This is a genomic window from Nocardia sp. NPDC059236, assembly GCF_042754085.1.
Classification (GTDB): Bacteria; Actinomycetota; Actinomycetes; order Mycobacteriales; family Mycobacteriaceae; genus Nocardia.
Map to the genome: position 1 here is coordinate 337,823 of NZ_JBHZAF010000001.1, position 111,316 is coordinate 449,138.

113 protein-coding genes and 4 pseudogenes (2 of these 117 cut by a window edge) are annotated in these 111,316 nt (G+C 68.7%); 62 read left to right on the forward strand and 55 right to left on the reverse strand.

Annotation, left to right across the window (positions count from 1 at the left end):
* The 4 genes and pseudogenes from ACFXIV_RS01710 to ACFXIV_RS01725 form a co-directional block, all read left to right on the forward strand.
* Positions 1 to 1,543: the 3' end of an amino acid adenylation domain-containing protein gene (locus tag ACFXIV_RS01710; protein ID WP_379395397.1), read on the forward strand. It extends 6,020 nt beyond the left edge of the window; 1,543 of the gene's 7,563 nt are visible here — the last part of the coding sequence; its start codon lies beyond the left edge, outside the window; the stop codon is at positions 1,541 to 1,543.
* A gap of 369 nt (positions 1,544 to 1,912) precedes the next feature.
* Positions 1,913 to 3,166, forward strand: a complete 1,254-nt coding sequence (locus ACFXIV_RS01715; protein ID WP_379395395.1) for a saccharopine dehydrogenase family protein — start codon at positions 1,913 to 1,915, stop codon at positions 3,164 to 3,166.
* A 50-nt stretch (positions 3,167 to 3,216) separates the two neighbouring features.
* On the forward strand, positions 3,217 to 3,927 hold the full coding sequence (locus ACFXIV_RS01720; RefSeq protein WP_379395393.1) for a transporter: 711 nt from the start codon (positions 3,217 to 3,219) through the stop codon (positions 3,925 to 3,927).
* A gap of 15 nt (positions 3,928 to 3,942) precedes the next feature.
* Positions 3,943 to 4,065, forward strand: a pseudogene (locus ACFXIV_RS01725) (IS3 family transposase); the annotation flags it as partial.
* A 55-nt stretch (positions 4,066 to 4,120) separates the two neighbouring features.
* Here the strand turns inward: ACFXIV_RS01725 and ACFXIV_RS01730 are convergent.
* From ACFXIV_RS01730 to ACFXIV_RS01750, 5 genes are all read right to left on the reverse strand, one after another.
* Positions 4,121 to 4,723, reverse strand: coding sequence for a TetR/AcrR family transcriptional regulator (locus tag ACFXIV_RS01730; RefSeq protein ID WP_379395391.1), 603 nt, complete (start codon positions 4,721 to 4,723; stop codon positions 4,121 to 4,123).
* Entirely contained in the window at positions 4,720 to 5,700 is a 981-nt protein-coding gene (locus tag ACFXIV_RS01735) for an NADP-dependent oxidoreductase (RefSeq protein ID WP_379395390.1), read from the reverse strand. Before ACFXIV_RS01735 ends, ACFXIV_RS01730 begins: the two co-directional genes overlap by 4 nt.
* On the reverse strand, positions 5,697 to 6,143 hold the full coding sequence (locus ACFXIV_RS01740) for a nuclear transport factor 2 family protein (protein ID WP_379395388.1): 447 nt from the start codon (positions 6,141 to 6,143) through the stop codon (positions 5,697 to 5,699). Before ACFXIV_RS01740 ends, ACFXIV_RS01735 begins: the two co-directional genes overlap by 4 nt.
* A 228-nt stretch (positions 6,144 to 6,371) precedes the next feature.
* Complete coding sequence (locus tag ACFXIV_RS01745) at positions 6,372 to 7,880, reverse strand: carboxylesterase/lipase family protein (RefSeq protein WP_379395386.1); 1,509 nt, start codon at positions 7,878 to 7,880, stop codon at positions 6,372 to 6,374.
* Positions 7,881 to 8,113: 233 nt separating this feature from the next.
* Positions 8,114 to 8,248 (reverse strand): hypothetical protein, encoded by a 135-nt coding sequence (locus ACFXIV_RS01750; RefSeq protein WP_379395384.1) that lies wholly within the window; start codon positions 8,246 to 8,248, stop codon positions 8,114 to 8,116.
* Positions 8,249 to 8,427: 179 nt separating this feature from the next.
* Between ACFXIV_RS01750 and ACFXIV_RS01755 the strand changes: the two genes are divergently transcribed.
* Positions 8,428 to 11,868, forward strand: a complete 3,441-nt coding sequence (locus ACFXIV_RS01755; RefSeq protein WP_379395382.1) for a protein kinase — start codon at positions 8,428 to 8,430, stop codon at positions 11,866 to 11,868.
* A gap of 560 nt (positions 11,869 to 12,428) precedes the next feature.
* A complete protein-coding gene (locus tag ACFXIV_RS01760) occupies positions 12,429 to 12,575 on the forward strand; it encodes a hypothetical protein (protein WP_379395380.1) in 147 nt (48 codons plus the stop codon).
* A 67-nt stretch (positions 12,576 to 12,642) separates the two neighbouring features.
* Here the strand turns inward: ACFXIV_RS01760 and ACFXIV_RS01765 are convergent.
* A pseudogene (locus ACFXIV_RS01765) lies at positions 12,643 to 13,424 on the reverse strand (SDR family NAD(P)-dependent oxidoreductase).
* Between the two features lie 97 nt (positions 13,425 to 13,521).
* Here ACFXIV_RS01765 and ACFXIV_RS01770 point away from each other — a divergent pair.
* A complete protein-coding gene (locus tag ACFXIV_RS01770; RefSeq protein WP_379385645.1) occupies positions 13,522 to 14,145 on the forward strand; it encodes a TetR family transcriptional regulator in 624 nt (207 codons plus the stop codon).
* Positions 14,146 to 14,438: 293 nt separating this feature from the next.
* Positions 14,439 to 15,731, forward strand: coding sequence for a DoxX family protein (locus ACFXIV_RS01775; protein ID WP_379395714.1), 1,293 nt, complete (start codon positions 14,439 to 14,441; stop codon positions 15,729 to 15,731).
* On the opposite strand, the gene ACFXIV_RS01780 is transcribed toward ACFXIV_RS01775, so the two are convergent.
* Positions 15,719 to 16,306: a TetR/AcrR family transcriptional regulator gene (locus tag ACFXIV_RS01780; protein WP_379395378.1), complete on the reverse strand. Its 588-nt coding sequence runs from the start codon at positions 16,304 to 16,306 to the stop codon at positions 15,719 to 15,721. The genes ACFXIV_RS01775 and ACFXIV_RS01780 overlap by 13 nt on opposite strands.
* 203 nt (positions 16,307 to 16,509) lie before the next feature.
* Here ACFXIV_RS01780 and ACFXIV_RS01785 point away from each other — a divergent pair, with 203 nt between their 5' ends.
* From ACFXIV_RS01785 to ACFXIV_RS01800, 4 genes are all read left to right on the forward strand, one after another.
* Positions 16,510 to 17,886, forward strand: a complete 1,377-nt coding sequence (locus ACFXIV_RS01785; protein ID WP_379395376.1) for an MFS transporter — start codon at positions 16,510 to 16,512, stop codon at positions 17,884 to 17,886.
* Positions 17,887 to 18,176: 290 nt separating this feature from the next.
* Positions 18,177 to 18,752, forward strand: coding sequence for an oxygenase MpaB family protein (locus ACFXIV_RS01790; protein ID WP_379395374.1), 576 nt, complete (start codon positions 18,177 to 18,179; stop codon positions 18,750 to 18,752).
* A 57-nt stretch (positions 18,753 to 18,809) separates the two neighbouring features.
* On the forward strand, positions 18,810 to 19,214 hold the full coding sequence (locus tag ACFXIV_RS01795) for a DUF1707 domain-containing protein (RefSeq protein WP_379395372.1): 405 nt from the start codon (positions 18,810 to 18,812) through the stop codon (positions 19,212 to 19,214).
* Complete coding sequence (locus ACFXIV_RS01800; protein ID WP_379395370.1) at positions 19,211 to 19,651, forward strand: NUDIX domain-containing protein; 441 nt, start codon at positions 19,211 to 19,213, stop codon at positions 19,649 to 19,651. Before ACFXIV_RS01795 ends, ACFXIV_RS01800 begins: the two co-directional genes overlap by 4 nt.
* 8 nt (positions 19,652 to 19,659) lie before the next feature.
* Here ACFXIV_RS01800 and ACFXIV_RS01805 read toward each other — a convergent pair whose 3' ends face one another.
* A complete protein-coding gene (locus tag ACFXIV_RS01805; protein WP_379395368.1) occupies positions 19,660 to 20,112 on the reverse strand; it encodes a nuclear transport factor 2 family protein in 453 nt (150 codons plus the stop codon).
* Positions 20,113 to 20,339: 227 nt separating this feature from the next.
* Between ACFXIV_RS01805 and ACFXIV_RS01810 the strand changes: the two genes are divergently transcribed.
* The 3 genes and pseudogenes from ACFXIV_RS01810 to ACFXIV_RS01820 all read left to right on the forward strand — a co-directional run bounded on the left by ACFXIV_RS01810 (position 20,340) and on the right by ACFXIV_RS01820 (position 22,041).
* Complete coding sequence (locus ACFXIV_RS01810) at positions 20,340 to 21,113, forward strand: DUF72 domain-containing protein (protein WP_379395366.1); 774 nt, start codon at positions 20,340 to 20,342, stop codon at positions 21,111 to 21,113.
* A pseudogene (locus tag ACFXIV_RS01815) lies at positions 21,083 to 21,259 on the forward strand (SDR family oxidoreductase); the annotation flags it as partial. The gene ACFXIV_RS01810 and the pseudogene ACFXIV_RS01815, both read left to right, overlap by 31 nt.
* A gap of 128 nt (positions 21,260 to 21,387) precedes the next feature.
* Positions 21,388 to 22,041: a helix-turn-helix transcriptional regulator gene (locus ACFXIV_RS01820; RefSeq protein WP_379395362.1), complete on the forward strand. Its 654-nt coding sequence runs from the start codon at positions 21,388 to 21,390 to the stop codon at positions 22,039 to 22,041.
* A gap of 39 nt (positions 22,042 to 22,080) precedes the next feature.
* Here the strand turns inward: ACFXIV_RS01820 and ACFXIV_RS01825 are convergent, their stop codons facing one another.
* Positions 22,081 to 23,319: a PucR family transcriptional regulator gene (locus tag ACFXIV_RS01825; protein WP_379395360.1), complete on the reverse strand. Its 1,239-nt coding sequence runs from the start codon at positions 23,317 to 23,319 to the stop codon at positions 22,081 to 22,083.
* A 177-nt stretch (positions 23,320 to 23,496) separates the two neighbouring features.
* Between ACFXIV_RS01825 and ACFXIV_RS01830 the strand changes: the two genes are divergently transcribed.
* The 3 genes from ACFXIV_RS01830 (at position 23,497) to ACFXIV_RS01840 (ending at position 28,522) form a co-directional block, all read left to right on the forward strand.
* A complete protein-coding gene (locus tag ACFXIV_RS01830) occupies positions 23,497 to 25,074 on the forward strand; it encodes a GMC family oxidoreductase (protein ID WP_379395358.1) in 1,578 nt (525 codons plus the stop codon).
* Positions 25,071 to 26,768, forward strand: coding sequence for an aldehyde dehydrogenase family protein (locus tag ACFXIV_RS01835; protein ID WP_379395356.1), 1,698 nt, complete (start codon positions 25,071 to 25,073; stop codon positions 26,766 to 26,768). The genes ACFXIV_RS01830 and ACFXIV_RS01835 overlap by 4 nt, the downstream gene beginning before the upstream one ends.
* 116 nt (positions 26,769 to 26,884) lie before the next feature.
* Positions 26,885 to 28,522, forward strand: a complete 1,638-nt coding sequence (locus ACFXIV_RS01840; RefSeq protein WP_379395712.1) for a long-chain fatty acid--CoA ligase — start codon at positions 26,885 to 26,887, stop codon at positions 28,520 to 28,522.
* Between the two features lie 54 nt (positions 28,523 to 28,576).
* Here ACFXIV_RS01840 and ACFXIV_RS01845 read toward each other — a convergent pair whose 3' ends face one another.
* Both ACFXIV_RS01845 and ACFXIV_RS01850 read right to left on the reverse strand, forming a co-directional pair.
* Positions 28,577 to 29,536: a phosphotriesterase gene (locus ACFXIV_RS01845; protein ID WP_379395354.1), complete on the reverse strand. Its 960-nt coding sequence runs from the start codon at positions 29,534 to 29,536 to the stop codon at positions 28,577 to 28,579.
* The gene (locus ACFXIV_RS01850) at positions 29,533 to 31,035 is read right to left on the reverse strand and encodes a long-chain fatty acid--CoA ligase (RefSeq protein WP_379395352.1); all 1,503 of its coding nucleotides are present in this window, start codon (positions 31,033 to 31,035) and stop codon (positions 29,533 to 29,535) included. Before ACFXIV_RS01850 ends, ACFXIV_RS01845 begins: the two co-directional genes overlap by 4 nt.
* A 231-nt stretch (positions 31,036 to 31,266) precedes the next feature.
* On the opposite strand from ACFXIV_RS01850, the gene ACFXIV_RS01855 reads away from it, so the two are divergent.
* The 12 genes from ACFXIV_RS01855 to ACFXIV_RS01910 all read left to right on the forward strand — a co-directional run bounded on the left by ACFXIV_RS01855 (position 31,267) and on the right by ACFXIV_RS01910 (position 41,925).
* Positions 31,267 to 31,908, forward strand: a complete 642-nt coding sequence (locus tag ACFXIV_RS01855; protein ID WP_379395350.1) for a TetR/AcrR family transcriptional regulator — start codon at positions 31,267 to 31,269, stop codon at positions 31,906 to 31,908.
* 323 nt (positions 31,909 to 32,231) lie between these two features.
* Positions 32,232 to 32,984, forward strand: coding sequence for an SDR family oxidoreductase (locus ACFXIV_RS01860; RefSeq protein ID WP_379395348.1), 753 nt, complete (start codon positions 32,232 to 32,234; stop codon positions 32,982 to 32,984).
* A 10-nt stretch (positions 32,985 to 32,994) separates the two neighbouring features.
* Positions 32,995 to 33,984, forward strand: coding sequence for an NADPH:quinone oxidoreductase family protein (locus tag ACFXIV_RS01865; RefSeq protein WP_379395347.1), 990 nt, complete (start codon positions 32,995 to 32,997; stop codon positions 33,982 to 33,984).
* Positions 33,985 to 34,021: 37 nt separating this feature from the next.
* Positions 34,022 to 34,783 (forward strand): 3-oxoacyl-ACP reductase FabG, encoded by a 762-nt coding sequence (gene fabG / locus ACFXIV_RS01870; protein WP_379395345.1) that lies wholly within the window; start codon positions 34,022 to 34,024, stop codon positions 34,781 to 34,783.
* Positions 34,784 to 34,817: 34 nt separating this feature from the next.
* The gene (locus ACFXIV_RS01875; protein WP_379385610.1) at positions 34,818 to 35,270 is read left to right on the forward strand and encodes a MaoC family dehydratase; all 453 of its coding nucleotides are present in this window, start codon (positions 34,818 to 34,820) and stop codon (positions 35,268 to 35,270) included.
* Between the two features lie 18 nt (positions 35,271 to 35,288).
* Positions 35,289 to 36,476 (forward strand): acyl-CoA dehydrogenase family protein, encoded by a 1,188-nt coding sequence (locus ACFXIV_RS01880; protein ID WP_379395343.1) that lies wholly within the window; start codon positions 35,289 to 35,291, stop codon positions 36,474 to 36,476.
* Complete coding sequence (locus ACFXIV_RS01885; protein WP_379395341.1) at positions 36,473 to 37,591, forward strand: acyl-CoA dehydrogenase family protein; 1,119 nt, start codon at positions 36,473 to 36,475, stop codon at positions 37,589 to 37,591. The genes ACFXIV_RS01880 and ACFXIV_RS01885 overlap by 4 nt, the downstream gene beginning before the upstream one ends.
* A gap of 50 nt (positions 37,592 to 37,641) precedes the next feature.
* On the forward strand, positions 37,642 to 38,871 hold the full coding sequence (locus ACFXIV_RS01890; protein WP_379395339.1) for an acyl-CoA dehydrogenase family protein: 1,230 nt from the start codon (positions 37,642 to 37,644) through the stop codon (positions 38,869 to 38,871).
* A 43-nt stretch (positions 38,872 to 38,914) separates the two neighbouring features.
* A complete protein-coding gene (locus ACFXIV_RS01895; RefSeq protein WP_379385604.1) occupies positions 38,915 to 39,238 on the forward strand; it encodes a putative quinol monooxygenase in 324 nt (107 codons plus the stop codon).
* 10 nt (positions 39,239 to 39,248) lie between these two features.
* Positions 39,249 to 40,250, forward strand: coding sequence for an NADP-dependent oxidoreductase (locus ACFXIV_RS01900; protein ID WP_379395337.1), 1,002 nt, complete (start codon positions 39,249 to 39,251; stop codon positions 40,248 to 40,250).
* A 15-nt stretch (positions 40,251 to 40,265) separates the two neighbouring features.
* Positions 40,266 to 40,865, forward strand: coding sequence for a TetR family transcriptional regulator (locus tag ACFXIV_RS01905; RefSeq protein WP_379395335.1), 600 nt, complete (start codon positions 40,266 to 40,268; stop codon positions 40,863 to 40,865).
* A gap of 175 nt (positions 40,866 to 41,040) precedes the next feature.
* Positions 41,041 to 41,925 carry a hypothetical protein gene (locus tag ACFXIV_RS01910; protein ID WP_379395333.1) on the forward strand — a complete coding sequence of 295 codons (885 nt, stop codon included), beginning with the start codon at positions 41,041 to 41,043 and terminating at the stop codon, positions 41,923 to 41,925.
* A 29-nt stretch (positions 41,926 to 41,954) separates the two neighbouring features.
* On the opposite strand, the gene ACFXIV_RS01915 is transcribed toward ACFXIV_RS01910, so the two are convergent.
* Positions 41,955 to 42,203 carry a hypothetical protein gene (locus ACFXIV_RS01915; protein WP_379395331.1) on the reverse strand — a complete coding sequence of 83 codons (249 nt, stop codon included), beginning with the start codon at positions 42,201 to 42,203 and terminating at the stop codon, positions 41,955 to 41,957.
* Positions 42,204 to 42,272: 69 nt separating this feature from the next.
* Positions 42,273 to 42,758, reverse strand: a complete 486-nt coding sequence (locus ACFXIV_RS01920) for a PaaI family thioesterase (RefSeq protein WP_354840086.1) — start codon at positions 42,756 to 42,758, stop codon at positions 42,273 to 42,275.
* Positions 42,759 to 42,821: 63 nt separating this feature from the next.
* On the opposite strand from ACFXIV_RS01920, the gene ACFXIV_RS01925 reads away from it, so the two are divergent.
* Positions 42,822 to 44,150 carry a PLP-dependent aminotransferase family protein gene (locus ACFXIV_RS01925; protein WP_379395329.1) on the forward strand — a complete coding sequence of 443 codons (1,329 nt, stop codon included), beginning with the start codon at positions 42,822 to 42,824 and terminating at the stop codon, positions 44,148 to 44,150.
* 34 nt (positions 44,151 to 44,184) lie between these two features.
* Here ACFXIV_RS01925 and ACFXIV_RS01930 read toward each other — a convergent pair whose 3' ends face one another.
* Positions 44,185 to 45,060 (reverse strand): SAM-dependent methyltransferase, encoded by an 876-nt coding sequence (locus ACFXIV_RS01930; protein ID WP_379395327.1) that lies wholly within the window; start codon positions 45,058 to 45,060, stop codon positions 44,185 to 44,187.
* A gap of 373 nt (positions 45,061 to 45,433) precedes the next feature.
* Between ACFXIV_RS01930 and pnuC the strand changes: the two genes are divergently transcribed.
* From pnuC to ACFXIV_RS01950, 4 genes are all read left to right on the forward strand, one after another.
* Positions 45,434 to 46,087: a nicotinamide riboside transporter PnuC gene (pnuC, locus tag ACFXIV_RS01935; RefSeq protein ID WP_379395325.1), complete on the forward strand. Its 654-nt coding sequence runs from the start codon at positions 45,434 to 45,436 to the stop codon at positions 46,085 to 46,087.
* A gap of 140 nt (positions 46,088 to 46,227) precedes the next feature.
* The gene (locus ACFXIV_RS01940; RefSeq protein WP_379395323.1) at positions 46,228 to 47,040 is read left to right on the forward strand and encodes a helix-turn-helix transcriptional regulator; all 813 of its coding nucleotides are present in this window, start codon (positions 46,228 to 46,230) and stop codon (positions 47,038 to 47,040) included.
* A 46-nt stretch (positions 47,041 to 47,086) separates the two neighbouring features.
* Positions 47,087 to 47,950 (forward strand): universal stress protein, encoded by an 864-nt coding sequence (locus ACFXIV_RS01945; protein ID WP_379395321.1) that lies wholly within the window; start codon positions 47,087 to 47,089, stop codon positions 47,948 to 47,950.
* Positions 47,951 to 48,252: 302 nt separating this feature from the next.
* Positions 48,253 to 48,867 carry a cutinase family protein gene (locus tag ACFXIV_RS01950; protein ID WP_364624593.1) on the forward strand — a complete coding sequence of 205 codons (615 nt, stop codon included), beginning with the start codon at positions 48,253 to 48,255 and terminating at the stop codon, positions 48,865 to 48,867.
* Between the two features lie 19 nt (positions 48,868 to 48,886).
* On the opposite strand, the gene ACFXIV_RS01955 is transcribed toward ACFXIV_RS01950, so the two are convergent.
* The 3 genes from ACFXIV_RS01955 to ACFXIV_RS01965 form a co-directional block, all read right to left on the reverse strand.
* Entirely contained in the window at positions 48,887 to 49,387 is a 501-nt protein-coding gene (locus ACFXIV_RS01955; protein ID WP_379395319.1) for a hypothetical protein, read from the reverse strand.
* 162 nt (positions 49,388 to 49,549) lie between these two features.
* Entirely contained in the window at positions 49,550 to 50,227 is a 678-nt protein-coding gene (locus tag ACFXIV_RS01960; protein WP_379395317.1) for a VC0807 family protein, read from the reverse strand.
* Positions 50,228 to 50,229: 2 nt separating this feature from the next.
* Positions 50,230 to 50,862, reverse strand: coding sequence for a TetR/AcrR family transcriptional regulator (locus ACFXIV_RS01965; RefSeq protein WP_379395315.1), 633 nt, complete (start codon positions 50,860 to 50,862; stop codon positions 50,230 to 50,232).
* Positions 50,863 to 51,057: 195 nt separating this feature from the next.
* Between ACFXIV_RS01965 and ACFXIV_RS01970 the strand changes: the two genes are divergently transcribed.
* Genes ACFXIV_RS01970 through ACFXIV_RS01985 form a run of 4 tightly spaced genes read left to right on the forward strand, consistent with a single transcriptional unit; the run spans position 51,058 to position 54,512 of the window.
* The gene (locus ACFXIV_RS01970; protein ID WP_379395313.1) at positions 51,058 to 51,966 is read left to right on the forward strand and encodes an ATP-binding cassette domain-containing protein; all 909 of its coding nucleotides are present in this window, start codon (positions 51,058 to 51,060) and stop codon (positions 51,964 to 51,966) included.
* 21 nt (positions 51,967 to 51,987) lie between these two features.
* A complete protein-coding gene (locus ACFXIV_RS01975; protein ID WP_379395311.1) occupies positions 51,988 to 52,689 on the forward strand; it encodes an ABC transporter permease in 702 nt (233 codons plus the stop codon).
* A gap of 29 nt (positions 52,690 to 52,718) precedes the next feature.
* Positions 52,719 to 53,843 (forward strand): sensor histidine kinase, encoded by a 1,125-nt coding sequence (locus ACFXIV_RS01980; RefSeq protein ID WP_379395309.1) that lies wholly within the window; start codon positions 52,719 to 52,721, stop codon positions 53,841 to 53,843.
* A gap of 21 nt (positions 53,844 to 53,864) precedes the next feature.
* Positions 53,865 to 54,512, forward strand: a complete 648-nt coding sequence (locus ACFXIV_RS01985) for a response regulator (RefSeq protein WP_379395307.1) — start codon at positions 53,865 to 53,867, stop codon at positions 54,510 to 54,512.
* A gap of 7 nt (positions 54,513 to 54,519) precedes the next feature.
* Here ACFXIV_RS01985 and ACFXIV_RS01990 read toward each other — a convergent pair whose 3' ends face one another.
* Together ACFXIV_RS01990 and ACFXIV_RS01995 are read right to left on the reverse strand one after the other, a co-directional pair.
* The gene (locus ACFXIV_RS01990) at positions 54,520 to 54,867 is read right to left on the reverse strand and encodes a DUF2218 domain-containing protein (RefSeq protein ID WP_379395305.1); all 348 of its coding nucleotides are present in this window, start codon (positions 54,865 to 54,867) and stop codon (positions 54,520 to 54,522) included.
* Between the two features lie 5 nt (positions 54,868 to 54,872).
* Positions 54,873 to 55,493 (reverse strand): class I SAM-dependent methyltransferase, encoded by a 621-nt coding sequence (locus tag ACFXIV_RS01995; RefSeq protein WP_379395303.1) that lies wholly within the window; start codon positions 55,491 to 55,493, stop codon positions 54,873 to 54,875.
* A 114-nt stretch (positions 55,494 to 55,607) separates the two neighbouring features.
* On the opposite strand from ACFXIV_RS01995, the gene ACFXIV_RS02000 reads away from it, so the two are divergent.
* The gene (locus ACFXIV_RS02000) at positions 55,608 to 56,180 is read left to right on the forward strand and encodes a TetR/AcrR family transcriptional regulator (RefSeq protein WP_379395301.1); all 573 of its coding nucleotides are present in this window, start codon (positions 55,608 to 55,610) and stop codon (positions 56,178 to 56,180) included.
* A 57-nt stretch (positions 56,181 to 56,237) separates the two neighbouring features.
* On the opposite strand, the gene ACFXIV_RS02005 is transcribed toward ACFXIV_RS02000, so the two are convergent.
* The gene (locus tag ACFXIV_RS02005; protein WP_379395299.1) at positions 56,238 to 56,837 is read right to left on the reverse strand and encodes a TetR/AcrR family transcriptional regulator; all 600 of its coding nucleotides are present in this window, start codon (positions 56,835 to 56,837) and stop codon (positions 56,238 to 56,240) included.
* A 121-nt stretch (positions 56,838 to 56,958) separates the two neighbouring features.
* On the opposite strand from ACFXIV_RS02005, the gene ACFXIV_RS02010 reads away from it, so the two are divergent.
* On the forward strand, positions 56,959 to 57,327 hold the full coding sequence (locus ACFXIV_RS02010; RefSeq protein ID WP_379395297.1) for a hypothetical protein: 369 nt from the start codon (positions 56,959 to 56,961) through the stop codon (positions 57,325 to 57,327).
* 94 nt (positions 57,328 to 57,421) lie between these two features.
* Positions 57,422 to 58,975 (forward strand): amino acid permease, encoded by a 1,554-nt coding sequence (locus tag ACFXIV_RS02015; RefSeq protein WP_379395295.1) that lies wholly within the window; start codon positions 57,422 to 57,424, stop codon positions 58,973 to 58,975.
* Between the two features lie 25 nt (positions 58,976 to 59,000).
* Here the strand turns inward: ACFXIV_RS02015 and ACFXIV_RS02020 are convergent, their stop codons facing one another.
* Genes ACFXIV_RS02020 through ACFXIV_RS02035 form a run of 4 tightly spaced genes read right to left on the reverse strand, consistent with a single transcriptional unit; the run spans position 59,001 to position 63,240 of the window.
* Positions 59,001 to 59,780, reverse strand: a complete 780-nt coding sequence (locus ACFXIV_RS02020; protein WP_379385907.1) for a 3-oxoacyl-ACP reductase — start codon at positions 59,778 to 59,780, stop codon at positions 59,001 to 59,003.
* A 10-nt stretch (positions 59,781 to 59,790) separates the two neighbouring features.
* Complete coding sequence (locus ACFXIV_RS02025; protein WP_379395293.1) at positions 59,791 to 61,152, reverse strand: aldehyde dehydrogenase family protein; 1,362 nt, start codon at positions 61,150 to 61,152, stop codon at positions 59,791 to 59,793.
* A complete protein-coding gene (locus ACFXIV_RS02030; RefSeq protein ID WP_379395291.1) occupies positions 61,149 to 61,892 on the reverse strand; it encodes a gamma-glutamyl-gamma-aminobutyrate hydrolase family protein in 744 nt (247 codons plus the stop codon). The genes ACFXIV_RS02025 and ACFXIV_RS02030 overlap by 4 nt, the downstream gene beginning before the upstream one ends.
* On the reverse strand, positions 61,873 to 63,240 hold the full coding sequence (locus ACFXIV_RS02035; RefSeq protein ID WP_379395289.1) for a glutamine synthetase family protein: 1,368 nt from the start codon (positions 63,238 to 63,240) through the stop codon (positions 61,873 to 61,875). Before ACFXIV_RS02035 ends, ACFXIV_RS02030 begins: the two co-directional genes overlap by 20 nt.
* A 548-nt stretch (positions 63,241 to 63,788) precedes the next feature.
* Between ACFXIV_RS02035 and ACFXIV_RS02040 the strand changes: the two genes are divergently transcribed.
* Positions 63,789 to 64,331: an AAA family ATPase gene (locus ACFXIV_RS02040; protein ID WP_379395287.1), complete on the forward strand. Its 543-nt coding sequence runs from the start codon at positions 63,789 to 63,791 to the stop codon at positions 64,329 to 64,331.
* Positions 64,332 to 64,411: 80 nt separating this feature from the next.
* Here ACFXIV_RS02040 and ACFXIV_RS02045 read toward each other — a convergent pair whose 3' ends face one another.
* Complete coding sequence (locus ACFXIV_RS02045) at positions 64,412 to 65,137, reverse strand: methyltransferase domain-containing protein (RefSeq protein WP_379395285.1); 726 nt, start codon at positions 65,135 to 65,137, stop codon at positions 64,412 to 64,414.
* A 129-nt stretch (positions 65,138 to 65,266) separates the two neighbouring features.
* Between ACFXIV_RS02045 and ACFXIV_RS02050 the strand changes: the two genes are divergently transcribed.
* A complete protein-coding gene (locus ACFXIV_RS02050; protein WP_379395283.1) occupies positions 65,267 to 65,512 on the forward strand; it encodes a hypothetical protein in 246 nt (81 codons plus the stop codon).
* Here ACFXIV_RS02050 and ACFXIV_RS02055 read toward each other — a convergent pair.
* From ACFXIV_RS02055 to ACFXIV_RS02065, 3 genes are all read right to left on the reverse strand, one after another.
* Positions 65,487 to 66,173 (reverse strand): hypothetical protein, encoded by a 687-nt coding sequence (locus tag ACFXIV_RS02055; RefSeq protein WP_379421198.1) that lies wholly within the window; start codon positions 66,171 to 66,173, stop codon positions 65,487 to 65,489. The genes ACFXIV_RS02050 and ACFXIV_RS02055 overlap by 26 nt on opposite strands.
* Before the next feature lie 247 nt (positions 66,174 to 66,420).
* Positions 66,421 to 67,824, reverse strand: coding sequence for an FAD-dependent oxidoreductase (locus ACFXIV_RS02060; protein ID WP_379395277.1), 1,404 nt, complete (start codon positions 67,822 to 67,824; stop codon positions 66,421 to 66,423).
* A gap of 16 nt (positions 67,825 to 67,840) precedes the next feature.
* Complete coding sequence (locus ACFXIV_RS02065) at positions 67,841 to 68,728, reverse strand: diiron oxygenase (RefSeq protein WP_379395275.1); 888 nt, start codon at positions 68,726 to 68,728, stop codon at positions 67,841 to 67,843.
* 601 nt (positions 68,729 to 69,329) lie between these two features.
* Between ACFXIV_RS02065 and ACFXIV_RS02070 the strand changes: the two genes are divergently transcribed.
* Positions 69,330 to 70,040, forward strand: coding sequence for a carbon-nitrogen hydrolase family protein (locus ACFXIV_RS02070; RefSeq protein WP_379421199.1), 711 nt, complete (start codon positions 69,330 to 69,332; stop codon positions 70,038 to 70,040).
* A gap of 284 nt (positions 70,041 to 70,324) precedes the next feature.
* The gene (locus ACFXIV_RS02075; RefSeq protein ID WP_379395710.1) at positions 70,325 to 71,080 is read left to right on the forward strand and encodes an SDR family oxidoreductase; all 756 of its coding nucleotides are present in this window, start codon (positions 70,325 to 70,327) and stop codon (positions 71,078 to 71,080) included.
* Between the two features lie 295 nt (positions 71,081 to 71,375).
* Here ACFXIV_RS02075 and ACFXIV_RS02080 read toward each other — a convergent pair whose 3' ends face one another.
* Positions 71,376 to 72,335 carry a MerR family transcriptional regulator gene (locus ACFXIV_RS02080; RefSeq protein ID WP_379395271.1) on the reverse strand — a complete coding sequence of 320 codons (960 nt, stop codon included), beginning with the start codon at positions 72,333 to 72,335 and terminating at the stop codon, positions 71,376 to 71,378.
* Between the two features lie 137 nt (positions 72,336 to 72,472).
* Here ACFXIV_RS02080 and acpM point away from each other — a divergent pair, with 137 nt between their 5' ends.
* The 3 genes from acpM to ACFXIV_RS02095 all read left to right on the forward strand — a co-directional run bounded on the left by acpM (position 72,473) and on the right by ACFXIV_RS02095 (position 74,339).
* Positions 72,473 to 72,778, forward strand: a complete 306-nt coding sequence (gene acpM / locus ACFXIV_RS02085; RefSeq protein ID WP_379395269.1) for a meromycolate extension acyl carrier protein AcpM — start codon at positions 72,473 to 72,475, stop codon at positions 72,776 to 72,778.
* Between the two features lie 43 nt (positions 72,779 to 72,821).
* Positions 72,822 to 73,265, forward strand: a complete 444-nt coding sequence (locus ACFXIV_RS02090; protein ID WP_379395267.1) for an SRPBCC domain-containing protein — start codon at positions 72,822 to 72,824, stop codon at positions 73,263 to 73,265.
* A 588-nt stretch (positions 73,266 to 73,853) separates the two neighbouring features.
* Complete coding sequence (locus ACFXIV_RS02095; RefSeq protein WP_379385545.1) at positions 73,854 to 74,339, forward strand: carboxymuconolactone decarboxylase family protein; 486 nt, start codon at positions 73,854 to 73,856, stop codon at positions 74,337 to 74,339.
* A 3-nt stretch (positions 74,340 to 74,342) separates the two neighbouring features.
* Here the strand turns inward: ACFXIV_RS02095 and ACFXIV_RS02100 are convergent, their stop codons facing one another.
* The 7 genes from ACFXIV_RS02100 to ACFXIV_RS02130 all read right to left on the reverse strand — a co-directional run bounded on the left by ACFXIV_RS02100 (position 74,343) and on the right by ACFXIV_RS02130 (position 81,249).
* Positions 74,343 to 74,891 (reverse strand): hypothetical protein, encoded by a 549-nt coding sequence (locus ACFXIV_RS02100; protein ID WP_379395265.1) that lies wholly within the window; start codon positions 74,889 to 74,891, stop codon positions 74,343 to 74,345.
* Complete coding sequence (locus tag ACFXIV_RS02105; RefSeq protein WP_379395263.1) at positions 74,888 to 76,009, reverse strand: hypothetical protein; 1,122 nt, start codon at positions 76,007 to 76,009, stop codon at positions 74,888 to 74,890. The genes ACFXIV_RS02100 and ACFXIV_RS02105 overlap by 4 nt, the downstream gene beginning before the upstream one ends.
* A gap of 29 nt (positions 76,010 to 76,038) precedes the next feature.
* Positions 76,039 to 76,446 carry a FixH family protein gene (locus ACFXIV_RS02110; protein ID WP_379395261.1) on the reverse strand — a complete coding sequence of 136 codons (408 nt, stop codon included), beginning with the start codon at positions 76,444 to 76,446 and terminating at the stop codon, positions 76,039 to 76,041.
* A complete protein-coding gene (locus ACFXIV_RS02115; RefSeq protein ID WP_379395259.1) occupies positions 76,443 to 77,879 on the reverse strand; it encodes a hypothetical protein in 1,437 nt (478 codons plus the stop codon). The genes ACFXIV_RS02110 and ACFXIV_RS02115 overlap by 4 nt, the downstream gene beginning before the upstream one ends.
* A gap of 131 nt (positions 77,880 to 78,010) precedes the next feature.
* Complete coding sequence (locus ACFXIV_RS02120; protein WP_379421200.1) at positions 78,011 to 78,409, reverse strand: hypothetical protein; 399 nt, start codon at positions 78,407 to 78,409, stop codon at positions 78,011 to 78,013.
* 203 nt (positions 78,410 to 78,612) lie between these two features.
* Positions 78,613 to 79,749: a 2Fe-2S iron-sulfur cluster-binding protein gene (locus ACFXIV_RS02125; protein ID WP_379395255.1), complete on the reverse strand. Its 1,137-nt coding sequence runs from the start codon at positions 79,747 to 79,749 to the stop codon at positions 78,613 to 78,615.
* Positions 79,750 to 79,761: 12 nt separating this feature from the next.
* On the reverse strand, positions 79,762 to 81,249 hold the full coding sequence (locus ACFXIV_RS02130; protein WP_379395253.1) for a phytoene desaturase family protein: 1,488 nt from the start codon (positions 81,247 to 81,249) through the stop codon (positions 79,762 to 79,764).
* Between the two features lie 121 nt (positions 81,250 to 81,370).
* On the opposite strand from ACFXIV_RS02130, the gene ACFXIV_RS02135 reads away from it, so the two are divergent.
* Positions 81,371 to 81,937 (forward strand): PadR family transcriptional regulator, encoded by a 567-nt coding sequence (locus ACFXIV_RS02135; RefSeq protein ID WP_379395251.1) that lies wholly within the window; start codon positions 81,371 to 81,373, stop codon positions 81,935 to 81,937.
* A gap of 99 nt (positions 81,938 to 82,036) precedes the next feature.
* Positions 82,037 to 82,663: a TetR/AcrR family transcriptional regulator gene (locus ACFXIV_RS02140; protein WP_379395249.1), complete on the forward strand. Its 627-nt coding sequence runs from the start codon at positions 82,037 to 82,039 to the stop codon at positions 82,661 to 82,663.
* Positions 82,664 to 82,666: 3 nt separating this feature from the next.
* Here the strand turns inward: ACFXIV_RS02140 and ACFXIV_RS02145 are convergent, their stop codons facing one another.
* Positions 82,667 to 83,599, reverse strand: coding sequence for an alpha/beta fold hydrolase (locus ACFXIV_RS02145; protein WP_379395247.1), 933 nt, complete (start codon positions 83,597 to 83,599; stop codon positions 82,667 to 82,669).
* A 139-nt stretch (positions 83,600 to 83,738) separates the two neighbouring features.
* Here ACFXIV_RS02145 and ACFXIV_RS02150 point away from each other — a divergent pair, with 139 nt between their 5' ends.
* Together ACFXIV_RS02150 and ACFXIV_RS02155 are read left to right on the forward strand one after the other, a co-directional pair.
* Entirely contained in the window at positions 83,739 to 84,563 is an 825-nt protein-coding gene (locus ACFXIV_RS02150; RefSeq protein ID WP_379395245.1) for an SDR family oxidoreductase, read from the forward strand.
* A gap of 15 nt (positions 84,564 to 84,578) precedes the next feature.
* Complete coding sequence (locus ACFXIV_RS02155) at positions 84,579 to 85,613, forward strand: phosphotransferase family protein (protein WP_379395243.1); 1,035 nt, start codon at positions 84,579 to 84,581, stop codon at positions 85,611 to 85,613.
* 31 nt (positions 85,614 to 85,644) lie between these two features.
* On the opposite strand, the gene ACFXIV_RS02160 is transcribed toward ACFXIV_RS02155, so the two are convergent.
* Positions 85,645 to 87,309 carry a bifunctional 3'-5' exonuclease/DNA polymerase gene (locus ACFXIV_RS02160; protein ID WP_379395241.1) on the reverse strand — a complete coding sequence of 555 codons (1,665 nt, stop codon included), beginning with the start codon at positions 87,307 to 87,309 and terminating at the stop codon, positions 85,645 to 85,647.
* 89 nt (positions 87,310 to 87,398) lie between these two features.
* Between ACFXIV_RS02160 and ACFXIV_RS02165 the strand changes: the two genes are divergently transcribed.
* The 4 genes from ACFXIV_RS02165 to ACFXIV_RS02180 all read left to right on the forward strand — a co-directional run bounded on the left by ACFXIV_RS02165 (position 87,399) and on the right by ACFXIV_RS02180 (position 91,950).
* Positions 87,399 to 88,376, forward strand: coding sequence for an ADP-ribosylglycohydrolase family protein (locus tag ACFXIV_RS02165; protein ID WP_379395239.1), 978 nt, complete (start codon positions 87,399 to 87,401; stop codon positions 88,374 to 88,376).
* Between the two features lie 140 nt (positions 88,377 to 88,516).
* The gene (locus ACFXIV_RS02170; RefSeq protein ID WP_379395237.1) at positions 88,517 to 90,373 is read left to right on the forward strand and encodes a class I tRNA ligase family protein; all 1,857 of its coding nucleotides are present in this window, start codon (positions 88,517 to 88,519) and stop codon (positions 90,371 to 90,373) included.
* Positions 90,374 to 90,644: 271 nt separating this feature from the next.
* On the forward strand, positions 90,645 to 91,442 hold the full coding sequence (locus ACFXIV_RS02175; protein WP_379421201.1) for an SDR family oxidoreductase: 798 nt from the start codon (positions 90,645 to 90,647) through the stop codon (positions 91,440 to 91,442).
* Between the two features lie 28 nt (positions 91,443 to 91,470).
* Complete coding sequence (locus tag ACFXIV_RS02180) at positions 91,471 to 91,950, forward strand: DUF5946 family protein (RefSeq protein ID WP_379395233.1); 480 nt, start codon at positions 91,471 to 91,473, stop codon at positions 91,948 to 91,950.
* 6 nt (positions 91,951 to 91,956) lie between these two features.
* Here ACFXIV_RS02180 and ACFXIV_RS02185 read toward each other — a convergent pair whose 3' ends face one another.
* The 3 genes from ACFXIV_RS02185 to ACFXIV_RS02195 all read right to left on the reverse strand — a co-directional run bounded on the left by ACFXIV_RS02185 (position 91,957) and on the right by ACFXIV_RS02195 (position 94,262).
* Positions 91,957 to 92,844 carry an RNA polymerase sigma-70 factor gene (locus ACFXIV_RS02185; RefSeq protein WP_379395231.1) on the reverse strand — a complete coding sequence of 296 codons (888 nt, stop codon included), beginning with the start codon at positions 92,842 to 92,844 and terminating at the stop codon, positions 91,957 to 91,959.
* A 119-nt stretch (positions 92,845 to 92,963) separates the two neighbouring features.
* Complete coding sequence (locus ACFXIV_RS02190; protein WP_379395229.1) at positions 92,964 to 93,377, reverse strand: SRPBCC family protein; 414 nt, start codon at positions 93,375 to 93,377, stop codon at positions 92,964 to 92,966.
* 24 nt (positions 93,378 to 93,401) lie between these two features.
* Positions 93,402 to 94,262 carry a LysR family transcriptional regulator gene (locus tag ACFXIV_RS02195; protein WP_379395227.1) on the reverse strand — a complete coding sequence of 287 codons (861 nt, stop codon included), beginning with the start codon at positions 94,260 to 94,262 and terminating at the stop codon, positions 93,402 to 93,404.
* 101 nt (positions 94,263 to 94,363) lie between these two features.
* Between ACFXIV_RS02195 and ACFXIV_RS02200 the strand changes: the two genes are divergently transcribed.
* Complete coding sequence (locus ACFXIV_RS02200; RefSeq protein WP_379395225.1) at positions 94,364 to 94,870, forward strand: nuclear transport factor 2 family protein; 507 nt, start codon at positions 94,364 to 94,366, stop codon at positions 94,868 to 94,870.
* A gap of 114 nt (positions 94,871 to 94,984) precedes the next feature.
* The gene (locus tag ACFXIV_RS02205; RefSeq protein ID WP_357007956.1) at positions 94,985 to 95,128 is read left to right on the forward strand and encodes a DUF6374 family protein; all 144 of its coding nucleotides are present in this window, start codon (positions 94,985 to 94,987) and stop codon (positions 95,126 to 95,128) included.
* A 13-nt stretch (positions 95,129 to 95,141) separates the two neighbouring features.
* Here the strand turns inward: ACFXIV_RS02205 and ACFXIV_RS02210 are convergent.
* The 5 genes and pseudogenes from ACFXIV_RS02210 to ACFXIV_RS02230 all read right to left on the reverse strand — a co-directional run.
* Positions 95,142 to 95,963 (reverse strand): annotated as a pseudogene (locus tag ACFXIV_RS02210) (STM4011 family radical SAM protein); the annotation flags it as partial.
* A gap of 6 nt (positions 95,964 to 95,969) precedes the next feature.
* Positions 95,970 to 97,307 carry an STM4012 family radical SAM protein gene (locus ACFXIV_RS02215; protein ID WP_379395223.1) on the reverse strand — a complete coding sequence of 446 codons (1,338 nt, stop codon included), beginning with the start codon at positions 97,305 to 97,307 and terminating at the stop codon, positions 95,970 to 95,972.
* Complete coding sequence (locus ACFXIV_RS02220) at positions 97,304 to 98,137, reverse strand: STM4013/SEN3800 family hydrolase (RefSeq protein WP_379395222.1); 834 nt, start codon at positions 98,135 to 98,137, stop codon at positions 97,304 to 97,306. Before ACFXIV_RS02220 ends, ACFXIV_RS02215 begins: the two co-directional genes overlap by 4 nt.
* A gap of 10 nt (positions 98,138 to 98,147) precedes the next feature.
* Positions 98,148 to 99,278 carry an STM4014 family protein gene (locus ACFXIV_RS02225; protein WP_379395220.1) on the reverse strand — a complete coding sequence of 377 codons (1,131 nt, stop codon included), beginning with the start codon at positions 99,276 to 99,278 and terminating at the stop codon, positions 98,148 to 98,150.
* A complete protein-coding gene (locus tag ACFXIV_RS02230; RefSeq protein WP_379395218.1) occupies positions 99,275 to 100,225 on the reverse strand; it encodes an STM4015 family protein in 951 nt (316 codons plus the stop codon). Before ACFXIV_RS02230 ends, ACFXIV_RS02225 begins: the two co-directional genes overlap by 4 nt.
* Before the next feature lie 236 nt (positions 100,226 to 100,461).
* On the opposite strand from ACFXIV_RS02230, the gene ACFXIV_RS02235 reads away from it, so the two are divergent.
* Both ACFXIV_RS02235 and ACFXIV_RS02240 read left to right on the forward strand, forming a co-directional pair.
* On the forward strand, positions 100,462 to 100,779 hold the full coding sequence (locus ACFXIV_RS02235; RefSeq protein ID WP_379395216.1) for a hypothetical protein: 318 nt from the start codon (positions 100,462 to 100,464) through the stop codon (positions 100,777 to 100,779).
* A gap of 42 nt (positions 100,780 to 100,821) precedes the next feature.
* Positions 100,822 to 101,844, forward strand: a complete 1,023-nt coding sequence (locus ACFXIV_RS02240) for a DUF6745 domain-containing protein (protein ID WP_379395214.1) — start codon at positions 100,822 to 100,824, stop codon at positions 101,842 to 101,844.
* A 36-nt stretch (positions 101,845 to 101,880) separates the two neighbouring features.
* Here ACFXIV_RS02240 and ACFXIV_RS02245 read toward each other — a convergent pair whose 3' ends face one another.
* From ACFXIV_RS02245 to ACFXIV_RS02285, 9 genes are all read right to left on the reverse strand, one after another.
* Positions 101,881 to 103,467 (reverse strand): regulator, encoded by a 1,587-nt coding sequence (locus ACFXIV_RS02245; protein WP_379395212.1) that lies wholly within the window; start codon positions 103,465 to 103,467, stop codon positions 101,881 to 101,883.
* A gap of 12 nt (positions 103,468 to 103,479) precedes the next feature.
* Positions 103,480 to 104,178 carry a cysteine hydrolase family protein gene (locus ACFXIV_RS02250; protein WP_379395210.1) on the reverse strand — a complete coding sequence of 233 codons (699 nt, stop codon included), beginning with the start codon at positions 104,176 to 104,178 and terminating at the stop codon, positions 103,480 to 103,482.
* Positions 104,175 to 105,563: an allophanate hydrolase gene (locus ACFXIV_RS02255; RefSeq protein WP_379395208.1), complete on the reverse strand. Its 1,389-nt coding sequence runs from the start codon at positions 105,561 to 105,563 to the stop codon at positions 104,175 to 104,177. Before ACFXIV_RS02255 ends, ACFXIV_RS02250 begins: the two co-directional genes overlap by 4 nt.
* A 56-nt stretch (positions 105,564 to 105,619) precedes the next feature.
* The gene (locus tag ACFXIV_RS02260; protein WP_379395206.1) at positions 105,620 to 106,288 is read right to left on the reverse strand and encodes a GntR family transcriptional regulator; all 669 of its coding nucleotides are present in this window, start codon (positions 106,286 to 106,288) and stop codon (positions 105,620 to 105,622) included.
* Positions 106,289 to 106,385: 97 nt separating this feature from the next.
* Positions 106,386 to 107,456, reverse strand: coding sequence for an LLM class flavin-dependent oxidoreductase (locus tag ACFXIV_RS02265; RefSeq protein ID WP_379395204.1), 1,071 nt, complete (start codon positions 107,454 to 107,456; stop codon positions 106,386 to 106,388).
* A complete protein-coding gene (locus tag ACFXIV_RS02270; RefSeq protein ID WP_379395202.1) occupies positions 107,456 to 107,971 on the reverse strand; it encodes an SRPBCC family protein in 516 nt (171 codons plus the stop codon). The genes ACFXIV_RS02265 and ACFXIV_RS02270 overlap by 1 nt, the downstream gene beginning before the upstream one ends.
* 101 nt (positions 107,972 to 108,072) lie before the next feature.
* Positions 108,073 to 108,582, reverse strand: coding sequence for a winged helix-turn-helix transcriptional regulator (locus ACFXIV_RS02275; protein WP_379395200.1), 510 nt, complete (start codon positions 108,580 to 108,582; stop codon positions 108,073 to 108,075).
* A 60-nt stretch (positions 108,583 to 108,642) separates the two neighbouring features.
* Positions 108,643 to 109,374, reverse strand: coding sequence for a hypothetical protein (locus tag ACFXIV_RS02280; RefSeq protein WP_379395198.1), 732 nt, complete (start codon positions 109,372 to 109,374; stop codon positions 108,643 to 108,645).
* A gap of 61 nt (positions 109,375 to 109,435) precedes the next feature.
* The gene (locus ACFXIV_RS02285) at positions 109,436 to 110,170 is read right to left on the reverse strand and encodes a maleylpyruvate isomerase family mycothiol-dependent enzyme (protein WP_379395196.1); all 735 of its coding nucleotides are present in this window, start codon (positions 110,168 to 110,170) and stop codon (positions 109,436 to 109,438) included.
* A 314-nt stretch (positions 110,171 to 110,484) separates the two neighbouring features.
* On the opposite strand from ACFXIV_RS02285, the gene ACFXIV_RS02290 reads away from it, so the two are divergent.
* Positions 110,485 to 111,316, forward strand: partial view of an agmatine/peptidylarginine deiminase gene (locus tag ACFXIV_RS02290; protein ID WP_379395194.1) — the 5' portion only. 299 nt of this gene lie beyond the right edge of the window; only the first 832 of its 1,131 coding nucleotides appear in the window; its start codon is at positions 110,485 to 110,487; the stop codon falls past the right edge of the window.

The following is a 111,316-nucleotide window of genomic DNA, read 5'->3' on the forward strand; positions in this document are numbered from 1 at the left end:
AGTCGCGGGCTTGCGGTCCGCGCTCGGAGTCGCGGTGTCACTGCGTGATCTGTTCGAATCGCCGACCGTCGCAGCCCTCGACCAGACCCTCGAACGCCGCGGAACCGGGGATCTCCCGCACAGCCCCCTGTCACTCGGGACAGTCGACATCGCCGCCGTGCGCCGAACGGACCCGATCCCGCTCACGCCCATCCAGCAGGGGCTGTGGACCGTGAATTATCTCAGCGGCAACCGCCCCGACTATCTGATCACCACCGGGATCGAACTGCACGGTCCGCTCGACATCCCGGCGGTGGAAGCGGCTGTGAATGATCTGGTCGAACGGCACGAAATCCTGCGCACCGTGCTGCCGTACGTCCTGGACGGTCCCATCCAACGCATCCTGCCGATCGAGTCCGCACGGCCGGACTTCCGGGTTGTGGATATCTCCGGCGGCGAAAACGTCGATAGTGCAATCGATTCCGAGCTGCGACGGGGCTTCGACCTCACCACGGAAACGCCCCTGCGCATCCGCCTCTACCGCTCGAGCCCCGAGCACCACATCCTGCTCGGCGTAATCCACCATGTCGCCGCCGACGGCGAATCCCTGCCTGTGATCCAGCGGGACCTGCTCACCGCCTATCGTGCCCGTGCTACCGGACAAGTGCCCCAATGGTCCACTGCGGCAACACAGTTCGCGGACTACACACTGTGGTTGAGGCGATTGCTCGAGTCCGGGGACGCGCACGGCCGCCTGCTGGCCCGGCAGGCGCGCTACTGGCGCACCGCACTCGACGGGCTGCCACCACATCCGGTGCTACCCACTGATCGTCCGCGCGCCGAACGCCGGGAGAACACCGCGGCAGCCGTCCCCGTCCACCTCGACGCGGCCACCCACCGCGCCCTCGCCCGCGCCGCCCGCACCCACCGCGCCAGCATCTACATGCTCGTCCACACCGCCCTCGCCCTCGCCCTGTACGACCGCGGCGCGGGCCCCGACCTGCCCATCGGCGTCGCCCTGAGTGCCCGCGACGCCGAGGGCCTGCAGGACCTGGTCGGCTGCGTAGTCGATACCGCGATCGTCCGCGTCGACCTCTCCGGCGACCCGCCCCACTCCGACCTCGTCCAACAGGTCCGCGAACGCGTCCTCGCCGCCTACGACAACAAGGAGTTCCCGTTCGACAACCTCGTCGAACTCCTCAACCCACCCCGCTCCCGAACCCACCACCCGCTTTTCCAGGTCATGGTCACCTACCTTCGCGGAGGCGAAATCGCCACAGCCGGAGCCGAACTGACCATCCGCCACCGCCCGGTCCCGGTCCGCCACATCCCCTGGGAACTCCTGCTCAACCTGCGTGAGGAGTACACCCCCGATGGCGACCAGGCCGGGATCCACGGCGAAATGGTCTACGCCGCCGAACTTTTCGACCACCCCACCGTCGAATCCATTGTCACCGCGATGACCACCGCCCTGGAGACGCTGTGTACCGAACCGGCGGACACCGCTCACCCGCACCACCGGGCAGAGCTCGGAGACCAGGTCCCACACCACCCCTGTGTGTAGGCCGACGGCCGATCCGGAGTCGGTGATCTGCGAGTCGCGGCGAGCGCACCCCGGCTGAGGAGCCAGGCGGGATCTCCTACAGGCTCGCCGTGCGGGGCGTCGCCGGGCCGAGGCGACGAAGCGCTACGGCGTGCCGTCGGAGGTGGGCGTCCGGCGCGTTCGACCGCTGGTTCTCGGACCCGTCGAGACCGTCGAGTTCGAACCCGACGGCCCGTTACGTTTTCGATGAGGCCGTAACAATTTCGGTAAACGGGTAGCGCCGAGCGCGCCTTCGCACTAGCTTCTACTCGAAGTCAAACTCGAACTCGAATCGACTACGAGTATTATCGGCTGGACCGCATGCGGCCCTCGATCCACAGGAGTACGACCATGGGCACCAAGCGAATTGTCTTCATCGGGGCCGCAGGAGAGATGTGTCGGCTTGCCATTGAACGGTTCGCCGTCGCTGATGGGGACTGGGAACTGGCCCTCTACGACATCCGTCCCGAGCTGCTCGATCAGCTGGTGCAGCGGCTGCCGTCCGGCCTGGCGACCGCCGCACGGCTCGACCTGTACGACCGTGAAGGGCTTCGCGAGGCCATCGACGGGGCCGCGCTGGTGGTACTCGGCGCCGGTCCGTACATCCGCACCGCCGGCCCCGTGATGGAGGCGTGCCTGGAGGCCAAGGTGCCCTATCTCGATTTCGACGACGACATCGAGAGCACCCTGCACGCGCTGTCCTTGCACGACGACGCCCGAGCGGCCGGGGTGCCGATGTACATCGGTTGCGGTGCGTCGCCCGGCTTCACCAACGTGCTGGTAGCCGACGCGGCCGGCGAGCTGGACAGGGTCGAGAACATCGACGTGTACTGGGTAGTCGGCGATGAGCGCGGATCCATCGGCCGCGCGGTTCTCGACCATATGCTTCGGGTCGCCGCCGGCCCCTGCATGACCTGGGAGAACGGCGGACCGGTGTTGCACCAGTCCTGGCTGGAGACCCGCTGGACGGAGCTGGGTGCCGGACTGGGGCTGACCATGGTGCACGAGACCGCTCACCCGGAGCCGGTGACCTTGCCGCGAAAGTACCCGGATGCCAAGAACATTCGCTGCTTCGGCGGGCTGGATCCAGCACCCTACAACGGCATGGTCCGCGGCGTCGGCCTGGCCGTGCAGACGGGGAAGATGCCCATGGAGAAGGCCATCGACTTCCTGGAAGCTCTGATGACCAACAAGTTCGGCAGCGTCAAGGGCTGGCGCAACGCCCTCTCCGGTATGTGGAACCTCGTGCGCACCGGGGAGGCGACGCGTACCGAGCTGATCAAGTTCCTTGCCTTGGCGGCGGTGGGCCATACCTTCCCCCACAAGACCGCCCTGAAGGTCGAGGTGACCGGACTCCGAAACGGCCTGCCAACGGTGGTCACCCGCCGTACCCCGGTGAGTGGACCTGGCACCTATCTGTTCACCGATATGGCCGCGGCGACGGGAACGGCGTGCGCCGCGTTCATGGTGGTGGCACTCGACGAACAACCCGGAACCCGCGCCGGGGTATTCACGCCTGAGGAATGGGCCGAGCCGGAGCGGTTCTACAAGGCCCTCGAACGTGTCGGCACCCCGCGCGAGGAGATCTTCGAGGTCTCGCACTAGGCGCCGGTTCATCGACACGTCAAATATCGAGCCTCGGAACAAGGTTGGTCATGGATCTCAAAACCGCACTGTATGCACTCGCCGATCTCCTCATGATCGTCGCCGGGTTCACCACCGGCTGGAAGTTCATCCGGAACTACGGAAACTACTTACTCGGCCTCGAATGGATCATCGTCGCGACATCGGGAACCAACTTCCTCATTTACGGGCTGGTCGGCGCCAACGAAACCAGTCCGATGTATCACCTCGCATTCTTCTTCGACGCGTTCTCCCGGTCGGTCGGAATCACCGTGATTCTCGTCCTGGGTCTGATGCAGGTCACCCACGGGTTCAAGCCTTCGCTCGCCGTCGATATCGGCGTCTTCGGGCTGGCCATCGCAGGTGGACTGGGAATGTCCTTCTTCGCCGGTGAACTCGGGCTCGCCGGGGCCATCTTCTATGTCGTGATGAACGCCCTGACCACCCTGTTCCTGCTCTATTTCGCGTGGCGGCTGTGGAACATCGGTGAGCGCGGTAACGCGATTGCGGTAGCGGCCGTCTCAGCCGCGGCAGCCACGATCGCCGGGATGTACGACTTCTACCGCATACCCGGCGACGACGAGCACCACACGATCTTCTACATCCTGGCCCTGACCACATGGGCCTCCCAAATGGTCGTGTACTACTTCGGCTATCGCGTGCTGCAAAATAGCAATGACCGAATTGCAACTGGTCGAGCACCAGGGTCCTCGGTCGCGAGTTCGGCGGCAGTGTTCGACTGAGTTGATGCCGTCGCCGAAGCCACCTGGTTGAAGGACCTCGAACGCGAAAACTCCACCCTGAAAAGGCTTCTCGCCGAAGCTGAGCTGGAGAAGGCAGTCCTGAAGGAGATCGCCAAGGGAAAGGTCGGTCCATCGCAGGTTTGTGATGGACCGACCTCCCTCATGCCCGCATTCTGGCGAGGCTCGGGGGTGTTCAGTTCCCGACGGAACGCGCCTGGCGCCCGTCCATCAGGTCCTCGGCCAATGCCCTGAGCCGGATGGCCGGTCCGCCGGTCGGGTAGATCCCGCCGACCGCGAAGGCGCCGACGATGGCGAGGTGGAGCTGATCGGCGAGCCGATCGCCGTCCGGGACGCCGAGCCGTGCCGTCAGCGCGCGGAGCCGTCGCGCGAGTTCGTGTTCGTGCTCGGCGCACCGCTGCCGGATTTGCTCCGATTGCGCACTGCTGAATTCCGCGGCTGTGTTGACGAAAGCACAGCCGCGGTAGCCCTCTCGCGTCGCGACGTCCTGGATCCAGGCGAGCTGGGCGTCGAGTTCGGCCCGTGCGTCGGCGTGGCGCGACGCGGTCTGGTCCCAGCGGGCCCAGAACCGGTCATCGCGCTGCTGCAGCACCGCGAGAACGAGGTCGTCCTTGGTGGGGAACCAGCGATACAGGCTCGCCTTCGCCATCCCTGCCCGCCGCACCACCTCATCGACACCGATGGCGCGTACACCGTTGTCGTAGAAGAGGTCGGTCGCGATGCCGACGAGTTTGTCGCGCACCGCGATTCCGCGCAGCTGCCTGGGCTTTTCGGTCACGCTCGCTCCGGTGCCTTCACCGTGATCGCGGTCTTGCCGAAGCCACGCCGGTCCTTGACCCACTGCTGGGCATCGGCGGCCTGGGTGAGATCGAACTCGGCGCCGACGACGACGCGGACCGCGCCCGAATCGACCAGCTCCGCGAGGGCCGCGAGGGCCGTGGGATCGGGTTCCACCAGGCACGAGGCTGCGCGGATACCTCGCTCCGCCGCGGCGGCCTGGTATCCCTTGACCGACCATGCGGTCGCCAAGGCGATCGCGCCTCCGGGCGTCACGCGGTCGAACAGCGAAGCGCCGAAATCGAATCCGACCAGATCGATCGCCGCATCGACCTTCCCGATTGGCGCGACAGCGTCCGGATCGGTGTAGTCCACGCAGGTGTGCGCGCCCAATTCGTGCAGTGCGGCATGGTGATCGGGACGCACCAGGGCGGTGACCGTGGCGCCGCGCGCGACCGCCAACTGCACCGCGAGGTGACCCACGCCGCCGGAGGCGCCACTGATCAGCACGTGCTGACCGGCGCGTGCCCCGACCGCGTCGAGCATCTGCCAGGCCGTCAGCGCGGCCATCGGCAAGCACGCCGCCTCTGCGAAGGAAGCCGACTTCGGCATCGGCACAAGCTGATACGCGGGCACGGTCATGTATTCGGCGTACGTGCCCGCGGGATAGGGGAACCAGGCCAGACCGTAGAGGCGGTCGCCCACGGCGTAGCGGGTCACTCCATAGCCGACCGCATCCACCACACCGGCGACGTCCCACCCGGGGATGCAGGGCAGCCGCATGGACTGCTCATAGCCGGAATTGTTGCCGGTGTGCATGTCGATCGGGTTCACGCTGGTCGCCCGCACCGCGATACGGACTTCACCCGCGGCGGGCTCCGGCCGTTCGACGTCGGCGATCTCCAGTGGCGATCCCCAGTTCTCGTGCCGGGCCGCGCGCATGGTGGTAGTGCTCGGCCGGCGAGCGCCGACGATCATGACGCCCGCACCAGGGCGCTCGCGTCGACGCCGGACTGACGGGCGACCCCGGCGACGTCGAAGTGGAAGCTCTCCCAGCTCACCCGGCCGTCCCGGAAGCGGAACAGAATGAAGACCGGCACCGAGACCCGATTGCCGTTCGGCACTGCGCCGTTGAAGGTGAACGCCGGAGTGAAGGTGATCTGGCCCCAGCAGCACAGGGTCTCATCATCGAGCCCGTGGCCGTCCAGCCGGACCTCGTAGTCGGGCGCGAACGCGAACCATCCCCTGATCGCGCCCTCGACCTCGGTCCCGGCGTAATGGGATTCGAGCGACGGCGATTCGAGTACGGCGTCCGGGTGGTACACGGCCATTGTGGCCGCTACGTCCTGTCGGCTTTTCGCCTGTGCCAATCGTTCGACGATCTGGACGGCTTCCCGCACGTCCAGTGTCTGCGCAACCATGTTCGACTCGCCTCCATCGGGCCAAAATCGAGACTGATCTGTCTCGATTTCAAGGTAGCGGCGGGGCCGCACACGCGTCAAGCCGGGCGTGCGTCGGGCGGCCGCGAGTTGGCATGCCGACTACCGCGCCCGGATTTCGTTGGGGCCCCACGCCTCTCGCTGACGCGAGCGGGCGCGCTCGGCTAAGGCCGCAGGTTCCTCACCTGCGGCCCTTGCCATTTCATGCCGCTAGACCGGCGCGCTGGAGGTGAGCTTCGCTCGGCGCAGGGCGCGTAGTTCGTCCGCGCGGGGGTCGGCCACCTCATGGGATTCCGGAGCGTCGAAGACGCGAACGGTGCGGGTGGTGGTGTCGAAGCGGGACCAGCCCGGGTCGCCGTGGGTGGCGAAGCGCACCCAGGCGCGATGCACCTCGTCGGCCAGCGGCTGCGGTGGGTTCGGGCCGGTCAGGGTGTGGCCGGCGGCGAGTTGGTCGAAGACGAAAGGGACCTCGATGACGTGGCAGGCACCCAGGTCGGCAATGGCCGAGCGCCAGGCGAATTCGTAGACGTAGGCCGGGTTGCCCGCTGCGGCGGTGGATTCCGCGATGCGCATGGCGTCATCGCGGAAGACGAGGTCGGTGAGGACGGCGGCGAACACGTCCGCGGGTGTGGCGTTCGGGCGGTTGGCGGCGTAGCGATCGGCGACCGATGGATCCAGACCGTAGCGCGCGAGGAAATGCGGCAGCGTCTGGTCGGTGATTCCGGCGGCGAGACCGGAGGGGAAGGTGAAGAATCGGAATTCCTCGGCGGTCCATCCGGTGAGCAGGGGTACGGTCCGATCCGGTTGGGCGGCAATGATATCCGCCGGACGGTCCGGGATCACATCGCCGTCGATCATCGGGAAGAAGCTCATGATGCCGAGTCCGTTGGCGACGATCGATGCACCCCAGCGGTCCGGATCCGGGTCGGTCATCAGCGCCAGCGCGAGCGAATCCTGGGCGCTGCGCAGCTCTTCTGGTCCGAGCCGGCCGAAGGCGGACGCGGCCGGTTCGATGCCGAGCAGATCGGCCAGCTGCCGTGCCACCTTGCCCGCGTCCTCCGCGGTGGCGACCGCGGAACCATTGGCGCTCTGTGCGATCGCGCGCCGGAACAGCCCGCGTGCCCGCGGTGACGCGAGCAGCGCCACCACGCTCATCCCGCCCGCGGACTCGCCGAAGACCGTGACATTGCCGGGATCGCCACCGAAGGCCGCGATGTTCTCGCGCACCCACTCCAATGCGAAGATCTGGTCGCGCAGACCACGATTCGACGCGGAACCGGGAATCGCGGCGAACCCGGAGATGCCGAGCCGGTAATTGATCGACACCACCACGACGCCGTCGCGCGCGAAGGCGGTGCCATCATAAATACGCCGGGCGTTCGACCCACGGACGAACGCGCCGCCGTGAATCCACACCAGCACCGGCAGACCGGACCCCGTGTGATCGGGCGTCCACACATTGACGTTCAGATACTCGTCGCCGGGGATCCCGTCGCTGCCGATGAGGGCGTGAATCGGCGCCGGATACGGGGATTGCACACAGGTGGGTCCGAATTCGAGGGCTTCGCGCACCCCCGACCAGGCCTCGACCGGTCGAGGGGCTTCGAACCGGGCGGGCCCGATCGGCGCTGCCGCGTAGGGGATGCCGAGGAAACGGGCGACGCCGCCCTCGCGCGTGCCCAGAACCTTGCCGCCGGTGACGGACACGATCTCTGCCATCTTGAACTCCTTCGCCGACTTCAACTATCGCGCAGCGATCGCTGGGCGGACCCGATTCCGAATTTTCAGGCTGCGGTGCGCGCGACTCGATGCATGGGCGCGAGACGCGCGCCGAGGAGCGGGCGACGCGGCGATTTGGCAGAGCGGAACGGTACGAGACATGTGGTGGACCGGACGTCTACTCACCGAACCGACTCACGTCCCCGGAATCCCGGAGGCGGCCTCCGTAGAAGTCAGAGCAGTGCGGGGTGCTCATGAGCGGCTTCCCCGCCGGAATTCGGCTCGGCGGCGGCTTCGTCCAGGCCCACCCCGGACTGGATTCGGCTGCTGGTACAGCACCAGCCGATCTCGGTCACCATCGATGCCATCCGCGCGCTCGCTGAGAGCGGTCGTCGGCCAGGCCGTTGCTGGTGAGGCTGGTGTGGTCGCTGGGGGCACCGCACGGGTTCGCGGTTCCGGCCGCGGTGGGCAACAATCCGCCGCTCGGGCATACCCGTGGTTACGATCGGGGTGTTGGAGCCCAACTCGTCGAAGCAAATGAGCGGGCATGGTCGAACGGAAAAGTGACGGAACGCAGCCTGACCTGCGGATAGGGGTCGCCGAGGAACTCGCCGCGGCCGGGTTGGACGATGCCCTGGAGATCGGGCGGGGCGGGTTCGGGGTCGTCTACCGGTGTCATGAGCATTCGCTGGATCGGCTGGTCGCGGTGAAGGTGCTCGATGCGCGGTCGAGCGGGGATGAGCGGGAGCGGTTTCTCCGGGAACAGCGGGCGCTGGGCCGGTTCGGCGGGCATCCGCACATCGTCCAGGTGCTGTCCGCCGATGTCACGGTCACAGGGCGGCCGTATCTGGTCATGCCGTTCTTTGCACTCGGGTCGCTGCAATCGCGGATTCGGGAGCGGGGGCCGCTGCCGTGGCAGGAGGTGCTGTCGGTCGGGGTGAAGATCGCCGGTGCGCTGGCGGCCGCGCACGGGCACGGGATGGTGCATCGCGATGTGAATCCGGCCAATATCCTGCAATCCGACTATGGCGAGCCGTTGCTGAGCGATTTCGGAATCGCCCGCATCAGTGGGGCTTTCGAGACCAGGTCCGGACTCATCGCCGGGACACCGGCATTCACCGCGCCCGAGGTGCTGCGGGGAGCCGAACCTGCCGAGGCCGCCGACATCTACGGCCTGGGCGCCACCCTGTTCTGCCTGCTCACCGGGCACGCCGCCTTCGAACGCCGCGAGGGCGAGTCGATGGTCGCGCAATTCGTGCGGATCACCTCCGAGCCGGTGCCCGACCTGCGGAACAATGAGGTACCGGCAGCGCTGTGCTCGGCGCTGGAATCCGCTATGGCACAGGATCCTTCGGACCGGCCCGAGACCGCAAGCGAGTTCGGTGACCGGCTGCGCAATATCGAATTCGCCTCCGGGCTCATCGTCGACTCGATGGCGCTGCCGGCCGATGTCGGAGCCCGGACGGTCACACCGCCTGTTCCCGTCCCGCCGCCGCGTTCGAGCTTGGCGCCAGCACCGACGCCGTCCACCCGGTACCGTCCGCCGAGCGCGCCGCGGCAGCCGGTACTGCGCGGGCGTCTGCTCGACCGGCTGCGGGAGGGGCAGGGCCGGCGGCTGGTGCTGATCCACGGACCCGTCGGATTCGGGAAGAGCACACTGGCCGCGGAATGGGTGGATGTTCTTGCCGCCGAGGGTGTTCGGGCGGCCTGGCTCAGCGTGGACGACGATGACGACAATGTCGTCTGGTTCCTGACCCATGTGGTGGAGGCGATCCGCTACGCCCATCCGGGTGTGGCCGCGGATCTGGAACAGCTGCTCGAGGAGCATGCCAGTGATGCCGCGCGGCACGTCATGACCACCCTCATCGACGAGATCCACAACAGCGGCGAGAACCTGGCGCTCGTGATCGACGACTGGCACCGGGTGACCAGCGCCGCGACGGTGGCCGCGATGGAATTCCTGCTCGACCACGGCTGCCATCACCTGCGGGTGATCGTCACCAGCCGCAGCCGTACCGGACTTCCGCTGGGGCGCATGCGGGTTCGTGACGAGCTCACCGAGATCGACGAGTCCGCACTGCGATTCGACGACGCGGAAACCGCCGCGTTCTTCGCCGACACCGGCGGGCTGACCCTCGCCGCGGCCGAGGTCGAGCGACTGCGCGAATCCACCGAAGGGTGGGCGGCGGCACTGCAACTGGCCTCGATGTCGCTGCGCGGCCGCGACGATCCGGGCGCGTATATCGATCAGATCTCGGGACGGCACTACGCCATCGGGGAGTACCTGATGGAGAACGTCGTGGACACCCTCGAACCCGAACTGCTCGAATTCGTCACGCGGACATCGGTTCCGACGCGCATCAACGGTGAGCTCGCCGAGGTGCTGACGGGCGTGAGCAACGGCCAGGACATGCTCGAACAGGTGCGGCAGCGAGATCTGTTCCTGCGCAGCATCGACGACGATCTGCGCTGGTTCCGCTACCACACGCTGTTCGCCGACTTCCTGCGCGAGCGGCTGATCCGGCAGCATCCGGGACTGCTCGAGGAACTGCACCTCACCGCCGCGCAGTGGTTCGAGGCCCACGACATGCTCACCGAGGCCGTCGATCACCTGCTCGCCGCAGACGAACCCCAGCGGGCCTCCCGACTGGTCGCCGAGCACGCCGGGCAATTGATAGAGCAGTCGCGCATGGGGACGCTGCTCGGGCTGGCGGCCAAACTGCCGGGCTCGCTCACCGCGTCGAATCCGAAGCTGCAGCTGAACATCGCCTGGGCGAACGTAGCCATACAGCGCCCGGCCGCCGCGGAGACCGCCTTGGCACGCGCGGAGACAGCGCTCGCCGCGGCCCGCGACCACGATGGCGAATCCGCCGACCTCGAGCTCGAGATAAAGCTGGTGCGGATCAGCCTGGCGCTCGCGACCGACCAGACGGCGGTACTGGCGCCGGAGCTCGCACAGGCACGGGATTCGGTGCGGCCCTTCATGGCCCACGGGCTGGCAGTGGGGGCGATGATCTCGGCGCTGTATCGCTTCGACTTCGCCGAGGTGCACAGCTGGTATCGCTGGATCGAACCGTACCGAGACCGGGCGCGCGGACCGTTCGGCCCGGTGTACTGCGACTGCGTCGACGGGAGCGCCGCCTACGAACAGCTCGATGCCGGCACCGCCGAGGCCCGGTTCCGCACCGCGCTCGGTCAGGCGCTGCAGACGGGCAGGCAATCGCAGGCCACCCGGCTCGCCAGCGCGCTGCTCGGCGAATTGCTGTACGAGAAAGGCCAATTCACCGAGGCCGAGGAACTGCTCGCGGGCGGGCTCGGCGTCGAGGGCGGGGCGGTCGAGTTCCAGATGGCGGGCTACGGCACCGCCGCCCGCCTGGCCGCGGTGCGCGGCGACTTCGACGCGATGAACGAGCGATTGGACGAGGGAACCAAGCTCGCGGCGAACATGATCCTGCCGCGGCTGGCAGCCCGCATGATCAACGAACGCATCCGGCTGGGTCTGCCGATCACCGACACCGACCGCCGCGACCTCGAACACCTCGAACCGTATACCGCCCATCCCGATGCTCCCACCGCGATGGCCGCAGAACTGGCCCACGAATCGGCCATCCGGCTACTCCTCGGCAAGGGCACCCCGGCAGCGGCCGAGCAGGCAAGCCGGCAAGCGCAGCGCCTCGTCGACGTGATTTCCACCCAGAACCGCCCGCGCGCGCTCACGAATGCCGAACTCCTGTACGGCTGCTGCCTGTCGGCCGCCGGCCGGACCGCGGACGCGGCGAAGTTCCTCGAGCCGACCCTGACCCGCTGCGCCGGACAAGGCTTGGTGCGCCTGGCCGTCGACGTGGGCCCGCAGCTGCAACCGGTAATCGAAACCCTGTACGGTGCAACGACATCAGCCCAGCACCTGATTCGAGCATTCCTCCGTCACGTGCTCACCGAGTTCGAAGACGTACCGCTCCACCGCAACAACTCACCTGAAAACGGCTGACACGGCACAAGGTCGCCCCGGGCCTCGCAGGTTCGCACCCGCCGGCTCGGCGTTGCGGTCGGAGATCCGGGTGAGTCCGAAGTTCGGCGGCTCGGTGCGGTCGGCATCCAGCGATCGACAGGTCGTCTGTGCGTGCGCTTTCGAGGCTTGGCACGCCGAGGGGGAGGGGATGACAGGGGAATCGTGCGAACTTGTGGCAACCTTGCCGGGGCTTCAGCGAAGGCTGGGATTGCGGATCGAGGAGCGGTGTATGGCGAAGATGGGCAGGCGGAAGCGGTCTCGGCTCATTACCCAGGGGGTGATTACTTCCGGGAAAGCACTGCGGGTGCTGGATGCGCAGGGGGCGAAGGCGGAGTCCGTCGTTTCGGAGGCTACAGCGTCAGCCGTTTCGGAGCCGGTGGCGGTGGCGGCGGTTGCCGCAGAGGTTGCGGAGACTGGTGCCGCGGCGACGGGCGGAGCGCCGGATATCAAAGCGCTGGCCGAGCGGGTGAAGGCGCGGCGGCGGGAGTACGGGTGGACGCAGGCTGAGGTGGCCAAGAAGGGGCGGGCCGTCGGCCGGGGTGATCAGTCAGATCGAGCGGTGCCTGGTCGAGGCGCCCGCGGGGGATGTGCTGCACAAGCTGGATGCGGCGCTCGAGTGGCCGGCGGGGACGGCGGACGGCATTCTGCGCGGGGCGTCGGCCGAACTGGTGGGTGCCGCAAAGTAGTTGCGGCAGTAGGCCCCGATCGGATCGTCGATCGGGGCCTCGCCGTATCGATCGAGGCCGTGCCGTATTACGTGTGGGCAGCGCCGTCGATGCGGATCTCGGTGCCGCTGATGAAGCGGCCGTCATCGGAGACCAACATGGCGATGACGCCGGCCACGTTCTCGGGGCCCGCCAGTTCGGCCGGATTGTCCTGGGGCAGAACGGCGATCAGGCGGCCGAACAGCGACCAGTCGCTGTCCTGGGGGAGATAGCCGGGGTGGCGTCGGTGATGCCGGACTTGATGCCGCCGGGGGCGACGCTCACCGCGCGCAGGCCCTGCTTGCCGTATTCGAGGGCCAGGACATGGGTCAGGGTCTGGATGCCGCCCTTGCTGGCGGAGTACGCGGCCATGTACGGGTGGGCGAAGTTCGCCGAGGTCGAGCTGAAGTTGACGACCGTGCTGCGCGGGTTGGCGAGCAGGGCGGGCAGGGCCTCGCGGATCACCAGGAAGGTGCCGGTGAGGTTGACATTGATGATCTGGTTCCACAGATCCAGCGACGTCTCGTGGGTGTGGGCCGCGCGCAGCATCCCCGCCGCGTTCACCACCGCGTCCAGTCCGCCGAGGGCGTCGATGGCGGTGCGCACGCCCGCGACCACCTCGGACTCCACGCCGATATTCATCTCGACGGTGGTCAGCCGCGCGGCGGTGCCCGCTTCGGCGGCCTGCTTGCGGGTCAGGGCGAGGCCCTCGGCATTGACGTCGGCGCCGGCGACGACCGCGCCTTCGGACAGCAGACGGAGGACGGTGGCCTGGCCGATACCGGATCCGGCGCCGGTCACCAGAATGCGGCGCTGCTCGAGACGGTTCATGGATCACTTCCTGATCGGTGGAACTAGTTTCTGACACGATATGCCGAAAATGGCACGTCGCGCCATCAAACGTTTTCGACCTCGGTACAGTTCCCGGGTGACCAGCGAGCGAAACCGTGCCGGACGCCCGGCGCTCAGCGAGACCCGACGGGCGGCCACACGCCGGGAAGTGGCGTTGGTGGCCGCCCGCCTCTTCATCGAAAACGGTTATGCCGCAACGACCGTGGACGAGATCGCGGCGGCCGCGGGGATGGGGCTGCGCACGTTCTACCGGTACTTCGCCGGGAAGGAGGACGTCGTCGCGCCGCTGCTCGCCATCGGAACCCAGGCCTGGGCCGACGAACTCGCCGCCTGCCCGCCCGAACTGTCGCTGCGGGAAGCCCTGAGCCGCTCGTATCGCACCGCCACGGTCGGCACGCTCGCGATCGAGGGCATCGCCGAGAGCCGCCTGCGCCCATTGGTCCGGGCCGCAACTCAACTGCCCGCCCTGCGCGCGACCTGGCTGCGCGTCCAATACGACTGCGAAACCCAGCTCATCCCGATCATCGCCGCCCGCACCGGCCGCCCCGCCGACGACCTGGACGTCGCGCTCGCCGCCGCCATGGCCAATACCGCCGTCCGCCTGGCGACCGAACTCTGGGCGGCGGGGGAGGCGTCCGGCTCCGCCGCCGACGTCGTCGACACCTGCCTCGCGCGCCTCGCCGCCAACAGCTTGCTCTAGCCCTCGTCGCCGAATCCCGCCGCGCTCACACCGCTGGTTCCTTAAGCGAACTACCCGGTCCGCGTTAAGCCTTCACACCTACCGTCGGCACGCGGTGCTCGAGGTGGGAGGGTCTGGTGTCGGAATCCGATGTGCTCAACGCGGACGAATCGGTAGACGGCGTGCCGGAATCAGCCCCGTCGGAACGGGATTCGGGCACCGAAGAGGCTGCACCCGCCAGTGCCGCTGCAACCGGCGGAGCAGCGGGGTCGGTACCCCGAGGGGATGGCGAATCCGGCTCGGGGCATTGGCATATCGCGACGCGCATCGGGTTTCGGTTCGGGGTGCTGTATTTCGGTTTGTTCGGGCTGGCGGGTGTGCTCGGTCTGGTGCCTATTCTGTTAGCGGGCTTGGGAATCGATACCGGATGGGCTTCGGTGCACAGTGTGCTGGCCTGTACGCGGCCGCCGGTCGAGTGGACCGCCACCCATGTGCTGGGGCTGCGGGTGACCAGTACCCAGGTGGGTAGTGACAGCGGGTTCCAATGGGCCGCACTGTTTCTCGTAGTGGTGGTTGCCGTGACGGGAACGGCGGTGTGGTCGGTGGCGGACCGGCGTCGGCCGCGCTATACCCGCTCGTACGCCTGGGTTCGGCTGTATCTGCGGTTCGTGCTCGCTGTCGCGATGTTCTATTTCGGGATGGCCAAGGCGATTCCGACGCAAATGCCGTTCGTGCTGAATCGGCTGGTCGAGCCCTTCGGCAATTTCAGTCCCGAGGGTGTGCTCTGGTCGCAGGTCAGTGTGTCGCAGCCGTACGAGATCGCATTGGGCGTCGCGGAATTGCTGGCCGGTGCACTGCTGGTCGTGCCGCGCGCCACCGCGGCCGGTGCGCTGCTGTGCGCGGTGGATATGACCCAGGTGTTCCTGCTCAACATGACCTACGACATTCGTTTGAAGACGGTCTCGTCACAGTTCCTGCTGCTCAGCCTGTTTCTGCTCGCGCCGCACGTGCGCCGGCTGCTGACCGTGCTGTTCTCCGATCGCGCCGCACCCGCGATCCGGCCGGTCCCGCTGTTCGGCTCGGTGAGAGCAAATCGGATCGCACTCGCGGCCCAGCTGGTGGTCGGTCTGATCCTGCTGGGGGTGGCCGGTGCGCAGAACTGGCGGCAATGGGAGCACCCCGCGCCGGAGCTGTACGGGATCTACCAGGTGGACGGCTTCTCCTCGGAGGGCTACAAGCGCGATCCGCTGCTCACCGACCAATTGCGCTGGCGCCGAATCGTGGTCGACCGGCCCTTCCATGTCTCCGACCCGGTGGTGCTCACCATTCAGCACATGGACGATTCCTTCGAGGTGTACGGCGGCACCATCGACGCGCGGCGGCATTTCATCGATCTGCATCACCGCATCGCCCTGGGGACCTTCGAGGAGACCCCGGTGCGCGTGCGCCTCAGCTACTGGTGGCCGGGTCCCGGCAGGATGGTCGTCGATGCCGACGACTACTCGGGTCATCGCATCCACGCCTGGTTCACCCAGCTCGATCCGAAGTCGTTTCCCTTGCTGGAGCGCGGTTTCAGCTGGGTTCAGGAACAGCCCTACAACCGCTGAGCGTCGGCCGGAGTGGCGCGCAGGCCGTCGAGGGTCACCGAGATCAGGCGTTCGGCGGCGTCGGGTGTGGTCTCGCAGGCGACGCCCAGGCCGTGCCCGAGCCGGATCAGGTCGCGCGGCTCGATGTCGGCGCGGATCGTGCCCGCCTCCCGTGCCGCCTGTACCAGCAGGGAAGCCGCCCCGGTGATCGCCTCGCGGCACAGCGTGAAGGTCGGCGTGTTGTGGTCCATGCCCGCCTTGAGCGTGGTGGCGAGGACGCGATTGGCCATCACCCACTCCACCTGTTCGCGCATCCAGTACTCGAAAGCCGTTCCGGCCGTGTGGGTTTCGAGGAGGTCGTGGGCGCGTTGGCTCAAATGCTCGATGCTGGAACGGTAGACGGCCTCGATCAGCGCCTCACGATTGGGGAAGTGCCGGTACAGGGTGCCGATGCCGACCCCGGCGCGGCGCGCGATCTCCTCGAGCGGCGCCTCGGGGCCCAGTTCGGTGAAGGCCTGCTGGGCGGTGGTCACGATCCGCTCATAGTTGCGGCGCGCGTCGGCGCGCATCGGCTTTCCGGTCGACGGTGCTTCCACGAACCCTCCACTAGAAACGGATGGGCCCTCCGGTTAGGCTTGCGCAATTGGAGGAACCCTCCATATGATAACTCCATCGGAAACGGAGGCATCCTCCGTTTGTATCCCATTCGATGGAGCATTCCTTGTCGACCACCCTTCCCTCGAGCGCTGCCGTGCGCATGCCGGCACCCGCTCGAGCCCCCCGACTCCGGTCGGGAATTGTGCTGGCCACCTTGTTGACCTGCCAATTGATGATCGTCCTCGACATCACCGTGATGAATGTTGCGTTGCCGCGCATCCAGACCGACCTGCACTTCAGCGCCACCGGCCTGTCCTGGGTGATGAACTCCTACAGCCTCGCCTTCGGCGGATTACTGCTGCTCGGCGGCCGCGCCGGTGACCTGTTCGGCCGCCGCAACCTGTTCCTCGCCGGCGCCACCCTGTTCACCCTGGCGTCGCTCGCGGGCGGGCTGGCGCCCTCCGCGGGCTGGCTGCTCGCCGCGCGCGTCGTGCAGGGCATCGGCGGGGCCATGGCCGGACCCAACACCCTCGCCCTGCTGACCACCACCTTCAGCGATCCGAAAGCCCGGATGCGCGTACTCGCACTGTTCTCCGGAATGTCCAGTGCCGGTTTCGCTATCGGCCTCATCGTCGGCGGACTGCTGACCGAATGGCTGAGCTGGCGCTCGGTGCTCTTCATCAATGTGCCGTTCGGGTTGATCGTCGTGGTGCTGGCGCTGCGCTACCTGCCCAGGGCGGAGCGGCAGCCGGCCCACCTCGACCTGCCCGGCGCGCTGACCGCCACCACCGGCGTGGCCGCTCTCGTCTACGGCTTCATCAACGCCGCCTCGGATGGGTGGGGGACTGCCACCACCGATATCTCCCTGGCGGCCGGCGCGATCCTGATCGCCGCGTTCCTCGCCATCGAATCCCGTGCGGCCCAACCGCTACTGCCGCTGCGCCTGTTCGCCGACCGCAATCGCGCCACCGCCTACGCGAACATGTTCCTGGCGCCGATGGCGGGCATGTCGATGTTCTTCTTCCTCACCCAGTTCCTGCAGGATGTGCTCGGATTGAGTGCGCTGGCAACCGGTTTCGCCTTCCTGCCCACCGCTGTGCTGATGTTCACCATGATCCGGCTGATCCCGCGCCTGCTGCCCCGCTTCGGCCCGAAACCGGTGACCGTCACCGGTGCGGCCCTGATGGTGGCCGGCCTGGTCCTGCTCACCCAGCTGACGGCCGACAGCGGCTACTTCCCGCTGCTGTTCATCGCCATGATCCTGATGGGATGCGGTATCGGCCTGTCGGTTTCGCCCCTGAACGTCATCATCATGTCGAATGTCGACACCCACGAGGCGGGCGCGGCGGGCGGCGCACTGCAAACTCTCCAGCAGACCGGTGCCTCCCTGGGCCTGGCCATCCTGGTCACGGTCTTCGGCACCGCCTCCCGCACTGCCGGCGGCTCGGCCCAGCACGCCTTGGTCGGCGGCATGACCACCGCCTTCGCGGCCGCCGCCGCCATCGCGGCCCTCACCTTCGTCGTCGCCCTCACCTTCCGAGCGGTCGGTCCGGCGGCGACAGCGGCCCGGCGCGGCTAGCCCCGGCGGTATCCAGGTCGGGTCAGGTCACCGGCGTGCGGCCGAGGCTTCATCGAACGATCGGCCCACCACGAATCGTGGTGGGCCGATCGTCGTCTACCGAATCCCACTGCCCCACACGGCGGTCAGCCACACCTGCCGGACGGCGGCCATGTTGCGGGCGGCGGCCGCGGTCCGCCGGGGGCTCCTGGTTGTCGTAGGAGGTCAATTCGCTTGTCTCCTGGTCTATTTCGGCCCAGACCTGCTCGAGGGCGGCGGCGACCACGCGCGGATGTGCGGCAATCGATCGGATGGAGGCCATTCACAGCCGTTTCGGGATCAGCGATCAGGACAAGCTCTACACCCTCGCCTCGCTGGCCCTCGAAGCGGACCGGATCCTCGACCACCTGGGTCTGGCCGTGTTCACCGACACGGATCGCCTGGCCCGCTTTCATTTCTGGCGCGGAGTCGGCGAGCGCATGGGCCTCGAGGTGCCTGAGACCCGAGCCGACCTGCTGGCCTGGGCCGTCGACTACGAACACGCCCACTACGCCTACACCGAGGGCGGTCGCGCGCTCGTCGACCAGCTCTTCGAGGACTGGCGGCAACGCTGGTTCCCCGGCCCGCTGCGCCCGCTCGCCGACAATGCCCTGCTGCTCGTCATCGACGACCCGCTGCGCGCGGTCCACCGGCTCCCGAATCCGCCCGCCGCCCTGCAGTCCGTCGCACCCCGAATCATCGATTCCTACATGACTTTCCAGTCCGTCCGCCCTCACCGGCTGGACCGATCCTGGGTCGATCATTTCCGCCGCGACGACGCCGGCCCCGTCGACCTCGATCGGATCGGATACCAGCCGGGCCGGTACGGAATCGAGCGCCAACGCTGATCAGCATTCGGATGCACTCGCCAGCGCGGTAGGGCCGGGAATGGCAGGATCGGGATTGTGAGTGAGCCGGTGCACCCCAACGACATTCGGATCTCCGACGCCGAACGGAAGAAACTCGAGGAGACGCTGCGCCGCGCTGTGGACGCCGGTGTGCTGAATCTCGGTGAGTTCGACAGCCGGGTGCAGTCGATCTGGCAGGCTCGTACCCGGGGCGAGCTGGCCAAAGTATCCGCTGATCTGCCCGAGATGAAGGAGCCGGGGCCATCGGGTGGGCGGATCGCCATGACGGTGCTGACCATCGTGTGGTTGTCGCTCAGCGGGCTGAACTTGATCGTGTGGCTGTTGCTCGGCGTCACGCTGGAGTGGTTCTATCCGTGGTGGGTGTGGGTGCTGGTGCCCCCGGGCGCGGTGCTGGGGACCTTGTGGGCGTGTGGAATCGGTCGGAAGCCGGGCAACGAGTGACGGATCGTTACCGCAGCATTATCGATGTCCACATCGTCCTGTGGCGCGATGGCTTGGTCCTGCTCGGCGAGCGCGCGAACACGGGCTACGGTGATGGCCGGCTGAATCTACCCAGCGGCCACCTCGAGGACGGCGAATCGGTGGTGGACGGCGTGATCCGTGAAGCCATGGAAGAAATCGGAATCACCATCGACCCCGCCGACCTGCGTTTCGCGCACGTACTCCACCACCGCGGCGAGTCCGGGGCCGCCCGCATCGGCTTCTTCTTCGAAGCCCTCCGCTGGTCCGGAGAGCCGGTGAACATGGAGCCCCACAAATGCGCCGGCCTGCTCTGGGCCGACCCGAATGCCCTGCCGCCCAATATCATCCCCTACCAGGCCGCGGGTGTCCGCAACTGTCATCTCGGCACTTCCTTCGCCCTGCACGGGTGGGACTGACCCGCCTGTCAGCTCTCCTGCGGGGCCGGGGTGCGCAGGTGCCGGCTCATGTCGCCGGTCAGCGTGATCTGCACCTGGCGCTCGGCGAACCGCCACTGCCCGGCACTGCGCTCGAAGCGGTCCCGGTAACGGCCGGCCGCCACCGGCTGCAGAGGCAGGTCCGGTGTGGCCTGGAAAACCGTGAAATAGGAACGCGCCGTGGCGATATCGGCATCCTCGCCGAATTCGACGGCGATATTGGTAGTGACGTGATGGGTGCGCGGCGTCCCGTCCTCGTACACGATCACCATCCCCCGAAACATCGTCTCGATCCGCTCACTCCCCGCGACCGACCCACCGCTGCCGCTGAACACCCCGTGCTCGAATAGCGCCCCCACTCCAGCGAAATCCCCACTATCGACCAACTCGGCATACTTCGCGATCAAGTTCGTCACGGCGGTCGTATCAGCGACTGAGCTCATGCCACCCGAGAGTAGGCCACAGCCACCTCGCTCACGGTCCGTGCGCGTCGATCGCGTGCAGGAGCGGCACGGCGGAGATGAACAACCGACGCGCACGAACTGGGGCCTCGTGGGCGCAATATTGTGTGAAACGCAAAGATTTCACTGCTTTGCCGGACCGGTGGTGGGACAGTGGGGTATGGCGTCCGGAGGTTTGCTCACGTGATGCGGGGCCGGGGTGGCGAGCCGTGACGGTGTTCGTCGGAACATCGGGGTGGCAGTACGCCGACTGGCGGGAGCTGGTGTATCCGCCAGGGATCGGGCAGCGACGGTGGCTCGAGGTGTATGCGCGGGCGTTCGGGGCGGTGGAGTTGAACGCGGCCTTCTATCGGCCGGTGGCGCGGACGACCTTCGAGGGGTGGCACGGACGGACGCCGGAGGATTTCGTGATGGCGGTGAAGGCCAGTCGGGTGGTGACCCACTATCGCCGGCTGCGGGACGTCGAGATCCCGCTGGAGCGGATGATCGATGCGGCGCGCGGACTGGGGGATCGGTTGGGGCCGATACTGATTCAGCTGCCTCCCACCCTGACTGCCGAACCCGAGCGGCTCGACCAGGTGCTGGGGCTGATCCCCGCCGAGTTGCGCGTGGCGGTCGAACCGCGCCACGAGAGCTGGTGGGACGACCGGGTCCGGGCCGTGCTTGAAGCGCACCGTGCGGCACTGTGCTGGGCCGACCGGCTCGGGCGGCCGATCACGCCGCTGTGGCGCACGGCCGACTGGGCCTACGTCCGTTTCCATGAAGGTCCCGGCCGGTCCGCACCCCGCTACCCGGAACGCGTTCTGGCCGAGTGGGTCCGGCGCATCGAGGACACGTGGGATGGGAATCTCGATGCCTACATCTTCTTCAACAACGATGTCGGTGGCGCGGCCGTCCGTGATGCGATCCGGATCGGTGAGCTGTTCCACGCCGCGGGACGGCCGGTAGCCCGCACGCCCGATCGACTCCCGCTCGCGCCGTGACCGTGACTCGCAGCCGTAGATGGCGCGATGAACGGAGCCGGCCCGAGGAGGTCGCGGCCACCGTGGCGTTCCTGATGAGCCCGAACGCGGGATACATTACCGGCCAGGTCATCAACGTCGATGGTGGAATCGGCATGGGCCACTGAGTTTCTCGCCCAGTACCAGGCGGTAGTGGCGTAACCGCCTGCTCACCGGGCTGTCTGCCGATATCACCTGGCTCACGCCGTGTTCCGAATGGGCTCACGAACTACACGATCGGGATCTCCCCGCCGAGGTGGCCGCATCGGATCGCAACGCAGCCAAGCAGTTCCGGCAGTGCGCCATCGATATCGCGGACATGGCCATCGAGATCGCGGAGGGTGCTGGCGCGGCATCCGATGAGAAGGCTCGCCAGGGACTGCTGTGTATCGAACGGACACACCATCTGCAACGGCGGATGCCGCAGGCGAATTCGATGCTGCGCAGGCAGTACGTGCAGCTGTGCGCGGAGATCGTCGAACGCCGCCGTGCCCGGGTCGGGCTGGCCGGTCGGGTCCGGGCCCTGCTGATGCGGCACGGCCGCGCCATCGATCAGGTCGCTATCGCCGCCGACCTGCACATGAGCGTCCGCACCCTGCGCCGCAGGCTGGCCGAGGAGGGCACCACCTTTCGCGAACTGGCCTGCGAGACAACGGGCCTGCTGGCCGAGGAGCTGCTGGCCGCAGGCTTCACTGTCGACACGGTGGCCGCCCGGCTCGGCTACACGAGCGTGTCAGCGTTCGCGACCGCTTTCCGGGACTGGAAGGGGCAGACCCCCGGCCAGTTCGCGCGTTCCGACCTCGCCCCGCAGCATCGTCGCCGCACAGGCGGCATCGGCGCGGCGGGACGCCCCGCCCGCCCGCACCCCACCACGAATGAGCGCCGCCCTACCGGACAGCATGAAATCTAGGACGATTCGGGCGATCCGGACGCTGAACCCGGTTGCGGCTCAGGCCGGATCGAATCCGGCGAGCCGCGCGGCGTGCAGGGCGATGTACAGCTCGGCGGCGGCCTTCGGGTCCGAGCACCGGCGATCGGTCAGCGTCTCGATCCGCCGCAGCCGGTAGTGAATGGTGTTGCGGTGGTAGTGGAGCCGTTGCGCCACCTCGGTATTGGAGCCACCGCATTCGAACCACAGCTCGAGGGTGTCGAGGAGGGTGTCGCGTTCCTCCGGCGGCAGTTCGAGCACCGGGCCCAGGACGTCGTCCGCCAATTCCCGTGACGCCGAGGGCGCATGCGCGAGAACGAGCGGGATCGGTGTGCTGCCGTACGCGGTCACGGCCGGGCTGCCGGGTGGCGCGCATCGTCCCGCGAGTTCCGCCTCGCGCAAGGCGGTCCCCGCGGACCCCGGCGTCGGGAAGGGACGGCTCACCCCGATACGCCCGGTCGCGTGGGCGCGCAGGCGTGACAGCACCCGCTCGTGCGAGCGTGCGGTGGCCACATTGAGCAGCCCGATCCGCGCACCCGGCTCGGTGAGCCAGATCGACTCGACGAAGTCGGCCCGCAGCCGATCCTCGATCCCGAACAGCGGTTCGATTGCGCCGGAATCGGTTTCGGCGTGCACCACGACGAAGCTGCCCAGCGGCGGCAGGTGCAGGGCCCGGGCGATGTCGCGCTGGGTGGGATCATCGGCCTCGCCGTCGAACAGCCGCCGCAGCATGGCGCGGCGCTCCACGTCGTGGCGGCGGACCCGCTCGGTGAGGTAGTCGGTGTACGCATCGGCGGCGGCGCCGGAATAGTCGTCCAGGAGCCGCCACATCTCCGAGCCGAGTTGCGGCAGCGCGTCCAGATTCGTCCCCCGCGCCGTGACGAGCGCGCGTTCCCACAGCAGCCGTCCCGCCAGCCGGTACGCGTGCAGCACCGCCGCGATCGGCACGCCCAGTTCCGCCTTGACCCGGCCCACCACGGTCGCCGGTTGCAGCCGCCGCCCGGCGCTCCCGGAGAGTTGTTCGAGCAGGGCGGCCAGATTGTCGCGGACGACGAGGTGCAGCTGCGCCTCGGTGAGGGCGGCCTCCGCGTAGGCGTTCTCGCCGGTGAGGATGCGACCGACGAGTTCGGTGGTGAGGTCGTCGACCTCGACGAGCAGGGTGCGCGCTACCGCGGTCGAACCGCTCGGCGTTACCGCGATCGAACCGGTCTGCGGCACTGCGGTGGAGCCGTTGCGCGGCGGGCCGGTGAGCGCTGTCATGGATTCGATAGTAGGCACTTGCTCTCGACGCCGACTGTGCTCCAGCACAGTCGGCCGGGCGGTATCGGCAAACCCGCGCACATGGTGGGCGGATGCACCTGACCCGCAGTATCGACACCGACAGCGACAGTGACCCGGGTCATAGCCGACCCGGGTCGATCGATGAGGTGGAGAGAGGTGCCGACCGTGTACGACTACGTCGTCGTAGGCGCGGGGTCCGCGGGATCCGTGCTGGCCAGCCGATTGTCCGAGGATCCGGCGATCCGGGTGGCCGTGATCGAGGCCGGGCCGCGCGACACCGCCGAGGAGATCCATCTGCCGGTCGCCTTCCCGTCCCTGTTCAAGAGCCCGCTGGACTGGGACTACGACACCGAACCCGAACCCCGGCTGCACAGCCGCCGCGCCTACCTGCCGCGCGGCCGCGTCCTGGGCGGATCCAGCTCCATGAACGCCATGATCTACATCCGCGGTGCCCGGGCCGATTACGACGCGTGGGCCGCGGCCGGCGCGGACGGGTGGAGCTACGACGAGGTGCTGCCGTACTTCGTGCAGGCCGAGGACAACGAGCGCGGCAAGGACGCCTACCACGGTGTGGGCGGACCGCTGTCGGTCAGCGACAGCCGGTCGAATCATCCACTGGGCGAAGCATTCCTGCGCGCCGCCGAACAGGCCGGGCACACCCGCAACGACGATTTCAACGGCGTCACCCAGCTCGGCGTCGGCCGCTACCAGGTGACCCAGCGCAACGGCATGCGATGCAGCGCCGCGGTCGCCTACCTACACCCGGCGCTGGAGCGGGAGAACCTGACGGTCATCACCGACGCCCTCGCGCACCGGATCGTCATCGAGAACGGCCGGGCCACCGGTGTGGTGATCGGCCGCGACGGCAGCACCGAGACCATTCGGGCCCGGCGCGAAATCGTGCTGGCCGCAGGCGCTTACGGCTCCGCGCAGCTGCTGTTGTTGTCCGGCATCGGCCCGGCCGAACAGCTGGCGGCCTTCGGCATCGAGACCGTCCGCGACCTGCCGGTCGGGCAGCACCTCCAGGACCACCTGTCGGTGTTCCTCAACTACCGCACCGACCGCGAATCCCTGATGACCGCGCTCACGCCCGAAAACCTGGGCCTGCTCCAGGAATCCGGCCGCGGCCCGCTGACCTCGAATATCGGTGAGACCGGCGGCTTCCTCGAAACCCGTACCGGACTGGCGGGCCCGGACATCCAGTTCCACCAGGCCCCGGTCCTCTTCCACGGCGAGGGCATGGGCGCGGCGACCGAGCACGGCTACGCGTTCGGCCCCTGCCTGATCAACCCGACCAGCCGGGGCGAACTCACCCTGCGCTCGGCGGACCCGGCCACCGCGCCGCGCATCCGCCACAACTACCTCGACACCGAGGCCGACCGCGCGAGCATCATCGCCGGACTGCGCAGCGCCCTCGACATCGCCGGCCGGCCCGCGCTGCGCGAGCTCACCACCGGCGAATTCCTCACTCCCGCCGGTGATTCCGACGCCGAACTGCTCGACTTCGCGGCCCGCACCGCTCAGACCCTCTATCACCCCACCTCCACCTGCGCCATCGGGGCGGTCGTGGACCCGCGCCTGCGCGTACTGGGCGTCGCGGGCCTGCGCGTCGCCGATGCCTCGGTCATGCCGTCGGTGGTGCGGGGCAATACCAACGCGCCCACGATCATGATCGGCGAGAAGGCCGCCGTCATGCTCGCCGAGGACGCCGACTCGGAAGGAAACGCATCGTGACCACCACCGCCGCGGCGACGATCGACGCCACCGTCTCCGCACTCCGGCAGGGCGAAATCGACTGGGCCCGAACCCCGCTGCCCGCCCGGCGGCAGCTGCTCGAGCAGATTCACGCCAATACCGCGCGCTACGCGCGGGAGTGGGTCGAGACCGCCGCCCGCATCAAGAAGCTGCCCCTGGACTCGCCGCTGCTCGGCGAGGAATGGGTGAGCGGCCCCTACTCGCTGCTCACCGGCGCGGCCGCGCTCGCGGAATCGCTGCTGGCGCTGGAGCAGGGCCGCAGCCCCGTCGACGGCTACCCGATTCACGCCGCCCCCGGCGGCCGCACCGCGGTCGACGTCTTCCCGCACGGCGTCTTCGATTGGCTGCTGCTCAACGGATTCCGCGCGGAGGTCTGGACCAGGCCCGGCGTCGACGCCGAAACCGTCCGCGCCCGAGCCGGTCTGGGACAGCGCACCCCGGCCGAGACCGGCGGCGTGGGCGTGGTCCTCGGCGCGGGCAATATCTTCTCGATCGCGCCGCTGGACGTGCTCTACCAGCTCTACGCCGACAACCGGGTGGTGGCGCTCAAGCTGAATCCGATCACCGACCCGCTGCTGCCGGTGCTGGAGAAGATCTTCGCACCCCTGATCGAGGGCGGCTTCGTACGCCTGCTCACCGGCGGCCCCGAGGTCGGCACGGCGCTGGTGCACCATGCCGGCGTGGACGCGGTGCACATGACCGGCAGCGCGCTCACCCACGACGCCATCGTGTTCGGCACCGGCGAGGAAGGCGCGCGGAACAAGGCCGCGGGCACGCCGAAACTGGACAAGCCCATCACCAGCGAACTGGGCGGTGTCTCACCCACCATCGTGATCCCGGGCCGCTGGTCCGACGCCGACCTCCGGTACCAGGCCGAGCACCTGGCCACCCAGCGCCTGCACAACAACGGCTACAACTGCGTCGCCGCGCAGGTCGCGGTGATCTCCGCGGACTGGCCCCAGAAGGACCGGTTCCTCGCCGAACTGCGCGCCGCGCTCGAGCGGGCGCCGCAGCGTCCGGACTACTACCCGGGCTCGGCCGCCCGCGTCGACGGCGCGCGCACGTCCTATCCCGACGCCGAGCGGATCGGCGCGCGCACCCTCATCACCGGCCTGGTGCCGCACCGGGACGAGACCGCGCTGCGCACCGAGTATTTCGCCCCGGTGCTGGGCGTGCTCGAATTGAGCGGCGCCGCAGCGGAATTCCTCACGCAGGCGGTCCGCGTGTCCAACGAGGAGTTCGAGGGCACCCTCGGCGTCAACATCATCGCCGACCCCGCCACCATCGACCGGCTGGGTGAACGCTTCGAGCGAGCCATCGCCGACCTGCAGTACGGCACCGTCGCCATCAACGCCTGGACCGGCCTCGGCTACCTGACCGCCCGCGCCTCCTGGGGCGCCTTCCCCGGGCACACCCTCGCCGACATCCAGAGCGGAATCGGCGTGGTGCACAACGGCTTGCTGATCGCCGATCCGGAGCGCACCGTGGTCCGCGGCCCCTTCCGCCCCGTCCCGCGGTCGCTGCTGCGCGGCGAGTTCGCGCTCTCCCCGAAACCGCCGTGGTTCGTGACCAACCGCACCGGCGCCACCACACTGCGGCGACTGACCAACTTCGCGAAGCGACCCGGCGCCGCCGCCCTGCCGGGCATCTTCGCCTCCGCGCTGCGCGGCTGAGCGCAGCGAACCGGGCCGGGCGCGCCCTTCCGCGCACGGCGCACCCGGCCCGGTTCACCCGTGCTGTACCCGAGAAAGACATCTGCACAATGACTTACGACGAGCTCGACCTGCCGATGCCCAGCACCATGCAGGACGAACCGCTGTCCCTGGCCACCCTGCTGCGCTATGCGAGCACGGTGCACGCCGACGCCACCGTCCGCACCTGGACCGGCACCGAATCCCGCGTCCTGACCTACCGCGAACTGGGGGAGCAGGCAGCCCGGCTGGCCCACGCCCTGACCGCGCTGGGCATCGGCCGCGGGGATCGCGTCGGCACCTTCATGTGGAACAACAACGAGCACCTCATCGCCTACTGCGCGGTGCCCGCCATGGGGGCGGTGCTGCACACCATCAACATCCGGTTGTTCCCCGAACAGATCACCTACGTGACCGATCACGCCGCGGACCGGGTCGTGATCGTCGACGCCTCCCTGATCCCGGTGTTCGCACCGGTACTGCCGACCCTGCGGACGGTGCGCCACGTCATCGTCGCCAACGGTGACGCCGCGGCGCTGCCCGCGCCCGAGGGCGTCACCGTCCATGAGTTCGACACCCTGCTCGCGCAGTATCGGGGCACCTTCGACTTCCCGGTCCTCGACGAGCGCTCGGCCGCGGCCATGTGCTACACCTCCGGCACCACCGGCGACCCGAAAGGTGTTGTCTACTCCCATCGTTCGAACTGGCTGCACTCCATGCAGGCCTGCACCACCGATGCCATGGGCGTGCGCGCCGGCGACCGGATGCTGGCCATCGTTCCCATGTTCCACGCCAACGCCTGGGGTCTGCCCTATGCCGCGCTCATGGCCGGAGCGTCGCTGGTGATGCCCGACCGCTTCCTGCAACCGGAACCGCTGCTGGCGCTCATGGCCGCCGAGCAGCCGAGTTTCGCCGCGGCCGTGCCGACGGTGTGGAACGGCGTGCTGACCGTCGTCGACGCGAAGCCGCAGGACCTGACCCATCTGCGGGCGGTCGTGGTCGGCGGTGCCGCGGTGCCGCCGCAGCTGATGCGCGCCTTCGAGGAACGGCACGGCGTGCCCATCATCCAGGCGTGGGGGATGACCGAGACCTCCCCGCTGGGCGCGCTGGCCTGGCCGCCCGCGGGCCTCGACGGCGAGGCCGCCTTCGCCTACCGGATCACCCAGGGCCGCATCCCGGCAGCGGTCCAGGCGCGGCTCGTCGGAGACGATGGCACCGAGCTGCCCCGTGACGGAAAAGCGGTGGGAGAGCTGGAGGTTCGCGGCCCCTGGGTCACCGCCTCCTACTACTCGCCCGATGCCGCGGGAATCGGCGCCGACGCCTTCCGCGACGGCTGGCTGCGCACCGGCGACGTCGGCACCATCAGTGCCGACGGCTACCTCACCCTGGTCGACCGGGCCAAGGACATCATCAAATCCGGCGGTGAATGGATCTCCTCGGTCGATCTGGAGAACGCGCTCATGGCGCACCCCGACATCGCCGAGGCCGCCGTTTTCGGTGTGCCGGACGAGAAGTGGGACGAGCGCCCCGTCGTGGCCGCCGCACTGCGCGCCGGCGTCGAACCCGATGCCGGTGCGCTCCGCGCTTTCCTGTCCGACAAGGTCGCGAAATGGCAACTCCCCGAACGCTGGACGTTCGTCTCCGAGGTGCCCAAGACCAGCGTCGGCAAGTTCGACAAGAAGGTGCTGCGCGCCCGTTACGCCGCCGGTGAACTCGCCATCGTCATCCCCGACTGACCGCTGGTGAGGATTGTGCGCCGCCGCGGGGAATCCCCGCGGCGGCGCACACTGTCATTTCTCGAAGTAGCGGCGGGGGTTCCGCACCAGGATGGTGTCGATATCGTCCTCGGTGAGGCCCTTGGCGAGGAGGGCGGGGAGGACATCCTCGCTGATGTGGCGGTAGTTCCACTTCGGGGCGATCTGGGCCTTGGCGGCCGGATCGAACCAGTCCATGAAACAGGCGGCGTCGTGGGCGATGACGATCTTGTCGCGGTAGCCGCGGCGGACGAGCTCCACGATGGTGTTCACACGGTCCTCGAACGGCAGCAGCACGTCGATGCCGAAGCGGTCCATGCCGAGATAGGAACCCGCGTCGGCCAATTCGGCGAGGTAGTCCAGATCGGTGGAGTCACCGGAGTGGCCAATCACCACGCGGGTCAGGTCCGCGCCCTCCTCCCGCAGCACCCGCTGGGCCACCAGCCCGGACCGGGTGTGCGGGTTGGTGTGCACGGTGATCGGCGCTCCCGTCCGCACCGCCGCCTGACCGACCGCCCGCATCACCCGCTCCACACCCGGAGTCAGCCCGGGTTCCTCGATGGCGCACTTGAGGAATCCCGCGCGCACCCCGGTCCCGGCGATGCCCTCGGTGAGGTCCTTGACGAACAGCTCCACCATGGGCTCGGGCATGTCCATCATCAAACCCGGTCCGTTGTAATGGAATTGGAACGGCAGGTCGTTGTAGGTGTAGATGCCGGTGGCAACGACGATATTCAGCTCGGTGCGGGCCGCGATCTGCTGGATGCGGGGGATGTAGCGGCCCAGCCCCAGCACGGTCGGGTCCAGGATGGTATCGATGCCCAGCGATTTCAGCTCGTCGAGCTGCTTCACGGCGTCGTCGACGCGGGCCTGCTCATCCCAGTCGCCGTAGTTCTGCCGGTACTCCTCGCCGAGCACGAAGACGTGCTCGTGCACCAGCACCCGGCCCAGCTCGCTGGAATCGACGGTGCCGGTGACGGTGGGGACGATGCTCATCGGGATGCCTTGTCTGTGAACAGGTTCGGGTCGATGGCGCGCTTGAGGATCTTGCCGGTCGCGCCCTTGGGCAGCTGGTCGGTGAAGGCGAAGCGGTGCGGCACCTTGTAGGCGGACAGGCGCTCCTTGGCCCAGGCGCGCAGCTCCCCGGCATCGAGTTCGACGCCGGGCGCGGTGGCCACCACCGCGCCCACCTCCTCGCCGTAGTGGTCGTCGGGCAGGCCGATCACCGCCACCTCGACAATGCCGGGGTGCTCGTAGAGCACCTCCTCGACCTCGCGTGGATACACGTTGTACCCGCCGCGAATGATGAGATCCTTTGCGCGGTCGACGATGTAGACGTAGCCGTCGGCGTCGAGGCGGCCCAGATCGCCGGTGCGCAGCCAGCCGCCGGACAGATCGGCCGCCGTCGCGTCGGGCCGCTGCCAGTACCCCTTCATCACGCTGGGCCCGCTCATGAACAGCTCACCGACCGTGTCGGCGGGCAGCACCGTGCCCTCCGGATCTCGCACCTCGATCGACGTGCCGGGCAGTGCGGTACCCACCGACCCGGCCCGCTGCTCGCGATCCAGGGGGTTGTAGGTCGCGGCCCCGCTGGACTCGGTGAGCCCGTAGCCCTCGAGAATGGTGCAGCCGAAACGTTCCGTGAAGGACCGGATCACCTCCGCGGGCAGCGACGCGCCACCCGAGCAGGCCAGCCGCAGGCTCGCGAAATCCTCCGGACCGTAGTCGCCGGCGCTGTGCAGCATGGCATTCCACATGGTCGGCACGCCCGCCACCACGGTGAGCCGGTGATCGCGGATCGTCTCGATCATTGCCCCGGGGACGAACGGCGACACCATGGAGAACGAACTGCCCGCGTGCAGGGTGGTGATCAGGCACACCGCCTGCCCGAACACGTGGAACAGCGGCAGCCCGGTGCCGAAGCGTTCCTCGGGTGTGAGTCGCAGCTGATCGATGAAAATACGAGCGGTCTCGATCAGATTGGCGACGGTGAGCTCCACGCCCTTCGGTTTGCCCGTGGTGCCCGAGGTGTAGAGCAGGATCGCGGTGTCGTCGGGTTCGCGCCGGACCGGTCCGGCGGTCGGCTGGGCGGGGGAGGCGTGCGCACCGGGCTCGAGCACCTGCACCGGGATCCCGCGCTCGGCGGCGGCCTGCTCGGCCGCGGTGCGGGCCAGATGCCAGGCGATGGCATACCGGGCGCCGGAATCATCGAGCACATAACCGATTTCGGGTGCGGTCGCCATGGTGTTCACCGGAATGGCGACGGCTCCGATCAGTTGCGCGCCCAGGTAGGCGATCACGAACTCCGGCACGGTCGGCGCCACCAGCAACACGCGATCTCCCACCGCGACACCGGATTCGGTGAGCCGGCCGCCGAAGGCCGCACTGCGGCGGGCCAGCTCGGCGTAGGAGAGGGTGTCGTCCAGGTGGCGCAACGCAATGGCGTCGGGGCGTTCGGACGCGTGCTGCCAGATACGGTCGGCGACATTTGTCATGGAACATCCAGTTATGTAGAGGTCGGATGAGACGGGGTCGGAGTGAGCGGCGTCACGACCCTGTGCGCGACCATATCTGAATCCGGTGTCAACTTCAATGACGGTCGGCCGTCGTTCCGGCCGCGCGAGCGAGCGGGTCGAAGGCCGTCGGCGTGGGACGATATGTGCTGGTATACGCGGTGATACGGTGGCAATCGGCAGCCGTCCCCGTGACCGAGTGAGTGATCCGCCGTGACGTCCGAACCCATCGACCGCCAGGCCGCGCCTCGCCGGGTGCCCCCGCGCACCAAGCGCGGAGAGCGCACCCGTGCCGCCCTCATCGCCGGGGCGCGCGAGGTATTCGAACGCGACGGCTACCTCGACGCCAGGATTGCCGACATCTCCAAGGCCGCGGGCGCCGCCGCCGGCTCGTTCTACACCTACTTCGACAGCAAGGAAGAGATCTTCACCGCCGTCGTCGAGGAGGTGCAGGAGGAAATGCTGCACCCGCACGTGCGGGCCCGCACCGGCGTCACCGACCCGCGCGAGCTCGTCGAGGCCGCCAACCGGGAATACCTGCTGGCCTACAAGCGCAATGCGCGCCTGATGGGGGTGTTCGAAGAGGTCACCCAGATCAACGAGAACTTCCGCGCGCTGCGCCTGGAACGCAACCGTGCCTTCATCCAGCGCAATGCCAGGATGATCCGCGAACTGCAGGAATCCGGGCAGGCCAGCGCGGATCTCGATCCGCTGATCACCGCTCAGGCGCTGTCGGTGATGGTCAGCCGTATGGCCTACATGGTCTTCGTCCAGCACCAGCGCATCGCCTTCGAGAAACTGGTCGGCACCCTGACCCAGCTGTGGGTCAATGCCCTGCAGGTGAAGTCCGAATAGCTAGCGACCCGCCTGATGGCTCGCGACCCCGCCTGATGGCTCGCGACCCCGCCTGCGCGGATCGTGGCGGTAGCTGCCGCGAGGGTCCGAGAATATGAATCCGGGTTCGAGTTCGTGTCGTTTTCTCCTGCATGACCTCGGCTTTCGAGCGCACTGTGTGCCGTATCACAGGAGTTCGACCCCCTCGGCGGTATTGACCGCGACGGGAGTTTGGCGCAAGGTGGCGGAAGAAAATAAGCGCTTAGTAAGTTCCCCGCTCGGGGTCGGCCCCGGGTCGCGGCGCGAGACCGCCGTGGCCACGGGCGACCTGAAAGGACCTGTCCGTGAACAGATTCGAAGGCAAGACCGCCATTGTCACCGGCGCCAGCCGGGGTATCGGCCTCGGTATCGCGCAGCGCCTGGTGGACGAGGGCGCCAAGGTCGTGATCACCGCCCGCAAGCAGGAGGCGCTCGACGAGGCCGTCGCGGCGCTGGGCGGGCCGTCGAAGGCGCTGGCCGTGGCGGGGCGCGCCGACGATGCCGCGCATCAGGCCGAGACCCTCGAGCGGGCAGTCGAGACCTTCGGAAGTGCCGACCTGCTGGTGAACAACACCGGGATCAATCCGGTGTTCGGGCCGATGGTGGAGCTCGATCTCGACGCGGCCCGAAAGATCGTGGAGGTCAACTGCCTTGCCGCCCTGTCGTGGGTGCAGCACGCCTACCGGGCGTGGATGAAGGACCATGGCGGTGCGGTCGTGAACGTCTCCTCGGTCGCCGGGCTCAAGCCCGCGCCCGGCATCGGTTTCTACGGTTCCAGCAAGGCGATGCTGACCCACATCACCCAGGAGCTCGCGGTCGAACTCGGCCCGGACATCCGCGTCAACGCCGTCGCGCCGGCGGTGGTGAAGACGAAGTTCGCCACCGCGCTCTACGAGGGCCGCGAGGAGCAGATCGCCGCCGCCTACCCGCTCAAGCGGCTGGGCGTGCCCGAGGACATCGGCAGCGTGGTCGCCTTCCTGCTCTCCGCGGACGCGGCCTGGCTCACCGGCCAGCTGCTCGTGGTGGACGGCGGTCTCACGCTGACCGGGGGCGTCTAGAGTGGCGGACATGCGGGCCTGGCGGGTCCACGAACTGGGCGAACCTGCACAGGTGATGCGGCTCGACACCGTGGAGCGCCCCGAACCCGGCCCACGTCAGGTGGTCGTGCGGGTCACCGGCGCGGCGGCGAACTTCCCCGACGTGCTCATGTGCCGCGGCCTGTACCAGGTGAAGCCGCCGCTGCCGTTCACGCCCGGCGTCGAGCTGTGCGGGGAGGTCGTGGCCACGGGTGGCGAGGTCACCGGGATCGCGGTCGGTGACCGCGTGCTCGGCGGCAGCTCGCTGCCGTACGGCGGTTTCGCCGAGTACGCGGTCCTGGAGGCGGCCCAGACCTTCACCGCGCCAACCGCTTTGGACGATGCGGAGGCCGCTTCCCTGTTCATCGGTTACCAGACGGGATGGTTCGGACTGCATCGCCGTGCCGCGCTGCAGGCGGGGGAGACCCTGCTGGTGCACGCGGCCGCGGGCGGGGTCGGCAGTGCCGCCGTCCAGCTCGGCAAGGCGGCCGGGGCCCGCGTCATCGGCGTGGTGGGCGGGCCCGAGAAGGCCGAGTACGCCCGCGCGCTCGGCGCCGACATCGTGATCGACCGCAGGAGTGAGGATTTCGTCGAGGTCGTCAAGCGGGTCACGGACAATCGCGGCGCCGACGTCGTCTACGACCCGGTCGGCGGCGACACCTACACCCGCTCGACCAAGTGCATCGCCTTCGAGGGCCGCATCCTGGTCGTCGGCTTCGCGGGCGGCGACATCCAGAGCGCCGCACTGAATCACGCACTGGTCAAGAACTATTCGATCGTCGGCCTGCACTGGGGGCTCTACAACGCCTACGACCCGGCCGCGGTCGCCGACTGCCACCGCGAGCTGACCCGGCTGGCCACCGCGGGCGCGATCCGCCCCCTGGTCAGCGAACGACTCGACTTGGCGGACATCGCCGATGGCGTCCAGCGCCTCGCCGACGGCAAGACCGTCGGGCGCGTGGTCTGCACGCCCTCGGCCTGATCGACACCGACCTGATCGCACCACAGAGGAGAACATCGTGAGCACGCAGACACCGCGGGTAGCGGTCGTGACCGGCGCGGCGCGGGGCATCGGCGCCGCGATCGCACGGCGACTGGCGGACGACGGAATGGCCGTCGCCGTCCTGGATCTCGACGAGCAGGCCTGCAAACCGGTCGTCGCGGAGATCGAGGCGGCCGGCGGCCGCGCCCTCGCCGTCGGCGCGGACGTGTCCGACGAGCAGGCCGTGACCGCGGCCGTGGACCGGGTGGCCGCCGAGTTGGGCGCGCCCACCGTGCTGGTCAACAATGCGGGCATCCTGCGCGACAACCTGCTTTTCAAGATGAGCGTCGCGGATTGGGACGCGGTCATGGGCGTGCACCTGCGCGGCGCGTTCCTGTGCACGCGGGCGGTCCAGCGCCACATGATCGAGCAGGGCTTCGGCCGCATCGTCAGCCTGTCCAGCACCTCGGCGCTGGGCAATCGCGGCCAGGCCAACTACTCGGCCGCCAAGGCCGGATTGCAGGGCTTCACCAAGACCCTCGCCTTCGAGCTCGGCAAGTTCGGCGTCACCGCCAATGCCGTCGCACCGGGCTTCATCGAAACCGAGATGACCCAGGCCACCGCCGAGCGCATGGGCGTCTCGTTCGACGACTTCCGGCAGGCGGTCATCTCCACCATCCCGGTGGCCCGCTCCGGCAAGCCCGAGGACATCGCGCACACGGTGTCGTTCCTGGCCAGCGAGGGCGCGGGATTCGTGTCGGGACAGGTCATCTACGTGGCCGGCGGGCCGAAGAACTAGCCGCGCAACGGAATCGAACGGAAGGACGCGAACAATGCGGGTATTCCAGGGGCTGCCCGAACTGGAGAAGGCAGTCGGCACCCATCTCGGCTACAGCGACTGGCACACCGTGACCCAGGAGCAGATCGACCGGTTCGCCGACGCGACCGGCGATCACCAGTGGATCCACATCGATCCGGAACGGGCCGCCGCCGGTCCGTTCGGGACGACCATCGCGCACGGCTTCCTCACCCTGTCGCTGCTGCCCATGCTCACCGCGAGCGTGTACACCGTCGAGGGGCTGTCGATGGGAGTCAACTACGGGGCCAACAAGGTTCGCTTCCCGTCCCCGGTCCCGGTGGGCTCGCGGCTGCGCGCCGGGGTGGAACTGGTGTCGCTGACGCCGGCGAGCATGGGGTTCCAGGCGGTCAGCCGGGTCACCGTGGAGATCGACGGTGCGGCCAAGCCGGCTTGCGTCGCCGAAGCCGTCTCCCTGCTGGTGCCCTGAGACGAAGGAGCACGACCGATGAGCGATACGGTTCGCGACGACCTGCGCCGGCGGGTGGAATCCCTACTGGCCGAGCATGATCCGGCCACCACCGACCCGGTGACCTTCCACCGCGCCCGCTTCGACGCCGGACTGGCCTGGGTGTACTTCCCTGTCGGGCTGGGCGGCCGCGGCGCCGACCGCGACCTCCAGCTGTTCGTCGACGAGCTGTTCGAACAGGCGGGAGCTCCGGGTCATCAGGCCGAACTCAACGGCATCGGCCTCGGGATGGCGGCGCCCACCATCGCCATCCACGGCACCCCGGAACAGCGGCAGCGCTACCTGCGTCCGCTGTGGACCGGCGAGGAGATCTGGTGCCAGCTGTTCAGTGAGCCGGGCGCCGGATCGGACCTGGCGGCGGTCGGCACCCGGGCCGTCCGCGACGGTGGGGACTGGATCGTCAACGGGCAGAAGGTGTGGACGTCGGTGGCCCACAAGGCCGATCTGGCGATCCTGCTCGCGCGCACCGACCCGGACCGCCCCAAGCACGCGGGTATGTCCTTCTTCATCTGCGATATGCGCCATCCCGGCGTCGAGGTGCGGCCGCTGCGCCAGATCACCGGCGAGGCCGAGTTCAACGAGGTCTTCCTCACCGACGTCCGCATCCCCGACGCCCAACGCCTCGGCGGGGTGGGGGAGGGCTGGCGCGTCGCCACCACCACCCTCAACAACGAGCGGGCGGCCATCGGCGGGCGCGCGGTGCCGCGGGAGAGCGGTGTGCTCGCCGCGGTCACCCGCACCTGGCGGGAGAATCCGGACCGGCACACGCCGGAACTGCACGACCGGCTGCTGCGGCTGTGGGTCGAGGCCGAAGCCGGGCGGCTGGCCGCCGCGCGCATGCGGCAGCGGACCTCCGCCGGTCAGCCGGGGCCCGAAAGTTCCGCGCTCAAACTGGCTTTCGCGCGGTCCAACCAGCAGCTGACCGGTCTCGAACTGGAGATCCTCGGCGAGGACGGCCTGCGCTACGACGACTGGACCATGGTGCGGCCCGACCGTGTCGACTTCGCCGGCCGCGGGCCCGGCTACCGCTACCTGCGCGCCAAGGGCAATTCGATCGAGGGCGGCACGTCCGAGATCCTGCGCAATATCGTCGCCGAACGGGTCCTCGGCCTGCCCGCCGAGGCGCGCGGGGACAAGGACACCGCCTGGAAGGACCTGGCCCGATGAGCGACGACATCCTGCTGCTCGATACCGACACCGAGGCGGCGCTGCGGCACGCGGTGCGCGATCTGCTTGCGGCCCAATGTGATCCGGCGGCGGTCGCGCGGGCCTATGCGGGCGATCGGTCGCTGACGCCGGGATTGTGGAAAGCGCTGGCGCGGGACCTGGGGCTGGCCGGACTGCTCGTCCCCGAGGAGCGTGGCGGCGCGGGCGGCTCCGCTCGCGACGCGGCGGTGGTGCTGGAAGAACTGGGGCGGTCCGTCGCGCCCGTACCGTTTCTCACCAGCAGCGTCATCGCCGCCACCGTGCTGCTCGCCGGTGATTCCGACCTGATCGGGCAGCTCGCCGACGGTGCGGTGACAGTAGCGCTGCTCGCGCCCTTCACCGCCGCCGCGCCGGACGTGGTCCCGTCCTTCCGGAAGGATGCCGACGGCCGCCTGTCCGGCAGCGTGACCAGCGTCGCGGGCGTCCTGGACGCCGATGTGCTGCTGGCCGCGGTCGACACCGTCTCCGGCACCGAGATTCACGCCGTGCCGGTGGCTGCAGCCACGGTGACGCCGGTGGTCTCGCTCGATATGACCCGGCCGCTGGCCGATGTCGTGGTCGACGCCGCGCCCGGTCAGCTCGTGGTCCCGGCCGACGGGGGAGCGGCCGCGCTGCGGACGGCGCTGGAAACCGGCGCGGCGCTGCTGGCCTCGGAGCAGGCGGGTATCGCGGCGTGGTGCCTCGAGGCGACCGTCGGCTATCTGAAGATGCGCCGCCAATTCGGCCGCGTGGTGGGCGGATTCCAGGCGCTCAAACACCGTCTCGCCGACCTGTTCGTGGAGGTCGAGGCGGCGGCCGCCAGTGCCCACTACGCGGCGGGCGCGATCGCTGCGGGCGATCCCGACGCCGCCGTGGGTACCGCGGTCGCCGCGGCCTACTGCGCGGACGTCGCGGTGACATCCGCCGAAGAAGCGCTCCAATTACACGGCGGCATCGGCATGACGTGGGAGTATCCGGTGCATCTGTATCTCAAGCGCGCCAAGGCCGATCAGCTCGGGCTCGGCAGTCCCGGCCGGCACCGCGCGGTGCTGGCCGAACTGGCCGACCTCGGCTCGGCCGCCGGAAAACGAAGTTGAATCCGGGTTCAAGTATAGTTTCGCCTGCGCGGCACAGACTATTTCGAGGAGTGAGCATGTTCGACATGACCGATCGGGCCCAGCGCTACCGGGACGATCTACTCGCCTTCATGGACGAGCACGTCTACCCGGCCGAGGCGGTGTACGAGGAGCAGATGGCGGAGTCCGGGGACCCGCACTTCCAGCCGCCGATCGTCGAGGAGCTCAAGACCGAGGCCAAGAAGCGGGGGCTGTGGAACCTCTTCCACCCGCATCCGGAGTGGGGCCCGGGCCTGACCAACCTGGAGTACGCGCCGCTGGCCGAAATCATGGGCCGCAGTGCGCATCTCGCGCCGGAGGCCACCAACTGTGCCGCCCCCGACACCGGCAACATGGAGGTGCTCACCCTCTTCGGCACACCCGAACACAAGGAGCAGTGGCTGCGCCCGCTGCTGGACGGTGAGATCCGGTCGGCGTTCGCCATGACCGAGCCCGCGGTCGCGAGCTCCGACGCCACCAATATCCAGCTGCGCATGGATCGCGACGGCGACGACTACGTGCTCAACGGCCGGAAGTGGTGGACCTCCAATGCCTTGCACAAGAACTGCAAGGTCCTCATCGTCATGGGCAAGACCGATACCAGCGCGGCCACGCACCGCCAGCAGTCGATGATGGTGGTCCCGATCGACGCCCCGGGTGTGACCGTGCAGCGCGGCCTGCCGGTCTTCGGCTACCAGGACCGCGAGGGGCACGCCGAGGTGCTGTTCGAGAACGTGCGGGTGCCCAGGACCGCGCTGCTCGCCGGTGAGGGCGACGGGTTCATGATCAGCCAGGCCCGCCTGGGTCCGGGTCGCATCCACCACTGCATGCGCGCCATCGGCATGGCCGAGCGGGCCCTCGATCTGATGATCGACCGTGCGCAGTCGCGCGTGACCTTCGGTGAGCCGGTGGCGAATCGGGCCAATATCCAGGACTGGATCGCCGAGTCCCGCATCGAGATCGATATGGCCCGCCTGCTGACGCTCAAGGCCGCGCACCTGATGGACACCGTCGGCAACAAGGCCGCGCGCACCGAGATCGCGGCGATCAAGGTGGCGGCGCCCAATGTCGCGCTGAAGGTCGTGGACCGCGCCATCCAGGTGCACGGCGGCGGTGGCGTCTCCGACGACTTCCCGCTCGCCAGCATGTACGCCCACCTGCGCACCCTGCGCCTGGCCGATGGACCGGACGAGGTGCACAAGCGTTCCATCGCGCAGTGGGAACTGCGCCGCCGCGACCCCGAGTGGGGCAAACGCGGGTAACCGCAACGAGTTTCGACACCATCCATTCTCCGAGGAGGATCCCATGGCCGATCCCTGCGTCGTCGTCGCGACCATGATCGCCAAGCCCGGCCAGGAAGACCTGGTCGAGAAGACCCTGCGTGCGGCCGCTCCGGCCGTGCACGCCGAGCCCGGCTGCCTGCGCTACGCGCTGCACCGGCATGCCAAGAACCCCGGGCAGTTCGTCATGATCGAGAAGTGGGCGTCCCGGGACGCGCTGCGCGAACACGGCCAGGGCGCGGCTCTGCGCGAAGTCGGCACGGCCCTGGCCAACGCTCTCGCGGCACCGCCGGACGTGCAGGTCTTCGAACCGCTGCCCGCCGGCGACCCCGACCAGGGCGCGATCTGAGGAGACCCCCATGACGAAGACACAGCAGGTACGGCTGGCCCAGCGTCCCACCGGACTGCCCGGCGTGGGCACCTGGAAGGTGACCACCGAGGAACTGCCCCCGCTCGGCGCGGGGCAGATCCTGGTGAAGATCGACTTCATCTCGCTCGATCCGGCCATGCGCGGCTGGCTCAACGACGTGCGCTCCTACCTCCCACCGGTCGGGCTGGACGAAGTGATGCGGTCGCTGGACATCGCGACCGTCGTCGAATCCACCCACCCCGATTTCGCCGTCGGCGACACCGTGAGCGGCACCTTCGGAGTGACCGAGTACGCGATCAGTGACGGCCGCGGCGTGCAGCATGTCGACCTGGGCGTCGCGCCCGGGCCGACCTGGCTGGGTGCGCTCGGAATGCCCGGCATGACAGCGTATTTCGGGCTCCTGGAGGTCGGGAAGCTGAAAGCCGGTGAGACCGTGGTGGTCTCGGCGGCGGCGGGCGCGGTCGGCAGTGTGGTCGGCCAGATCGCGAAGGCCAAGGGCGCCACCGTCATCGGGATCGCCGGCGGGGCGGAGAAGTGCCGGCTGCTCACCGAGGAATTCGGTTTCGACGCCGCGATCGACTACCGCGGTGAGGACGTGCTGCAGCGGCTGCGGGAGCTCGCGCCGAAGGGCATCGACATCTACTTCGACAATGTCGGCGGTGAGATTCTCGATGCGGCGCTGGCCAATCTGCGTCGCGGGGCCCGCATCGTGCTGTGCGGGGCGATCGCGGCCTACAACGACGACCAGCTGCGGCCCGGGCCGTCGCGCTACATGTCGCTGCTGGTGTTCCGGGCGTCCATGACCGGCTTCGTGGTCTTCGACTACGCCGACCGCTACGGCGAGGCGGTGGCGGACATCGCGAAGTGGCTGACCGAGGGCAGGATCAAGAGCCGGGAGCATGTCGTGCAGGGTGGGGTGGAGCATTTCGGTGAGACGCTGAATCTGCTGTTCACCGGCGGCAACACCGGAAAACTGGTGCTCGCGCTCTGATGTAAGACTGTTCAGGTGACCGAATCAGAGGATCGCTCGCGCGCGGACGAGACGCGGGCCCGACTACTGGACGCCGCGGTCGCCGCTTTCGCCGAGCGCGGCTTCCACGGCGCCACCACGCGCGACATCACCTCGATCGCGGGACTGAGCACGGCGGCCATCTACGTTCACCACCGCTCCAAGGAAGAGCTGCTCTACCAGGTTTCGCACACCGGGCACCTGGACACGCTCGAGCGGATGCGGGAGGCGGTGGCCGCCTCGGGCGACCCGGTCGAGCAGTTGGTCGCGGTCATCCGGCAATTCGCGATTCACCACGCCCGCGCGCACACCGTCGCCCGGGTCATCAACTACGAACTCGCCGCGCTGAGCCCCGAGCATCAGCGCGAGATCAAAGAGATCCGCCACGTCATCGACACCGAGATGCGGCAGTTGATCGAACGCGGGGTCGACGCGGGCGTGTTCGACAACCCGAATCCGCGCATGGCGGCGGTGGCGCTGCTCTCGCTGGGCATCGACCTCGCGCGCTGGTACCGGGAGGGCGGGCCGCTGTCGCCCGAGGAGATCGGCGACTACTACGTGGATCTGGCCCTGCGGATCGTCGGCGCACGCAAATAGCCTGCGCCACATAGTATTTTCTGTTCTTCACCCGTTCCGCTCCACCCTTGAAGCCGACATCGGATTCGGGTAAGCATGTGATGACGCACGTCACATCCGGCCGTCGCGCTGCGAGCGCCGCACGGCGACAGCCGGGTCCGGCGTCCTCCACGCAATGAGACATGGGAGCGATCTCGTGAGCACGCTTTCCCCCGCCACCGCCCGACTGACCTACCGCGCCCTGGAACCGGTGCACGGCATGATCTACTTCAGCCCGCACGGGCCGCAGGTGTATCGGGAGCTGGGTATCACCGATCCGCGCATGATGTATTTCGCGTCCCGCTCGGCCGCTTTCGGGCCGGTGCCGGCCGAGGTCACCATCGCGACCTTCTTCAATTTCAATCCGGCGGCGGTCCGCGCGGTGCTGCCCGCCGCATGGAACATCGCCGCTCCCACCGACATTCTCCATGCCCGGCTGGCAGCCGCCGACCGCTCACTGCGGCAGGCGTGGGGCGTGGACGTCGACGGGCCGGAAGTACGCGAGGCCGCCACCCTGGCGCGGCAGGCGGCCGAACGCGCCTGCGACCGCGCACACGGACGCCCCCTGTTCGCGGCACACGCGGCCCTCCCATGGCCCGCCGAACCGCATCTCGTGCTCTGGCACGCACAGACCCTGCTGCGAGAATTCCGCGGCGACGGCCACGTCGCCCTCCTCCTGACCGAAGGCCTCAGCGGCCTCGAAGCCCTGATCACCCACGCCGCCACCGGCGAGATCCCGCCGGAAGTCCTGCGTATCAGCCGATCCTGGACCGAACAGGACTGGGCCGAGGGGGTGGCCGCACTACGCGACCGCAACTGGCTGACCGATCGCGATCTCACCCTGAGCACCCACGGCTCCGCGCGCCGCGCAGCGATCGAGACCCGCACCGACGAACTGTCGACCCACCCCTACGAGGCGATAGGGCCGGACGGCTGCGAACGCCTGCGAAAACTCGCCTCGGCCTTGACAATTCGCATCATGGACGCCGACCTCGCCTTCCCGCCCATGCTGTCACAACGCTACCGCGACACGGTTCGGTAAGGCCGGCGGTCCGGGGATCTGAAATTCGGTCAGAGCGCCTTCAGCAGTTCTGCGGCCAGCGGGACCGAGGAGGCGGGGTTCTGGCCGGTGCAGAGGTTGCGGTCCACCTCGATGTGCGGGGCGAAGGGCTCGGCTTCGCGGTAGTCGACGCCCAAGGCGATGAGGCGGTCCTGGAGGAGCCATTCGGCCTTGTCGGCGAATCCGGCCTGTGTCTCTTCGGCATTGGTGAACGCTGCCACCCGGTATCCGGCGAACGGTGACCTGCCGTCGGCGTTCACCGCGAGGTCCTCCATCGGGCCGTGGCCGCCGCTATAGATTCTCCGATACTCGGCAGGATTCTCCGATGCTCAGCGGCCGTGGGAGCGTTCGCCTCGCAGGGTGGTGACGATGCTGGTCACCGTGGCGACCGGCTTGCCGTCCGCGCGGGTGATATCGCACTGGTAGTGGGTGATGGTGCGGCCGGAGTGGGTGGGGAAGGCGGTGGCGCGCAGCGTGTCCTGCCATACCGGGCGGAGGAAGACCGCGCGGAGATCGATGCTGGTGAACGTTTCGCCGGGACCCACGACGGTGGAGTGGGCGGTGCCGATGGCGGCATCGGCCAGTTCGGTGAGCAGGCCGCCGTGGACGGTGCCCTGCTGGTTGCCGTGCCGGGCGGGATCGGTGTCCATCTCGACGGTGGCGCGGCCGGGGTCGATGGCCACCAGCCGGATGCCCAGGGTACGGGAAATGGCGGTGGGGTAATGGAATTGGCAGGTCAGGCCGTCGGTCCCGGTGCCGTCGAGCTGCGCGCGCAGGTAGTCCAGGACGGGCACTTCGGTGGTCGCGATCGTCATGGGAACGGACGGTAGGACGCCGGGTCAGGACGATCAAGAAATTGTCCTAGGTACAGTCGGACGATGCGGACCTACACCGATGTCGCCGCCGCCCTCGCCGGGCAGATCCGGGACGGGCGCTGGGCGCCGGGACAGCGCCTGCCGACGCATCGGCAGCTGGCCGCCGAGCACGGTATCGCGGTGGCCACCGCGACCCGGGTGTTCGCGGAACTGAAGCGGGCGGGGCTGGTGGTCGGCGAACCGGGGCGGGGGAGCTTCGTGCGCGATCGGTCGGTGCGGCTGGCCGCGGCCGCGTACGGGCCGGGCGCGGAGACGGTGTGGGCGGATCTGGCCTTCACCCAGCCGCTGTCGCCGCGTCGGGAGGAATTGCTGCGCACGGGTTTACGCGAGCTGGCGGCCTCCGGCGATCTGGACGCCCTGCTGCGGCAGCAGCCGCCGGGCGGGCGGCCGCACGATCGCGCGACAGTCGCCGGGTTCCTCGGGCGGCGGGGGATCGAGGTCGATCCGGCGCGGGTGGTGGTGACCGCCGGGGCGCAGCACGGGCTGGATCTGATTGTGCGAGCGATGTTCTCACCCGGCGACGTGATCGCCGTGGACGAGCTCACCTACCCCGGATTCAAGCTGCTGGCCCAGGCGCACGGGCTCACACTCGCACCGGTTCCGGCGGCCGGGAACGGCCCGGACCCCGACGCCCTGGCACTGTTGTGTGCGAAAAGGCCGGTGCGCGCGGTCTATACGATGCCGACCCTGCACAATCCGCTCGGCTGGGTGATCGACAGCGACCGCCGGCGAGCGCTCGTTTCCGTTGCGCGCCAGCATGATCTGTTCCTGATCGAGGACGCCGCCTACGCCTTTCTCGCCGATCCGGCCCCGCCACCGCTGGCGGCGACCGCCCCGGAGCGCACCTTCTGGGTGTCGAGCCTGTCCAAGAGCGTCGCGGCCGGACTGCGTTTCGGCATGCTGGTCCACCCGCCCGTGGCCGCGCCCGCCCTGGCCCGCATCCTCCGCGCCACCATGGCCGGTCCGCCCGGGCTGACCAGCGCCCTGGCCACCCGCTGGCTCACCGACGGCACCGTCGACACTCTCGAACAGGCGAGTCGCGTTGCCGCGCAGGAGCATCAGCGGATCCTGCACCGGGAGCTCGGCGATCGGAATCCGATCGCCCACCCGCGCTCGTTCTTCGCGTGGCTGCCCATCGATCCGGACCAGCGCATGGACCGGATCGCCGCCGAACTGTCCCGGCGCGGCATTCGCGTCTGCACTGCCGAGGCGTTCGCCACCACCGCGCACGTGCCGCACGGGCTGCGCATCGCGCTGGGATCACCTGCCCCGGAAGAACTTCCGCAGGTGCTCGCGGAAATGCGCGCGGCCCTGGACAGCGTGCCACTGTGACACCAGGACCGCGCGAGATCCGGGTCGAGCCGGGTCAGGGCCGGATGACCGTGACCAGATTGATCAGCGACTGCTGTCGCGGATTGTCGGGCGGAGTGCCGCCGAGGTCGTGAATGTAGTCGGTGAGATTGACGCGCTCACCGGTCCAGCCGCGGGCGGTGAACCATTCGGTGGCGTCGCTGCGCGGCTCGTTGTAGATCATGTCCACCCAGTCCGCGCCGGTCTCGCCCTCCCCGGTCATCTCGGCGACCGACTCCGCGGGCAGCGGATCCATCTGCTCGATGGCGACCCGGCTGCCGTGCGCGCTGAGCCCCACGATGGCGTCGAAGAGCTGGTCCTGCGCAGCCGGTGTCAGATAGATCAGCAGGCCCTCCACCAGCCACGCGGTCGGCGCGGCGGGATCGAATCCGCTGTCGCGCAGGGCCTTCGGCCAGTCTTCGCGCAGATCGACCGCCACCTCGTGCCGTTCGGCGCGGGGCCGGTGCCCGGCGGCGGCGAGCGTGTCCCGTTTGAAGTCGAGCACCTGCGGGCGGTCGAGCTCGTAGATCACGGTGCCGTCCGGCCACGCCAGCCGGTAGGCGCGCGAGTCCAGGCCGGCCGCCAGAATCACCACCTGACGCACCCCCGCATAGGAGGCGGCGGCCATGTAATCGTCGAAATATCGGGTGCGAGAGATCTGATGCTGCTGGAACTGCACCCCGAACTCGGGTGCCAGCAGCGGGTGTTCGGGCAAACGGCCCGCCAGCAGCTCGGCCCATTCCCCGCCCGCGGCCCGCACGAACAGCTCGGCGAACTCATCGTGCGCCGGCGCATCGATCGCGCGGCCACCCAGCACCCGGGCAGCCGCCACGAACAATGCCGTGGATCCAACACTGGTCTTGATATCCCAGGAATCACCTTCGGTGCGCATATCCGCCAACGTACTCACGCGGGCGCACAAGGTCATTCCGCCGCGCGAAGTCAGCCGGAATCCACCACGGATCCATCATCTGGCTGCAATTCACAGCGTCGAATATCCTGTCCGCGATCGATCTGATCATCCTGATCGGCTTGAACCTCGTAGATCCGCCGCGCACCGCGCACCTTTTCGAAGCGGAACCCTTACCGTTCCGGGGCGTCGGCATCAATGCCGGCGGTCCATACCTGTGCCGCGCCGGTCTCCGATCGGGGAGGGACGGTGGCGGGAATATCGGGCTGTGGCACGGTGGTTCCGCACGACGACAGAACGCACGCCCGGGACCCGGATCCGGCAGCTGTGCTCGGCAGGCAGCGGAGGAGGCCCGGTGAACGCCGGATTCGACCTGTTCGGTGAACACGTCCTCTGGACCGACGCCGTCGGCAATCTGTTGTCCCTCGCGGTGGTGTGGCTGGCCATGCGCAAGACCATGTGGACGTGGCCCGTGCAGCTGGCCGGTGCGGTCCTGCTGCTGGCGGCGTCGGTGCACGCCCACGTGCCCGGCAATGCGCTCAAGCAGCTGTTGTTCATCGGGCTCGCGGGCTACGGCTGGCTGGCCTGGCGGCGCGGCACCTCCGAGCACCGGGATCTGATGGTCCGGCCCGCCACCCGCCGCGAACGCCTGACGCTGCTGGCCCTGCTGGCGGTCGGCACGGTCGCGGTGGCCGAGGCGTTCGCCCACCTCGGCTGGCTGCACATCGCCTGGTCCCCGTGGGCCAATGCCTATGTCTTCGTCGGCAGCGCCATCGCGACCTTCGCGCAGAGCCGGGCCCTGACCGACTTCTGGATCATCTGGATGCTCGTCGATCTGGTCGGTGTGCCGCTCGCGATGAAATCCGGCCTGTACGCTTCGGGCGCGGTCTACGGTCTGTTCTTCCTGCTCGTGGTGCTCGGGTTCCTGCGCTGGCGGGGCGAATATCGTTCGCGCCGAGACCTTCCCGCCGCCGCGGCGGCCGTCGCCGCGCCCGCGGGCGGCGAGTGAGTCGGTCCCGATACTGGTAATTCGCTGCTCTGCCCCTATTTCTTCCGGATTCTCGATTTGCCGACAGGAGAGCAGGCTGCTAGGCAGTAGCCACTGATCGAGGTCCATCCAGGCGGGTGGAGTTTTTTACGGGGCGGGATATGGGTGACGTGACTTCCGGCGATTCCGGGTCGGTGTTCGGGCGGGTGGAACCGCCGAGCTTCGGCGGTACGCTGCGGCGACTGCGGGAACAACGCGGCGTCTCGCGTGAGCGGCTGGCCTTCGGCTCGGGTGTCAGCGTCAGCTACATCACGCGCATGGAACGCGGCGACCGCGACCACCCGACCGAGCAGGTGCTGACGGCCATGGTGCGCTATCTGCACAAGGTGGGCCCGGTGACCCCGGTCGAATACCGGCATCTGCTCGAACTGTCCGCCCTGCCGCAGCACCCGGCCGCGGTCCGCGGCCCGATCGCCGTGGACGTGCCGGGCATTCTCGCCGCCCACCTCCCGCACCCCGCGGCCTATCTTGACCGGTATCTGAATCTGCTGGCCGCCAATACCGCTCATCTGCGCACCTTCCCGGGCGTCGGCGAGGACGGCAACTATCTGCGGTGGATGCTCACCAATCCGGCCGCGCGGGCGGTGCTTCCGGCCTGGGAGTCCGATCTGCGGCGTGCGATCGCCACGCTGCGCGGCGTGATGGCCATCGTCGGCGGGGCCGACGACGATGCCCGGCTGCTGACCGAGTTCGGCCGCTTCGAAATCTTCCGGCGCATGTGGACCGAGGAGCACTACAGCCTCACCGGGTCGCCGACGGTCATGCGCCTGCGCGATGCCGAGTCCGGTGAACCGTATGCGCTGCTGTGGCAGATCCTGCGGGATCAGTCCACCCAGATGTACCCCGATCAGCCCCTGTTCATCGTCGGACTGCCCACGGCGAGTCGACCTGGAGACCCTCCGGTCGGCTCGTAGGATCGCCCGCGGAAGGTTCTTTCCACCCGGAGGGAGGCCGAACGCGGTGCCTGTCTACAGTCTCGACCGGCCGATCGTGGTCGGTGTCGACGCCTCCGAGTCCGCCCTGCACGCCGTGCGCTGGGCCGCCGTGGACGCGGCCCTGCGCGGCGCGGCCCTGCACCTGGTGTTCGCGGTGCCCGCGGGCGGCGAATCGCCCCTGGACGAGAGCCCGGTCCGGCTGCTGCACGATCGGCTGCGCGACACCGCCCAGGCCGCTCTCGACGCCGCCGCCGAGATCGCGCGGAAAGCCGCCGGGGACCGCGAGATTCGCGATATCCGCACCTTCCTCGTCGATGTCCCGGCCGTCATGGTGCTGGCGGAGCTCGCCGGCACCGCGTACTACGTGGTGGTCGGCGTGCGCGGGATGAGCGCCTATCACCGCAGCCTGCTCGGGTCGGTCAGCACCGGTGTGGCGCGGCATGCGCAGGGGCCGGTGGTGGTGGTTCCCGGTGAGACGGACGGGCTGTCGGACCGGGCCGTGGTGGCCGGCGTGGACGGGTCGCCGCACAGCGCCCGCGCACTCGAGATCGCCTTCGACGAGGCCTCCCGGCGCGGCGTGCCGCTGATCGCGGTCCAGGCGTGGGAGGTGTCCGGGGACAGCGACACCCGCTCGTACGACGACGCGGTCCAGCTGCTCACGCGCATGCTCGATCGCAATACCCGGGACTACCCGGGCGTCGAGGTGAAATCCGTTGTGAAGGAAGGGCGTCCCGCCCGCGTCCTGCTCGATGCCGCCGCCGGTGCGCAACTGCTGGTGGTCGGAAGTCACGGCACCCGTGGCTATCCTGGTATGGCGCTCGGCTCGACCGGTCACGCGCTGCTGCACGGCAGCGAGTGCCCCATCGCCCTGGTCCGCCTGCGCAACTGAGCCGGGCGGCACTGCCGATTTCGCGCAGCGCATCCTCGGTTACGGGAGTTTCGCACCGGCACACCGGATTCGGCCGCGACTTGCCCGCGTGCTGTCCGACTGATGGCCGAACGCCTACGCGTCAATGCCCGGCAAGCTCGCCGGGTTGTGCACACGCGGCCCGCTGACATCGCGGTACGGCCAAGAAGAACAGCGCGTGTGTAACTGTTTCGCCAGAAATCAAGAACCCCAGCAATTTCTGGGTACATCATGCGCAAGCCGGGCCCGACCCGGAGGTTACACAAATAAAGAAAGTTACGACCATGCGTAGAGCAACGGCGCTCTTCGCCGCATTACTGTTGGCCATCCTCTTTTCCATCACACACCTGGCGGCCCCGAAGGCCAATGCCGATGTCTGCACCGGTGATTGGGCGATCGGCATCGGCGGACTCGGCGACAACACCTCGTCCATCTTCATCCCGTACGTCGATCAGCCAGTCGGATACAACTCCGCCGACCCGATGTCGGGGTTGAACGAACTGGACCGACTGTTCTGGCAGCACCGCAACGAATGCCCGGGCGACCACATCCGGTTGATCGGGCACAGTGAGGGCGCCGGCATCGTGCACGCCTGGGTCACCGCACACCAGGACGTCGACAATGCCAATGCCATTCTGCTGTCGGATCCCAAGCGGGCCCCCGGCCCGGGTTGGGGCGGATTGTCCTCGACTCCCGGCAACGGGATCATCGGCTATCCGCTGGCCGGCGTCGACGACTGGTTCGGCGACTTCCCGGTTCTGACGGTGTGCAACCACGACGACCAGATCTGCGACACTTCGGCCGGCTGGTGGGGTTACCTCTTCGGGGGAGCACATGGTCGTTACGATTTCAATGTCTGGGACTACGGCGACTGGGATTCCGGCGTCTGGTACCGGTAATCACGTGATTCGAAGGGGATCAGTAGCCGAAAGGCACTGGTCCCCTTTGGCTGAACCCGTGCCCCATCGACGTGCACACGGCCGAGCCATTGAAGGTGATCTGACAGGTCGCGCCGGCACGGGTAATCGAGAACTGCGGATCGTGTCCGCTCACCTGCGCGATGGGGGCCAGACCCGGATTTCCGCCCGCGAGGGTGTGGCTGCCGTTGGAATTCCACTCGGGATGCGCGGGCAGCGTGGTCGAATCGATGGCAATGGCAGGCACATTCGAGAACGGCACCTGCGCCCCGGCATACAGCACATTCATGGTGGCGGCCGGAACCGTCAGATCACACCCCACCGCGCCGGCCGCGCCGATCGAACAGTTCCACTCGCCCATGCTGAAATACACGGTGTCGCCGACCTGGGCGGGACCGCCCGCGTCGTCGGCGTACGCGCCGCCCGCCCCGAACAAACCGGCAACAATCCCGAGAATTCCCCCGCAAACCCATGCGGCGGTCGCTTTCACAGCTCTGGACACGGCATCTCCCTGATGCGCATTAAGTGTTATCGACCGAACCGGCCATAGAGAAAACGTATCACTTTACGGCGCAAAGGCAGAAGTTCTGTCGAGGGGGCTGACACAATTTTCGGCCACCGCGCCGGTCAATTCGCCTCAGCGACCGGCAAATCCTTCCGTGTTTCAGACCTTCAGCCCGTTGCGGGTGACGTAGACGATGTGGAAGGTGATCAGCCCGGCGAGGACAACGAGCCATTGCAGCGTGGTGGCCAGGGGAACGGCGTCGAGGGGCAGTGCGTAGGCGAAGACCACCCGGATGACGGCGTCGAGGGTGAACACCGTGCCCCACAACGCGGTCAGCACGCGCAATTGATGGCGGAAGCGGGAGTCGTTGTCCCAGCGGGTATCCCATTCGCGATACCCCGCCTCGCCGATCTTCACCGTGACGATGGTGCGGGCGAAGCTGCGCATCATGGGCTGCTGGGTGAACAGCGTGCCCAGCGTCCACAGGCCCAGCGCCCCGAACAGCCAGCTGTCCCGGACCAGCAGGGTGCGCGGATCGCCGGTGACCAGGGATACCACCGTGCCCGCCACGATCATGGTGAGGGTGAACAGGGCGATCGCGTCGACGCGGCGGTGGCGGACGGCGTCGTAGGCGAGGAAGGGAAGGGTGAGCAGGGCGGGCGCCACCAGTGCCAGCCACGGATTGACGCCCGCGCCGCGCAGTGCGTAGTAGGCGCCGATAGGGAGGACGAGTTCCAGGATCACCTGGCGCGCAGTGTGTTTGCGCAGGGCCGCACGCTTCTGGTCGGGGGTGCGGTCGGGGCCGGGTGTCTGCGGGGTGGTCGCGGTCAGCGCCATGATCAGGCGTCCTTCCGGGTGGCGCGGTCGAAGATGTCGGCGAGTTCCTGGGCGCAGGCCGCGGTGTCGAAGGCCGGGTCGGCGGCGGCGCGCGCGATGGCGGCGTCCACCGAGCCGCGGATGGCCATCAGCATGACGACCGGATCGAACGCGCGGAATGCCCCGTCGCGCTGGCCTTCTCGCAGTCGCTCGACCTGTGCCGCGGACATGCTGTCGAGCTGCTCGACGAGGCCGAACAGGTGCGGATCGTCGGTCCCGGCATTGGCCGCGATATTCGACAGTGCCCGCATGTGTTTCGGATATTCGTCGATCAGGGCCAGGTTCGCGGCGAAGAAGCCGCGCAATCGGCCCCGGTGGCCGTCCTCCGTATCGAGTTTGGCGACAACGTATTCGGCGGAGGTCCGCATGATGCGGGCGACCACCTCGCGGATGAGATCGCCCTTGCCCTGGAAGTGATACGAGATCATGCCGGTGCTGCTGAGCCCGGCCTGCTTGGCGATCTTGGCGAACGAGGCGTTCGGATAACCCTGATCGGCAATGACCTCGATGGCCGCGTCCACGATCTGTGCGCGCCGGGCGACCTCGGTGAACGTCCGCCCCAATGCTTGCTTGCTTGGGCTGGATTTTGCTTGCATGAGCAAAACCCTACGGCGGTTTGCTCGGCCGAGCAAGAGAATCGTCCGTTCCGCGACACTCATCGACCCGGACGTAAGCCGAAAGTGGTACCTCGCCGTGTGCTGTCGGCTGATGGCCGCGCCGCCCCGCTCCGGAATCGTCGGAGCAGACACGGTGACGCAGCGGGCGTCGCCCTTCCGATACGAGGTGAACGGATGATTCAGGCGCGTGGGCTCGGCAGGCGCTACGGGGACGTACCGGCGGTGGACAACCTGTCCTTCGATGTCCGGCCCGGCGTGGTGACCGGCTTCCTCGGTCCGAACGGGGCCGGGAAGTCGACCACCATGCGGCTCATGCTGGGCCTCGATCATGGCAGCGGCCGCACCCTTTTCGACGGGCAGCCCTACGCCGAGCTGACCGATCCGCTGCGCTCGGTCGGCGTCATGCTCGATGCCCGCGCCGTGCATCCCAAGCGCACGGCCATCGGGCATCTGCGCATGATCGCCGCCGGGGCGGGCATCGGCGAGGGCCGGGTCGAGGAGGTGCTGGGCCTGGTCGGCCTGTGCAATGTGGCCGGGAAGCGGGCGGGCGGGTTCAGCCTCGGGATGCACCAGCGGCTGGGTCTGGCGGCCGCGCTGCTGGGTGATCCGGCCACCCTGATCCTGGACGAGCCCGCCAACGGGCTGGACCCCGAGGGCGTGCGCTGGCTGCGCGATCTGCTGAAAGAGCTTGCGCACCAGGGGCGCACCATCTTCGTCTCCTCGCATTTGCTGAACGAGATGGCGCACCTGGCGGATTCGCTGGTCGTCATCGGCGCCGGGCGGCTGCTGGCCGCGGAATCGGTGCGCGAGTTCGTCGCCCGCAACTCCGCGCCCCGCATCACGGCGCGCACCGATCGGCCCGCGGAACTCGCGAAGGCGTTGAACCGCCACGGGTTCCGTGCCCGGGTGGAGGCGGACGGCACGGTGGCCGTCGAAGGTCACGACCGGCAGGGTGTCGCCGCCCTGGCCTTGCGCGCCGGGCTGCTGATCACCGAGCTGACCCAGGCGCGTACCAGCCTGGAGGACGCCTACTTCCAGGCCACCGCAGAGTCCGCCCAGTACCGCGGCCACGTTGTCGCCTGACATCGAACAGGAATTCCGCTCATGTCCAATGCCATTCGCTACGAACTGACCCGGCTCGCCACCCTGCGCTCCACCTGGGCGCTGCTCGCGCTCGGCCTGGCCCTGCAGGCCTTCATCGCCTATCTGTCCGCGGCCCGCGACTACGCCACGCCGAGCGAGCAATTCGCCGCGTCGGTCTCGGGGCTGCCGTTGCTGCTGGCCACCCTGTTCGCCACCGCGGTGGCGGTCAATGCCTTCGGGCACGAATACCGTTACGGCACCATCACCACCACCGTGCTCACGGTGCGCCGGCCGGGCCGGGTCCTGGCGGCGAAGGCGCTCACGGTGGGCGTGCTCGCCGCCCTCTACGGCCTCGCGCTGGTGGGCGTGACCGTGCTCGTGCAGCTGCTGACCTCGACGCTACCGGCCGAAACCTCGCATCTGGCAAGGGCTTTCACCGCAGTGCCGGTGTACGTGACGCTCGCCGCCCTGGCCGGTATGGGCATCGCCGCCATCACCCGCAATGCGACCGTCGCCATGGTGGTGGCCATCGGCTTCCCGACCGTGGTGGAGACCGGCGCGGTGCTGGCCGGCGTCAGCCCGAAGGTGATGCCCTTCCTGTCCGCCGGGCAGTTGGTGCAGCCCGGCACCGGGAATCCCGCCCTGCTGGTATTGCCGCTGACGCTGGTGGCGGCCGGGTTGCTGGCACTCGGACGCGTGCTGCTCGCGCGCCGTGACGTGTGAGAATGCCGAGCCCGACTAGGGTTGCCGGAATGAGCACGACGCGACGGATCGGCACGGTGATCCTCGATGTCGTGCTCGCCGCGCTGTTCGGCGCGGCCGGTTTCGAGGAGGTGCACACCTCCGCGATCGGCCTGCTGCCCGCCGCCGCGGGCCCGCCGGTGGCCGTCGTGGCCGGTATCGCTCTGCTGGCGCGGCGCTTCCGGCCGCTGCCGGTGCTCGGGGTGGCGCTGTTCGGGCAGCTGCTGGTCGGCGCGTTCGCGCCCATGCTGCTGGCGATCTACACGGTCGCCCGGGGCTACGGCAACCGCCGCCCGACCTGGCTGGCGGCGCTCGCATCGGTGATCGTGGCGGTGGTGCCCTGGGGCGCGGGCAGCTGGTGGGCGCTGTTCGTCCACCGTGGCGTCCTCCTCACGGTCGGGCTCGCGCTGCCGCTGCTGCTGGGACTGTGGACCAACCAGCGTGCCGAAACCCTTGCGGCCCTGCGGGAACGCGCCGAGCAGGCCGAACGCGAACGCGACCTGCGCGCTGCGGCGGCCGTGGAGGCCGAGCGCCTGCGCATCGCGGGGGAGCTGCACGATATTGTGGCGCACCGGATTTCGCAGATCACCGTGCTGGCCGGGGCGCTCGAGGTGTCCGCCGACGGCAAGCCCGCCGAGATCGCCGGCACCATCCGCGCCACCGGATCGCGCGCCCTGACCGAGATGCGGGAGCTGCTCGGCGTGCTGCGCGCCCGCGACAGTGGGGAGGCAGCGCCGCTGCGGCCCGTGCCCGACCTCGGCGCCATTGCCGAGCTCGTCGCCGAGGCGGTCGCCGCCGGGCAACAGGTGGACCTGTCACTGCCGCCGGACCTGCCGCCGGTGCCGGGACCGGTCGGCCGGGCCGCGCATCGACTGGTCCGGGAGGCGCTGACCAATGCCGCCAAGCATGCGGCCGGGGCCGAGGTACGGGTGGCGCTCACCATCACCGACGATCGTCTCGACGTCGATGTCCGCAACGGCCCCGGTGAGCGAACCGCCCTGGCTGCCCAGGGTTCCGGCTTCGGTCTGCTCGGCATGCGCGAACGGGTCGAACTCGCCGGTGGGACCGTGCATTCCGGTCCGCTGGCCGGCGGCTACCGGGTGCACGCGACGTTCCCGCTGACGGCCGACGAATGACGATGTGGTGAAGGAGGTTTCGTGATCCGGGTGGTGCTGCTCGACGACGAGGAACTGGTGCGCTCCGGCATCGCCATGATCCTGGAGGCCGGCGGCGATATCGAGGTGGTCGCCCAGGACGGCGACGGCCGCGCCATCGTGGACCTGGTGCACCGGCACCGCCCGGATGTGGTGGTCACCGATATCCGCATGCCGCACGTGGACGGCCTCGAGGTGACCCGCCGGGTCCGCGGCCTCCCCACACCGCCGGCGGTGGTCGTCCTCACCACCTTCGGACTGGACGAATACGTCTACGCCGCACTGGAATCCGGCGCGGCCGGCTTCCTGCTCAAGGACACTCCGCCCCGCGAACTCGCCCGCGCCGTCGAGGTGGTCGCCGCCGGTGACGCCATCCTCGCCCCCGCCATCACCAAACGGATGCTCACCGCCTTCACGCAGGGTCCCGGCGCACAGCAACCGGACGCGCTCGCCCAGCTTTCCCAGCTCACCGATCGCGAACGCGAGGTCGCCCGGGCCGTCGCCACGGGTGCGGGCAATGCCGAGATCGCCCGCACCCTCCACATGAGCGAGTCCACGGTCAAGGTGCACATCAGCCGCGTCATCGCCAAGCTGGGTCTCGAAAACCGCACGCAGATAGCGATTCTCGTGCTGCGCGCCGGATTGGCCTGAAGGCCGGTCAGTCCGGGTCCCGCCAGTCGACGGTGAGGGAGCCGCCGCCGAAGCGGGTGAGGTCGCGGGTGAGGATGTCGCGGATGCGGTGCAGGGCCGTGGCGTCGGTCGCGTCGATGCGCACCACGAGGGCCTCGGGTTCGGCGATGAGGGTGCAGTGGCCCCAGGGGTCGAAATGGGCTGTGGTGCGGGTATCGGTGCTTTCGACGCGCAGGTGGATCTCGCCGGCGGCCCGGGGATTGCCGGCGTGGACGCGGTGGCCGCGCGGGGAGGCCATGGCCTCGGCGTGGGTGCGGAACTGACGTAGGTAGCGGGCCGATCGGTCGGTGGGGACACGGGATTCGAGTGCGGGCATGGGAATCACTGCCGGGTGAGGGCGGCGAGCCAGGCTGCCACCGGGGTCGGGCTGGGAAGGATGTCGAGGGTGGCAGGTTCGAGGGAATCGAGTCGCCAGCCATCGGTGAAGGCGGACTCGATATCGGTGCGGCTCAGGCGATGCGGACCCCAGGTGCCGGGCTGGCGATCGCTGAAACCGAGCAGGAAGTAGCGTCCGCCCGGCGCAAGGATCGTGGCCAGGCCGTCGACCAGGGCGATGCGGTCCGCACCGTCGAACAGGTGGAACAGGCCGCAGTCCAGCACGGTGTCGAAGGTCTCGCCGAGGGTGGCCAGGTCCAGGGCGCTGTGGCGCACGAACCGGGCCTGCACGCCGCGTTCCGCCGCCTTGTACCGGGCCAGTTCGAGCGCCTGCGCGGATTGGTCGATCCCGGTGGCGTCGAGGCCCAGGCCGGCGGCGAGCAACGCGTGTTCGCCGGTGCCGCAACCGAGGTCGAGGACCCGGCCGCGCAGGGCACCGGACTCGGCGAGGGCGGTGAAGGCGGGCTGGGGGCGGTCGATGTCCCACGGCGGTTTCGTCGCGTACAGGGTGTCGGGTGCGTTGGGGTCGTGGTATTCGGGGTGGGGGTCGTCGATGGGTGGGAACACGGAATTCTCCTGTCGGGAGGGCCGGCCGTGACCTGATGCCTCGAATTTATCGAGACACTGTGTCTATGGTCAAGCGTCGGTGTCTACAGGGGTGTCAGTCTGTATGGTTGAGCCGTGCCGAAGCTGTGGAACGAGACGATCGACGCCCATCGCCGCGAGGTGCGGGACGCGATCCTCGATGCCACTGCGGCCCTGGCCTTCGAACAGGGGCTGCGCGGGGTGACCATGTCGCAGATCGCCACTCGCGCCGGTATCGGACGGGCCACCCTCTACAAGTACTTCCCGGATGTCGAGACCATTCTGCGCACCTGGCACGCCCGCCGGATCGAGGCCCACCTCGGGGAGCTGGTCAAGGTCCGCGACGGTGAGGGCAGCGCGAGCGGCCGCCTCGACGCCGTCCTCACCGCCTACGCGCACATCACCCGCCAAACCGGCAGCCACGACCGGGAATTGGTGAGATTCCTGCATCCCGACGAGCACATCGTCGCCGCCCTGAACCAGCTGCGCGACCTGCTCCGGCAGCTGATCGAGGAAGGGGCAGCCACCGGCGAACTGCGTGCCGACGTCCCGCCCGACGAACTGGCCGCCTACTGCCTGCACGCCCTGTCGGCCGCGGCCGACGCGACGTCGGAGGCCGCGGTGGGACGGCTGGTATCGGTCACTGCGGCGGGACTTCGCGCGGTCTGATTCACCACCCTGCTCCCTGCGGCACGGATCGGCGCGCTTCGGGCGGGAGCCGGGATCTCAAGTTCGGTCGCGCGTAATCGTCGACCGCACAAGCGGTTCCAGCTGGGTGGCAATGCGATCCAAGGGCTCCGCGCTCTGCTGTGCGCGGCACATGGCCACGCTGCCCTCGACGGCGGCGACGATCAGGGTGGCCGTACGCTCGGCCTCGGCGCGTTCGGCCCCGTGGGCGCACATCGAGTCGGTCAGCAGTTCGGTCCAGCGGCTGAAGGCCGCGGCGGCCGCCTCGCGTGGTGCGCCCTCGGCCTCGGGCAGGTCCTCGACGGCGACCGCCAGTACCGGGCACCCGGCCCGGAAGTCGGTGTCCACCACGACCTTCCGCCACATCCGCAGGAAGGCGCGCATCCCCTCGATCGGCCCCCGATCCAGTTCGCGGGCGAGCAGTGTCGCCGCGAGATCCCCGGCGAAGGTGACCGCCTCGGTCGCGAGCTGGGTCTTGCCGCCGGGGAAGTAGTGGTACGTCGAACCCAGTGGCGCGCGAGCGTATTTGGCGAGCTCGCGCACACTGGTCGCGTTCAGGCCGCGCCGCCGGATCATGTCGGCCGCCCCGGCCACGAGTTTGCCGCGCGAATCCACGGCCTCGCCCGGCGTCCCCGCCATCGCTCCTCCTTGTCTATAACAACCGTCATAGAGTACCGTCCCTCGATTATAACAACTGTTATAGACGGTTGGCCGAAAGCGAAGGAGCACGTAGATGCGGTCAGAGTGAGGTGCTGCGGGTGTGGGTGCCCCGGGCCGCGACTACGACATCGCGGTGGAGGGCACGTCCACGGCGGCGGGAGTCGATCTCGCGCTGCGTTCCCTCGGGCCGGGCGGATTCTGTCAGCCGGTCGGCTACTACCTGCCGGTGGGGACAAAGGTCCCGCTCATGCACATGTACGCCACCGACGCGACCGTGAACATCGGCGTCTCGAATGTCCGGCCCATCCTGCCCGAGGTGCTGGATTTCGTTGCCCACCACGATTTTCCGGCCGAGATCGTGACCACGATGACCGCCGCTCGGGAGGACGCGCCCGCGGCGTACCCGGCGCACACCACCAAGCTGGTCCTGCGCCGCGAGCCCCTCGGGGTTTCCGAACCGGGCGACTAGTTTGCCCGTTGGCCTGCGGTTCGGCACTGGATTACCGCACACTGGGCTCCTGGCAAACGCCGTGTGAGGGCGGTGTTTTCACTCGGGAGCTAGCATGATCGCAACCCAGCCTCGATCCGATGATGAACGGCGGCTCGCCGAACTCGGTTACAAACAGGAATTGGCGCGATCCTGGTCCGGATTCTCCAATTTCGCGATCAGTTTCACCATTGTCTCGATTCTCACCGGCGGCCTGGCGAGCTATGGGATCGGCCTGTCCAATGGCGGGCCGATCACCATGGCATGGGGCTGGCCGCTGGTCTCGGTCATGGTGTTGTTCGTCGGGCTGGCCATGGCCGAATTGGCCTCGGCCTATCCGACATCGGGCGGACTGTACTGGTGGGCTTCGGAGCTGGGCGGGCCGGTGTGGGGCTGGTTCACCGGATGGTTCAACCTGATCGGGCAGATCGCGGTGACCGCGGCCATCGATTACGGCGCGGCCATCTTCACCACCGTGGTGCTGAATGTGATCGGATGGGATATCGGGACCGACCGCAATGCCATCTTCGCGGTGTTCTCCGGGATTCTGGTGCTGCACGCGGTGCTGAACATCATCGGCCCGCACCTGTCGGCGGTCATCAACAATGTGTCGGCCTGGTGGCATGTGGGCGGTGTGGCCATCTTCGTGGTGGTGCTGGGTTTCGGTGCGCGCCACCACCAGAGCATCGGCTTCGTGTTCACCAAGACCGTGGACAACAGCGCGATCGGGTTCGGCGGGGTGGCGTTCAGCTTCCTGCTCGGGCTGCTGCACGCGCAGTACACGTTCACCGGGTACGACGCGTCGGCGCACATGTCGGAGGAGACGCACGACGCCTCGCGCATGGCGGCCAAGGGGATCATCAACACCATTGTGGTGTCGGCCGTCGCGGGTTATCTGCTCATCATGGCGGTGACGTTCGCGATCCCGAATCTCGACGATGCGCTGGATCCGGCCAAGAACAGCGGCTATCCGGTCATCTACATCCTGCAGAATTCGCTGAATTCGTTCTGGTCGGGGCTGCTGCTGATCATTGCCGCCGTCGCCCAATTGTTCTGCGGCTATGCCTCGGTCACCGCGGCCTCCCGCATGCTGTTCGCCTTCGCGCGCGACGGCGCGGTGCCGGGATCCAAGCTGTGGGCGAAGCTGTCGGCCCGCCGGGTGCCGGTGAACGCGGTCTTCTTCGTCTCGGTGTTCGCGTTCATCCTGCTGATTCCGTCGATGCTGGTGCCCGCCGCCAATGCCCCGACCGCGTACGCCGCCGCCACCTCGGTGGCCACCATCGGCCTGTACATCGCGTACGGGATTCCGGTGCTGCTGCGGCTGTTGCGCGGCAACCGATTCCAGGCCGGGCCGTGGCAGCTGGGGCGCTGGTATCGGCCGATCGGGATCATCGCGCTGGTCTGGATCGTGATCATCAGCGTGCTGTTCATCCTGCCGACCGACGATCACGGGTATCCGTGGGTGGACGGATTCACCTGGAACGCGGTGAATTACGCGCCCCTCACCCTGGTCGGGGTGGTGGGCGCGATCGCCGTCTGGTGGTTCGTCTCGGCCCGGCGCTGGTTCACCGGGCCCAGACGAACCGTGGAGGAGCCGCCGGAGGTCGACCAGGACCCCGTCGGCGCCTGAACCGCAGCGCCCGAAAACCGTTGCGCTACAGGGGCGTCACGTACGCGCCCGCAATACCGCCGTCGACCATGAACTGCGAGGCGGTGATGAAGGAGGAATCGTCGCTGGCGAGGAAGGCCACGGCGGCGGCGATCTCCTCCGGCTCGGCGAACCGCCCGACGGGAATGTGCACCAGGCGGCGCGCGGCGCGTTCGGGATCCTTGGCGAACAGCTCCTGCAACAGGGGAGTGTTGACCGGTCCGGGGCACAGCGCGTTCACGCGAATGCCCTGGCGCGCGAACTGGACTCCCAGCTCCCGGCTCATGGCCAGCACGCCGCCCTTGGAGGCGGTGTAGGAGATCTGGGAGGTGGCCGCGCCCATGACGGCCACGAAGGACGCGGTATTGATGACCGAGCCCCGGCCGCGTTCGAGCATGTGCTCGATGGCGTACTTGCTGCACAGGTAGACGGAGGTCAGATTGACCTCCTGCACCCGTTTCCAGGCGTCGATGCCGGTGGTGAGGATCGAATCGTCCTCCGGCGGTGAGATGCCCGCGTTGTTGAATGCGATGTCGAGGCCGCCGTAGGTGTCGACGGCGGCCTGGAACAGGTCCCGCACCTGCTCCTCGTCGGTGACGTCGACCTTCACGTAGAGCCCGCCGGCCTCGGCCGCGGCGGCCTCGCCGCTGGTGGCGTCGATATCGGCGACCACGACCTTCGCGCCCTCCTGGGCGAAACGCCGGACGGTGGCCAGCCCGATGCCGCTGCCGCCGCCGGTGACGACCGCGACTCGATCCTGTAAGCGCTGCAACGTATCTCCTTCGATGAGGGGCGGGTTACTCGGTGGCGAGGAAGACGTTCTTGGTCTCGGTGAAGGCGCGCGCGGCGTCGGGGCCGAGTTCGCGGCCCAGCCCGGACTGCTTGAATCCGCCGAACGGCGTCCAATAGCGCACGGAGGAATGGGAATTCACCGACAGGTTCCCGGCCTCGACCCCGCGGGCCACCCGCAGTGCCCGCCCGACATCGCTGGTCCAGATGGAGCCGGACAGGCCGTAGGCGGTGTCGTTGGCGATGCGCAGGGCGTCGGCCTCGTCCTCGAAGGGCACCACCGCCACCACCGGGCCGAACACCTCCTCGGTGAGCACCCGGTCCTCGGGGCTCGACGGGAGGACGACGGTGGGGGCGAACCAGTATCCGGGGCCGTCGGGGCGGGCGCCGGTGAACGCCACCTTGGTCGACGGTTCGAGGAATCCGGCGACGCGGTCGCGGTGGGCGGCGGAGATGAGAGGTCCCATCTCGGTCGACTCGTCGGACGGATCGCCCACCCGCACGCCCTGGACCGCGGGTTCGAGCAGTCCCATGAAACGGTCGAAAACGCTGCGCTGCACCAGGATCCGGGAGCGGGCGCAACAGTCCTGACCGGCATTGTCGAAGACGCCGTAGGGCGCGGTGGCGGCGGCGCGCTCGAGGTCCGCGTCGGCGAACACGATATTGGCGCTCTTGCCGCCCAATTCGAGGGTCACCCGCTTCACCTGCTCGGCGCAGCCGGCCATGATCTGCCTGCCCACCTCGGTGGAACCGGTGAACACCACCTTGCGCACGGCCGGATGGGTGACGAAGCGGGCCCCGACCACCGCGCCGCGACCCGGGATCACCTGGAAGACGTCCTCGGGCAGGCCCGCCTCCACGGCGAGCTCGCCGAGCCGGATGGCGGTGAGCGGGGTGAGCTCGGCCGGTTTGAGCACCACGGTGTTCCCGGCGGCCAGCGCGGGACCGAAGCCCCAGGTCGCGATGGGCATGGGGAAATTCCAGGGCACGATGATGCCGACCACGCCCAGCGGCTCGCAGAAGGTGATGTTCACCCCGCCCGGGACCGGAATCTGATTGCCCAGCAGGCGTTCCGGCATGCCCGCGCTGTAGTGCAGGACGTCGCGGACATTGCCGGCCTCCCAGCGGGCATTGCCGATGGTGTGGCCGGCATTGCTGACCTCGAGCCGGGCCAGCTGCTCGATCTCGGCGTCCACCGCCTCGGCGAAGCGGCGCAGCAGCCGCGCCCGGTCGCCGGGGGCGACGGCGCGCCAGCTCGCCGTCGCCCGGTGCGCGCGTTCGATGGCGGCGTCGGTGGCGGCCGTGTCGGCCGCGGCGATGGTGGCCAGCACCTGCTCGGTGGCGGGATTGACGATGTCGGTGGTTGTCACGGGGTGCGCTCCTTTCCGTACTGTGCCGCATGGTCGACCAGGGCCCGCATGAGGCGGAGCTCGGTCGGGTTCTCCTCGGGATGCCATTGCACGCCCAGCAGGAACGGGCCGTCGCGGGTCTCCGCGGCCTCGATGATGCCGTCCGCTGAGTGCCCGGTGGCGGTGAGGCCGGGGGCGAGCGTGCCGATGGCCTGATGGTGGTGGCAGTGCGCCTTCGCCTCGGGGCCCACGATGGCGGCGAGGCGGCTGCCGGGAACAGTGGTGACGGTGTTGACCGTGAAGACGCCGGGGGAGCGGGAGTGGTCGGTGTGCCCCACGGTATCCGGGACGTGTTGCAGCAGGGTGCCGCCCAGGGCGACGTTCACCAATTGCAGTCCGCGGCAGACGGCCAGGACCGGCAGGCCCGCGGTGCGGGCGAGCGCGAAGAGCCCGAACTCGGACTCGTCGCGGTCGGGGCGCAGGCCGCGGGTGGCGGGATGCGGTGGCGCGCCGTAGCGGGCGGGATCGAGGTCCGCGCCGCCGGTGAGCACCAGGCCGTCGAGGCGGTCGACGAGCTCGGGGCGCGGAGTTCCGGTGGGCGGCAACAGGACCGGGATGCCGCCCGCGCGTTCGGTCAGGTCGACGTAGGTGCGGGCCAGCACCGCGGCGTCGACGTCCCAGTGGCCGAAGCGGGTGCGTTCGGAGTAGGTGGGCAGGCCGATGACGGGCCGGCGGCCAGGGTCAGAGTCGTTCGAAGCCACGGATCCGCTCCCAGTCGGTCACCGCCGCGTCGAAGGCGTCCAGCTCGACCTGCGCGGCATTGCGGTAGTGCCGCACCACCTCCGGACCGAACGTCTTCTGGGCGATCTTGCTGTCGCCGAACAGCTGCGCGGCCTCGCGCAGGGTGTGCGGGACGCGCGGGCGGTGCGAACGGTAGGCGTTGCCGTGGAACTCCGGCTCCAGCGGGAGCTGCTGCTCGATGCCGTGCAGACCGGCCGCGATGGCCGCGGCGACCGCCAGATACGGGTTCACATCGCCGCCCGGGATCCGGTTCTCCAGGCGCAGCGACGGGCCGTGGCCGATGACGCGCAGGGCGCAGGTGCGATTGTCGCGGCCCCAGGCCAGGGCGGTGGGCGCGAAGCTGCCGGCCTGGAATCGTTTGTAGGAGTTGATGTTCGGGGCCAGCAGGTAGGTGAGTTCGCGCAGGCAGTCCAGCTGGCCCGCGATGAAGTGGCGCATCAGGGCCGAGGGGTCGTCGCCGTCGGCGAAGACCGGCTCGCCCGCGCTGTTGCGCAGGCTCAGGTGGATGTGGCAGGAATTGCCTTCCCGCTCATTGTATTTCGCCATGAAGGTGATGCTGCGGCCCTCCTGGGCGGCGATCTCCTTGGCTCCGGTCTTGTAGATGGTGTGGTTGTCGCAGGTGACCAGGGCCTCGTCGTAGCGGAAGGCGATCTCGTGCTGGCCGGGATTGCATTCGCCCTTGGCGGACTCGACATACATTCCCGCGCCGGACATGTCGGTGCGGATGCGGCGCAGCAGCGGTTCGATGCGGGCGGTGCCGAGCATCGAGTAGTCGACGTTGTACTGGTTGGCGGGGGTGAGATCGCGGTAGCCGCTGCGGAAGGCGGACTCGTAGGTGTCGTCGAAGACGAGGAATTCGAGTTCGGTGCCGACATAGGCGGACAGGCCGCGCTCGGCCAGGCGATCCAGCTGGGCACGCAGCACCTGCCGGGGTGAGGCGGCCACGGGCTGCCCGGGCCGGCCGTGCGGGTCCACCTGCTCGACGTCGCAGAGCACCAGCGCGGTGCCCGGCCACCACGGCACCAGCCGCAGCGTGCCCAGGTCCGGGCGCAGCACGAAATCGCCGTAGCCGGTGTCCCAGGAGGACATCTCGTAGCCCTCGACCGTGGTCATCTCCACGTCGACGGCCAGCAGATAGTTACACGCCTCCGTCGCCCGATCCAGCACCTCCTCCACGAAATACCGTGCCGAACAACGCTTTCCCTGTAATCGCCCCTGCATGTCGGTCATGGCCACCAGCACCGTGTCCAGCGTTCCCGCCTCGACCCGCGCCACCAGCTCCGCCACGCTCAGCATCCCGGCCCGCATTTCTTGACCCCTCTCGACGTCAACCCCGCTCACGCTAGGCGAACCCGGGCTCCGTGTGTGCCCGAATACGGCAAGTGATCACCCGCGTGTCCGTACCGTTTCGGAGCTGGAGGCCGGTGCCGCGTGGGCGAACGGCTCGATGTGTCGCGAAGCGCCGGCCGGCGCTAGAGGAAGGCTTGAGTGAGAATCCGCCACGCGATCGGCGCGGCGAGACCCGGGACGGTCAGGACGATCAGCAGTGCGAGGACAGTGCTCGTCAAGCACCCGCCGCCGGCTCCGCCACCGCCCCCGCCGCGTGCCAGCTGTCCCGATTCCTGGGCTGCCCGAACCGCCCGTCGCGAGGCCTCGGACCCCTGCCAGTGCGGAGAGTTCATCGCCGTGCCGCCTTTCCTCCCGAATATGCCGACACCGCAACAGTATTGACCGCCGCGGCCCGCCGAATCCGCCGAAGTACTCAGCGCCGCTACTCACCGCCGGAGAGTCGGGCGACTCGCCGGGAGCGGAAATGTCGCTGCGGGCGTGGCGGCCCGTCGGCTACCGTCCGGACCATGCCCGGTCCTGGTGAATCCGCCGCCGTCTATCTGATCACCGGTATTCAAGCCGCCGGGAAATCGACCGTGGCGCAGGCCCTCGCCGAGTGGCTGCCGCGCTCGGCCCATGTGCGCGGTGACATCTTCCGGCGTTTCCTGGTGGGCGGGCGCGCGGACATGACCCCCGATCCGAGTCCCGAAGCGCTCGAACAGCTCCGCCTGCGGCACCGCCTCGCCGCCGAGGTGGCCGACTCCTACGCGGCGGCGGGGTTCACGGCGGTGGTGCAGGATGTCGTACTCGGTGATCTCCTGCCGTACCTGATCGGCCGGATCCGCACCGATCCGCTCTACGTCGTGGTGCTCGCGCCGAGTCCGGACGCGGTGGCGCGGCGCGAGGCCGCTCGGCCGAAGAACGCGTACGGAACCTTCACCGTGCGCGACCTGGACAGCGTCCTGCGCGCCGAAACCCCGCCCCTCGGCCTGTGGCTCGACAGCTCCGACCTCACGGTCGGCGAAACGGTCGATGCGATCCTCGCGAACGCCCGGCCCTTGGCCCGCTGACGAATGCTGCTGGGAAGCCCAACTCTGGAAGGGCCCGTCCCAACATCCTCAGCGCCCTCAATGCCTGGGCTCGGAAGCGATCACTCACTGTCACGAGGGTCCGTGCGGCACACCATCATTTGATCGGTGCCCTTCTGGAATTCGTACTCGACCTCGACGACGTCGCTGGTGATACCGAGTTCCAGAAGGTCGCCGCGCAGTTCATCCAACCGCGGATAGACCTCTGCCGATCCGGTGGGCACCAGAGGGAAGATCCGCACGTCGCCGCGGCTGACCCGGACCAGCTCGGTGATCGCGCGCACGTGGAAGTCGAATCCGAGCCCGTCGGCATAGGAGAAGAGCAGATGTGAGCTCAGCACCAAGTCGAAGGCGTTGTCAGGAAACGGAAGTCGAGGCAGCTCCGCAGGCACATATCGATCCGGATTTCGCTGCCGATCGGCGACGAAGAGCTCGACCGCCGAGCGCCGCCGCCGATGGTGATCATCCGGATCGGCGAAGAACGTCCAGCAGTAGTCGCCCGTATGGGCCCGGACGTACCGGTCGCCTAGATCGGTCTGGGCTCGGCAAACCTCCCCGACCTCAACGCCATCGAACTCGAAATACGCTGCATCACAGGCGGTCACATCACCTCCGAACCCCGCCACCTCGGCGGCGAAGCTCGCCGCCCCAGCAGGGCAATCGAGGATCCGGCCCCCGAGATCTGCTGCCCCGAGACCGAACATCGCCCGATACTCGTCCAGCCCCCGCGAGGTGATCAGAAACCCGTCCACCTCATCGCCGAAGCCCGCATCATCCCCGAGACCCATTCGCAATCTCTTCCTCTCGAATCAGCCACACCGACCGGAACAGAAAGCCGCAGAACACGAATCATGGCCGCCCGATGTGGCGGCCCAAACGCACAGTTCACAGCCGCTGAGAAAGCGGCCACCAGCGAGGTGGTCGTCTACGACCCGAAATCGGGCCGGCCGCCGCTGGCCCGGCTGAAGGCCCAGGCGACCCGCCTCGACGCGGAAGCGGTCATCGTTCCCGGACCGGAACATTTCGCCGACGGGCAGATACCCAGCTCACTGGTGCGGCGGCTGGACGTCATCACGATCCATCCCGAGGAAACCTATGCCCGCCGTGCGGTCCTGCCGCTGCCGGATCTGCCGCCGGTCAAGCCGAGGGAGCATGATCGCTGAGGCCCGGCTCCACCTCAGCTGAACTGGTGACCTCCCTCTGATGCGGAAGCGGCGCCGGGCTCGGCAGCGGGGCCAGGATTCCCAGATCAGCCCGGGCACACGCGTAAAAGCGGTCTCGCGCATCGGAAGTTCCCGCCAGCGCTTGCCGCACCGACTCCGCGGTGATCGACGTGTCATTGTGCAGCCGGCGGAGTTCCCACACCTTCTGCTGCCACTCACGAGCCGCTGCCACAGTCGGCCCATCGGCCAGCAGCAGAATCGACTCCAGCAACGCAGCCCGCTCGTCTTCCGCAGTCACCAAAAGTGGCCACCCTGTCGAAATATCCAGCACCTCATGGCCGGGCCAGAGCTCAGGATGCTTGGAAGCAGCCATCTTGACGTGGATCCGGACCTCACGTTTGACGGCCGCTGCATACGCGGAGTACGCCTCTCGCCGCGAGCCATCCCACCGCAGAGCCTGCTCCCGCTGCCAAGCGAAGAGCTCTTTCCGCGAGCCGAAATAGTAGCTCAACCACGCCGACGTAGCACCGGTGACCAGGGCGACCGCAGCACTGTAAAGCGCAAGCACCACACCAGGATACGGTTCACCGTTGTCCGTGATGCTCCACGCCGCCCGAGCCCGACCCTCGAGGTCCGTGACCACCGAGACGGGATATGTCACTCGCTGAAGTCTTCGTCCACGTTGCGGATGACCGGCCAGTCCAACCGTTCTGAACGTCCACTACGGCTGAGGAATTGGCGCGAAACTGCTGTTCGACAGCGGCTTGTGCGGGATTGCACCGGTCGCCCGCAACTCGGCAGCCGCGCTGGCAGGTTCGATCAGCGCGAAATGCGGCTCGGGCTCCATGGGGGCACGGCATCACCGCGTGGATGATGATGTCGGCGTGGAGGTTTGGGTGCGAACCAGCTCACATGGCCGTGCCCCTCTGGTGGGTCGGGCGGGTCAGATGCAGGTCGATCGCGAGTTGCTCGACTGTTTCGGCGGCGCAGACGCGGTTCTCGCCGATTCCACCGTGCGCACCGCGTTTGGCCCATCCGACGACGTACACGCCGCGCAAAGGATCCCTGGTTGTCGGAGAAATGACTCTGCCGTTTCGGTTGAGGATCTGACCGTTGTGTGTTTCGGGGAGTCCGTCGATAGGTGCCGTGCGGAACCCGATGGCACGAACCACCGTGCTGGCCAGGAACGTGTGCCCGCCGGTCGTATACACGGTCAATTCGCCGGTGCCCGTCGACTCGATGTTCGTCACGTGCTGTTCGAAGCAGAACACGACTGGCAGCCGGGTGTCGTCTCGGTCGTTCGGATTGGCCAGGTGGTCCATCGCCGGTCTCAGCGGCTGGTCGGCTGCGGAGCCGGGTTCATGTTCCAGGGTTCTGGTCGTGTGTATCGACAGATTGGGCAGGGCCAGGATGTCCTGCATGGCGGGGGTGGCAAATGCGGACCGGTCTGCGCAGGCACGGGACAGAACGGTCACCTGTGTCAGTGCGGCGATGCTCGGAGATGTGCTGTGTCGGTGGGCGAGGTGTCTGATCACTTCGAGGGCGACGTTTCCGCCGCCGACGATGAGGCAATGCGGCCCGAGGGTCGGCGGCGCGGTGGGGGATGGGTTGTTCACGCCGGCAAGGACATCGAGTGCGTCGTACACACCGGCGGGCATTGTCGAGTCGGATCGGGTGAGGGGGCGGGGAATCGAGGCGCCGTGGGCGAAGACCACCGCGTCGAACCGGCGGCGCAAGGCGTCGAGGGAGAGATCGCGGCCGATCTCGGTGTTGTAGACGACGTGGACCCGGTCGTCGCCGAATGGCACATCGAACAGGCTCAGCATTTCGCGCAGGCCGGTGTCGGGTGCAATGGCCGTACGCAGCAGGCCGCCGAGGTGGGCGTGGCGTTCGTAGACGGTGACGTCGACGAAGCTGGACCGTCGCAGCAGCTCACGAATGGTGTACATGGCGGCGGGGCCGGCGCCGACGACTGCGATGCGGGGCCGTCGGTCACCGACGCCCGAAGGCCGTGGGAGCGGCGTTGCTGGTCGCCGGCCGGGTGTGGTTCGGGGCCTGGTGTTTGCGAAGTAGTCGCTGTTGCGGCGGAGATGGTGTTGTTCGGTCGCGGTGAGGGCGTGGTCGGCTTTGATCGCTGAGGTGGGGCAGGCGTCGACGCAGGCGGTGCAGTCGATGCAGGAGTTCGGGTCGATGTGCAGTGTCGGCGTGGTGGCGAAGTCGGTGTCGCCGGGTCGGGGGCGGATGCAGTCGCGCGGACACGCATTCAGGCAGGAGACGTCCTTGCAGCAGTGTCCCAGGATGACGTGGGCCATAATCGCTTTCGAGAGGTCAGAGCAGGTTCGAGGCGCGGTAGATGCGTCGAGCGACCCGGTTGAGCAGGCCTTCGCGGTGGAGGAACTCGATGAACGAGGCGGTGGCCGAGCGGAACATCATGCGGTGGTGCTCGTTGGCGTCGATCGCGGATTTCACCTCCGGCCAGCGCAGTCCGAGTTCTTCGTAGACGCGCCGGTTGATCAGGCTCTTCGCCACGACGTGGGTTCCGACGGCGATGGCGATCGTGCTCAGGAACCGTCGTGGCCGCGAGATGGTGGTGAGCTGGTCGCGAATGCGGCGGCGGGCGAAGGCCATGTGCCGTGATTCCTCGACGACGTGGATGTAGGAGGTGCGGCGTATCGCGTCGGCGACCGTGGCGTCTGTCATCCAGTCGCGTTGCATGGCGTCGAAGATTTCCTCCCCGGCCAGCACGATCCCGTAGGCGACCTCGTGCCAGGCGAACATCGCGAACAGCCGGCCCAGCAGTTTCTGCAGCCGGTCGTGGGGATAGAAGTGTGCTCCGATGCTCTCGACGCCCTTGATGAACATCAGCGAATGCAGGTTCTCGTCGGCGCATTCGTTGAGCAGGAACGCGATGTCGGGGCGAGCGGGGTCGGCACCGTGATTGGCGCGCAACAGCGCGACTTGTAGTCCGACTTCGAGCCAGATCGCGATGCCGAGGAACTGCGCTACTTCGCATCGGGTCAACAGGATTCGTTGCTGCTCCGACATCGACGCCCAGATCGGGGTGTCGAACAGCGGCGACCACTGCGCGGTCATTCCGTAGCACTGATCGGTGTCGGGCCCCGGCTCATACAGCTCCGGACATCGTGGGTCGAACGATAGTCGCTGGGCCGACTGGATCAGTGTGTGGAAGAACTGATCCTGCTCGGTCGCTACCATTGCTGAACTCCTCTGCTCGGTCATGTTCCACGCTGGTTGGCGCGCGGCCGGGCTTCCTTTTTCCTCCGCCGTGTTCTCGACGGCCTGGCGAACAGGGATGGCTGTCGGCGGACCTATGCCCGGAAAGGCGAGGCTCTGCGACCGCGCATCCCGCCGCGCTGACCGTCGCGCCTGGAATTCGCTGAAAGTGCCAACACTGCAAATCATTTTGGAGAGATCAGGCTCCCTCGGCTGTGCACGGTGAGCCGATGTGCGGACGTGACGTACCGCGCAGGCCGAGGATGGCTCAGGGAGTATAGGCGTTGTTGAGGGTGACGATGTGGTCCAGGGCGTCGAGAGTGTCGCGGATGGTCATTTGGCGGGGGCTCAGGCGCCGGCCTGCGGTGTCGAGGAATTCGCGTGCAGCCGGTGGGTATCGAGCGGGTTTTGTGGAGTGCCGCTGGCGGTTCAGCCCTTGCCACGGTGTGCTTCTGGCGTGAACCTCGAGACACCGCCGTCCAGCACGTGTATGCGCTGCTGCCGCTGGCTGGCACACCCGATCGAGGAAGGCATCGACCGCGTAGGTCACTGCGTTCACATTGTGCGGCGTAGTCTGCGGCGCATGAGAGTTGCGGCGGCACAGTTCACTTGCGCACCTACCGATGTCCGGGCCAATATCGGACAAATGGTCAGGCTCGCTGAACAGGCAGGCGCAGACTCAGCCGAGCTGATCGTGTTTCCGGAGCTGGCGGTGACCGGATACGAATTGGCAGTCACTGCAGCCGATGAGAGCTTGTGGCTCCGCGCCGATGACCCTCGCCTGGATCCGCTGCGCACCACCGGGATAGCGACCGTTGTGAACTGCGCTGCCCCCGCCCTCGACGGTCACCGTCCCGTGATCGCCACTTACGTCTACAGCGCCGCCGGCGATCTGCTCACCACTTATCACAAACAGCATTTGTTTGAGGAAGAGCAGCAGTTCTTCACCTCCGCGGACAAAGACGGCCGCTTCGAACTCCAGGGTTTACGTTTCTCGCTTGCCACCTGCTTCGACAACCATTTCGCCGACTTGGTCGGCCGAATCGCCGACGATGGCTGTGACGTCCATCTGGCCAGCGCTCTGTACGGCACCGGTCGCGGCATTGCCGAACGTGCGTCGATATATCCAGGCATCGCAGACCGTGCGAACGTTTACGTGGTCCTTGCCAACCAGGTGGGGCCGGCGGGCCCGGTCACCGGGTGCGGCCGCGCCGCCCTGTGGGACACCTACGGAACCCTGGTGGCAGAGGCCGACGACCAGACACCGATGTTCGTCGTCGCCGATATCGGCTAGCAATGGCCACACGGCAGTGCTCCGGCGGAGGCCGAGACGCGGCGGTGCGTAACCCGCGAATAGGCCGTGACCCGTGAGAGGTCGGGCAATTACGCTGCTGGCCAAAGAGATCCCCGACGGACTGCGCGCGGGCGTCTCGGGCTTCTCTGGATGCGCACCGTGGCGACGCCTACGTAGGGTGTTGGGGTTGTTCCGGCATCGACGAGGTGTGAGTGCATGGTGCCGGTCGGGTGATGAGAAGGGGCGCGATGACATCGCAGGCAGGGACCGCCGGACGTACCTATGTGGTTACCGGTTCGGCATCGGGAATCGGCGCGGCGACTGCTGCGCTGCTCCGTGAACGCGGTGCCAGGGTCATCGGATGCGATCTCGAAGACGCTGAGGTCCAAGCTGATCTGTCCACGCCTCGAGGTCGTCGCTCACTCGTCGACCAGGTGAGTGAGCTCGGGCCGATCGACGCGGTGCTGGCGATCGCGGGCGGCGGCAGGACCGGCATGCTGGAAACGAATTACTTCGGCGCTGTCGCGACGTTGGAGGGCCTTCGTCCGTTGCTGGCGCAAAGTCCCGCGCCGCGAGCGGTGGCTGTGTCGTCGACATCGTCGCTGGCACCTGCGGACGAACGCATCATGCAGGCATGCCTCGACGGCGACGAGGCTGCTGCCGTCGCATATCTGGCCAACAATCCGGCTGCCGGTGGCGCGACCGCTGGTTACGGAGTTGCCAAGCGTGCCTTGAACCGCTGGGTGCGCAATGTCGCTCCGAGCGCCGAGTGGGCCGGAGTTGGCATAGCGCTCAATGCCGTTGCCTCGGGTGTCGTCGACACTCCGGCCGCAGCATGGATCTTCGCCGATGACAACGTGCGCAAGGCAGTCGAAACCGCTGCGCCACAACCCTTCGGCGGGTTCCCGGGCCGTCCGGAATGGGTTGCCGAGCTCATCTGCTGGCTTGCCGGTGAGGAAAACCGTTTCGTAGCCGGTCAGGTCATCTTCGCCGACGGTGGGTCGGAAGCAGCGGCGCTCGGCGACCACCACTGGCGGTAGTCCACACCTTCCGACCTGGTCCGCACGGCAACAGCTGGAGAACCTGCACTGGCATTCCCGCGCACGGCCAGCGGTCGGTCAGCCGCCCGAGATGACGTCTGCCCGTTGACCTTCCGTAGCCACACCCGGCACCCCAGGGGCACCCAGGACCCTACGACCGCCCCGAGCACCGCGGCAATCACCGTGGGATCTTTCGAGGGCCCGCGTCGGCCGGTTCGATCGGCGCGTCAGCGATATGAGAGTGGGCAGCCAGGTATGACGCATGGCGTCGGTGATGTGGATCAGCGTGGTGGATTCATGGGAGTGAACGCTGGTTGGGTGTCTGTGCATCGGCGAGGTCGGTGGAGTGAGCCAGCGCGTTGTACAGCCAGTCGTGGGCTCGTCCGATAGTGACGCGAGGTCCGAAGAACCGTTCTGTCAGAGCCCAGTAACGGTGAATCCGGTGGTCGGAATCGGTTGCGTCGATCAGCAACTGCTCGCGGAAGCGCGGGGAATCACGTTCCCCTCGTGCCTCGGCATGGGCGTTGACGAATCGGTCGAGTTCGGTGCCGGAGTGCGGCCGAACGCCTTCCGCTACGAGTGGCACCACGTCCACTATTACGTTGCCCATGTTGATGTACAGCGCTCGAGGGTCCCGGATCAGCTCCGGTCGATTCCGCCAGTACTGCTGTCGCACAGCACTGTTCATGTCGGGGTCGGCCACGAGAGCGGCCAATTCGGCATACGCGACAACCTCGTCGACGGACGGATCAGCAGGTGGCTCCGGGACATTCCAGCACACCCACGTATCGCTGTCGCACCGCGGTATCGGTGCGAGAATGCGCCGCCAGAATCGTACGAGGCATTCGTGCACCGCACCCCCGTCCTGCGCGGCGGCCAGCAACGCGAGTCGCTCGGCCCGCTGCACCGGGGCAACCGTCTCCATGGCCCGCAGTGACGCCCGTCGCCATGCCAGCGCCCTGAATTCGATATCGAGCCGGGCACTTTCGGCAGCGATGGCCTCTGCCATCGACCGCTCTTCCCGCAGCACGCCGGTGATCGAGTCCAGCCCGAGACCGAGCGCGCGCAACCGCCGCACCAGCAGCAGTCGTTCGGTGGCGCTGTCGGAGTCGAACATCCGATGCCCGCCTGCGCTGCGCTGGGATTCCAGAATGCCTTCGTCGCAGTAGAACCGGATCGTTCGCACCGGAAGCCCGGTGCTGCGCGCCAACTCCCCGATGCTCACCAGCGCACCGGATTGTGTGTTGTCCGTCACAACCTGTTGAACCTCCACCCCACTGGAGCTTTTAGCGTACTGGGCACTCCCGTCCGACCCCGACAGCGGAAACCGAAGCGGTCGTGGAGGACGAGTGGAGTACTACGCATATGTCGTCACACCGAGGAGAGTGTTTCGTGGCTACCACGCAGGAAGAAATCGTCGCCGGCATCGCGGAGATCGTCGAGGAGGTGACGGGTATCGAGGCCGCCGAGGTCGCGATCGAGAAGTCTTTCGTCGACGACCTGGACATCGACTCGTTGTCACTGGTGGAGATCGCTGTACAGCTGGAGGACAAGTACAGCGTGAAGGTCCCCGACGAGGATCTTGCGAGCCTGAGAACCGTCGGCGACGCCGTTGCCTACGTCCAGAGGATGGAGGCCGAGAAGCCGCAGCTCGCCGCGGAAATGGAAGCGAAATACAAGGAAGGCCAGGCGAATTGAGCAGCCTGGGGGCCTTCTCGCCCGTCGTCGCGGTGGTGAGCCGGTGATTGCTGATCCACAGTTGAATCCCGCCGCAGTCGAGCTCGGCAGCTTCTTTCGACAGCCACCGGACGCGGTATGGCGCGCGTTGACGGAGCCGGATCTGCTGGAGCGGTGGCTGCTTCGACCGACCGGGTTCGCCGCCTCGGCTGGAACCCACTTCCGATTCACCATCCCGGACTCATCGCCCAACGAGATCATCTGCGAGGTGCTGGCGGCCCGGCCGTGCGAGCAGTTGACCTACAGCTGGATATATCGGCAGGCCGAGTACCCCGCTCGATGGATCGTCGACTGGACGCTGCAGCCGCAGGGGCGTGGCACACGACTTCTGCTGACGCAGACAGGTTTCGACATCGAAGACCGCCGACAGAAGATGGTGCGCAACGCCATGGAGCGCAGCTGGAAGCGACTCGTCCTGCCGCGGCTCGGTGAGGTGATCCACCACTGAAAGTGCCCCTGGGAGTCGGGGCTGCACACCGACGCGAAGGCGAACTACTGTGCCGGTTCTATTCATATTTCGAAAGGTCCGAAACCATGTATTTCATCTCGTTGGCGTTAGGGATGTTCGGCCCACTGCTCGTGCCCACTGGAAGCTCGAACTGTTGGATGGACAGCACCGCTCCCGCGTGCTGGCCCCACTAGATTGATTCTCGAGACTGGGTGGGCGGAATTGCCGCCCACCCAGCCGCATTCCAGAAGCGCAGGAGTGCATCCGAATGCGCTGCACTGCAATATATTTTGCCTGTCGCGGCATCGGGTGTTTCTGCGGGCGAGGAGTTTCCGGAACCGCGTGTGTCCGAGTGCTGGAGGCGATCAGTCGTGGGTGAGGTCCAGTCTGTCGAGCATGCCGGTCAATCCGCTGTGGACGATGTCGTCATCGCCTCTGCCCAAGCCATAGGTCACTACGTGCCATGGCCCGAGCCGGTCGTCGGCCGCAGCTGGGACATGTGGCCTGTGTCATAGCGGGGCGATGTCACAAATCCGGGGTGGCCGGCACCTCATGGTCGTCCCACTGACGATGAAGGAGATGGACGCTATGAGTGCTCGGCTCGATATGTTCGCGAATGAGGTCGGTGCGAAGTTCGCCAAGCGGTTTGCGAATGCCAGTCTGGTGATCACGCAGTCGGAGGTGCCGAAAACGACCCAGGAGCTGGTGAGCTTGCGGGCCAGTCAGATCAATGGGTGTGGCTTTTGTACCGATGCGCACACCAAGGAGCTGGCGGCCGCGGGGGAGCCGCCGGTTCGGATCAATCTGGTGGCGACCTGGCGTGAGGCGTCGGTGTTCAGCGAGGCGGAACAGGCGGCGCTGGCCTTCGCCGAGGAGGGCACCAGGCTGGCGGATGCCCACCTCGGGGTCTCCGACGAGACCTGGGCGCAGGTTCGGAAGCACTACGACGACAACCAGACCGCGGCCCTGGTGGCGCTGGTGGCCATGATCAACGCCGCCAACCGGCTCGGTGTCATCCTGCATCAGCAGGGTGGGTCCTACGAGCCGGGCATGTTCGCCGGGGCCACCGACTGACCGTCAGACGGGCTGTGGGGCTGTGACCGGGCGGCGGCTGCGGCGCCAGGCGTAGGCGAGGAAGGCGATCAGGCCGATCAGCGGAATCGTGCTGACGGCCCAGCTCACACCCAGTGGGGGACCGGGCTGCTGGAGAACCGGGAGGTTCGCCAGATCGCCTTCACCGCGGCCCTGGGGGCCGTCGATGACGAAGTGGAAGGTCCACGCGCCCTGCTCATCCAGGGAGCGCACGTCCAGGCCCCAGACGTCGCGCTTGCGCGGGTGCCGCGACAGCGGTTCGGCGCGGCGCACCTTGCCGTTGGGCTGGTACTCGGTGAGCGTGCCGGTCTTGTCCTCGATGCCGCCGTCGGGGATGAAGGTGAAGTCCAGCGATTGCATTGCGCGCAAAGGCCATTCGCTGAACCCCACGGTCAGCGAGTAGGGCCCGGCCTGCACGTGCTCGGTGTGCACGATATTGACGGGCTGATACGCCGACGCCGTCGCGGCGGTGCCGGCGGTCAGCCCGAGAATCGCGAGAATCGTTGCGGCGGTGGCGAGCAGACGGTTGATCATGCGCTGACCTTCTCGGACGGGGCGGACAGCCGCAGCATGTCGCCGAAGCGCCAGCCCAGGTAGCCGCCGAGCGCACCCAGCAGCGCGGCCGCGACCGTGGTGGCGATGATGACGGAGGCGTGCGAGAGGCGGGCGTCGTAGATGATCACCTGCTGCACGGGATTGAACCCGCCGATGATCGCCCCGCCGAGCCCACCGGCCAGCGCGGGCAGCAGGCGCGCCGGGCTGTCGGTGCGTCGCAGCAGCAGATCGATCACGATGCCCACCGGGATCAGGCAGAACGGAATGAGCGCCGGGGTCGCCGGAATACCCCGGATGTGTTCGCGCATGGGCAATCCCACGAAATCGGCGTAGGCATGGGCCGCCCACGGAGCGAACCACCAGAACACGCCCTGGATCGCCGAGGAGAACACGGCGGTGACGGTCGCGCCCCACCGCTGGAATCCCGCACCCAAGACCATCAGCAGAATCACCATGAACGCGGTGACCGCGACCGTCCATCGCACGGTCCCGGTGCTGAGCCGCTGCACCGCCAGCGCGGTGACGGTGCTCGATGTCGCCAGGTGCGCCAGCGCGAACAGCGCGCCGATCCGCCCCCACCGATGGGCCCGCGCCGCCCCGAACACGATCACCGTGCCCACCGAGATCACCGTGCTGGACAGGAACAGCCCGATGTGCGGCGGCGAGTCGATGATCGCGTCGAATCCGTAGAGGCTGTGCCACCACAGATCCCACAGTCCGTACAGCAGGAACGACGCTGCGCCCAGCGCCGCCACCATGTACCCGAGCGGCGCGGTGAACGTCCGCCCGAACACGCTGATGCCGGGCCCGCCCAGCTCACCGTCCACCCGCCGCCCCGCCCGGCCCGCAGCCGAGGTGACGAGAATGACCGTGAGACCGGTGAATCCGGCGATCGCCGCACTGGCGTAGATGAACAGGTGCGGCAGCGTGAAGAAGGTGTCGGGCCCGACATCCGAGTGCCACTGGATGTCCCAGGTCGATCCGACGGCGAAGGTCATGCTGGCCGCGAACAGGATGGCCGCGGGCAGCCAGGGGCGGATGGTGATCGGTGCGGTCGCCTCGGCGGTGAGCCCGCGACCGTTGGCGGTGAGGTCCATGGTCTGCTCCTGATCCTCTTTCCTTCGATTCAGTTGGCCTGGACGGAGAAGGTGGCGCTGCCGGATCCCGGTGCGCCGGACAGTTTCACGGCGATCTCCCACTGCCCCGGCATGGGCAGCGTCACGGTCGCCCGGTAGTGCCCGGGCGTGACGACCGCGGCGGTGCTCGGCGGGAGCGCGTGGCCCATCTGCGGCATGGCGGGCTCCACCGAGACGCGGTCCGGGGTGGCGGCGGTGCCGTGCTGGTCGGTGATGTCGAGGTCGACGGTGTTGTCGCCGGTGTGCGGCGATCCACCGGAGACGTTGAGCTGCACCTGGTAGGGCCCGGCGGCACTGCGCGGCACCGGTTTCGCGCTGCCGGACGGCCACAGCCACCAGGTCAGCAGCGCGGCCACCAGCACGACGATCGCCGCGATCAGTCCTGTGCGCCTGGTCATTGCGGAACCCCCGCTCGGACGTCGACCGTGGTCGGAATGGTCATGACGGAATAGCCGCGCTCGGCCTGCGCCCACACCAGGTATCGGCCGGGCAGCGGAAAAGTGAAGGTGAAGGCCACGTTCGGGTCGTAGGCGGCGACGGTCTCGTCCGGCGGCTGGGCGCCGACGGCCGGCATCGGGGCCATGGCGTGCGCATGCGCCCAGATCGGCGCCGTCGCCGCGGACGTCCCGGCGGGCACGCCGTCCGGCAGCGGGCCGACCGCGATGAGATGGCCGATCATCCCCAGCCAGGGCTGTAGATCCGCGGCACCGCCGTAGGCCGCGGTGAGGGTGACGGGTTCGCCCGCGATCGCCTCGGTGGTCGTCAGAGTTGTCCCGCTCGGTGCGGGATCGACCGCGCCGGAACCGGATCGACCGCCGGCGTGCAGCGCGGACCGCAGCAACTGCACACCCCCGCCGCGCCGGGCGATCTCCGCCGCGACCGCGTAATCGCCGGACTCCCCGAGCCCCAGGCTGACCCGGTACTCCCCGGGCGCGGTGCGGATCGGATGGCGATGCCAGAACGTCCCGGACGGCCCGACCACCATGAGATGCAGCAGCGCGTCATCGGTGACCAGCAGATCGTCCACGGGCCGCCCCGTCGCCGAATCGGTCAGCGACAGCTGGACTTCCGTCGGTTGCCCGGCCGCCGCAGGCTGCGCACGCACGGTCAGATTCACCGGCGGTCGTGAATAATTCGTGGTCAGCGGCAGATCGCGTTCGGGGAACGGATTGCCGATATTGCCGGACGTGGGATCGAGCAGGCTGCCCGCCGGCCGCGGCTGCGGCGCACTCGAGGACAGCACCGCCCCCGTGGTCCCGACGGTCAGCGCGGCGATGAGCGCGCCCACCGGAATCAGTGTCGGCCAGCCTCTTTTCGAGAGGAGGGCGGTGCCCAGCGCGACCAGTAGCAGCACACCCGCCGCGAAGAAGCCACCGTAAGCTGCCCGCTCCCACGGCGTCACCACGCGCGCGGCGACCAGGAACGGAATCCGGGCGGTCCGTTCGCCGTCCGAGACCGACAGCTCCCACGGCCCGGCATGATCCACCTGCAGCGTCGTGGCATACAGCCCCGGTCGATCCGCGAGTTCGACCGTGCCCGAGGAGGTCTCGCCACCCTGATCGACCGGCGCGGCGCTGACCGTCAGCGCCCCGGCCGCCGAGCCCGCATGGCTCACCACCTCGACGCGCAGCGGTCCCGGCTCGGCCCGCCGGATCACCACCGTGAGCTCGCGTGCCCCCAGCGATTGCGCCACCGTCAGATCACCCCCGCTCGCCGCGCCATCGGCCCGGGCGTCGGGCGCGGACGCGAAATTCCACCCCAGCAGGAACGCGCAGAGCACGCCCACCACCAGGCATGCGCCGCGCAGGCGAACGATCAACGGCGGCTGCACTGTTCCGAAGCTACCGAAAAACCCCCGCCCGGAAATCCCACCCGCGGGGGATGTGCCCTCAGGGTGCGGTCAGGGTAGGGTCCCCGGGTCCGCCGGGACGGGTTGCCCTGTGGCGGGAGTCGTTATTCCGGTTAGGCCAAGGCGTTCCGGAGCCAGCTGGGCCCGGCCGTCGTCGCTCCGAGCGCCTCGACCCGAGCCCGCAAACCACGATCGGCCGTCACCACGAGCACCGAACCCGCCCGGGCCCCGGCCTTTCCGGCCTCGGCCGCGACCACCTCGACAACGGCGTCGTCCCCGGAACCGTCCGCGAGTACCACCCGCAGTTCGGCCCCCGCGCTGCCGGCAGCGGCCTTGGCGGCCCCTTCGAGCACCACGACCACGTCCGTCACCCCGGGCAGCCGCTCCCGCAGCGGACCCAGCTCCCCGAGCAACCGCCGCGCCGCCCCGGCCCGATCCCGCCACCACCCGTCCGGCCGCGAACCCACCACATTGGCCGCGTCCACCACAACCACCAGCCCGGCATCCTCCACCGCCTCAGTCTCCACCGCCCGCGCCGAACCGCCGCGACCAGGTGCACAGGTCGCAGGCCGTGGCCGAGGCGGCGCCCCACGGCCCTCGGTCACCTCGGCACCCGCCGGGAAGGATTCCGTGAGTGTGAACCTGTTCCGGGGACGAGGCTCTCGGCCCGGTTCGCGCTGTTGCGCGTGGCCCGGACCGAGCTGGTGGGGAAAAGTCAGAGGTCGAGTTCGACGTCGGTGAGGGGGTAGGCGACGCAGGAGTGGGTGTAGCCGGTGGCGGGGTCGGAGAGGCGGAGTTTGGCTTCGGCGGCGGTGTGGACTTCGCCCTTCAGGACGCGGATGCGGCAGAGGCTGCATTCGCCGGAGCGGCAGGCGGCTTCGGGGCGGATGCCGTTGTCTTCGAGGGCGTCGAGGAGAGGGCGGGTGCGTGGGGTGCGGAAGGTGGTGTCGCGGACGGTGACCGTGACCTCCTTGGCGGGGTCGGCGGTGGTGGGCCAGTGCGGCTGGGCGGTCGGGTCGGTGGGAGCGCCGTTGGCTTCGAAGCGGATTCGCTTGCGGGGGTGGCCCAGGGCGGTCAGCTGCTCGAGCGCGTAGGGGTAGAGAGCCTGGGGGCCGCAGACGTAGACCATGCGGTTGCCGAGGGCGCCGGTCAGGTCGGAAATGGTGTCGGCGGACAGGAATCCGGTGCGGCCCGTCCAGTCGGGGGAGGGGTCGGCGATGACGTGATCGACGGTGATGCCGGGCTGGGTGGCAAAGGTGTCGAGTTCCGCGCGGAAGAGGATGTCGGCGGCGTCCCGCGATCCGTAGATCAGATGGAATTCGCGCACCGGCCCGCGGTCGGTGAGCTCGCGGATCATGCTCATGGCCGGTGCGACGCCCGAACCGCCCGCCAGGAACACCACGCGGTCACCGTGGAAGAGTGGATTGTGGTGGAAGGTCCCCATCGGCCCGGTGGTGGTGAGCACCTGGCCCGCCTCGACGGTGTCGAGGAGGAGATTGCTGATCCGGCCGCCCGGCACCCGCCGCACCGTCAGGTCGTAGAAGCCGAGCTCCGTGGGGCTGGAGGAAATGGCGAACGGCCGGCTGGTGCCGTCGAAGAAGACGTTCACGTACTGGCCCGCCAGAAATGGCGGCAGGGCCGCGCCGTCGAGGCCGCGCAGCCGGAATGTCTTGGCGGACACGGTTTCTTCGAGCACGGCGTCCACCCGCAGCAGCAGCCGCCTGGGGTGATGGGCGTCCACGGTGGCGCGGGCTTCCGCGCTGTGGTCGCGGGTTTCGGGCAGGCGGGCCTCGATCTCGTCGAGAATGCTTGCCGCGCCGTCGAATCGGGTGGCGAGGGGGTGTCGTTTCACGATGTGCTCCGTTCAGGCGGCCTGGGTGCGCAGCAGGCGGCGCGCGACGCGGGCCCCGGCCTCGAGTGTGGGTTGGAATCCGCCCATGCCGGACCAGGACCCGGCGACATGCAGTCCGGGGACATGGGTTTCGCGTTCGCTGTTGCGGAACAGCCAGCCCTCGGTGGCGTCCTGGTCGTAGCCGTAGATGGACCCGCCCGGATGCCCCAGATACCGCATCATGGTCAAAGGCGTTGCCACATCGACCTCTTCGATGGCGTCGCGGATGCCCGGCGTCACCGCCTCGCACAGATCCAGCAGCGTCTCGGCGAAGGCGAACTTGGTGCGCGCGTACTCCGCCGGCGCCACGTTCTTCCAGATGTCGGCGTACTGCAACGTCATCAGGCTGACATGGGTGGTCCCCGCCGGTGCGAACCCGATGGGCGCGACATCGTAGGAGCTGACGCAGATTCCGCGGGCCGGCTCGAACGACTTCCACGCCTGGTAGGTGCGGTCGTCGTCGGTGTCCCGGTTGACGAACGTCGTGCTGGTGGTGAAGCCCAGCTCCGCGGGCGTCGCGTCCAGGCCCATGTGCAGCACGAACCCGGACACCCCGATCCGCCTGGTGGCCAGATCGTTTCGCACCGCCGCCGGCACCTCGATCCCGTCCAGCATGGCGTAGGTGGTGGGCAGCGAGGCATTCGACACCACCTCGGGCGCGGTCACCTCGGCCCCGCCCTCGAGCCGCACCCCGAGCACCCGCCCGCCCGCGGTGAGAATCGCCTCGACCCCGGTATTGAACCGCACCTGCCCGCCCGCCTGCAGGAACGAGTCGAGTATCGCCGCCGACATGGCCTGCGACCCGCCGCGCACATGCCACGGTTTGAACTCGAAGTAGGCGAACAGCGTCAGCGCCAGATCCTGGAACCGCAGCTTGGACGGCGGCTGGCCGAGATAGGTCCAGTACATGGCGAGCGCGACCTTGATCCGGTCATCGTCGAAGTATTCGTCGAGCACCTGCTGCAGCGGCCGCAGCCCGTACCGGAACAGCACCGGATCGATCTGCTCGGCGGGCATCCCGCGCATGGCCGCGATCTGCCAGAACGTCACCTGCTTGATCAGCTCGAAGAACCGCGCCACCCGATCCCGGCTGCCCGGGAACTCGGCGTCGAGGACGTCGATCGCCGCATCCCAGTCGGCCGGAATCGTCACATCCAGCCGGCCGGGCACCACCGCCCGGTACAGATCGTGCTCCTGCACGAACTCCAGCCGATCCGCGATCCCCAGCTGCTGGAACAACCCCTCGCGCAAGGAGATCGGCTGTCCTTCCACACCCACCCCGGAGAGCTGATGCAGCGCCACCTCGAACTCGAATCGCCCGCGCCGGAACGAGGTTCCGCAGCCGCCGGCCACATTGTGCCGCTCCACCAGCAGCGTCCGCGCCCCCGCGCGCTGCAGCGTGGCCGCGGCGGTCAGTCCGGCATTGCCCGCGCCGATGACGATGGCGTCATAGTCGTGCATGCCCACCTCCGATAGTCAATTAATTGAGTATGTGATTCACATCGTAGCGGCCATCAATTGAAGCGTCTACGGGAAACTAGACAAGAAATTGAATAATCGCCGATGGTGGTAGCCTGGGCGGATGGCGCTACGCAACGCGGTTCTGGCCACCCTGCTGGAGGGAGAGGCATCGGGCTACGACCTGGCCAAGGGCTTCGACGCCTCGGTCGCCAACTTCTGGCTGGCCACCCCGCAGCAGCTTTACAAGGAGCTCGAGCGCATGGCCGCCGAGGGTCTCATCGAGACCCGCGTCGTCGAGCAGGAGCGCCGCCCCAACAAGCGCCTGCACTCCATCACCCCGGCCGGGCGGGCGGCGCTGCACGCGTTCACCGCCGAGCCCTCCAAACCGACGGCTATTCGCGACGAGATGATGGTGAAGGTCCAGGCCATGGAGGCCGAGGACGCCCCCGCGGTGCGGGCGGCCGTCGCCGAGAAACTGGAGTGGTCGAAGGCGAAACTGGCCCGCTACGAACGACTGCGCGGCCGCCTGCTGGACGGGCGCAGCGAGCAGGCCTATCTCGCCGAGGCCGACCGCATCGGCCCGTACCTGAGCCTGCTGCGCGGAATCGCCTTCGAGCAGGAGAACATTCGCTGGGCCGAGTTCGCGCTGCCGGTCATCGACCGGCGCATCGCCGCACACTCGCGGTAACCGGTCACCCGCCGTCGGGGCCGTGCCGGTTGATACGGTGTCCGCCTGGAAAGTTGTCCGCGAAACGACAGGTAGTGATCAGCGTTGGCGTCCGAATCGATGACAGGCGAGGGCGAATCCCGCCGTACCGCCCCGCCCACCCGGCGCGGTCAGCGCACGCGCAGCGCCCTCATCGCCGCCGCGCGCGAGGTCTTCGAACGCGACGGCTACCTCGACGCCAAGATCGCCGACATCTCCAAGACCGCCGGCATGGCGTCGGGCTCCTTCTACACCTACTTCGACAGCAAGGACGAGATCTTCGCGGCCCTGGTCGAACAGGTCTCGGAGGAGATGCTGCACCCGCACGTGCGCGAGCGCAGCGGGATCACCGGCACCCGCGCGCTCATCGAGGCCGCCAATCGCGACTACCTGCTGTCCTACAAGCGCAATGCCCGCCTGATGGCACTGTTCGAGCAGGTCGCCCACATCGACGAGAACTTCCGCCGCCTGCGCGTCGAGCGCGGCAAGGCGTTCGCGCAGCGCAATGCCCGGATGATCCGCGGGCTGCAGGAGTCCGGGCAGGCCAGCGCCGACCTGGATCCGATGATCACCGCGCACGCGCTCTCGGCCATGGTGAGCCGCATGGCGTACATGGTTTACGTTCAGAAGCAACGGATTCCGTTCGAGAAGCTGGTGACGACGCTGACCCAGCTGTGGGTGAACGCGCTGCAGTTGCAGCCCGAGTAGCGCTCAGCCGAGCCCGCGCGCGAAGTCGATCAGCGCGGCATTGACCTCGGCGGGCCGTTCCTGCTGAATCCAGTGCCCCGCGCCCTCGAGGACGATTGTGCCGCGCAGGTCGCTGAGCAGCGCCGACATTTTCTGCATGGGGGTGAACCGGATGACCGGATCGGTGGATCCGGCGATGAACAGCGACGGCTGGGCGATCTTCACGCCCTCCAGATGCGCCGTCCGCTCCCAGGTGCGGTCCAGATTTCGGTAGTAGTTGAGCCCGCCGGTGAACCCGGTGGCGGTGAAAGTCTCGACGTAGTACTCGAATTCGGGTTCGCTGAGCCACTCCGGCAGTGACGGCTCGGGTGTGCTGGTGTCCAGGAACGTGGCGGCGCTCATGATGTCGTCCTGCAGCAGCGTGCGCCGCGGGTCCGCGGCCAGCACCGCGTCGGCGACCCCGGGTTCCTGGAACCACACCATGTAGAAGTCCGCACCCAGCCGCGCGCGCATGATCGACAGCGGCGGCCCGGACGACCGCGGGGTCGCGGGGACGCTCAGCCCCGCCACGGCCCGCACCCGCTCCGGATACTCCCGGGCCATGTGCCACACCACCGACGCGCCCCAGTCGTGGCCGACGAAGATGGCGTCCTCCAGCCCATAGGCGTCGAGCAGCCCGGCCAGATCCCCGCATACCGTGAGCATGTCGTACTCCTCGACCCGCTCGGGCCGCGAGCTGCCGCCGTAGCCGCGCATGTCCGGGGTGAGCGTCCGGAACCCGGCCTCGGCCAGCGCGAAAACCTGATGCCGCCACGAGAATCCGAGCTCCGGGAACCCGTGGCAGAACACCACCGGCGCCCCCGCGCCGTGCTCGACCACCCGCAGCTCGATGCCATTGGCCGTCACCTGAGCGCTGCCCAGCCGTTTCCACTCGTCCACCAGATGTGCTGTCCGCATCGGTTGTTCACCTCTCGCCGCCGGGCCGGTTGACGCCGGACGGGTCATGAACTTGAATCCGACGTAGGTTTCATATTCCATCAGCCGGCGCCTCCGATCCACCCGGGTCGGGTGCCGGCACGGACCGTAGGGAGCACACGTGCAGGTCGCGGGTAGGAACGCCATTGTCACCGGAGGCGGTGGCGGCATCGGCGGGGCCATCGCCGCTCGGCTGGTGCGGGCCGGGGCGCGGGTCGTCGTCGCCGACCTGAACGGCGAGGCCGCCGCGGCGGTCGCGGCGGCGCTGAACGCGGAGTTCCCGGGCGCGGCCGTGGCGGTCGGGGCCGATGTCTCCGACACTGCCCGCATCGAGGAGCTCATCGCCCGCGCCGAGGCCGAATTCGGGCCGGTTGACCTGTATTTCGCCAATGCCGGCGTGATCGGGCCGGTCGGGCTCGGGGACGAGAAGGACTGGGAGACCACCCTCGACGTCAACCTCAATGCCCACATCCGCGCGGCGCGACTGCTGGTCCCCGGCTGGGTGGAACGCGGCGAGGGCTACTTCGTCAGCACGGCGTCGGCGGCGGGCCTGCTGACCCAGATCGGTTCGGCCGCATACGCGGTCACCAAGCATGCGGCCGTGGGGTTCGCCGAATGGCTGTCGGTCACCTACGGCGACCAGGGCGTCCGGGTCAGCTGCCTGTGCCCGATGGGCGTGGAGACCCCGCTGCTGCGGGCGGGGGAGAACTCCGGGGACGCCATCGGCGTGGCCGCGACACGGGCGGTCACCTCGGCCGGTGCGGTGCTGACCCCCGATGCGGTGGCCGAGCTGGTCATGGCCGCGCTGGAGGACGAGCGGTTCCTCATCCTGCCCCACCCGGAGGTGCTCGACATGTACCGTCGCAAAGGCGCGGACTACGACCGCTGGCTGTCGGGCATGCGGCACTATCAGGCGCGGCTGCTGGACAGCGGCGACGGCCACTGAGCATCGGGGAGACACATGAGCGACGATCAGCGGCCCGACGAACTGCCCGGCCTCGATCTCGAGCGACTCGCGGTGTGGCTGGCCGACACTCGGCCGGGCCTGGTGACCGGTCCGCTGCGCGGCCGGTTGATCGCGGGCGGGAAGTCCAATCTCACCTATGAGATCAGTGACGGCGAGTCGGCGTGGATCCTGCGGCGGCCGCCGCTGGGGCATGTGCTCGCCACCGCGCACGACATGGCCCGCGAGTACCGGGTGATCACCGCGCTCGCGGACACCGGCGTGCCGGTGCCCGCGACCTACGCACTGTGCCAGGACGACGACATCATCGGTGCGCCTTTCTATGTCATGGAACGGATCGTCGGCACGCCCTACCGGACCGCGGCCGAACTGGCGCCGCTCGGCGCCGACCGGACCCGGGTCATCGCCACCGGCCTCATCGACACCCTGGCCGCCCTGCACACCGTCGACCCGGGCGCGGTCGGGCTGGCGGACTTCGGGCGGCCGGACGGATTCCTGGAGCGGCAGGTGCGGCGCTGGAAGAAGCAGCTCGACGCCTCCTACAGCCGGGAGCTGCCCGCCGCGGTCGAACTGCACGATCTGCTGGCGAAGAACCTGCCCGCGCAATCGGCAACGGGCATCGTGCACGGCGACTACCGGCTCGACAATGTGCTCGTCGACGCCGAGGACCGGGTCGCGGCCGTGATCGACTGGGAGATGGCCACACTCGGCGATCCGCTCACCGATATCGGCCTGCTGCTGGTCTATCAGCGGATGAGCGACAGCGTCATGCCCGGGGTCAGCGATGTCGCGCTCGCGCCCGGCTATCCGGTCGAATCCGAAGTGCTGGAACGCTATTCGACGGGTACGGGCCGCGATGTGTCCGAGATCGGGTTCTATATCGCGCTGGCGTCGTTCAAGCTGGCCGTGATCAGCGAGGGCATCCACTTCCGTCACATTCACGGCCAGACCGTGGGACCCGGCTTCGAGCACATGGGCGAGGCGGTCGAGCCGCTGCTGGCCGCAGGGCTGTCCGCGCTGCGCACGCCGTAGGGGCGAAACCCGCAGCGCTGCCGGGGATTTCCTACTTCGCGTCCGCGTAGCACTCGACAATCGCGGTCGTGAAGGGGAAGCGGACCGGCGTCGGGCCGAATGCCAGCTCTCCGGCGGTGTCCGCGGCCGCGGTGATCGCCTCGGCGACCGCGGCCGCCTCTTCCTCCGGGCAGTGCACGATGACCTCGTCATGCTGGAAGAAGACCAGCTCGGCGCGCAGTCCCGCGGTGTGCATCGCATGGCGCAGGCCCGCCAGCACCAGCAGGGTCCAGTCGGCGGCGCTGCCCTGCACGACGAAGTTCCTGGTGAAGCGACCGCGAGCCCGGGCCCTCGGGGTGGAGCCGTACCCGGTGGCGGCCCCATCCTCGGTGTCAGCCTGGTCGAATGACGTCGCGGGCGGGCAGGTGCGGCCGAACCAGGTGCGCACCAGGCGGCCCTCCTCCCCGGCGGCCGCCGCGTCGTCGACATAGGCCACCGCGTCCGGATAGCGGCGGCGCAGCTCGGCCATGTGGGTGAGTGCGTCGCCCGAGGTCTGGCCGTAGATCGCGCCCAGCATCGCGACCTTGGCCTGGGCGCGGTCGCCGCCGAACGCGCGGGCCGCGAGGTCGGCGTAGAGATCCTCACCCCGGCCCGCCACCTCCATCAAGCCGGGATCGCGGGAGATGGCGGCGAGCACACGCGGCTCCATCTGATCGGCGTCGGCGACCACCAGCCGCCAGCCCGGGTCGGCGCGTATCGCGCGGCGCACCACCCTCGGGATCTGGAGTGCGCCACCGCCATTGGTGGTCCAGCGGCCGGTCACCGTGCCGCCCGGCAGGTACTCGGGACGGAAGCGGCCGTCGTGCACCCACTGGTCGATCCAGGACCAGCCGTGCGCGGTGTACAGGCGGTAGAGCGACTTGTAGGCCAGCAGCGGCGCGACCGCCGGGTGGTCGATCTCCCGGAGCTCCCATTTTCTGGTGGAGGACAACGAGATTCCCGCCCGCCCGAAGGCTCGGATGATGTCCTGGGGTAGGTCCGGGCGGACCCGCACCCCGCCGAAGGCCCGCGACACCTCCTCGGCCAGCTCCGCCATGCGCCGTGGTTCCGCGGTACCGGAAATGCGTTCTCCGAGCATGGAATCGAGCAGTTCGCGGTGCAGGTCCGCGCGCCAGGGGATCCCGGCCCGCGACATCTCCGTGGCCACCAGCAGGCCCGCCGACTCGGCAGTGAGCAGCAGGTGCATGCGGTGCGGGTATTCCGCCGCGGCCGTGCGGGCGACCTGTCCCGCGTACACCTCCAGCAGCGCGGTGAGCTCGTCGGTCCCGGATGGCAGTGGCACCGGGCCGGATTCGAACAGGGTCGGCTGGGTGTCGGCGGCCCGCGCGGGTGCATCCTCCGGCACGGGGAGCCGATGCAGCCGGGCCCAGGCCGCCGCCAGCGAACGGGCCTGCCCGGACTGGCCCTCCTCGTGCCCGATCAGCAGCGACTCCGCCGCCTCCACGTCGTAACAGCGATCAACCCGCACGCCCGCCTCGAGCAGCCGCCGATAGGTTCCGGCGGTCGAGCGCCACACCCACCGCTCGGCCTCCGGACGCGTGCGCACGGCCTCGGCCAGCGAGGACTCCTCGACCACCGGACCCGCGGGCCGACCGGCCCGATCCAGCGGGCACACCCGTGCCCCGCCGTCACCCGTCTCCGCCACCGCCCATCGCATACCGATGAGTCTCGCAGTGGGCACAGACAAGCGGGTCCGGCAGGGAGCACAGCCGAGAAGTCGGCACCGACATGCTGTGCCGTGCGACCGTGGCTAGCATCGACGCGGTGCATGTCGACTTGATGCTGGATTCGTTGGATGGATTGTCCGTGGGGGACGCGGTCGGCGCCGAGTTCCTCGTCCTGCGCCGGCCCCTGGCCGACCTGCAGACCGGTGCTCTCCCGGCGGGCCGCTGGGAATGGACCGATGACACCGAGATGGCCTGCACGGTGACGGGGGAACTGCTCGAACACGGTGCGATCGACCAGGATCGGCTGGTGGCCGCCTTCGCCGAACGTATCGACCAGCGCCGCGACTACGGGTTCATGACCGTGGACACGCTGGGGCGCATCCGCCGGGGCGTGCCCTGGCGGCAGGTGACCGCGGCGGCCTTCGGCGGGCAGGGCTCGTGCGGGAACGGGGCGGCCATGCGCGTCGCGCCGCTGGGCGCGTTCTACGCGAGCGACCCGGATCGGGCCGCCGCCGAGGCGGTCCAGTCGGCACAGGTGACGCACGCGCATCGCGAAGGCATCATCGGCGCGGTCGCGGTGTCGCTCGCGGCCGCCACGGCGGCACAGGCCCGGCTCGCCGGAACCCAGCCCGCGCCAACGGAATTCCTCGCCACCGTCCTGGACCGGCTCGACGACGGTGAGACCACCCGCCTGATCCGCCGGGCCTACGCGCTGCTCGGGGCTCCGGCCGGCCAGGTCGCCGCGGAGGTCGGCAATGGCACCAGCGTGACGGCGCAGGACACGGTGCCGTTCACGATGTGGGCCGCGGCGACCTACCTGGACGACTACCGGGCCGCGATCGCCACCTGCCTGTCCGTCGGCGGCGACACCGACACCACGAGCGCCATCGTCGGCGGAATCGTCGCGGCCCACACCGGAACCCGGCCCGGCGGATTGCCCGGAAACTGGCTGGCCGCACGGGAACCCCTGCCCGCCTGGTTCGAACAGGTCCGGGCTCGGCCGCGCGCCGACGCGTCCGGCGGCCGCCTGCGGCGCTGGTTCTCTCGCACGCCCTAGCCGGGGACTTGTGTCACAGCCGGGGATCACGTCACAGCGGGGAAATTCGGTGTCGGCCGTCGCGCGGTCATCACTACCATCACGGGACCTGCTCGGTCCGGGGAGTCCGGACCGGGCGGAACCGAGTACAGGGGGCCGAGATGGGCTGCGGAGACGGCGATATCGCGCCGCGACGGTATGTGGTGACCATGTTCTCGTATCCGTCCGGCGATCTCCATATGGGGCACGCCGAGGTCTACTCGATCGCTGATGCCATGGCGCGATTCGCGCGGATGCGTGGATTCGAGACGCTGTTCCCGGTCGGATGGGATTCCTTCGGGCTGCCCGCCGAGAACGCGGCCTTCAAACGCGGGCTGGATCCGCGGGAATGGACCTACGCCAATATCGAGACGCAGGCGGAATCGTTTCGGCGGCTCGGGATTTCGTTCGACTGGGAGACGCGGCTGCACACCAGCGACCCGGAGTATTACCGCTGGAACCAGTGGCTGTTCCTGCGGCTGTACGAGCGCGGGCTGGCCTATCGCGCCGACGCGGCGGTGAACTGGTGCCCCGAGGACCGGACCGTACTGGCCAATGAGCAGGTCGTGCACGGGCACTGCGAGCGGTGTGGAGCGCAAGTGGTCTCGAAGGCGTTGACCCAGTGGTTCTTCCGCGTCACCGACTATGCGCAGCGGCTGCTGGACGACATGGACCAGTTGAGCGCCGGGTGGCCGCCGGAAGTGCTGGCCATGCAACGCAATTGGATCGGGCGGTCCGAGGACGTGGACGCCGAGGGGCGGCCCGCGGTCACCTACCGGCTGCACGACTGGCTGATCTCCCGCCAAAGATATTGGGGAACACCGATTCCCATCATCCACTGCGCGACCTGCGGCGAGGTCCCGGTTCCCGACGACCAGCTGCCGGTGCGGCTGCCCGACTCCGGTTATCAGCTGCGCCCCGGGGACGGGCGCTCGCCGCTGGCCAGTGCGGAGGACTGGGTCGCGGTCACCTGCCCGCGCTGTTCGTCCGAGGCCTGTCGCGATACCGACACCATGGACACCTTCGTCGATTCGTCCTGGTACTTCCTGCGCTACCCGAATCCCGGCTACACCGACGGACCCTTCGACCCCGCCGCCATCGACCGCTGGCTGCCGGTCGACGAATACATCGGCGGCAGAGAGCATGCCACCGGCCACCTGCTCTACGCCCGCTTCCTGACCAAGGCGCTGTACGACGCGGGCCTGCTGCCCTTCACCGAGCCGTTCACCCGCCTGACCACCCAGGGCCAGGTCCTGATGGACGGCAAGGCCATGAGCAAGAGCCTGGGCAACCTGGTCAACCTGCAGGAGCAGATCGAGCGGTACGGCCCCGACGCCGTCCGCATCGCCATGCTGTTCGCCGGACCGCCCGAGGACGACATCGACTGGGCCGACGTAGCACCGCGGGCCGCGGTCAAATGGCTGGCCCGCGTCTCGCGACTGGTGACCGAAATCGGCTCCGCGACTACGGTATCCGGCCCGCCCATCGAGTCGCAGACCCGCCGCGAGGTACACGGCATCATCGCCCGCACCACCGACCTGATGGCGGCCGAGCGCTTCAATGTCGCGATCGCGCAGCTGATGATCCTCACCACCGTCCTCCGCCGCGCCATCGATTCCGCGTCGAACCCGGTCGATCCCGCGATCGGCGAGGGCGCGGACGCCCTGGTCCGCATGCTCTCATGCTTCGCCCCCGCCGCGGCCGAGTCCGGATGGCAACGACTGGGCCGCTCCGGTCCCGTCGCCGCCGCCTCCTGGCCGACCGCCGACCCGTCCCTCATCGCTACCGACACCTGCACCTGCATCGTGCAGATCGACGGCAAAGTACGTGAGCGCCTACATGTTTCGACCACCGCCGACGAACCAGCGCTCCGCGAGCTGGCACTGACCTCCGCCACCATCCAAGCCGCCTTGGCCGGCCGCACTATCACCGCCACCATCGCCCGCCCTCCGACGCTGATCAACCTCGTCACCCGCTGACCTGTTTATCTCCGCCGCGCACAGCAAGATCAGGAGCTCTCAGCGTGGAATTTTGTCCACTTCCCCGCAACAAGAGCTCCCTGATCCTGAATCCTGCCGAAGGCGGGTGGCCGATCCGGAACATGCCACGATCGAACGGCTCATGGTGCTGGTGCGGCACCTGCGGGCCAATGTCCTCGCCGCGGGCAAACCCGACTGACAGCGGTTGACATGACGAAGTCCGGGCGCCGAATGTTCCGGTCTCCGGAACATATACGGGTTGCGTGACGCGATGGTGTCGCCGAGTGGCCGCGCCGGTCGAATACGCTCGGCGTTCGTGACCACATCGAAGATCGTTCTTGTCACCGGTGCCGGGACCGGCTTGGGCCGCACCATGACCCATGCGCTGACCGCCGCCGGACATCAGGTCGTGGCGGTCGGGCGCACGGCGGCCACCCTGGACGAGGTCGTCGCGTCGGCACCCGGGCCGGGCAGCGTAGCGGCCGTGCCGGCCGATGTCACCGATCCCGCGGCGGTGGACGCGGTGTTCGCGCACATCGTGCAGCGGTGGGGGCGGCTGGATGTGCTGATCAACAATGCCGGGATCTTCGGGCCCACCCTGCCGATCGACGAGGTGCCGGTGGCGGACTGGAAACAGGTCGTCGACATCAATCTGACCGGATCGTTCCTGTGCGCGCAGGCCGCATTCCGGCTCATGCGGACACAGACGCCGCAGGGCGGGCGGATCATCAACAACGGGTCGATCTCCGCACACACGCCGCGGCCGAATACCGTCGCCTACGCGGCCAGCAAGCACGGCATCACCGGGCTCACCAAGGCGCTGGCGCTGGAGGGGCGCGCGCACAATATCGCCGCGGGACAGATCGATATCGGCAATGCCGCAACCGAACTCACGGCCGGGATCGCGGCGGGGTCGCTGCAGGCGGACGGGAGCGTCCGTCCGGAGCCGACGATCGACGCCGCGCACGTGGCCCGGCTGGTGGTCCAGACCGTCGACCTGCCGCTCGAGGTGAACGTGCCGTTCCTGACCGTGATGGCGACGGGCATGCCCTACATCGGGCGCGGCTGACCGTCGGCGGCGCGTGGTATCACAAGGCGTGCAACAGCATTCGGAGACCTGCCCGTGCGGCGCGGCCACGCCGTGCGCACCCACCTGGTACGAGGCGCTCGCGCAGGAGCAGAGCGACCGGGCGATGTACGCCTGGCATACCCCGCTGGTGCTGGCGTATCTGCTGCAGCATCCGAACGAATCGGTCGCGCGCGAGCAGTATCTCGACAGTCAGTTCCGGATCTTGCAGCTGTACCTGGATCGGGGCCTGGCCGCGCTGAACCGGTTCGGGCAGACGCAACGCAGGCGAAATGCCTTGCAGGGCACGGATTTCGCCTACGACACCGAGGCCCTCGCGGCCTACCGGCCACTGCCCGGGTGGATCCCGGACCGCTTCGCGTGGTCGGTGCACGACCTGCGCGACACGGACGGCGGATTCGTCGGCGACGGGTACGGGTCCTACGGCGCCCGCATGGCCGAACTGGCCCGCGCCACCGTGGACGCGTACCTGAACGGCCCTGCCGGGTAGCCGGATTCACCGGCTCAGGCTGGTCTCCTGCGTCATGCGCGAGAGCTTCTCCGGGTTGCGCACCGAGTAGAACCCGGTGATGAGACCGTTGTCGATGCGGATCGCCAGGACGGTGTCCACCTCGTCGTCGACCCGGAAGACCAGCGCCGGATGACCGTTGACCATGGCCGGCTCGATCTTCATGCCCGCGGCGACGGTCTTCCAGCCCACGCTGAACAGCCGCGCCACGTGATCCGCGCCCGTAATCGGCCGCGGCAGCGCCTGTTTGATCCCGCCGCCGTCACCCAGCGCGACCACGTCGGGGGCCAGCAGGTCGAGCAAACCCTGCAGGTCGCCTGTGTTGAGCGCGCGTTGGAAGGCTTCGAGCACATCGCGGGTCTCGGCCGCGGACACCGCCTCGCGCGGACGCCGCGACGCGACATGGGAGCGGGCGCGATGCGCGATCTGGCGCACCGCGGCCGAGGTCTTGTCGACGGCCTCGGCGATCTCGTCGTAGGGCAGGTCGAACACCTCGCGCAGCACGAACACCGCCCGCTCGGTCGGCGTGAGCGTCTCGAGCACCAGCAGCATGGCCATCGAAACGCTCTCGGCCAGCTCGACATCCTCGGCCACATCGGGCGCGGTCAGCAGCGGCTCCGGCAGCCACTGACCGACATAGGACTCCTTGCGGCGGCCCAGCGTGCGCAGCCGCACCAGCGCCTGGCGCGTTGTGATCCGCACCAGATAGGCGCGCTGATCCAGCACGGTGTCCAGGTCGACGCCGGTCCAGCGCAGCCAGGTCTCCTGCAGCACGTCCTCGGCGTCGGCCGCCGAGCCGAGCATCTCGTAGGCAACGGTGAACAGCAGATTCCGATGCGCGACGAACGCCTCGGTCGCGGCCGTGGTCCCGGTCATGGGTGGCTCCTGTCCTCACTCTCGACCCGTATCAGTCCACAAGACACCGGGCGCGGGCGATCTGTGACACCGCGACCCTAATTGATCTTGGATTGCCCGGTGAGCGGTCCTGGAACGTGTCACTCGGGTTCGGCGGAGGCTTCGATGGCCTGCTTCATCTCGGCGATTCCGTACTGCGTGCGAATCCGTACCCCGGGTGCGGCGGAATCGGGGAGGAGATCGGTGGTCCAGATCAGGCGCGCGTGGTCGGCGTCGGCGCGGACTTCGAAATAGGCGTGGTGGTAGTCCAGCCGGGGGCGGGCGCCCTCGGCCACGGAGTAGGCCAGCCGACGGGTGTCGTCGTCGACGCTGATGATGAGTTCCCGGATGACGTGACCGTCGGGGAAGGTGAGGAACCGGTGGACGCCTTCGATCCGGGTGGCGGCCACCCGCCCGGGGAGCAGGCGTTCGTGGACGGCGCCGATATCGCGGATCACCTCCCAAACATGGTGCGGCGAGGCGTTGATCGCGATCTCGTGGCGGATGGAGGCCATGGTCGGGTGGGTTCCTTTCGGCTACTACATGAGCGATTCTGCCGCGGCACAGAACGCGCGGACGCGGGCGGTGTCACGGCCCGCGGGCCACATCAGGCCCCATGTCACCGTCGGCGCGTCACGCAGCGGGACGTAGGTGACATCGGGGCGCGCGTGATAGCGCATGGCGTGGGCGCCGAGGGCCAGCACGCCCTGTCCGGTTCCGGCCAGCGTCAGCGCTTCCTGCATCGTGGTCGCGACCGGGCCGGATCGTGCTGTGGCCGTGGGGATTACCGCTCCCGCGAGCCGGATGACCGTGACCCGGTCGAGTTCGCTGACCGGTACCGAGGTCCGGCCGGCCCACGGGTGGGACGCGGCGACGGCGAGGACGCAGACCTCGCTGACCAGCACCGGTCCCCGGTCGAGGTCCGGTGCCGGCTCGTCCGGAAACGCGCACAGTGCCAGATCGATGTCCCCGGCGTGCAGCAGGTCCGGGATCTCAGCGGGCTGCGCCTCTCGTATCCGCACCTCGCAGTCGCGAATTCGGCGCTGGAACTCGGCGGTGGCGCCGACCAGCAACTGGGCGGCGGCCGGGCCGACGAAGCCGACCCGGAGCGCACCGGTCAGGCCGCGCCCGGCGTCGATGGCGTGCCGCACCGCGGTGGCGACGTTCTCCCATGCCGGGCGCAGCTCCCGCACCAATTGCCTTCCCACCGGCGTGAGTTCGACCCGTCGGCTGGTCCGGTCGAACAGTGGCACGCCGATGCGGCGCTCCAGCTTGCTCACGGTCTGGCTCACTCGGGCGGTCGAGACGCGCAGCCGCTCGGCCGTCCGGCCGAAATGCAGTTCCTCGGCCAGCGCCAGCAGGGTCTCCACCTCGTACCGCTCGATCACCGGCCATCCCATCGTTAAGTCCTGCCTAACGATCCTTATCGAAAGCGGCATTGTTCGCCAATTGCGCTGGCAGCAGAGTGAAACCAACAGATCGACCGACCCGGGAGCAACAAATGAGCACCACGCATCAGGCACTGTCCGCACAGTCGACCGATACCGCCGCGGTCGTCGCGGAACTGCGCGACCGCGCCGAAATCACCGATGCCCTCTACCGTTTCGGGCTGGGACAGGACACCAAGGATCGTGACCTGTTCGCCTCGGCCTTCGCCGCCGACGCCGAACTCGACTTCCGCCCGGCCGCCTCGCGCTGGGGTGGCGCACCGCCGGTGATCGCCGGCCGCGACACCATCGTCACCACCATCCTGGCCATGTTCACCGGACGGGTGAACACCACCCACCAGGTCGCCAACCCTCGCATCACCATCGACGGCGACACCGCCCGGATGACCGCCCTGGTCGAAGCCCAGCACCTGCTGGTCGCCGACCCCAGCGTCCACGCCCTGCTGAAGAACCCCTACGACCTCGAACTCCAGCGCGAGGGCGACTGCTGGCTCATCCGCCGCATGCGCATCGACAACACCTGGTACACCGGGGATCCCACAGCCATCTTCGGAGGGTGACAGTTGCCGCTCCAAGGGAGTTACCCGCGATCGAACCGTGGTACTCGAACAAACGTTCTACTCGAGGTATCGTTCCGGGCCATGCCGGAACTCTCACGACGCGACTGGGCGACGATGAACCTCAAAGAGGTGCAGCGGCAATTGCTGAAGGCGGCGTCGTTCGGGAAGGTGTTGTCGCCGGAGCAGTTGGAGAATGCTGCGGGGAAGATCGGGGAGGGGTTGCGGATCTTTCTGGAGGAGATGGATCGGCCCAGGTAGCGGGGATGCGCTCGAGGACGCCGCCGGCGAAGACGTCGTAGAGGGGCAGCGTTTCGAGGTGGACGTAGCCGATGTGGCAGTCGCAGGCCGACAGCGGGCACGGGCGGGGGAGCAGGGCTGCTCGGTAGCTGCCGTCGTAGAGGTTGCCCAGTTCGGTGCGGACGAAATGGCAGCGCTGGACCGTGCCGTCGCCGTCGACCGAGATGACGGATTCGCCGGTGCGGCAGGGGAGTCCGGCGGCGGGATGGGGATGCCGGCTGTAGGGGAACAGGGGGTCGAGAGCGGTCCAGGCGGCGGCGTCCGCGTCGGACAGTTCGTGGCCCTCGGGGGCATTGACCCACAGGTAGACGTGTGCGGGCAGGTCGGCGCGCAGGCGCCGGGCCTCGGGGAGATGCCCGGGGAAGCCGACGATGCCGACGCTGAAGCGGATGCCGCGCCGGTCCAGGTCGGCGCATTTCGCGGCGAAGCGGTCGTAGGGGGTCTGGCCGGGGTGGTAGGTGCACCACAGGGCGACGGTGTCCGGATCGGCGTCGGCGAGCCAGTCGGTGCGGCAGCTGAGATTGGTCTGGATGGCGACTCGCGCGACATTCGGCAGCCGGGACAGTTCGACGAGCGCGCGCCGGTACCAGGAGCGGACCAGGCCCTCACCCCAGGGCGTGAAGAGGATCGACAATCGGTCCCCGTGCTGATCGGCGACCCAGGCGGTGAAGCGTTCGAGCGCGGCCCGGTCGGCGCGCAGCTGCTCGCGACTGTCGCGGCGCTTGGCGAACGGGCAGTAGGGGCAGTCGTAATCGCAGGAGGCCAGCGGGCCGCGGTAGAGAATCGTGAGATCCACGGCGGCTCACCGGGGTTCGTAGGCGGCCATGGCGGCGCGCACCGCGGGCGAGAACAGCCGCGGGCCCAGGGCATCGGAGTAGGCCAGGCCCGCGGGCGTCAGGCGTAGCAGCTCCGGGCCGGAATCGGGGTCCAGCCAACCCAATTCGGCGAACTCGGCGAGCTCGGCCGGGTAGTGGTCGGCGGGCTCGCCGCCGAATCGCCCCCGGTAGGCGGCGACCGCCATCCCCTCGGCCTGCAACAGCGATTGCAGCAGGTGACGGCGTCGGGCCTCGTCGGTGTCGATCCGGCGGCCGACCTCGGCGCGTGTGAAATCGGTTGTCCGCGTGTAGGTGTCGATGATGCCGCGGACCTCGCGGGTCTCCACCGCGTAGTCGAAGGAATAGTGCAGCCCCGAGGTGTAGGACCGGGCACCGCAGCCCAGGCCGATCATTCCGTCGGTCTGGCAGGCGTAATCGTCCGGCCCGGCAGCCGGTGCGTCGATCCGCCGGAACATGCGCATCGACAGCTGCTCGTAGCCGTTCGCCAGCAGCTGGTCGCGGCCTACCGCGTAGAGCCGCAGCCGCTGCTCGTCCCAGTCCGCGTCGGCGTCCGCACCGAGCCGCCCGAGTCCGGTCAACGGCCGGACATACAGCGGGTACAGGTACAGCTCCTCCGGCCGCCAGGCCAGCGCCGCGTCCAGCGAGGTCTGCCAGGTCGCCTCGGTCTGCCCTTCGATGCCGTAGATCAGATCGATGTTCAGCACCGGAATCCGCGCCGCCCGAATCGCTTCGAGGGCCGCCTCGACCTCACCGCGCCGCTGCGGCCGCACCGCGGCTCGCGCCTCGGCGTCGACGAAACTCTGCACACCGATGCTCACCCGGGTCGCGCCGCGCCGCGCCAGCACGGCCAGCCGGTCCGGGGTCGCGGTCCCGGGCGAGGTCTCCACCGACAGCGGAATCGCCGGCAGCTCCGCGCCCATCACTGATTCCATGATGTCGCACAGCCGTTCCAGCTCACCGGCGGTCAGGAACGTCGGCGTCCCGCCGCCGAAGGCCGCGGCCGCGAATCGCAATGGTCCGTCGCCCAGCGCGGCCCGCACCGCCCCGGCCTGCCGCTCCAACGCGTCGAGATACCGCGTGGTCAGCTCCTCCGGCGCGCCCACCCGGGTGAACAGATTGCAGAAGCCACACCGGTATTCGCAGAACGGAATGTGCGCGTACAGCGACAGCGCGTCCTTCGGTTCCGCCGCCCACAGCTCGCTCAGCAGCGGCCGATCCGTACCGAGCGGCCGGTACGCCGTCTTGTGCGGATAGCCGTAGACGTAGCTCTGATACGGCCGCGGCCGGGTGGCAATCGTGGTCATGCGGATCTCTCCAGGAAGAACTGAGCGTAGGGCACCGTCCACACCGCCTCGTGGCCGAGCCGATGCCCGGTGAAACCGCCGTCCCCGTAGGCGGTTCCGTGATCGGAGCACACGATGGCGAAGCAGCGGCGGCGGCCGGCGGCCGCGGCGAACAGGCGGCCGATGTGCCGGTCCACGTATTCCAGTGCGGCGGCGTGGGTCTCACGCGAGTCGCCCGCCTCCCGCGTCGCGCCCGGGAGGTGGAACCAGTTGGGCTGGTGCAGCGCCGACACATTCACGAACAGGAACAGCCGCCGCTCGCCGGGCAGTGCCGCGATCACCTCCTCGGCGCGGGCGACCTGCGCTTCGAAGGAGGTCGGCGAGGCCACCGAGAAGTCGCTGTCCCAGTGGCTCTCCTCGAACAGCCCGGGCAGCACCGAACCCATCGGCCCGCGCTTGTTGAAGAACCCGACACCGCCGATGCACACCGTGTGATATCCACGCCCGGCCAGCGCCGACACGAAATCCGGTGTGTCATAGACGAAGGTGCGCCCGGCCGTGGTCTCGCTGCCCTCGAATCGCGCGGCGAACAGCCGCGGATGCGGGCCCGGCGTCGCCGGCGTGGGCAGGAATCCGGCGAAGATGGCCTGATGCGAGGCGTAGGTGAAACTGCCCGGCGCATGCCGCTTCTCCCAGCGGCCGCCCGGCAGGTGCCGGGCCAGGTTCGGCAGTCGTCCGGCGGCGGCCAGTTCGGCCGCCACATCGAACCGCAGCGTGTCGAGGGTGACCAGCAGCAGGTCGTCGCGGCCGATCACCTCGTTCATATCCGGGTCCGGCGCAAGGGTTTCCACGCTCGGATGGTCAGGCGATGACATGCTGCTCGCTTCCGATCCGGCGCAGGATCGCGGCCACCTGCGCGTCATAGGTGTCCGCCTGCTCCGCCCCGCTCCCGTCGAGGCCACGCAGCCGGGGCAGCAGGTCGCCGAAGGCATTGACCTCACCCACCGCGAAGCGCCGCCAGCCGATGGCGGGCAGCAGATCGACACCCACCCGGGAGAATCCGGGGAAGCAGGCGGCGGCGCGCTCGCAGATGGCCAGAGCGTCGGCCCATCTGCCGCCCGCGGCGGTGATGGCCGCACGAGCCTCGGCCAGATCGCCGCGCGCGCCGCCCAAATGGAGATTGGTCATGGGGGAGCTGCTGGTGCGTACCACCGCGTGGGTGGCCCGCCCGCCCACGACCACCACGCGCAGGTCCGCGCTGCGGCCGTGCTGGGAGGCCTTGGGCAGCCAGCGTTCGATGTGCAGACCATCCGGCGCCAGGGCGTCGACAATGGCCGCGACCTCGGATTCGGTGGTGTACCGGCGGACCCGCAGCGAATTGAACAGCCGCCCATCCGGATCGCGGTGCACCGAGGTGGTCGCCTGGACCCGGCCGCGACCGGCGGTCTCGACGGCCAGCACCCCCGAGGCCGACGAGCCGTGCGCGAGCTTGACGAATACCCGCGGCAGCCGGTGCGCGGTCATGAGTTCCCGGACATCGTCCCAGCCGCGCACCCGCGTCCCCGTACCCGAGGTCGGGGAGAACGGCACGGGCACACCGGCTTCCCGCAGTACGGCATGGCAGCGGCGTTTGTCGAAGAGCACGGCCAGCGCGTCCGGGTCGTCGAGCAGCCGTGCGCTGCAGGCGCGCACCCGCGCACCGGCCGTCCGCGCGGCCGCGATGAATCGTTCGTACCAGACGGCCGTGCCCTCGACCCGCGTCGCATCCTCGACATCCCGCAGCCGCCGCTCGACCTCGGGATCCTCACCCGGCGAGTCCAGCCGCACCAGCTCGCCCGCCCCGAATTCCGCACGCCCGCACAGCACATCCAGCCACGGCACCACCCGCGCCTCGGCCATCCCGGCGCGCCGCACCGACTCCTCGAACATGGTCACGCGCCGGTTGCCCGGATTGCCCACCACGGCAAGGCGCGTCGCCCCCGCACCGGTCATTCCGCCACGGCCGTGTAGCGGCGATCGGCCGGATTCTCTTCGTCGTTCTCGACCTCGGCCTCCGACAGATCCACCGTGACACCCGGCAGCGCCGCGGTCAGCCGCGCCCGCAGGGAGGCACTGATGAAGTGGTGGTGCAGATCGAGGGTGCGCAGATGGGTGAGCGGCTGTCCGTGCAGCAGCGCCGTCGCGCCCTCGTCGCCGAGCGTGCCCAGTGACAGGTCCAGGGTCTGCAGGCGCGCCACCACGGGCGCCCCGGCCACCGCGGCGGCGACCTCGTCCTGAATCTCGCTGTTGCGCAGGCCCAGTGAGGTCAGCTTCGGCAACCGGTCCCCGGACAGCAGCGGGGCGAGATCGGCCACGGTGGCGTCACCGCCGTAATTGGATACGCCCAGCCACAATTCGAGGTGCTCGAGCGCGGGCAGCGAACTCGCGCCGATCCCGCGCACCACATCCCCGCCCAGGCCGCCGGTCTCCACGACCAGCGTGCGGAGCGCCGGGTGCTGGGTCGGCGGGAACGCCAGGTGCTCGCCGCCGCGGATCCGAAGTTCCTCCAGCGCCGGGAAATTGGCCAGCAGCGGCGTGACATCCGACTGCTGGATCCAGGAGATCTCCGCCTCCTCGTAGGTGATCTCGCCGAGGAAGACCGCGCGCAGCGCCGGGAACCGCTCCCGCACCCGGATGAGCTCGTGGATCACCAGATCGGAGTTGTGGTCGTAGACCTCACCCCACTGCCCGATCACCAGCGCCCGCACCCGGGTGGTGTCCACCGCCGCGAGGAAACGCGCGAAGGCCGCCGGCCACTCCTCCGGGGAGTCGCCGTACGGATCGACGGCGATTCGCCATGCGGCCGCGTCCGCCGCGGGCAGCGCGACTTCCGCCGCGTCCCCGGGGAACTCGACAATGGGAAGGCCGTGGAATTCCTGCAGATGGGTGGAAATGGTCATATGACGGGCTCCGTACGCCAGGGCTGTGATCTGTCCGTGCCCGCCAGTTCTACCAAGACCGCCCGACAGGTCACCGGCGCGGGGCGCGGCCGAGCGCCCTCGGCGCGCCGACCATTCGGCGACAGCGATGGAGCGATGGCGTGGGGTGTTCGATCGTGGCCGCGAATTGTCGTACCCCACCGCTAGTTTCGAGCGAGCCGGACGCACGGGGCGCCGGTGCTCACGGGGAGGACCTCATGTTCCGTCAAGGAGATGTGCTGATCATGCCGATCGCCGAGTCGGAGCTGCCGGCGCACGCGACCGAGGCGCCGCCCGAACCGCGGGATGCGCGCGGGCGCATGGTGCTCGCGCTGGGGGAGGTGACCGGGCATGCGCACGCGGTGGCGGCACCCGGGCAGCTACTGCGCTCCGGCGCCCACCTACTGATGTTCCTGCCCGAGGGTGGGCGCGTGGTGCACGAGGAACACGCGCCGATTCCCCTGCCCAAGGGCTGGTTCCGCGTCATCCGCCAGCGGGAGTACTTCCCCGGCGCAGTCCGCATCGTCGCCGACTGAGCCTGCCTGGTGCCGATCCGCCCGATAGCCAAGGAATCTCACATGCAGCTTCTCGATGAGTGGCGCGCGGTCGCAGCCGCCACCGGACCCGCTGATCGTTCCGCCGCCGAGGAGGCCGCCCGGCGTGCCTATGCCAGCGCCGGTCTGGCCGCCCCGACCCGATATGTCTGGGTGGCTTCACCTTTGGCTGCCGTCGCCGCCATCCGCGCACTGGACGACCCGGGCCGCAGCGTCCGCGACGAGGTGCGTACCCGGCCCTGGGCGGCTGAACGCGGCCGTGTGCACGACCAGCTCGGCCCCGCCGGCTGGTCGGAACTGTGGAACGCGACCGGCGCTCGCCTGTGGGACGCCACCCGCACCCTCACCGACCGCATCCGCCTCGGCGTCGTGGACGCCGCCGTCGCCGTCGATCCTGCCGACCGGAAGGCCCGTGCCAAGGCCGAGCGCGACATCCAGGCCATCTTCCTCGATGCCGTCCTCGGCCAGCACGACGCCGCCTGGCTGTCCGCCTTCCCCGACAGCGAACGCCTCGCCGGCCTGGCGGATGTCGCCCGCGCTGCGGGCTGGTGGTGGCCCTTCGAGCACGTCATCGTCTTCTGCGAGCGCCCCGACCGCCTGGAACGCGACGAGGCGGGCCGCCTGCACGCCCAGGACGGCCCCGCCCTGGTCTACCCCGACGGTTTCGCCCTGCACGCCTGGCGCGGAATGCCGGTCCCCGCTTCCCTTTTCGACGACCTGACCACCCTCACCGCCGCCCGCATCCGTACCGAGGAGAATGCCGAACTCCGCCGCGTCATGCTCGAATTCTTCGGCTACGATCGCTATCTCGCCGAATCCGGCGCCCAGCCGGTCCACCGCGACGAGACCGGCATCCTCTGGCGCATCCAACTCCCCGACGACGAGGACGTCGTCATGGTCGAGGTGGTCAACTCCACCCCCGAACCCGACGGCACCCATCGCACCTACTGGCTACGCGTCCCACCCGCCACCCGCACCGCCAAGGAGGGCGTCGCCTGGACCTTCACCCTCGACGCGGACGCCTACGCCCCCGTCCGCCAGACCTAGCCCGAGATCGCTGCGACCGATGACCGCTTGCTGGACCTAGTCCGAGATCGCGTCGGCCGCAGCTGCATCCGGGGTCGCGCGGGTGGTGCGCAGCATGGAACAAGCCAGGCACACCAGGCCGAAGAACAGATAGCCGAGGGCGACCTCCGGGGCGGCGGCCCAGCCGACCTCGGGCGCGTGGATCAGCCCGACGAAGCTGAGCCCAGCACCGGCCGCGCAGGCGAGAGCCGCTGCCCGGAACCGTTTGTCGAGGACGAAGGTGACCATGGCGCCGAGTACCAGTCCGGCCAGCACCGCGCCCTCGCCGAGCGTCTTCAGCCCGTCGTAGACCACCCCGGCCTGTCCCAGCGCACCCATGCCGACCTTGTCCGCGGTGGTGCCCGCCGCGCTGAGCGCATTGTCGATCTGGCCGACGCCCCACTCAGCCAGGTTCGGCAGCAGCGCGGCCACCACCGCCACCGCGTGTGGGCGCGGCACCGCCTGGAACGCCTGCGCCCCGATCAGCAGGCCGATGTACAGCAGGATCGGCACGATCGCCGGGATGGGCAGCAGTGTGGCGAGCACTCCGAAAAGCCCCAGCAGACACATCAATCCGATGATCGCGCCGCTGGCCAGCGAGTACCCGGTGCGCCCGCCGGCGTCCTTCCAACCGGGGTGGCCGATATAGACGGCGGGCGGGAACGGCGACCCGAATCCGGATCCGATGATCGCGCCGAACCCGTCGGCCAGCAGCACGCTGCGCAGGTTGTAGTTGTCGCCCGCCGCGGCGGCGCTCTCCACATTGCTCATGGCCTCGGTGAAGTTGTAGACGCCCAGCGGAATCGCGGTGGCCAGCAGCGGCGCCAGATGCGCGAGCCCGTCGAAGAGCAGGTGCAGCCGTAGATCCGGCAGTCCCAGCGCGATATCGTGGGCGGCCTTCGACACATCCGGCACCGACATGTAGCCGCCGATCCAGCCGATGGCCGTGCCCGTCAGCAGCGCCACCAGCCCGACCGGAACATTGCCCGGCAGCCGCACATCGGTGAAGAAGCCGATGAGAATGATGGCCAGCACCGGCAATCCGATCCAGGCGGCCTCCCACATCTGCGCGGCGGGCCGCATGGCGATGAAGGTGATGGAAATGCCGGCCAGGGTGCCCAGCATGGCCGCGCGCGGCGTGATGCGGCGGATGACGGGCCCGACGAACGCGCCGATCATCACGATCACGCCGATCATGAACGCCCAGGCCAAGCCTGCCGACCACGCCTTCATCGGGTCGCCGGTCTTCAGGTAGATCGGCAGCATGACCACGAACACGACGATGAACATGTGCGGCACGCTGGGCCCGTAGGGCAGCGCCGTGACCGTGGCGCGGCCCTCCCGGCGGGCCAGCCGCCGCGCCAGCATCAGGTAGTAGAGGTTGCCCAGCACCAGCGCGACGCCCAGGGCCGGCAGCACGGTCCCCAGCACATCGGCGCTCGGGATCTTCACCACCGCGACCGACAGGGTGGTGAGGGTCAGGACATTGACCAGGATATTGAACGACAGGCCGAAGAAGGCATTGGTGTCGCCGCGGGTCCACCACGGCAGCGACAGCGGTGCGGCCGAACCGGTTTCACCGGGCAGCTCGGTATCGACGGACATGGGAGTTCCTGTTCACTGGGCCGGGGCGGGGGAGACGGCGGAGGTGAGCGCGCCGAGGACGGCCGCGGAATCGGCGACCCAGCCGAAGATGCCGCCCTGCGCGGCGATCATGGCCAGGCCGACGCGCTGGAACTCCGGGAAATACGAACCGACGCAATCGGCGACGACCAGGCATTCGTAGCCGCGGTCATTGGCCTCGCGCACCGTGGTGTGCACACAGACCTCGGTGGTGACGCCGGTGACCAGCAGTGAGCGAATCCCCGTGCGGGCCAGCACATCCACCAGCTCGGTGGCGTAGAACGCACCCTTGCCGGGCTTGTCGATCACCACCTCGTCCTCGCGGGGCGCGAGTTCGTCGATGATGTCGTGGCCGTATTCGCCGCGGATCAGGATGCGCCCGAACCGGCCCGGGTCCCCGATGCGCTGGGCGGGGTTGCCCCGCGCCAGCTTCGCCGGCGGGCAGTCCGACAGGTCGGGCAGATGGCCTTCGCGGGTGTGGATGACGGGGAGCCCGGCGGCACGGGCGGCGGCCAGCAGCGCTGCCAGCGGCTCGATGACGGTACGCAGCAGCGCCACGTCATTGCCGAGGCTCTCGCCGAACCCGCCGGGTAGCAGGAAATCGCGCTGCATGTCGATGACGAGCAACGCCAGGGTGTTCGGGTCGAAGGTGAAATCCGCGGGTTGCGCCGGAATGCGGTGAACTGCCGTCATTGTCGTTCTTTCTGTGCGAGCCGGAATTCCGAATGCGCAACGGCCGGGCGCGGCTCGTCGAGGATGCGGGCGGCCGCCGCGAGCACGGTGTCGTCGGCCAGGGCCGGTCCGAAGACCATGACCGCCAGCGGGCGGCCGTCCGCGGTGGTGCCCACCGGTACCGAAATCGCGGTGAGATCCAGCAGATTCCCGAAATGCGTGTAGTGGCCCAGCACGGTGTTGGTGGCGATGGGATCGGCCTGCACCTGCGCCACGGTGAAGGTGGTGCCGATGGTGGGCACCACGACCACGTCGAATTCTGCCCACATCCGCGCGACCGCGGCCCGCAACTCCTGCAGGCGCTGCTGTGCGCGGAACACGTCGACCGCGGTGAATCCGAAACCGCCGGTGAGGATCTCGCGGATCACCGGCAGGATCGAGCCGGGTTGCGCGGCCAGGAAGGTCTCGAACTCCACCAGCCGCTCGGCCACCCACGGACCCTGGTACAGCAGTTCGCCCGCGGCCAGGAAGGGCTCCAGCGTGGTGGGTACACAGTCGAATCCGTGCCGTCCCAGCCGATCTCGCACGCCCAGATGGGCGGCTCGGAAGACCTCGTCGCCGAAGAATTCCAGTTCGGCCGCGTCGGGCAGGCCGACCCGCACCCGCCCGCCGGCGAAACGCGGCCCGCGCTCTCGGCTCCACGGATCGTCCGAATCCACGCCCGCGATCACCTCGAAGACCCGGTCCAGATCCTCCACCGTGGTCGCCATCAGGGACAGGCAGTCCAGCGATCGGCAGGCCGGCACCAGACCCACGGTGCTGATCAGCCCGCGCGAGGGCTTCCAGCCGAGGATCCCGTTGAGTGCGGCCGGCACCCGGCCCGATCCGGCCGTATCGGTGGCCACGCAGAACGGCACCTCGCCCAGTGCCACCGCGCGTGCCGACCCGGAACTGGAGCCGCCGCAGATCAATTCGCCGCCGTAGACGCTGCGCGGAATGGGGTAGGGCGTGCGGGTGCCGTTGAGCCCGGTCGCGAACTGGTCCAGGTTGGTCTTGCCGACGAACAGCGCGCCCGCGTCCAGCAGGCGCTGGACCGCGGGCGCGGTCTCGGTGGCCGTGTAGGCGAAATCGGGACAGGCGAGGGTGGTGGGCCACCCCGCCACGTCGATGGAGTCCTTCACCCCGAACGGCACGCCGTACAGCGGCAGGGTGCGCGCCCCCGGGCGGCGTTCGATCTCGGCGGCGGCGGCCAGCAGCTGCTCACGCGGCACCGGGGTGATCCAGGTGCCGTCCGTGCCGCGGGCGGCGATGGCGTCGGCGACCCGCGCGGCGGTGTGCGTCGGTGAGCCGCTGCCGCTCTCGTGTGAAGCCAGAATCTCCACGACCGTGGGACCGGTGGTGCTCATCTGTCGATTGTCGACAGAACGTGTGAAATCGGCGGTCCCGCAATGTATCCGCTGTGTTAGCGGATATCCAGGTCCAGATAGGCCAGCTCGCCGTGCCGCACCAGCGCGTCGCAGGCGACGGCGGCGTCGCCCGACTCCAGGGCGGCCAGCAGTTCGGCGTGGCGTCGAATGCCATTGCGGCGCTGCGCAATCCGCGCCTCGGTGCGCAGGTTGCGAGCCATCGGCAGCTGAAGTTTCAACAGGATCGGCTCATACGCCAGATCCAGTTGCCGGTTGCCCGCCAGCGCCACGATGGCGGCATGGAAGCGCCGATGGGCATTGTCGCGCTCGACCAGATCCCCGGCGGCGTCGGCCGCGCGCATCTCCTCGAGCGCCGCCCGTACCTCGCGTAGCGGATCACCCTCTGCCGCAAGCGGGAAAGCCTTCTCGATGGCGTGCCGCTCCAGCACCCGCCGCAACTCGAACAGCTGCAGGATGTCGGTCGCCGACCAGACCGCGACCCGGAACCCCCGGCGCGGCACATGCTCGATCAGCCCCTCCTGCGCCAGTAGCCGCAATGCCTCCCGCACCGGCGCGCGACTGGTCCCCAGCCGCGCGCACAGCGCCTCCTCGCCGATTCGCTCCCCGGGTTCGAACACCCCGCTGAGCACCTCGGCCCGCACCTGCCGGGTCGCCACCTCCACCAGACTCGGCGGCAATCCCGCCCCATTCGTCCCCGGCACCATGAATCGAGATTATGCTGTCCGGCCCGCGACAGCCCGCTCGCTGCGGTGATCGCGGAAAGGGCTGTGCCCTGGCCGAAACCGGGCCGGGCGGCCGAGGTCAGTCGGCGGGCGACGGTGAGCTGATCGGGGTGTGGTCGAGGTCGGCGATGAGGTCCAGGGCCTGGGCGAGGTTGGACAGCTTGGTGTCGAGGGTGTCGCCCGCGGGGTAGAGGCGGACGGTGTCGACGCCGACGTCGCTCCACGTCCGGAGCCGGCGTCGCACCATGTCCGGGGTGCCGATCAAGGTGGTGGCGAGGATCATGTCGTCGGTGACCAGCGCGGTTGCTCCCGCGCGGTCGCCGTCCTGCCAGCGCTGCCGGATCTCCCCGGTGACGTCGGACCAGCCCTGGCGGGCGTAGGCGGCGTTGTAGAAGTTGGTTTTCTCGCTGCCCATGCCGCCGATGCTGAAGGCCAGCTCCAGTTTTCGGCCGGCGATATGGCGGGTGACGGCTTCCTCGTCGTCGAAGAATGCGACCTCCGCGCCCTGGCAGACATCGATGTCGGCGCGGGTGCGGCCGGCGGCGGCGAGGCCGGCGTCGAGGTGGTCGAAGTAGGCGTGAGAGCCCTCGGGGACGAAACTGGTGCCCAGCCAGCCGTCGGCCACCCGGCCGGTGAGCTCGAGCATCCTGGGCGACATGCTGGCGATGTAGATCGGGATGCCGGTGTTGGCGGGGATCGACAGCCGCATCGGTTTGCTGTTGCCGTCCAAGGGGATTCGGATCGTGTCACCCTGGTAGGAGACCTTCTCACCGGCCGTGGCCTGCTTGATGACGTCGATGGTCTCGCGCATGCGGGTGAGGGCGCGGGCGAACGGGACGCCGTGCAGCCCTTCCATGACCTGCGGGCCGGAGGAGCCCAGGCCGAGCAGGAAGCGGCCCTGGGAGAGTTCGGCCAGGGTGAGCGCGGCCTGGGCGATGGCCACCGGTGACCGGGTGCCGACCTGGATGATGCCGGAGCCCAGCAGGATTCGATCGGTGCGGGCGGCGAGGTAACCGAGCACCGAGGGGGCGTCGGAGCCCCAGGCCTCGGCGACCCAGCAGATGTCCAGGCCCATGGTCTCGGCCTCGCGGACGAACTCGATGACCTGCCGGGAGTCGCGGGAGAGTTCGACGGTGGTGGCGGTACGCATCAGCGGGTCCCCTCCTCGGCGCGGCGCTTGATCTCGGCGACCACGGCGTGCATCGCGGCCTCGAATTCCCGCATGCGCACGAACACGATCTTCTCCTCTTTCTCGGGCATGGCCTCGATGGCGATGCTCAGCCCGGACCGGCCGGGGCCCATGCGGACCCACTGCCGCAGAGTCGTGCCGCCGTCCGCGGACTCGACGGTGAAACGCCATGTGGCCGAGGGGTTCTCGGGATCGCTGACCGCCCAGGTGAAGACGCGCGGCGGATCCCATTCCACGACATGGGAAGTCGTTGACCACTCACCCAGCGCCTCGTGCCGGCTGGTGCCCACGAAGGTGCTGCCCACGCCGGGCGGGGTGTCCGGCCGCACCCAGTGTGCCGATTGCAGTTCCGCGCTCATCTCCGGCATCAGCCCGATATCCGAGACGAGCGCCCACACCGCCTCGGGCGTCGCGTCGATCCAGATCTCGGCCTGCGCCGTCGGTCCATCGGCATACTTCGCGCCGGTCCACTCCATGCGTCACCTCGCTGTGAGAGCTACTACTGGCTCGATGGTTGCATAAATAGACGATGCAGGTCAACGCATGATTCCGGGATGTCATCCGGAATCCGGGACAGCTACTTGGTCTCCTGCCGGGCGAACCGCGCCTGGATATCGGGCCGCTCGCGCAGCCGCTCGGGATAGCCGGGTCCCATGCGCAGCCGCGACTCCTCGATCGGCACCGGTTGATCGCAGTGCTCGCACACCACCTTGAGCTGGGTGTCGTGCCCGCACGCGGTGTGGTTCAGGATCACCGGCGGCCCGTCCGCGTCGGCCAGCCAGCGGTCGCCCCACCGCGACATCACCAGCAGCACATCCCAGAAGTCGCGGCCCTTCTCGGTCAGCACGTACTCGTACCAGGTGGGTTCGGTGTGGTACGGCCGCTTTTCGAGCAGCCCCTCCTCGACCAGCCGCTTGAGCCGATCGCTGAGCGTATTGCGGGCGATTCCCAATTCCTGCTGGAACTCGTCGAATCGCCGCACTCCGTAGAAGGCTTCACGCAGCACCAGCGGCGTCCACCAGTCCCCGAGCAGATCCATGGTCCGGGCGACCGAGCAGGGCCACCGCGCGAACGACGTACGTTTCATCCCCCGAGGATACTGGTCTCACCATAGGACCATGTAGATGACAGCGATGCCCTCAGGCGGTCACAGCTGGCACGCCAGAGCGGCCGTGCCGGTGCCGTGCACGAATTCGCGATCGCCGTAACGCAGTTGGCCGTCGTCCCATGCGCCGCCGAGTCCGGTCACGAAATTCCGCACCAGATCCTGATCGGCGCGGTCGGCCACCAGCACCAGATCGCCCGATTCGGTGACCGATCCGCCACCGAGCCGGTCACGCACCTGCGGATCCGCGACCAGGGCATCGTGGAAGCGGGTGCGGTCGATGCCCGGGACGGTGACGGTGAAGCCATCGGCGCGGACGTCGTCGCCGGGCAGGTACTCGAAGGTCAGCACCGATTCCTGGTTGTAGCGCACCCGCAGGTCGTCGGCGACCCAGCACAGATTCTTGAAATCGGTACAGGCCAGCTGGAATTGGCGGGACCGTTCGTAGGTGACCGCCCCGGTGTCCGAGGACCAGAACACCCCGTCCAGCAGTTCCGAGCCGACGGGCAGCGCGAGTTCGGTGAGCGCGGTCGCGTCCACCTCCAGCTCGAACTGCGACAACCGGTCGCTCAGCCGGGGATCGGCCGGGTCGGTGATGGTGGCGGTGTTGGTGGTGGCGAACAGCTCGGAGGTGGGCTGGGTGGGATTCCCCGGAACGCACGACGCCGGTCCGTACGCCCGCGCGGGCGCCGCGGCCGGACCTGTCGCGACAGCCCCGGCGCCGGTGATCACGAGGACGGCGGCCAAGGTGGCGGTAATGCGAAGGGCGGTCATAGTTTTCGAGTCTGACCGGCGCCGGGGCCGGGCGGGAGCGGGATGACCGAATTCGGGGTGGTCAGATCCAGGTCGGGGCCGGCGGTACGGTGTCGGCGCCCGCGGCGGTGAGGCCCGTCGCGGCCGGCGGGATCCGGCCGCTGAGCCACCCGAGCAGGTCGGCCTGCGTGCCCGTGATGCCGATCGGCGACGCGTGCCCGTCCCCCTGCAGCTCCCGGCGGAAGTCGCTGTCGGTGGCTCGCAGCCGCAGGGCCGGGCCGTCGGGTGTCCGGCCGGAGAGCGCGTCGGCAATATCGTCGAGAATCCAGCGCGCCGCGGATTCGGGAATGTCGGAGAACGAATATCCGGCATTCAGGTCGGCGTGGTGAATCTCCAATTCCCGCAACCGCATCGGCACCAGCGTCTCCGGCGTCCGCAGTTCCCCGGTGCGCGGCCGGACGGTCCGCTCCCACGCCTCGGCCGGCAACAGCCGCACCGCGTCGGCGAATCGTTGCGCGCCGGCGGCCGCATCGGCCAGCTGTTCGGCCACCGGTCGCGCCGCGCCCGCCTCGATCTCGGCGGCCCGGGCCGCCATGCTCGCGTACTGCGGGGTCTCCACGCCGGTGCGCGCCCAGGTCAGCAGGCGCACCAGGCTGTCCCCGGCCCGGCAGACGTGCGCGATGACATGGCCCCGCGTCCACGGCGGGATCAGTGAGTCGCCGCCGATCCGGTCGTCGGTGAGCGTGTCGACCGTTGCGAGGAACCGCTGCGTGGACTCCTCGATCGGTTCCAGCCAGCCCGCGCCCTTGCCTGCCATTACCTGCGTCCTTCCTGTCGTCGATCGTCGTCAGGGCCACCCTAGGGCGGGTTCGGTGGCGGATGATGCTGGCGCGCAAAGATATACGGCTCTCGTCAAACGGCCCCGCCGATCCCGTGCCCGCGCGCCGGGCCCGCCCGTGCCGGGTGACCTGCGTCGCGTTCCTTGACTGAAAATTCAGTCAGGAATACAGTCCTTGGTGCCCGGCTCGGGGTCGTCGTGTGCGGACGGCCGTTCTACCAGCGGGTTCAGCGGATTCAGCGCGCCGGAGAGGGAAACGCCGCGCCGTGCCCCTCACACAAGGAGATTGCGAGATGCAACGACGCCGGTTCATGCGATCCGGGATCTTGACCATGGGCGGGCTGCTGCTCGCGGGCTGCGACGGGCCGATCTCGTCGTGGTTCAGCGGCGACACCTCGTCCTCCACGCCCAGCGACGGCCGCTCCTGGGTGATGCCCGACGAGGGCGCGCCCCACAAGCGCACCTGGATGGCCTTCGGCGCGAGCGAAGCCATCTGGGGTAGGCAGCTGCTGCCGCAGGTCCGCCAGAACCTGGCCACCATCGCCGCCACCATCTCCCGCTTCGAACCGGTGTCCATGCTGGTGCGCCAGGACGAACTCGACATGGCGCGAAATCTGCTGGGCGGCGCGAATGTCGAACTCATCGTCGCCGACCTCGACGACCTCTGGATGCGCGACACCGGCCCGGTGTTCGTGCGGGGCAACGGCACCAAGGCCGGCGTCGACTTCAACTTCAACGGCTGGGGCGGCAAACAGCAGCACCGCCGCGACGCCAAGGTCGCCACCGTGGTCGACGGCCGCGCCGGGGTGGAGACCGTGCACACCGATCTGGTGCTCGAGGGCGGCGGCCTCGAGGTCGACGGCGAGGGCACCGCGCTCATCACCGAATCCTGTGTGCTGAACAACAATCGGAATCCGGGCTGGAAGAAGTCCGACGTCGAGGCCGAGCTCCACCGTTTGCTCGGCCTCGAGAAGGTGATCTGGTTGCCGGGCATCGCCGGGCACGACATCACCGACGGCCACACCGATTTCTATGCCCGCTTCGCCCGCCCCGGCGTCGTGGTCGCGGGACTCGACAACAACGAGGAGTCCTTCGACTACGACGTGACCCGCCGTCACCTCGACA

Excerpts from the sequence above, each read along its gene's own strand:
- ACFXIV_RS01715 (WP_379395395.1), top strand. The coding sequence starts at position 1,913 with ATGGGCACCAAGCGAATTGTCTTCATCGGGGCCGCAGGAGAGATGTGT.
- ACFXIV_RS01720 (WP_379395393.1), top strand. The coding sequence starts at position 3,217 with ATGGATCTCAAAACCGCACTGTATGCACTCGCCGATCTCCTCATGATC.
- ACFXIV_RS01735 (WP_379395390.1), bottom strand. The coding sequence starts at position 5,700 with ATGATCGTCGGCGCTCGCCGGCCGAGCACTACCACCATGCGCGCGGCC.
- ACFXIV_RS01740 (WP_379395388.1), bottom strand. The coding sequence starts at position 6,143 with ATGGTTGCGCAGACACTGGACGTGCGGGAAGCCGTCCAGATCGTCGAA.
- ACFXIV_RS01745 (WP_379395386.1), bottom strand. The coding sequence starts at position 7,880 with ATGGCAGAGATCGTGTCCGTCACCGGCGGCAAGGTTCTGGGCACGCGC.
- ACFXIV_RS01750 (WP_379395384.1), bottom strand. The coding sequence starts at position 8,248 with ATGGCATCGATGGTGACCGAGATCGGCTGGTGCTGTACCAGCAGCCGA.
- ACFXIV_RS01755 (WP_379395382.1), top strand. The coding sequence starts at position 8,428 with ATGGTCGAACGGAAAAGTGACGGAACGCAGCCTGACCTGCGGATAGGG.
- ACFXIV_RS01790 (WP_379395374.1), top strand. The coding sequence starts at position 18,177 with ATGGAGGCCATTCACAGCCGTTTCGGGATCAGCGATCAGGACAAGCTC.
- ACFXIV_RS01805 (WP_379395368.1), bottom strand. The coding sequence starts at position 20,112 with ATGAGCTCAGTCGCTGATACGACCGCCGTGACGAACTTGATCGCGAAG.
- ACFXIV_RS01825 (WP_379395360.1), bottom strand. The coding sequence starts at position 23,319 with ATGACAGCGCTCACCGGCCCGCCGCGCAACGGCTCCACCGCAGTGCCG.
- ACFXIV_RS01840 (WP_379395712.1), top strand. The coding sequence starts at position 26,885 with ATGCCCAGCACCATGCAGGACGAACCGCTGTCCCTGGCCACCCTGCTG.
- ACFXIV_RS01845 (WP_379395354.1), bottom strand. The coding sequence starts at position 29,536 with ATGAGCATCGTCCCCACCGTCACCGGCACCGTCGATTCCAGCGAGCTG.
- ACFXIV_RS01850 (WP_379395352.1), bottom strand. The coding sequence starts at position 31,035 with ATGACAAATGTCGCCGACCGTATCTGGCAGCACGCGTCCGAACGCCCC.
- ACFXIV_RS01865 (WP_379395347.1), top strand. The coding sequence starts at position 32,995 with ATGCGGGCCTGGCGGGTCCACGAACTGGGCGAACCTGCACAGGTGATG.
- ACFXIV_RS01875 (WP_379385610.1), top strand. The coding sequence starts at position 34,818 with ATGCGGGTATTCCAGGGGCTGCCCGAACTGGAGAAGGCAGTCGGCACC.
- ACFXIV_RS01880 (WP_379395343.1), top strand. The coding sequence starts at position 35,289 with ATGAGCGATACGGTTCGCGACGACCTGCGCCGGCGGGTGGAATCCCTA.
- ACFXIV_RS01885 (WP_379395341.1), top strand. The coding sequence starts at position 36,473 with ATGAGCGACGACATCCTGCTGCTCGATACCGACACCGAGGCGGCGCTG.
- ACFXIV_RS01895 (WP_379385604.1), top strand. The coding sequence starts at position 38,915 with ATGGCCGATCCCTGCGTCGTCGTCGCGACCATGATCGCCAAGCCCGGC.
- ACFXIV_RS01900 (WP_379395337.1), top strand. The coding sequence starts at position 39,249 with ATGACGAAGACACAGCAGGTACGGCTGGCCCAGCGTCCCACCGGACTG.
- ACFXIV_RS01920 (WP_354840086.1), bottom strand. The coding sequence starts at position 42,758 with ATGACGATCGCGACCACCGAAGTGCCCGTCCTGGACTACCTGCGCGCG.
- ACFXIV_RS01925 (WP_379395329.1), top strand. The coding sequence starts at position 42,822 with ATGCGGACCTACACCGATGTCGCCGCCGCCCTCGCCGGGCAGATCCGG.
- ACFXIV_RS01930 (WP_379395327.1), bottom strand. The coding sequence starts at position 45,060 with ATGCGCACCGAAGGTGATTCCTGGGATATCAAGACCAGTGTTGGATCC.
- ACFXIV_RS01940 (WP_379395323.1), top strand. The coding sequence starts at position 46,228 with ATGGGTGACGTGACTTCCGGCGATTCCGGGTCGGTGTTCGGGCGGGTG.
- ACFXIV_RS01950 (WP_364624593.1), top strand. The coding sequence starts at position 48,253 with ATGCGTAGAGCAACGGCGCTCTTCGCCGCATTACTGTTGGCCATCCTC.
- ACFXIV_RS01960 (WP_379395317.1), bottom strand. The coding sequence starts at position 50,227 with ATGGCGCTGACCGCGACCACCCCGCAGACACCCGGCCCCGACCGCACC.
- ACFXIV_RS01965 (WP_379395315.1), bottom strand. The coding sequence starts at position 50,862 with ATGCAAGCAAAATCCAGCCCAAGCAAGCAAGCATTGGGGCGGACGTTC.
- ACFXIV_RS01970 (WP_379395313.1), top strand. The coding sequence starts at position 51,058 with ATGATTCAGGCGCGTGGGCTCGGCAGGCGCTACGGGGACGTACCGGCG.
- ACFXIV_RS01975 (WP_379395311.1), top strand. The coding sequence starts at position 51,988 with ATGTCCAATGCCATTCGCTACGAACTGACCCGGCTCGCCACCCTGCGC.
- ACFXIV_RS01980 (WP_379395309.1), top strand. The coding sequence starts at position 52,719 with ATGAGCACGACGCGACGGATCGGCACGGTGATCCTCGATGTCGTGCTC.
- ACFXIV_RS01990 (WP_379395305.1), bottom strand. The coding sequence starts at position 54,867 with ATGCCCGCACTCGAATCCCGTGTCCCCACCGACCGATCGGCCCGCTAC.
- ACFXIV_RS02005 (WP_379395299.1), bottom strand. The coding sequence starts at position 56,837 with ATGGCGGGGACGCCGGGCGAGGCCGTGGATTCGCGCGGCAAACTCGTG.
- ACFXIV_RS02015 (WP_379395295.1), top strand. The coding sequence starts at position 57,422 with ATGATCGCAACCCAGCCTCGATCCGATGATGAACGGCGGCTCGCCGAA.
- ACFXIV_RS02035 (WP_379395289.1), bottom strand. The coding sequence starts at position 63,240 with ATGCGGGCCGGGATGCTGAGCGTGGCGGAGCTGGTGGCGCGGGTCGAG.
- ACFXIV_RS02040 (WP_379395287.1), top strand. The coding sequence starts at position 63,789 with ATGCCCGGTCCTGGTGAATCCGCCGCCGTCTATCTGATCACCGGTATT.
- ACFXIV_RS02045 (WP_379395285.1), bottom strand. The coding sequence starts at position 65,137 with ATGGGTCTCGGGGATGATGCGGGCTTCGGCGATGAGGTGGACGGGTTT.
- ACFXIV_RS02060 (WP_379395277.1), bottom strand. The coding sequence starts at position 67,824 with ATGGCCCACGTCATCCTGGGACACTGCTGCAAGGACGTCTCCTGCCTG.
- ACFXIV_RS02065 (WP_379395275.1), bottom strand. The coding sequence starts at position 68,728 with ATGGTAGCGACCGAGCAGGATCAGTTCTTCCACACACTGATCCAGTCG.
- ACFXIV_RS02070 (WP_379421199.1), top strand. The coding sequence starts at position 69,330 with ATGAGAGTTGCGGCGGCACAGTTCACTTGCGCACCTACCGATGTCCGG.
- ACFXIV_RS02095 (WP_379385545.1), top strand. The coding sequence starts at position 73,854 with ATGAGTGCTCGGCTCGATATGTTCGCGAATGAGGTCGGTGCGAAGTTC.
- ACFXIV_RS02100 (WP_379395265.1), bottom strand. The coding sequence starts at position 74,891 with ATGATCAACCGTCTGCTCGCCACCGCCGCAACGATTCTCGCGATTCTC.
- ACFXIV_RS02105 (WP_379395263.1), bottom strand. The coding sequence starts at position 76,009 with ATGGACCTCACCGCCAACGGTCGCGGGCTCACCGCCGAGGCGACCGCA.
- ACFXIV_RS02110 (WP_379395261.1), bottom strand. The coding sequence starts at position 76,446 with ATGACCAGGCGCACAGGACTGATCGCGGCGATCGTCGTGCTGGTGGCC.
- ACFXIV_RS02130 (WP_379395253.1), bottom strand. The coding sequence starts at position 81,249 with ATGCACGACTATGACGCCATCGTCATCGGCGCGGGCAATGCCGGACTG.
- ACFXIV_RS02135 (WP_379395251.1), top strand. The coding sequence starts at position 81,371 with ATGGCGCTACGCAACGCGGTTCTGGCCACCCTGCTGGAGGGAGAGGCA.
- ACFXIV_RS02140 (WP_379395249.1), top strand. The coding sequence starts at position 82,037 with ATGACAGGCGAGGGCGAATCCCGCCGTACCGCCCCGCCCACCCGGCGC.
- ACFXIV_RS02145 (WP_379395247.1), bottom strand. The coding sequence starts at position 83,599 with ATGCGGACAGCACATCTGGTGGACGAGTGGAAACGGCTGGGCAGCGCT.
- ACFXIV_RS02155 (WP_379395243.1), top strand. The coding sequence starts at position 84,579 with ATGAGCGACGATCAGCGGCCCGACGAACTGCCCGGCCTCGATCTCGAG.
- ACFXIV_RS02160 (WP_379395241.1), bottom strand. The coding sequence starts at position 87,309 with ATGCGATGGGCGGTGGCGGAGACGGGTGACGGCGGGGCACGGGTGTGC.
- ACFXIV_RS02170 (WP_379395237.1), top strand. The coding sequence starts at position 88,517 with ATGGGCTGCGGAGACGGCGATATCGCGCCGCGACGGTATGTGGTGACC.
- ACFXIV_RS02175 (WP_379421201.1), top strand. The coding sequence starts at position 90,645 with ATGGTGTCGCCGAGTGGCCGCGCCGGTCGAATACGCTCGGCGTTCGTG.
- ACFXIV_RS02185 (WP_379395231.1), bottom strand. The coding sequence starts at position 92,844 with ATGACCGGGACCACGGCCGCGACCGAGGCGTTCGTCGCGCATCGGAAT.
- ACFXIV_RS02190 (WP_379395229.1), bottom strand. The coding sequence starts at position 93,377 with ATGGCCTCCATCCGCCACGAGATCGCGATCAACGCCTCGCCGCACCAT.
- ACFXIV_RS02195 (WP_379395227.1), bottom strand. The coding sequence starts at position 94,262 with ATGGGATGGCCGGTGATCGAGCGGTACGAGGTGGAGACCCTGCTGGCG.
- ACFXIV_RS02200 (WP_379395225.1), top strand. The coding sequence starts at position 94,364 with ATGAGCACCACGCATCAGGCACTGTCCGCACAGTCGACCGATACCGCC.
- ACFXIV_RS02205 (WP_357007956.1), top strand. The coding sequence starts at position 94,985 with ATGAACCTCAAAGAGGTGCAGCGGCAATTGCTGAAGGCGGCGTCGTTC.
- ACFXIV_RS02215 (WP_379395223.1), bottom strand. The coding sequence starts at position 97,307 with ATGACCACGATTGCCACCCGGCCGCGGCCGTATCAGAGCTACGTCTAC.
- ACFXIV_RS02225 (WP_379395220.1), bottom strand. The coding sequence starts at position 99,278 with ATGACCGGTGCGGGGGCGACGCGCCTTGCCGTGGTGGGCAATCCGGGC.
- ACFXIV_RS02230 (WP_379395218.1), bottom strand. The coding sequence starts at position 100,225 with ATGACCATTTCCACCCATCTGCAGGAATTCCACGGCCTTCCCATTGTC.
- ACFXIV_RS02235 (WP_379395216.1), top strand. The coding sequence starts at position 100,462 with ATGTTCCGTCAAGGAGATGTGCTGATCATGCCGATCGCCGAGTCGGAG.
- ACFXIV_RS02240 (WP_379395214.1), top strand. The coding sequence starts at position 100,822 with ATGCAGCTTCTCGATGAGTGGCGCGCGGTCGCAGCCGCCACCGGACCC.
- ACFXIV_RS02245 (WP_379395212.1), bottom strand. The coding sequence starts at position 103,467 with ATGTCCGTCGATACCGAGCTGCCCGGTGAAACCGGTTCGGCCGCACCG.
- ACFXIV_RS02250 (WP_379395210.1), bottom strand. The coding sequence starts at position 104,178 with ATGACGGCAGTTCACCGCATTCCGGCGCAACCCGCGGATTTCACCTTC.
- ACFXIV_RS02255 (WP_379395208.1), bottom strand. The coding sequence starts at position 105,563 with ATGAGCACCACCGGTCCCACGGTCGTGGAGATTCTGGCTTCACACGAG.
- ACFXIV_RS02260 (WP_379395206.1), bottom strand. The coding sequence starts at position 106,288 with ATGGTGCCGGGGACGAATGGGGCGGGATTGCCGCCGAGTCTGGTGGAG.
- ACFXIV_RS02265 (WP_379395204.1), bottom strand. The coding sequence starts at position 107,456 with ATGCGTACCGCCACCACCGTCGAACTCTCCCGCGACTCCCGGCAGGTC.
- ACFXIV_RS02270 (WP_379395202.1), bottom strand. The coding sequence starts at position 107,971 with ATGGAGTGGACCGGCGCGAAGTATGCCGATGGACCGACGGCGCAGGCC.
- ACFXIV_RS02275 (WP_379395200.1), bottom strand. The coding sequence starts at position 108,582 with ATGAAACGTACGTCGTTCGCGCGGTGGCCCTGCTCGGTCGCCCGGACC.
- ACFXIV_RS02280 (WP_379395198.1), bottom strand. The coding sequence starts at position 109,374 with ATGACCGCCCTTCGCATTACCGCCACCTTGGCCGCCGTCCTCGTGATC.
- ACFXIV_RS02285 (WP_379395196.1), bottom strand. The coding sequence starts at position 110,170 with ATGGCAGGCAAGGGCGCGGGCTGGCTGGAACCGATCGAGGAGTCCACG.